Annotated in this window: 80 protein-coding genes, 1 tRNA gene and 5 pseudogenes (2 of these 86 only partly in view); 29 read left to right on the top strand and 57 right to left on the bottom strand. The window is 46.6% G+C overall.

Going from position 1 to position 115,343, the window contains the following annotated elements; translation table 11 throughout:
• From ABRS97_RS05530 to ABRS97_RS05520, 3 genes are all read left to right on the top strand, one after another.
• Positions 1 to 424 carry the 3' portion of a LytR/AlgR family response regulator transcription factor gene (locus tag ABRS97_RS05530; RefSeq protein WP_367811896.1) on the top strand. The gene continues 347 nt to the left of window position 1, outside the view, so only the last 424 of its 771 coding nucleotides appear in the window; the start codon falls outside the window, past its left edge; its stop codon occupies positions 422 to 424.
• A 397-nt stretch (positions 425 to 821) separates the two neighbouring features.
• Positions 822 to 2,546 carry a sensor histidine kinase gene (locus ABRS97_RS05525; RefSeq protein WP_367811895.1) on the top strand — a complete coding sequence of 575 codons (1,725 nt, stop codon included), beginning with the start codon at positions 822 to 824 and terminating at the stop codon, positions 2,544 to 2,546.
• 53 nt (positions 2,547 to 2,599) lie between these two features.
• Positions 2,600 to 3,532: a hypothetical protein gene (locus tag ABRS97_RS05520; protein ID WP_367811894.1), complete on the top strand. Its 933-nt coding sequence runs from the start codon at positions 2,600 to 2,602 to the stop codon at positions 3,530 to 3,532.
• 68 nt (positions 3,533 to 3,600) lie between these two features.
• Here the strand turns inward: ABRS97_RS05520 and ABRS97_RS05515 are convergent.
• The 6 genes and pseudogenes from ABRS97_RS05515 to ABRS97_RS05490 form a co-directional block, all read right to left on the bottom strand.
• Positions 3,601 to 4,263, bottom strand: a pseudogene (locus tag ABRS97_RS05515) (transposase); the annotation flags it as partial.
• Between the two features lie 681 nt (positions 4,264 to 4,944).
• Positions 4,945 to 6,279: a transposase gene (locus tag ABRS97_RS05510; RefSeq protein WP_367811893.1), complete on the bottom strand. Its 1,335-nt coding sequence runs from the start codon at positions 6,277 to 6,279 to the stop codon at positions 4,945 to 4,947.
• Between the two features lie 140 nt (positions 6,280 to 6,419).
• On the bottom strand, positions 6,420 to 6,755 hold the full coding sequence (locus ABRS97_RS05505) for a hypothetical protein (RefSeq protein WP_367811892.1): 336 nt from the start codon (positions 6,753 to 6,755) through the stop codon (positions 6,420 to 6,422).
• A gap of 255 nt (positions 6,756 to 7,010) precedes the next feature.
• Entirely contained in the window at positions 7,011 to 8,174 is a 1,164-nt protein-coding gene (locus ABRS97_RS05500; protein ID WP_367811891.1) for a hypothetical protein, read from the bottom strand.
• Complete coding sequence (locus ABRS97_RS05495; protein ID WP_367811890.1) at positions 8,171 to 9,628, bottom strand: sensor histidine kinase; 1,458 nt, start codon at positions 9,626 to 9,628, stop codon at positions 8,171 to 8,173. The genes ABRS97_RS05500 and ABRS97_RS05495 overlap by 4 nt, the downstream gene beginning before the upstream one ends.
• 4 nt (positions 9,629 to 9,632) lie before the next feature.
• On the bottom strand, positions 9,633 to 10,334 hold the full coding sequence (locus tag ABRS97_RS05490) for a response regulator (protein WP_367811889.1): 702 nt from the start codon (positions 10,332 to 10,334) through the stop codon (positions 9,633 to 9,635).
• A gap of 201 nt (positions 10,335 to 10,535) precedes the next feature.
• Here ABRS97_RS05490 and ABRS97_RS05485 point away from each other — a divergent pair, with 201 nt between their 5' ends.
• From ABRS97_RS05485 to ABRS97_RS05470, 3 genes are all read left to right on the top strand, one after another.
• Positions 10,536 to 11,324 (top strand): polysaccharide deacetylase family protein, encoded by a 789-nt coding sequence (locus ABRS97_RS05485; protein WP_367811888.1) that lies wholly within the window; start codon positions 10,536 to 10,538, stop codon positions 11,322 to 11,324.
• A gap of 35 nt (positions 11,325 to 11,359) precedes the next feature.
• Positions 11,360 to 11,827 carry an RNA polymerase sigma factor gene (locus ABRS97_RS05480; protein ID WP_367811887.1) on the top strand — a complete coding sequence of 156 codons (468 nt, stop codon included), beginning with the start codon at positions 11,360 to 11,362 and terminating at the stop codon, positions 11,825 to 11,827.
• 479 nt (positions 11,828 to 12,306) lie between these two features.
• A complete protein-coding gene (locus tag ABRS97_RS05470; protein WP_367811886.1) occupies positions 12,307 to 14,259 on the top strand; it encodes a stalk domain-containing protein in 1,953 nt (650 codons plus the stop codon).
• 779 nt (positions 14,260 to 15,038) lie between these two features.
• Here the strand turns inward: ABRS97_RS05470 and ABRS97_RS05465 are convergent.
• Positions 15,039 to 15,126: transfer RNA gene (locus ABRS97_RS05465), tRNA-Leu, on the bottom strand.
• Between the two features lie 146 nt (positions 15,127 to 15,272).
• Here ABRS97_RS05465 and ABRS97_RS05460 point away from each other — a divergent pair.
• Complete coding sequence (locus tag ABRS97_RS05460) at positions 15,273 to 15,452, top strand: hypothetical protein (protein WP_367811885.1); 180 nt, start codon at positions 15,273 to 15,275, stop codon at positions 15,450 to 15,452.
• Between the two features lie 41 nt (positions 15,453 to 15,493).
• Here ABRS97_RS05460 and ABRS97_RS05455 read toward each other — a convergent pair whose 3' ends face one another.
• Positions 15,494 to 16,216, bottom strand: coding sequence for an adenosylcobinamide amidohydrolase (locus tag ABRS97_RS05455; protein WP_367811884.1), 723 nt, complete (start codon positions 16,214 to 16,216; stop codon positions 15,494 to 15,496).
• Between the two features lie 2 nt (positions 16,217 to 16,218).
• Entirely contained in the window at positions 16,219 to 16,476 is a 258-nt protein-coding gene (locus ABRS97_RS05450; RefSeq protein WP_367811883.1) for a hypothetical protein, read from the bottom strand.
• Positions 16,477 to 16,626: 150 nt separating this feature from the next.
• Between ABRS97_RS05450 and ABRS97_RS05445 the strand changes: the two genes are divergently transcribed.
• Positions 16,627 to 16,944, top strand: a complete 318-nt coding sequence (locus tag ABRS97_RS05445; RefSeq protein WP_367811882.1) for a hypothetical protein — start codon at positions 16,627 to 16,629, stop codon at positions 16,942 to 16,944.
• A gap of 87 nt (positions 16,945 to 17,031) precedes the next feature.
• Here the strand turns inward: ABRS97_RS05445 and ABRS97_RS05440 are convergent, their stop codons facing one another.
• The 3 genes from ABRS97_RS05440 to ABRS97_RS05430 form a co-directional block, all read right to left on the bottom strand.
• A complete protein-coding gene (locus ABRS97_RS05440) occupies positions 17,032 to 20,292 on the bottom strand; it encodes a DEAD/DEAH box helicase (RefSeq protein WP_367811881.1) in 3,261 nt (1,086 codons plus the stop codon).
• A 656-nt stretch (positions 20,293 to 20,948) separates the two neighbouring features.
• Entirely contained in the window at positions 20,949 to 21,275 is a 327-nt protein-coding gene (locus ABRS97_RS05435) for a hypothetical protein (protein WP_367811880.1), read from the bottom strand.
• An 80-nt stretch (positions 21,276 to 21,355) separates the two neighbouring features.
• Positions 21,356 to 21,925: a xanthine phosphoribosyltransferase gene (locus ABRS97_RS05430; protein ID WP_367811879.1), complete on the bottom strand. Its 570-nt coding sequence runs from the start codon at positions 21,923 to 21,925 to the stop codon at positions 21,356 to 21,358.
• 277 nt (positions 21,926 to 22,202) lie between these two features.
• Here ABRS97_RS05430 and ABRS97_RS05425 point away from each other — a divergent pair, with 277 nt between their 5' ends.
• Positions 22,203 to 22,910: a DUF4309 domain-containing protein gene (locus ABRS97_RS05425; RefSeq protein WP_367811878.1), complete on the top strand. Its 708-nt coding sequence runs from the start codon at positions 22,203 to 22,205 to the stop codon at positions 22,908 to 22,910.
• Positions 22,911 to 22,981: 71 nt separating this feature from the next.
• Here ABRS97_RS05425 and ABRS97_RS05420 read toward each other — a convergent pair whose 3' ends face one another.
• On the bottom strand, positions 22,982 to 23,590 hold the full coding sequence (locus tag ABRS97_RS05420; protein ID WP_367811877.1) for a DedA family protein: 609 nt from the start codon (positions 23,588 to 23,590) through the stop codon (positions 22,982 to 22,984).
• Positions 23,591 to 23,730: 140 nt separating this feature from the next.
• Between ABRS97_RS05420 and ABRS97_RS05415 the strand changes: the two genes are divergently transcribed.
• A complete protein-coding gene (locus ABRS97_RS05415; RefSeq protein WP_367811876.1) occupies positions 23,731 to 24,765 on the top strand; it encodes a YkvI family membrane protein in 1,035 nt (344 codons plus the stop codon).
• On the opposite strand, the gene ABRS97_RS05410 is transcribed toward ABRS97_RS05415, so the two are convergent.
• Genes ABRS97_RS05410 through ABRS97_RS05390 form a run of 5 tightly spaced genes read right to left on the bottom strand, consistent with a single transcriptional unit; the run spans position 24,703 to position 31,187 of the window.
• A complete protein-coding gene (locus tag ABRS97_RS05410) occupies positions 24,703 to 25,134 on the bottom strand; it encodes a hypothetical protein (RefSeq protein WP_367811875.1) in 432 nt (143 codons plus the stop codon). The genes ABRS97_RS05415 and ABRS97_RS05410 overlap by 63 nt on opposite strands.
• A 44-nt stretch (positions 25,135 to 25,178) precedes the next feature.
• Complete coding sequence (locus ABRS97_RS05405) at positions 25,179 to 25,460, bottom strand: hypothetical protein (protein ID WP_367811874.1); 282 nt, start codon at positions 25,458 to 25,460, stop codon at positions 25,179 to 25,181.
• 46 nt (positions 25,461 to 25,506) lie between these two features.
• Positions 25,507 to 28,773 (bottom strand): AAA family ATPase, encoded by a 3,267-nt coding sequence (locus ABRS97_RS05400; RefSeq protein ID WP_367811873.1) that lies wholly within the window; start codon positions 28,771 to 28,773, stop codon positions 25,507 to 25,509.
• A complete protein-coding gene (locus ABRS97_RS05395) occupies positions 28,770 to 30,050 on the bottom strand; it encodes a metallophosphoesterase family protein (RefSeq protein WP_367811872.1) in 1,281 nt (426 codons plus the stop codon). Before ABRS97_RS05395 ends, ABRS97_RS05400 begins: the two co-directional genes overlap by 4 nt.
• A gap of 12 nt (positions 30,051 to 30,062) precedes the next feature.
• Positions 30,063 to 31,187 (bottom strand): glycosyltransferase family 4 protein, encoded by a 1,125-nt coding sequence (locus ABRS97_RS05390; protein WP_367811871.1) that lies wholly within the window; start codon positions 31,185 to 31,187, stop codon positions 30,063 to 30,065.
• 174 nt (positions 31,188 to 31,361) lie between these two features.
• Here ABRS97_RS05390 and ABRS97_RS05385 point away from each other — a divergent pair, with 174 nt between their 5' ends.
• Both ABRS97_RS05385 and ABRS97_RS05380 read left to right on the top strand, forming a co-directional pair.
• Entirely contained in the window at positions 31,362 to 32,498 is a 1,137-nt protein-coding gene (locus ABRS97_RS05385; RefSeq protein WP_367811870.1) for a GGDEF domain-containing protein, read from the top strand.
• A gap of 1 nt (position 32,499) precedes the next feature.
• A complete protein-coding gene (locus ABRS97_RS05380; protein ID WP_367811938.1) occupies positions 32,500 to 33,270 on the top strand; it encodes a hypothetical protein in 771 nt (256 codons plus the stop codon).
• 10 nt (positions 33,271 to 33,280) lie between these two features.
• Here ABRS97_RS05380 and ABRS97_RS05375 read toward each other — a convergent pair whose 3' ends face one another.
• The 14 genes from ABRS97_RS05375 to ABRS97_RS05310 all read right to left on the bottom strand — a co-directional run bounded on the left by ABRS97_RS05375 (position 33,281) and on the right by ABRS97_RS05310 (position 57,860).
• Positions 33,281 to 33,574: a DUF6509 family protein gene (locus tag ABRS97_RS05375; protein ID WP_367811869.1), complete on the bottom strand. Its 294-nt coding sequence runs from the start codon at positions 33,572 to 33,574 to the stop codon at positions 33,281 to 33,283.
• Between the two features lie 542 nt (positions 33,575 to 34,116).
• Positions 34,117 to 35,220, bottom strand: coding sequence for a hypothetical protein (locus ABRS97_RS05370; RefSeq protein WP_367811868.1), 1,104 nt, complete (start codon positions 35,218 to 35,220; stop codon positions 34,117 to 34,119).
• Between the two features lie 807 nt (positions 35,221 to 36,027).
• Positions 36,028 to 36,939, bottom strand: coding sequence for a type I-C CRISPR-associated protein Cas7/Csd2 (gene cas7c, locus ABRS97_RS05365; protein ID WP_367811867.1), 912 nt, complete (start codon positions 36,937 to 36,939; stop codon positions 36,028 to 36,030).
• Complete coding sequence (gene cas8c, locus ABRS97_RS05360) at positions 36,936 to 38,723, bottom strand: type I-C CRISPR-associated protein Cas8c/Csd1 (RefSeq protein WP_367859103.1); 1,788 nt, start codon at positions 38,721 to 38,723, stop codon at positions 36,936 to 36,938. The genes cas7c and cas8c overlap by 4 nt, the downstream gene beginning before the upstream one ends.
• Before the next feature lie 2 nt (positions 38,724 to 38,725).
• Entirely contained in the window at positions 38,726 to 39,460 is a 735-nt protein-coding gene (gene cas5c, locus ABRS97_RS05355; protein ID WP_367811865.1) for a type I-C CRISPR-associated protein Cas5c, read from the bottom strand.
• Between the two features lie 23 nt (positions 39,461 to 39,483).
• The gene (locus tag ABRS97_RS05350) at positions 39,484 to 41,745 is read right to left on the bottom strand and encodes a CRISPR-associated endonuclease Cas3'' (RefSeq protein WP_367811864.1); all 2,262 of its coding nucleotides are present in this window, start codon (positions 41,743 to 41,745) and stop codon (positions 39,484 to 39,486) included.
• A 756-nt stretch (positions 41,746 to 42,501) separates the two neighbouring features.
• Complete coding sequence (locus ABRS97_RS05345; RefSeq protein WP_367811863.1) at positions 42,502 to 45,378, bottom strand: RCC1 domain-containing protein; 2,877 nt, start codon at positions 45,376 to 45,378, stop codon at positions 42,502 to 42,504.
• 106 nt (positions 45,379 to 45,484) lie between these two features.
• Positions 45,485 to 48,631, bottom strand: coding sequence for an efflux RND transporter permease subunit (locus ABRS97_RS05340; RefSeq protein WP_367811862.1), 3,147 nt, complete (start codon positions 48,629 to 48,631; stop codon positions 45,485 to 45,487).
• Positions 48,628 to 50,601, bottom strand: coding sequence for an efflux RND transporter periplasmic adaptor subunit (locus ABRS97_RS05335; RefSeq protein ID WP_367811861.1), 1,974 nt, complete (start codon positions 50,599 to 50,601; stop codon positions 48,628 to 48,630). Before ABRS97_RS05335 ends, ABRS97_RS05340 begins: the two co-directional genes overlap by 4 nt.
• Before the next feature lie 439 nt (positions 50,602 to 51,040).
• Positions 51,041 to 51,808, bottom strand: a complete 768-nt coding sequence (locus ABRS97_RS05330; protein WP_367811860.1) for an AAA family ATPase — start codon at positions 51,806 to 51,808, stop codon at positions 51,041 to 51,043.
• A gap of 187 nt (positions 51,809 to 51,995) precedes the next feature.
• On the bottom strand, positions 51,996 to 53,189 hold the full coding sequence (locus tag ABRS97_RS05325; protein WP_367811859.1) for an MFS transporter: 1,194 nt from the start codon (positions 53,187 to 53,189) through the stop codon (positions 51,996 to 51,998).
• Between the two features lie 74 nt (positions 53,190 to 53,263).
• Positions 53,264 to 53,791: a TetR/AcrR family transcriptional regulator gene (locus ABRS97_RS05320; protein WP_367811858.1), complete on the bottom strand. Its 528-nt coding sequence runs from the start codon at positions 53,789 to 53,791 to the stop codon at positions 53,264 to 53,266.
• A gap of 303 nt (positions 53,792 to 54,094) precedes the next feature.
• The gene (locus tag ABRS97_RS05315; protein WP_367811857.1) at positions 54,095 to 56,848 is read right to left on the bottom strand and encodes an S-layer homology domain-containing protein; all 2,754 of its coding nucleotides are present in this window, start codon (positions 56,846 to 56,848) and stop codon (positions 54,095 to 54,097) included.
• Positions 56,849 to 57,347: 499 nt separating this feature from the next.
• Positions 57,348 to 57,860, bottom strand: coding sequence for a P-loop nucleotide/nucleoside kinase family protein (locus ABRS97_RS05310; RefSeq protein ID WP_367811856.1), 513 nt, complete (start codon positions 57,858 to 57,860; stop codon positions 57,348 to 57,350).
• A 266-nt stretch (positions 57,861 to 58,126) separates the two neighbouring features.
• On the opposite strand from ABRS97_RS05310, the gene ABRS97_RS05305 reads away from it, so the two are divergent.
• Positions 58,127 to 60,646, top strand: coding sequence for a phospholipase D-like domain-containing protein (locus tag ABRS97_RS05305; protein ID WP_367811855.1), 2,520 nt, complete (start codon positions 58,127 to 58,129; stop codon positions 60,644 to 60,646).
• 279 nt (positions 60,647 to 60,925) lie between these two features.
• Here ABRS97_RS05305 and ABRS97_RS05300 read toward each other — a convergent pair whose 3' ends face one another.
• A complete protein-coding gene (locus ABRS97_RS05300) occupies positions 60,926 to 61,315 on the bottom strand; it encodes a MerR family transcriptional regulator (protein WP_367811854.1) in 390 nt (129 codons plus the stop codon).
• 105 nt (positions 61,316 to 61,420) lie between these two features.
• Here ABRS97_RS05300 and ABRS97_RS05295 point away from each other — a divergent pair, with 105 nt between their 5' ends.
• The gene (locus tag ABRS97_RS05295; protein WP_367811853.1) at positions 61,421 to 62,305 is read left to right on the top strand and encodes an SDR family oxidoreductase; all 885 of its coding nucleotides are present in this window, start codon (positions 61,421 to 61,423) and stop codon (positions 62,303 to 62,305) included.
• A 114-nt stretch (positions 62,306 to 62,419) separates the two neighbouring features.
• Here the strand turns inward: ABRS97_RS05295 and ABRS97_RS05290 are convergent.
• From ABRS97_RS05290 to ABRS97_RS05280, 3 pseudogenes are all read right to left on the bottom strand, one after another.
• A pseudogene (locus ABRS97_RS05290) lies at positions 62,420 to 62,707 on the bottom strand (IS1595 family transposase); the annotation flags it as partial.
• Between the two features lie 68 nt (positions 62,708 to 62,775).
• Positions 62,776 to 63,807 (bottom strand): annotated as a pseudogene (locus tag ABRS97_RS05285) (aldose epimerase family protein); the annotation flags it as partial.
• Positions 63,808 to 63,894: 87 nt separating this feature from the next.
• A pseudogene (locus ABRS97_RS05280) lies at positions 63,895 to 64,641 on the bottom strand (ThuA domain-containing protein); the annotation flags it as partial.
• A gap of 462 nt (positions 64,642 to 65,103) precedes the next feature.
• Here ABRS97_RS05280 and ABRS97_RS05275 point away from each other — a divergent pair.
• From ABRS97_RS05275 to ABRS97_RS05260, 4 genes are read left to right on the top strand one after another with little or no spacing between them, the layout of a single operon-like run.
• Entirely contained in the window at positions 65,104 to 66,531 is a 1,428-nt protein-coding gene (locus ABRS97_RS05275) for a spore germination protein (protein WP_367811937.1), read from the top strand.
• A 36-nt stretch (positions 66,532 to 66,567) separates the two neighbouring features.
• A complete protein-coding gene (locus ABRS97_RS05270; RefSeq protein WP_367811852.1) occupies positions 66,568 to 67,740 on the top strand; it encodes a Ger(x)C family spore germination protein in 1,173 nt (390 codons plus the stop codon).
• A gap of 14 nt (positions 67,741 to 67,754) precedes the next feature.
• Complete coding sequence (locus tag ABRS97_RS05265; RefSeq protein ID WP_367811851.1) at positions 67,755 to 67,997, top strand: hypothetical protein; 243 nt, start codon at positions 67,755 to 67,757, stop codon at positions 67,995 to 67,997.
• A gap of 39 nt (positions 67,998 to 68,036) precedes the next feature.
• A complete protein-coding gene (locus tag ABRS97_RS05260; protein ID WP_367811850.1) occupies positions 68,037 to 69,128 on the top strand; it encodes a GerAB/ArcD/ProY family transporter in 1,092 nt (363 codons plus the stop codon).
• A 24-nt stretch (positions 69,129 to 69,152) separates the two neighbouring features.
• On the opposite strand, the gene ABRS97_RS05255 is transcribed toward ABRS97_RS05260, so the two are convergent.
• Positions 69,153 to 69,389, bottom strand: coding sequence for a helix-turn-helix domain-containing protein (locus ABRS97_RS05255; protein WP_367811849.1), 237 nt, complete (start codon positions 69,387 to 69,389; stop codon positions 69,153 to 69,155).
• Between the two features lie 201 nt (positions 69,390 to 69,590).
• A complete protein-coding gene (locus ABRS97_RS05250; protein ID WP_367811848.1) occupies positions 69,591 to 69,785 on the bottom strand; it encodes a hypothetical protein in 195 nt (64 codons plus the stop codon).
• Between the two features lie 248 nt (positions 69,786 to 70,033).
• On the opposite strand from ABRS97_RS05250, the gene ABRS97_RS05245 reads away from it, so the two are divergent.
• The 3 genes from ABRS97_RS05245 (at position 70,034) to ABRS97_RS05235 (ending at position 71,488) form a co-directional block, all read left to right on the top strand.
• Positions 70,034 to 70,480, top strand: coding sequence for a hypothetical protein (locus ABRS97_RS05245; protein WP_367811847.1), 447 nt, complete (start codon positions 70,034 to 70,036; stop codon positions 70,478 to 70,480).
• A gap of 1 nt (position 70,481) precedes the next feature.
• Positions 70,482 to 70,706, top strand: coding sequence for a helix-turn-helix transcriptional regulator (locus ABRS97_RS05240; RefSeq protein WP_367811846.1), 225 nt, complete (start codon positions 70,482 to 70,484; stop codon positions 70,704 to 70,706).
• Between the two features lie 62 nt (positions 70,707 to 70,768).
• A complete protein-coding gene (locus ABRS97_RS05235) occupies positions 70,769 to 71,488 on the top strand; it encodes a DUF4386 domain-containing protein (RefSeq protein WP_367811845.1) in 720 nt (239 codons plus the stop codon).
• A gap of 86 nt (positions 71,489 to 71,574) precedes the next feature.
• Here the strand turns inward: ABRS97_RS05235 and ABRS97_RS05230 are convergent, their stop codons facing one another.
• A complete protein-coding gene (locus ABRS97_RS05230) occupies positions 71,575 to 74,955 on the bottom strand; it encodes a galactose-binding domain-containing protein (protein WP_367811844.1) in 3,381 nt (1,126 codons plus the stop codon).
• Positions 74,956 to 75,401: 446 nt separating this feature from the next.
• Between ABRS97_RS05230 and ABRS97_RS05225 the strand changes: the two genes are divergently transcribed.
• Complete coding sequence (locus ABRS97_RS05225) at positions 75,402 to 76,493, top strand: hypothetical protein (protein ID WP_367811843.1); 1,092 nt, start codon at positions 75,402 to 75,404, stop codon at positions 76,491 to 76,493.
• 126 nt (positions 76,494 to 76,619) lie between these two features.
• Positions 76,620 to 77,267, top strand: coding sequence for a response regulator transcription factor (locus ABRS97_RS05220; protein WP_367811842.1), 648 nt, complete (start codon positions 76,620 to 76,622; stop codon positions 77,265 to 77,267).
• 96 nt (positions 77,268 to 77,363) lie between these two features.
• Here ABRS97_RS05220 and ABRS97_RS05215 read toward each other — a convergent pair whose 3' ends face one another.
• On the bottom strand, positions 77,364 to 78,221 hold the full coding sequence (locus ABRS97_RS05215; protein WP_367811841.1) for a helix-turn-helix transcriptional regulator: 858 nt from the start codon (positions 78,219 to 78,221) through the stop codon (positions 77,364 to 77,366).
• Positions 78,222 to 78,351: 130 nt separating this feature from the next.
• Between ABRS97_RS05215 and fabF the strand changes: the two genes are divergently transcribed.
• From fabF to ABRS97_RS05200, 3 genes and pseudogenes are all read left to right on the top strand, one after another.
• Positions 78,352 to 79,587, top strand: a complete 1,236-nt coding sequence (gene fabF / locus ABRS97_RS05210) for a beta-ketoacyl-ACP synthase II (RefSeq protein WP_367811840.1) — start codon at positions 78,352 to 78,354, stop codon at positions 79,585 to 79,587.
• Between the two features lie 102 nt (positions 79,588 to 79,689).
• Positions 79,690 to 80,094 carry a helix-turn-helix domain-containing protein gene (locus tag ABRS97_RS05205; RefSeq protein ID WP_367811839.1) on the top strand — a complete coding sequence of 135 codons (405 nt, stop codon included), beginning with the start codon at positions 79,690 to 79,692 and terminating at the stop codon, positions 80,092 to 80,094.
• 852 nt (positions 80,095 to 80,946) lie between these two features.
• A pseudogene (locus tag ABRS97_RS05200) lies at positions 80,947 to 81,063 on the top strand (metal-dependent hydrolase); the annotation flags it as partial.
• A 75-nt stretch (positions 81,064 to 81,138) separates the two neighbouring features.
• On the opposite strand, the gene ABRS97_RS05195 reads toward ABRS97_RS05200, so the two are convergent.
• Positions 81,139 to 83,664 carry an NHL repeat-containing protein gene (locus ABRS97_RS05195; RefSeq protein WP_367811838.1) on the bottom strand — a complete coding sequence of 842 codons (2,526 nt, stop codon included), beginning with the start codon at positions 83,662 to 83,664 and terminating at the stop codon, positions 81,139 to 81,141.
• 209 nt (positions 83,665 to 83,873) lie between these two features.
• On the opposite strand from ABRS97_RS05195, the gene ABRS97_RS05190 reads away from it, so the two are divergent.
• Positions 83,874 to 84,725 carry a sugar phosphate isomerase/epimerase family protein gene (locus tag ABRS97_RS05190; protein ID WP_367811837.1) on the top strand — a complete coding sequence of 284 codons (852 nt, stop codon included), beginning with the start codon at positions 83,874 to 83,876 and terminating at the stop codon, positions 84,723 to 84,725.
• Between the two features lie 85 nt (positions 84,726 to 84,810).
• Here ABRS97_RS05190 and ABRS97_RS05185 read toward each other — a convergent pair whose 3' ends face one another.
• From ABRS97_RS05185 to queD, 9 genes are all read right to left on the bottom strand, one after another.
• Positions 84,811 to 90,228 carry a glycerophosphodiester phosphodiesterase family protein gene (locus ABRS97_RS05185; RefSeq protein WP_367811836.1) on the bottom strand — a complete coding sequence of 1,806 codons (5,418 nt, stop codon included), beginning with the start codon at positions 90,226 to 90,228 and terminating at the stop codon, positions 84,811 to 84,813.
• 832 nt (positions 90,229 to 91,060) lie between these two features.
• Positions 91,061 to 92,782, bottom strand: a complete 1,722-nt coding sequence (locus tag ABRS97_RS05180; protein ID WP_367811835.1) for a hypothetical protein — start codon at positions 92,780 to 92,782, stop codon at positions 91,061 to 91,063.
• A 49-nt stretch (positions 92,783 to 92,831) separates the two neighbouring features.
• Complete coding sequence (locus ABRS97_RS05175; protein ID WP_367811834.1) at positions 92,832 to 94,124, bottom strand: efflux RND transporter periplasmic adaptor subunit; 1,293 nt, start codon at positions 94,122 to 94,124, stop codon at positions 92,832 to 92,834.
• A gap of 54 nt (positions 94,125 to 94,178) precedes the next feature.
• On the bottom strand, positions 94,179 to 97,292 hold the full coding sequence (locus tag ABRS97_RS05170; RefSeq protein ID WP_367811833.1) for an efflux RND transporter permease subunit: 3,114 nt from the start codon (positions 97,290 to 97,292) through the stop codon (positions 94,179 to 94,181).
• A 134-nt stretch (positions 97,293 to 97,426) separates the two neighbouring features.
• Positions 97,427 to 98,827 carry a sensor histidine kinase gene (locus tag ABRS97_RS05165; protein WP_367811832.1) on the bottom strand — a complete coding sequence of 467 codons (1,401 nt, stop codon included), beginning with the start codon at positions 98,825 to 98,827 and terminating at the stop codon, positions 97,427 to 97,429.
• Positions 98,824 to 99,501 (bottom strand): response regulator transcription factor, encoded by a 678-nt coding sequence (locus tag ABRS97_RS05160; protein WP_367811831.1) that lies wholly within the window; start codon positions 99,499 to 99,501, stop codon positions 98,824 to 98,826. The genes ABRS97_RS05165 and ABRS97_RS05160 overlap by 4 nt, the downstream gene beginning before the upstream one ends.
• Before the next feature lie 30 nt (positions 99,502 to 99,531).
• Positions 99,532 to 100,257, bottom strand: a complete 726-nt coding sequence (gene queC, locus ABRS97_RS05155) for a 7-cyano-7-deazaguanine synthase QueC (protein ID WP_367811830.1) — start codon at positions 100,255 to 100,257, stop codon at positions 99,532 to 99,534.
• A gap of 42 nt (positions 100,258 to 100,299) precedes the next feature.
• Positions 100,300 to 100,980: a 7-carboxy-7-deazaguanine synthase QueE gene (locus ABRS97_RS05150; protein WP_367811829.1), complete on the bottom strand. Its 681-nt coding sequence runs from the start codon at positions 100,978 to 100,980 to the stop codon at positions 100,300 to 100,302.
• Positions 100,980 to 101,453 (bottom strand): 6-carboxytetrahydropterin synthase QueD, encoded by a 474-nt coding sequence (gene queD, locus ABRS97_RS05145; RefSeq protein ID WP_367811828.1) that lies wholly within the window; start codon positions 101,451 to 101,453, stop codon positions 100,980 to 100,982. Before queD ends, ABRS97_RS05150 begins: the two co-directional genes overlap by 1 nt.
• 144 nt (positions 101,454 to 101,597) lie before the next feature.
• Here queD and ABRS97_RS05140 point away from each other — a divergent pair, with 144 nt between their 5' ends.
• Complete coding sequence (locus tag ABRS97_RS05140) at positions 101,598 to 102,995, top strand: RsmF rRNA methyltransferase first C-terminal domain-containing protein (RefSeq protein ID WP_367811827.1); 1,398 nt, start codon at positions 101,598 to 101,600, stop codon at positions 102,993 to 102,995.
• On the opposite strand, the gene ABRS97_RS05135 is transcribed toward ABRS97_RS05140, so the two are convergent.
• Positions 102,965 to 103,234: a hypothetical protein gene (locus tag ABRS97_RS05135; RefSeq protein ID WP_367811936.1), complete on the bottom strand. Its 270-nt coding sequence runs from the start codon at positions 103,232 to 103,234 to the stop codon at positions 102,965 to 102,967. The two genes, ABRS97_RS05140 and ABRS97_RS05135, sit on opposite strands and share 31 nt — an antisense overlap.
• A gap of 275 nt (positions 103,235 to 103,509) precedes the next feature.
• On the opposite strand from ABRS97_RS05135, the gene ABRS97_RS05130 reads away from it, so the two are divergent.
• Complete coding sequence (locus tag ABRS97_RS05130; protein WP_367811826.1) at positions 103,510 to 104,139, top strand: nitroreductase family protein; 630 nt, start codon at positions 103,510 to 103,512, stop codon at positions 104,137 to 104,139.
• 54 nt (positions 104,140 to 104,193) lie between these two features.
• Here ABRS97_RS05130 and ABRS97_RS05125 read toward each other — a convergent pair whose 3' ends face one another.
• The 6 genes from ABRS97_RS05125 to ABRS97_RS05100 all read right to left on the bottom strand — a co-directional run.
• Positions 104,194 to 105,255: a hypothetical protein gene (locus ABRS97_RS05125; protein WP_367811825.1), complete on the bottom strand. Its 1,062-nt coding sequence runs from the start codon at positions 105,253 to 105,255 to the stop codon at positions 104,194 to 104,196.
• 116 nt (positions 105,256 to 105,371) lie between these two features.
• Entirely contained in the window at positions 105,372 to 106,172 is an 801-nt protein-coding gene (locus ABRS97_RS05120; RefSeq protein ID WP_367811824.1) for a Cof-type HAD-IIB family hydrolase, read from the bottom strand.
• A 107-nt stretch (positions 106,173 to 106,279) separates the two neighbouring features.
• Positions 106,280 to 106,966: a PKD domain-containing protein gene (locus ABRS97_RS05115; RefSeq protein WP_367811823.1), complete on the bottom strand. Its 687-nt coding sequence runs from the start codon at positions 106,964 to 106,966 to the stop codon at positions 106,280 to 106,282.
• A 729-nt stretch (positions 106,967 to 107,695) separates the two neighbouring features.
• Complete coding sequence (locus ABRS97_RS05110) at positions 107,696 to 113,605, bottom strand: hypothetical protein (RefSeq protein ID WP_367811822.1); 5,910 nt, start codon at positions 113,603 to 113,605, stop codon at positions 107,696 to 107,698.
• A 21-nt stretch (positions 113,606 to 113,626) separates the two neighbouring features.
• Positions 113,627 to 114,862, bottom strand: coding sequence for an S-layer homology domain-containing protein (locus ABRS97_RS05105; protein WP_367811821.1), 1,236 nt, complete (start codon positions 114,860 to 114,862; stop codon positions 113,627 to 113,629).
• A 256-nt stretch (positions 114,863 to 115,118) separates the two neighbouring features.
• A protein-coding gene (locus tag ABRS97_RS05100) for a pseudouridine synthase (RefSeq protein WP_367811820.1) crosses the window boundary here: on the bottom strand, positions 115,119 to 115,343 show its 3' end. Its footprint extends 537 nt past the window's final position; 225 of the gene's 762 nt are visible here — the last part of the coding sequence; its start codon lies beyond the right edge, outside the window; the stop codon is at positions 115,119 to 115,121.

Below are 115,343 nucleotides of genomic sequence, written 5' to 3'. Positions count from 1 at the left end.
TGTAGAGAAAGCCAAAGCAACGATTGAAAAAGACTTACTTATATCTACAGCCATACCAAGCAAAATTATTCAAATTAAGTCGAAATACCATACTATCTTTCTCAATGAAAACAAGCTAATTTATGCTCATAAAGTAAAAGGTCAGCATAAATCTATTGTTTATGTAGAGGGTGAAGAAGAGTCTGGCGTTGAAACATCTGCATCCCTCAAAGATATTCATGACCAATGTTCGGAGTTTATTTTCTCACCTAACCAATCGACTTTAATTAATGTTAACTACATTAAAAAAGTTTTCGCCAGCGACAATTTCTTGGATTCCTATATTATTAAGTTGGACTATAAAGATACCGAGATTGATTTACCACGACGTAAACGAAAGGAATTCGAACAACTTTATGCTCGATTATCTCAAGTAAAAAAATAAAAACGGCAACCACATGGATGCTGCTTTTATTTTTTTGCTAGAATCGCTTCAATAAACTTCGTACCATATTCTTGTTGAGCTATTTGAATGTTCCCAGCATATTTGTGGATCAGATTTTTAACAATTGACAAGCCTAACAAGCGTTCTTTCCACCGACTTTTGTCGAAAATCCTTCAAGAGCTGATACGAACAGATCGGAAAAATAATTTGAGGTTAGCTCTGTGTACCCAAGCGGATCGGTTTTAGGGACGTACAAAATCAAAGGTAAGGAAACGGAAAGAATTCGAAGCATGGTATGCCGGTTTATCTGATTCGCATTAAAGTGAATGTATCGATACGACAAAACACATAAGATATCGAAAATCGGTAAACAGACACTTAACTGGGGGAAGTTGCTTTGAAAAGATTATGGATCTCGTTCTTAGTTTTGGTCATTTCTCTGATTACTTGCATTAATATCACTTACTATTACACAACTAAAAATGCTCTTATAAAGGAACAGGAGGAGAAAGTTTCAACTATAGTAAATAGCATTACAATCGCGATTCAAAATTCAAATACGGGAGAGCAATTATTTGAGGATATGATAGGTCTCAATCTAAGGACCGCTTCAGTTGCTGCACAGTATGCACTCCCTACAGATATTGAAAAAGTACAAAATGACAAGCTTGTTGAGATTAAAAATAAATTGATGATTGATGGGCTTACCCTATTGAAACGGAAAGACGATGATATTATTGGTTATCGTTCCTCCGATCCGAACGAAATAGGAATGAGTACAAAAGCTTGGACCAATGGATGGTTTCAAGCGTTTAATCAATTATTAGATAATCACGTTGCCCAAATAGGTGGCGCGCTAACATTTGGCCAGTTTCTCCCACACTATTGGAGTGGCCCTTTTGATACATCTTCTACGAATACAAAAAATATCGATAAATGGGGTTATTATAGTGACAGTGAAACTAACTATATTATTGACCCATATATGCATGATACGCGCCTTCTTGATTTTCGAAAAACTACAGGTGTAGATGCTACAATTACCCAAATGGTTGAAAAAAATAAATGGATTGTTGAAATCGGCGTTCTTAACCCTGAAGTCGTGGGTGGACTTATTAAAAAAATACCAGCAAAATGGTATCAGGAACGGAAAGTATTATACGGACAATATTCTTACCCAGATGCGAATGACATGAATATTTCGTTAAATGGGATAAAGAACGACAAAATTATTAATACTTTTTCTGTTGTTGATGGCAAAGATATCATGAGGACATACGTTCCACTAAAAAATATAGCTTTGGGTGCATACCATTCAGACTTACTCCTATGTATTGTTACTGATTATAAAACAATAAAAGATACTTTATATAAACAAGAACTTAAACTGCTCCTTATTGTAGCAGGAGTTACAATAATCAGCCTAACTATTACCGCTGTTACGGTCAGAATAGTAAACCGGTCGAAGGAAGAGGCAGTTTTAAATGTACATGATGTTTATACTGGTAATATTGACACACTCTTTAATTCGATTAAGGAACAAAGGCACGATTTTAACAATCATGTTAGCACGATCCACTCACTACTTGAACTTGGCAAGTTAGATGCTTTGAAATCCTACACAAAAGAAATTATAGGCGAAACAATTGCTATAAACGATATCCTTAATATTGACAATCCTGCAGTTTGCGCAATTGTACAGGCCAAAGCTGCACAGGCTGTTGACAAGAATATTGTTTTTGAGCACGAACTTGGCAATATGAGAGAACTTAATAATAGTGCAATGAAGTCTACAGACATCGTGAAAATTATAAGCAATTTACTTGACAACGCATTTGAGGCAACAACGATGGATAATGACTTGACTGAAAAAAAAGTTATTATTAAAGGGGCTATAAATAGAAACCGACTTGAAATAAGTGTATTTAATACCGGTAAACCTATCCCTGAAGAGATTAAAGAGAAGATTTTTGAATCAGGGTATTCAACAAAAGGAGGCAGCGAAAAGAATTCAGGACTGGGCCTCGCCATTGTTAAGAAATTAATAGATAAATATCATGGAAATATTAAAGTTTCCGATTTTAATGAAGGCATACAATTCACAATACAATTGGTCCTGTAGCGTATCTCACAGTTGAAAAACGGCATCACATTAGGAGATAAGGAGAAAATAGCATGAAAAAACGAAACATATATTTGGATTATTCTTCTATTTCATTGCGTTTAGATGTATTATCTGAAGATATAAAAAAAGCAAGAATCGATGCAATCGTAATATTGTTAAGAGGTGGTTCATTTCCTGGGATACATATGGCTTTTCTCACCGGGCTCCCCTATTACTTTATAAGATACGACCGTTCGAATAGACAAATTGTTCCGATTGGGCAGATGCCCCCATCTAATTCACGGATTCTACTATCTGAAGATTTCGCTGGCAGCGGTAATACCTTAATAGATTGTAGAGAATTTCTAACAAGAGCGGGATATTCATGCTCAACTCTCGTTGTATGCCAGGATACAATCTCTGCCTCGATTCCTGACTATAGCTGTTTTCAATCAACGGAGAAAGATGTTAGATTTATTTTACCTTGGGAACGGCACTTGTTAAACATAGACGAGATTGTTAATAAACCCGGACAATCTGATCACTTATATGAACGTACAGCATGGGATATGGATGGAGTTTTCTTAAACGATGTTGATTCTGCTCATTATAAAGAAAGCTTAGAGCATGCATTGGCTCTAAGGGATACTTTTAGTCCAGCTTCTTTTGCTCCTAAAGTAGCAAACGGCGATATGATAATAACTGGTCGTCCCGTAATCGATCGGGAAAGAACGCTTAGGTGGCTACAATCAAATAATTACAATATACCGGCAGTTTTCAGAGACGACGGAATCGAAATACCAAATGCGCAAAGTACGGCTCGTTGGAAGGGCGGACGCGCTCTCGAACTCGGCTTTACACATTATGTCGAAAGTGATGCGGAACAAGCGGCTCATATCGCAGCACTATTTCCCGAACTAAGGGTAATATGGTGGAATGAAGGCAACCCGTTACAGCTTCAGGCTGCAGGGGCTTCAAACAAACAAAAATGGAATGATTTATGAAGTAAGAAAGTCGTATCTGAACAATATTTTTGAAACTGGTATACTGTTTTTTTGAGCATAACGAAGAATCCTTCATTGTCGTAAAGGATTGTGGATAATTCCACCTTTTCTCCGGGTCCAGCTAAATAACATAACATGATCCGCTCTGCTTCTGGCTCTGTACGCTCCACTCTCAGCAATACCGGCAGTTTTTTCTTTAATTTAAGATGTCGCTTGACCACAACTCGAAAGAGCCGTTTGGCTGCATCACGAAGTACGTCGATTGGTTGCTGCTTTTGAGCCGCCGCTTGGGTGTGGGTTACGTCTAGGATGATGGTCTTGCATTTGATAAGGAAATGCTCGATACATTGCTTAACTACCTGCTTCAGTACATCGTCCACATGACTTGCGCTAAGACGATGGTTTCGAAACCGCGATAGTTAGGATGCATCTGGCAGCGCATCTTTAGGGTTTAGAGCGACGAACCATTTGTAGGCCAAGTTGACCTGAGTTTCCTGAACGAACCACTCGTCTGATAGATTGTAGAGGATCTGTAAAAACAGCAGACGAAACAGCAATTGAGGTTCGTTAGCCTGTCTGCCGTAATACATGCAGTATAATGCTTCCACTAAGTCGTAAATGAACCCGAAGTCCACGATGCTATTTATCTTACGCAACAAATGGTCTTCTGGAATAAATTTATATAGTTCCACATGAAATGATGCACTTATTTGTCTGGCTGAATGCAACAACAACGCTCAACTCGCTTTTCCTTTTTTACCAGTATACAACAAACCCAGTACCTTTGCGGAACTGGGTTACTTTTTACATATATTGTATCCGTTTTGCAGTGCTCTCGTTTTTTCGCTCTTTTTTTCCAAAATAATATATTTCTAGGTCTGGAAGCTCATTATATCAAACACATATTTGTATTTCAGACAAAAAAAGGACTGCGCTTAAAAGGAACGCAATCTTGATAAATGATAACCGCATCTCTAACTCTTATTTTTCAAGCTACTAGCCATACCAAGACACTTATAATTAGTCATTTTCGATCTCTCTTACCAGTTCAAAAAATGCTTTATCCCGAATGAGAACAGGTGCCTTTCCGCTCATTTTAACAATACTATAGTGCTTTTCAAGTTTACGAATCTGGTTTAATATGTGATCTTCTTCTGATTTTGACTGGGTATTAAAAATATATCGAACGTCCTTGTTATTAATATCTGAAACGTTATGAACGACCCACGTCAAAATGTAGTTCGCATATTCATTGTCTCCAGTTGAGAAATGACTTAATAACTGCGTAGAGAGAATTGTACCAACGCCATATTCCCTTCCTTCTTTCAAAATCTTCTTAATCGAATCAATTTCATAATAATTTTTGTTTGAAGCTGTAGAATCAGAAAATCAAAGTTCTATTTCAAAAAAGATTACGCAGCAACTTTACCAGAACGACGAAGTTTCACGCGATCGACGGTTAATTTACAAGCTGTATACACCAAACAAGATAACTGAAAATCGACTTTAGCTAGCTTTCCACGATGGCGAATATTGCCAAGTTGAAAGTATTCTTTCAAGTAGGCGTTGACTCGCTCAACTGCTGTGCGTTTTTTGTACAACTCATAGTAGCGATCGCTGCCACGAGCTGGAACCGTATATTTCCGAACATCGGATTCCACTTTCACTTTATGAACTTTCTGGCACTCTCCATCGTTAAAGGGGCAAGTGGCACATTCTTTGGGTGATGTGTATTTGAGTGTTTCGTACTTTGGATCGAAGCTATCGTATCGGTAGCTATGACCTTCCTTGCAGAGAGGGTGGAAATACTTATCCTTACCCTCTATGGGTTGTTCGTTCCGTCGGTTGTAGTCGATGAGGGCTCTGGCTCCGAGATTCTGCGACTGTTGGTAAATTAGAACCAAGTCATATCCGGCATCCACAAGCACGTAATCAACCTTCAGATTTGGATGAAGCTCAGCCAGAGATTTTAGCAAGGGAATGGCCAACTTTGCATCATTGACATTACCGGAAGATAACAATGCGGTAAGTATATACTGGCTTTTGCAATCGACGAGCAAATGTCCTTTAAAGCCATACCAGAACACGTTCTTACCTTCCGAGTTTTTCTTAACGCCCCATTCAGGTGCAAGAGGAATCTGTTCGGAAAGTTCCGCAAATGAATATGGAAGCTGCTCTTCGACCTTTTTCTCAAATATAGGACAGTTTGCTTCTAATTCCAACTGTTCTTGCAGCCATTGATCCCGTTCTGCTTTGGATTTGCGACCGCGCTTCTTCTTCGGAAGCTCAGCTGGCAGCTCGTCGGCGCTATCTGTCGATTGCTTTTCAGGCTGACGGTCTCTGGCCTCAATATGTGTGGCATCCATAGCGACAACGGTTGCGTCAATAAATCCTTCTTGAAACACGGAAGAGCTTTGCAGTTTCCGGATCATTCTGCTATAAGAAGCCTCGCTTGGAATACGATCCGAGCCTGTAAACCCGCACTGTGTACTGAATTCCACACTTCGAGTTAAACGTCTAATGAGATCTTTTATGGTGGGAATTCGTTCCATCACCCTGATGAACAAGGAGGCCAGCATCGCAGTGTAGTTTAGCTCCGTTGGCTTACCATTTATGCTCTTTTTGGACACCACTTTGAAGAAGGGTGTGATGTCTAGAGTTTCAAACATTAGAGCGTAAGTATCTTTGGGCGACATTTCTAATAGTTCTTGCAAGGAAAACAGTTCTTCCTGGCGAATACTGTACATAGGGAGTCCAACCTTCTCTCGGTGTATGGTAGGGGTACTAAACACTTCGAGATTTGGGGAGGTACTCCTTTTTTCATGTCTTAGAACCTCAAGCCCAGCAAGGCTTTCGATTTATGAAATTCATTCGAATGTATAAGAATTTATGCATAAGTTATTTTAAGCAAAAATCCTTTGTTGCTTTTGTTTTTTGATAAAATGCAGTATTTAATTTCATTTTTTAATTCTTCTTGAATATACATGGTATCTTTAAATTCAACAAAAATAAGAAGGTCATGCAAAAGCTTTTTTATCTCCACGATATTCCATAGTTTTAATCTAACATTCAACTCATATGCGTTTATCTCTCTATTAAAAGATACATTGAATGAGTCAACGTTTAGTTCATTCTTGTGAAAACTATTAATTTCTGACCATAAACCTAGGTCATACGTACAATCTACATCTTTAGCAAAGTTGGATAGAGTAGTCTTGTCCAAATTATTTCCTCCCTATCGGTGGTTTTGAGGGTTAGGAATATATGTACCACCTCTTGCACTTGAATGTACAGAAACAATTCATTTATTCTCATTTAAAACTACTTTATTCCCCTTATTATATATATATTACCAATTTTATGCCCGTCCTCGTCAATTCCTCCAGACTGCCTCTTATTATTGCTGACAATGTTATCTATCGCCGATGAACTGAATCCTCTTCCCTGTCTCTGTTAGTATCCGGATAAATATAGCTGCTTATTGCTCCTTAAAGGTAAACCGGAATATCTCGCTTTTATTTATCTGACTGCTGCTGCTGAACAGATCGTTTTGGCGCCAAATCAAGCTTTGGACGGGGCTGATATTCCGGTAGATTACCGTATCTGAATCCAGACTCCCTTGATCCAAATACGCAGCATGCAAGTCTCCCGTCTGCGGATAACCAATATTTTGATTATTATGAACCACAACATAGGCGATTCGCTTCTCGTCTGCATCCAACGCAAAGTTAGAAATGGTGCCTTCCTGCAATAGATGAAACTTCTTGGCAGCTTTTTCATATAAGAAAAGCCCCTCTTTTTTCTCGATCTTTCCCTGCAACAATAGGTCTCCATTATTTAATATCTCGAACTGATTAATGGCTTCCCCTTGAATGGTCAGGTCCACTTGATTTGTATGGTTCAAATCCATCGTGAAAATGCCGGTTCCGCCCTTATATTCCGCTAAAAAGTAAACCAAATTCGGCCTCTCCCCCTTTTTAAAATCTAGCGGAACTGGGTCTTTGGAGTCGCTTGCCGTCTGTAATAGGTTTTTTAACCCTTCATAACTGATTAGCGGTTGAATTTCGCCCGTAGTCACATTGCTCAGAGTAAAATAATTTTTTGAGAAGCCCATATATTGTTCGTTATCCATGAAAAAAATGTTAGATTCGAAGTAATAATCCATTTTTTTCAGTTGCTTGTTTGCCTGCAAGTCATATATATAAGTCTTAGGAGCCGTTTCCCTATTCTCTGTTTTAAAATAGATGAGCTGTTTGGCATCAGGAGTTAATGTGATTCCGAATTCTGAACTTTTCGAAATTTCAACGAGCTGGTTATCATCAAGATGAAGGACAGCTAGTTTTAATCCTCGGTATGATTTGTCGGGCATCTGGAAAATTACGGAATTGTGATCTACCACTTGAAGCGCATAAGCCTCATAGTCATTCGTCAGCTTAGTGACAGCCTCGACTTCAAATGCTGTATTTGTTAGGGTCGCAAGGCTGCTCTTGAATTGATCGCTCGACAATACCACCGTTTTGGTTTTCACATTGCTTAAAGCGTACATACTTCCAAGCCCATAAAACCCGAATATAAACAAGATTAATAAAACCCCTAAAACCCAATAATGACGGTACTCTCTCCAGGAGCTCGACCTGCTCATTCCCACTCACCCGGCAAACTGATTTTAACTTCTGTACCTACCTCAATCGTACTGTTAAGCTCAATCTCTCCTCCATGATCTTCCACTATCCTTTTTACAATCGCCAACCCGAGTCCCGCGCTCCCTTTTTCATTCTCTCTCTTGCCGGCTCCCCTGAAAAATGGTTCAAACACTTGATCGATATGTTCATCTGCGATACCGCTCCCTTTATCTTTGACTCTGACCACAGCCAACCTTTCTTCTTTGTACGACTCAACATAAATCATGGAATTCACATCCCCGTACTTAATTAAGTTGTCAATCACATTCAAAAATACCTCTTTCAGTTTTTCCCGATCCGCTACCGTATACAAATCATTCTGAAGCTCGAATTGAATGCCGATGTTATATTTTCTGGCTTTAATCCGCATGTCCTCGCACGCTTCTTTCAAAATTTGTGACAGATCTAACTTTTCATATCGGTAATTGGCAGCCAATGCGGGGGATTGCGATAATTCCAAAATTTCAACGACCATCCGATTTAACCTCTGACTTTCACGAATAATATAATTTAGCCCTTTATCGAAAAAAGGAGCATCCGTAAACCCGTTGTCCTTCACAATCTGGGCATAGCCCAGAATAGTCGTTAACGGCGTTTTTAGCTCATGGGTAACATTATCGAAAAAAGCTTTGCTCCGGGCTTGAACCTGCTTCACTTCATCCCGTTCCTGCTCAATAATTTTGATCTGCTCTTTAATTTGTTTAATCATGATCTGAAACCGGCGGGATAATTCACCAATCTCATCTTGGGATGTAATTTGAATCTCCACATTGAAATTGCCTAAGGCAACCTGTTCGGAGCGTTCGGTTAATTCTCTAATCGGCTTGGTAATCTTTCTGGAAATGAAAATAGAGGCAATAAAAACAAAACCGAAGATGATCGCCGCGAATACTTTGATAATCGATTGAAAGCTGGCGTTTCTCTGGTAGAGCTCACTATAATCCTTCTGGTACCTCACAATACCGATAATCGACTGCTCCTGCTGAATCGGGAAGGACAAGCTGGCAATAACATTTTGATTCTCTATACTAATCCTGTAGGCGATTTGGGAGCTTAGGGCCGATTCAAGGTCGCTGTTATCTGCTGACTTCACAACCTCGTTATTATCCGAATCCTTTATTCCATCAACAGCATCAACAATCGCTACAGGACCGCCAATCGCAGCCGTTAATTCTCGGGTTAGCATGTTTCTTTCCGAAGCCAATGATGTTTTATTCATCTTCTTCTTATGAACCATAAAATACTGATTGATGTATATATCCAGGTTGGTCTTGGCGTTAATCATATCCTCATGAATGATCCGATTCATATTTTGTTCCGTAGCCCTATAGGACACAATCAGCATGGCAGATAGACCGATGAAAATAATGGTAGAAAAAACAACCACAATTTTAAATTGAACAGGAAATTTCATAGGCTCACCTGGAAATCAGCTTATAACCGACGCCAAATACCGTTTCGATCATGGATAAGCTATGATCCTCTTCCAGTTTTTTGCGAATTCTTTGTACATGGATATCCACCGTCCGCGTATCTCCTGCAAATTCAAATCCCCAAACTTTGTCCAGAAGCTCAGACCTGCTAAAGACCTTCTCCTGATGCTCCGCAAAAAACAATAAAAGATCATATTCCTTATTCGTAAATACCACTCTGATTTTGTCTTTCCACACTTCCCGCCTATCTTTATAAATCTCAATACCCTCCCCTAAATGGATCACCTCATACGCCCCGCTTTCCAAGGAATCACCGATCAGCTCAATTCTGCGGAAAATCGCCCGGATCCGGGCAATGACTTCACGAATATCAAAAGGCTTCGTTATATAATCGTCAGCTCCCAATTCCATACCCAGAACTTTATCCAAGGTGTCAGACTTAGCAGTAATCATGATGATCGGGATCGTCGACTTCTGGGAAACTTGTTTGCAAATATCGAATCCGCTCATATCAGGAAGCATCAGGTCCAGCAGAAGCAAGTCCGGCCTGAATCGTTTCAATTTTTCCAGGGCCTGCGCTCCGGTGGCCGCCTCTTTAATAACAAATCCTTCTTTTCGAAGGGAATATGCGAGTAAATCACGTATGGGTTCCTCGTCCTCTATTAATAAAATGCTTTTCTGTCTCATAGTTGTATGATTCTCCCCAATTAAAATAGCAATACAAGCTTAAAACTCCTATCATTTTATCAGATATTCTATTATCTAACATCTCTTATGAACAGTTGTTGACATAAGTTACAACTTGGATACAAACTCGCGAACATCTGAAACAACTACTTTCTATACTTAAGAGTATCTATCAAAACACACAGAAAGTAGGAAAGCTTCATGAAACAGAAGAAACTCTTGGTCAGATTTACAGTTATTTCCGGATTGGTTATTGCTTTGGCTTGCGCATCCACTCCCGACTATTCTTCAGCCAAATCTAACATAAAAGACTCGCAAACTCAGGCTTCTACCAAGCCAGCAGTACCAAAGAACATTTCCGCGGCCATTTCCCCGCCGTCGCTTAAATCCAAAAAAATGGCGGCTCTCACCTTCGATGATGGACCCGACAAAAAATATACCGACAAGGTGCTTGATATTCTGAGAGATTATAAGGTCAAAGGCACGTTCTTTATATTAGGAGAAAAGACCAGACAGTATCCTGGTGTCGTGAAACGCATCAATCAGGACGGACACGCCCTGGGCAATCATTCGTGGAATCATCCGAATCTGTCCAAGCTTAGCCAACAGGAGCTTCGCCAGGAAATTAAAAAAACGGATGAAGCGATTCGTGAGGTTACCGGCTTTGCGCCAATGCTATTGCGCCCCCCTTATGGAGCCGCATCGGATCAGGTGAAGAAAGAAATTACGGCATCGGGACATACTCTGGCCCTATGGAGTATCGATACTCTCGATTGGGCGGGCACCTCATCTGCTGACATTATCAAGGCTGTCAAGTCAGGACCTAAGGAGAATGCTGTAGTACTGATGCATACGGGAGGAGGGAGGAACGGAAACCTGGATAATACCATTAGGGCGCTGCCTAAGATTATCGAGTATTATCAGTCTCAAGGCTACGACTTGGTCACGTTGCCTGAATTAAAAGGCTTGGACGACAAAATAAAGCAATAACCAGCAGACCGGAATAAAAAGGGGATAAGCACGTCATGGACATTCAAAAACTTTATTCATCATATAAGCAGGATCTTTTAAGCTATCTTCTGAAAATAGCAAAAAACAGACAGGATGCCGAGGACTTGTTGCAGGAATGCTTCATCCGTTTTATGAGCGCCTCACCTTTGCTGCCGAACGATAAAATCTTCTTTTATCTTAAGAAAATTGCCAGAAATTTAGCGATAGATATGTTTAGAAAACGCAAAAAAAAGCGGGATTACACAATGTACTTGAATGAGCTCCCCTGTCATTGGGACGCGCACGATTTTGAACACCAGGAGGAAGTCAATCGAATTCTCCGAATGGTGAGTAATGTCGAACATCGAACTATAGTCGATTTGCGTCTAGTCCAGGGGTTTTCTACTAAAGAAACTGCAAAAATAGTCGACAAGACCGAAAATACGGTGAAGACATCGCTATTTAGAGGTGTGAACCATATTAAAACACGATATTCCTCCTAGCAAACCTTTGTTTATCAATATTTGGGGGCATGGCTTAACTTCTGAACAACATTATAAGGTGTAGCTGTTACCATTGCAGCACTACCCGCCGGCGGGGAAGGCCCAATTTTCTCTTCCGGCGCTATTTTTGTGATTTGTTAAAACTTGAATACAACGTTGTCGGCCTTCAATACATTTGGAGCGTACAATGATAGGATGATTTTCCTTCAGACCATGCGCCTTAGGTACCTCTCGCCGGAAAACCGATCGCAAAATATTGGCCGACAGAATACAGTTCAGCTGAGTGAGAATCGGTTGGTTGAATTCCGCCGCCGCCATATCGGGTATTTCTTTCAGTCCTATGAGCTGATCCCGAATCTAACCTTACGTGAGAATGTCGAGCAATCATGTAAAAACATCACTTTTCAGAACTTTAAAGCGTATTAAACCGCACTATCTCTTGAATTCATTATGCATGGCGCAATAGAGGAGAAAATCAATTGAAAAAGTTCATTTATCTGACCATGATCTTTCTGTTATTCGCGGGCATTGTTCCCGCACATGTTTTAGCATCAGCAACCTCTCAAAGTTTGCAGACTGCTGCCAAAACAGCTGCAGTCACTGCCGATATCTTAAACATCCGAAGCGGTAGTGGCCTGCAATATGCTGTCATAGCCAAAATAGCCGTGGGCTCCAAAGTAACCATTTTAGGGAAAGAAGCAGAATGGTATCGTGTCAGGCTATCGGACGGAAAAATCGGTTGGGCAATTGCAGATTACTTGAGCATCGAGCCTGATTCTTCCGTCGATTTGTCCCAGCCTGACGCTGGAATTAGTGCCATTACCAAGCCTTATTTTCATTTGAAATTTAACGGAACGGAAGTCAATTTCCCAGATGCGAAACCGTATATAGATGAAAATAGCAGAGCACAGGTACCTGTAAGATTCCTGGCAGAGTCCATGAACTTCGATGTGAAGTGGGAGGAAAACGGGAACAAAAATACGATTACCCTGTCTAAAGGCAATCTGAAAGTACATTTAAAAATTGGCGATAAATTTGCTGTTGTCAACGGGCTGCAACAAAGTCTGGATACAAGCGCAGTGCTGCTTCATGAACGAACTTATGTCCCCTTAAGATTTTTGTGCGAGCTTGTGGGAGAGGGCATCAAGTGGGACTCTGACAACAATACCGTTGCGGTGTCGGACAAGACCTCAAAAGATGATACTCAAACTGGAGAAACTCCCATATTGTCTGTTCCAAGAGCCACTGTTCAGCAAGCTAAAGCATGGGCAAAATCCAAAGGTGCAACAGATGTGTTTATAGCTCTTGCGGATATTGTTTGGAGTGAAGCTCCCAAAGCAGGAGTCGATCCTGCCGTTGTATACTGCCAGTCTGCAAAGGAAACCGGCTTTGGAAAATTTGGCGGCGTATTGGATGAAACATTCAAGAATCCAGCCGGCTTAAAGAAGTATGCTGGCGGCTCTGACACAGATCAAGCTGCACATCAGAGCTTTACCAGTTGGCAGGAAGGGGTGCAGGCGCAGATTGATCATCTGGCACTGTATGCAGGCGCCCCTGGTTATCCTAAAACCCGCACATCTGATCCAAGGCATTTCCCCAATTTGAAAGGCATAGCAATTTCAGTGGAAGCATTAGGCGGTAAATGGGCAGGCAGTCCTTCCTATGGCGCTGAAATTGTAAAGATGGTGACAGAAGTGGGATTGGTAAGAAGTTCAACCGCTCAACTCTCAAACAATTTTATCTGGATATGGAAGCTGCAGAACCTTGTGGATCAATATGGGGGGATAGACAATCTCATAGTTAAACTAAAGTCGTTAGGGATAACCAACGTCTGTATCAAATTTCATGAAGGTTCAAGTCCAAATGGCAAGGCGGCAAATTATAAAGATGTGTTTTTCAAATACGCAAGTAATTTTAAGAATGCAGGATTTACAGTGGGCACATGGGGATTTAATTATTTTACCGATATTCAGGCTGAGGCCAATTTGATAAATGAAGCGTTAGATCATAGTGATTATTATATTTTTGATGTGGAAGAGAAAGTAGCAGGCATGACAAACGAAGCGATTAAAATATGCGAGCTTGTAAGAAGAAAGCATCCCCAATCCATAATAGGCTATTCCTCATTCCCGATCGTGAGCAATCATTCTAATATACCGTATCAAGTTTTTAATAAATATTGCAATTTTGCTTCTCCGCAGTGCTATTGGGCAGAAATGAAGCGCAGCGTCGGCAGTTGCATGGATGGGATGATCGAGGAGTATAAAAAATACGGACTTGACAAACCCATATACCCTACTATCCAATCATATGACACAGATATGAGCGGGTATAGCCTTTATACAAAGTATAACTTTGGTGTTACTGGTGTATGGAGTTTTGATTCCATGGACAGTAATTTTGAGCGCTTCGCAAAAAGTATGAAAAAGTAAACCAAGGGATCTTGTGAGCTACATAGGGGCTGCTGAATAATCCCATCAAAAAGTCCCCATAGTCGATCACGCCATCGCCAGCGGTTTAATGTTGCTCAGCATGGAGTACCTAGTTGTTGATGGAGTGATCGCATGGCGGAATGAAGGCCTCCGAGGACGATGCATTTGAATCCGGAACGGCTGTGACCACTGGAATCTATCGTTAAAAACCGAAAATAAAGAATGCTGCTCGTCAAACTTTATTTGGTTGATACAGCTTTTCATTGATGCCAGAAGTTATACAACCAGAAAAGAAGCAATCCTGAAAGACAACACACAGGATTGCTTCTTTTCTGGTTGTGCATTCTACTCATTAAAATAGGGGGTAGTGTTAGCATAATAGGCCTTCCAATGCATGTACGATTTCTCGAAGCAACCGTGTATCAAGTATCATGAATCATGAATCTCAATTTTGGCATGTCCGATCTGAACGATGAGAGAAGATAAAGAGCTAGTGGCTAGCGGCTTCTTTAAAGTTGGAAACCAATTGTACAACCTATCAGTAGACGATCATTTCTCATACCGATGCTTACCTCCATAGGAGCGATACCAAAATAGTCGGCCGCAATTTTGCAAGTGATTTTGGGTGAATTTCTTAGTTCTTCATCCGTGTATTTGCCCATACTTAATTGCAGTTACACTTCGACAAAATGTTAGAATTTTCCTGTAACTTCATTCAAACTCACGCCTAAAATAATAAAAAACCCTCCAGAGTTATCTGAAGGGCATCATTTTAGGTATGGTGCGGTCAAGAGGACTCGAACCTCCACGGGGGGTTAGCCCACACGGACCTGAACCGTGCGCGTCTGCCAATTCCGCCATGACCGCAAGCTGCCGGATGAACAAGTTCATATCAGCGGCGACAAAAATAAATATATCATGCTCAAAGCTATCCAGTCAATCGCCGTTTTGTTAATCGCTTGCATATTTATCGTTTCATTTCCACAAGCTATACCGAAAAGGAGGGATTTGTCATGGATCAAGAAGAAATCGATGCATTAGAACCAAAGTACACGGGCAACAAGCGAGAGCTTACCGAGGGGGAAGCCGAGGCCATTGTACATGATCCTAACCATCAGAATGAAGATGTTGATGACACTGGATTAGGCAGCCTTAGAGCTGGAGCCGCCTACGGCCTCTTTCGTCGAACATGAAATTAGCAATTGCCATGTGCAGCTTTACTGCATCCAAGGGATCAGTAAGGCTTTTCCTCATATACGTTTCCGGAAGCCATGACTGCTTCGTACACCGTTCTGCCAATCAAATAGCCTAACTGGGTCGCTGTACCCGCATAGCTGAGTAACCGTCCACGGCCTGTCGCGGCAATGAGAACAGCATCTGTCGTGGTTCCCGTCGCAAACGCTCCACCAACCTTAATACCCAACGCTTGTAATGCCGCTGTTTTTGCTTCAGTCGCGGTAATAACCGCATTCACCATCGCCGCATCGGTTAAGAGGCCATTAATGATGACGATGCTGTTAATTGTTCCTGGGTACAGCGAGGACGCGGGAAGCTCAGCTCCGGCTCTCGCTTTGTTACCTAGCCCAACCGTGACCCAAGAGGCAACCTGCAGGCGCTCACGAGAGTCGCCATGGGTACTCAGCTCGACCTGAGCAGCCTCCTCCCAACAAAGGGAGCTAAATCCGACATGCTTCACCTTAGCCGCTGTGAGCATACTTGCTGTAACATGCGAGTCAATGCCTTCCTCGGCGAGGAACGTATTCATTTCGCCTATAGGGTCGGCTGCTTGATAGAAACGGTCAACTTGGCGATTGATCAAATTCGTATGTGAACCGAAGCCCCCGCCCCATGGCGAGGAATTCAATGTTCGCAGAGGAGTCTCACTTTGGATTCGTAGGTAAGATCCCTGCGCACATTCGGTTAACTTCATGGTAATACCGTTAATTGGGACATCCATTCCTATTCGTCCTCGTCCTGGTCCGGCTCAACCGGCACTTGGGGAAGCATATATTCAGGCGGTCTTTCGTCGCCGTAGGGTTGATACACATAACCGCGCGCGAGCTTGACAACTCTACGGTTTTTTTTACGGATCAGAACACTCTCATCATCCCACGCGACAACGAAGCCTCTTACATCGTTCGTCGGGCTGACATCCCGAATAACGCGCAGCAGCGTGCCCTCGACCCTGTAATGATCCAACTGGTCCTCTGTAATCAAAGTAATACCTCCTGCCTGTATTATTACTAAAGGTTATTCTCCCCTAGCATACACCAATTTTCGACGAGTTGAAACTTACATAATTCATGGCTGCACGGGTTAACTTATTCCTAACCGATCAGATTCCTGGTAATGAGGGAGGCGCAAGCAATGGACAAAAAAACGTATTACATTAATGTGGGCACAGGCGAAGTGCTTGAGGATAAAGAAGCCTTAAATTACGAGTTTGAAATCATGGCCAATGAGGAGGAGATCGATCAGTTGCAGGAGCTTTTTGAAGAAACAGATAATACCTCGCAAAGCAGCTACGAAAGCTCTTATTTGCCTTGGAGGGTTTATTATAACAACGAATCGAATCAAGACTATGATTATTATTTGACCGAAGTATACCGCGCGCTGCATAGGCTGGGGACGGAAGAAACGAAACGTCATATTGAAAGCATGCATATTCTGGAGTCGGGAATCTGACAAACCAAATGCCCTGACCTGGTCATCATTACAAGTCAAGGCATTTTATTATTTCAAAAACATGAAAGTCAGGACTCCCTGATTCGTTCAAGATTCAATCATCAAAATCTCCCGGATTTCCTGCTCCGACAGCGTAGATAGCGCCTCTTCACCAGGACGGATGACTTCCTCGATCAGGTTTTTCTTTCTTTGTTGGAGCTCATACATCTTGTCCTCCACCGTACCTTGAGTAACAAGGCGAATAACTTGCACAACGTTTTGCTGTCCAATGCGATGGGCACGGTCGGCTGCCTGCTGCTCCACAGCTGGATTCCACCATAAGTCATAGAGGACTACCGTATCCGCTCCAGTCAAATTCAGGCCGGTGCCGCCTGCTTTTAAAGAAAGCAGAAACAAATCGCGTTCACCGCCATTGAATCTGTTGCATAATTCCACTCGCTCTGCGGGAGGCGTTTGGCCATCCAAATAGAAATAAGGCACACCCTGTACGCTAAGTTCCCTCTCCATCAATGCCAACATCTGTGTAAATTGCGAGAAGATTAGCAATCGCTTCCCGGCACTTCGGCAATCTTCTATAATTTCCAGCAACTGTTCGAATTTTGCCGAGCTGCCGGTATAATCTTCTACAAACAATGAAGGATGACAGCATAACTGGCGGAGACGGGTCAAACCGGCCAGGATTTTGATTCTGTTTTTCTGAAAGCCCTGTTCGTTCAGATGCTTCAACGTTTCCTGCTGCAGCTCGGCCAGATAAGCGGCATACAGCTTCTTTTGCTCCGGCAGCAGCTCTGAGGCCTGCAGCGACTCGATCTTTTCCGGCAGCTCTTTGAGCACGTCCGTCTTTAACCTGCGCAGCAGGAAGGGGCGAATCCGCTTAGCCACGGTTTCCCTGGATAATTCGTTGAAGGCCTTTCTCGCCGGGAACAACGCTGGAAACACCGCATCAAAGATGGACCAGAGCTCCTCTAGTCTGTTCTCCACAGGTGTTCCCGTTAAGGCGAAACGGTATTGTGCCCTAATCACTTTCACAGCCTGTGCGGTTTGGGTCGCATAATTTTTGAATACCTGCGCTTCATCCAGAATGAGCGTATGAAAAGATGAGTCGACATATAAATCGATGTCCCTTCGCAGCAGTGGATAAGAGGCAATGATCACATCCACATTCGCTGCATGTTTCAAAATCTTGGTACGCTCCACCCTAGTACCATCAGCAATGACAACTAGCAGCTCTGGCGCGAATTTTTTGAATTCATTCCGCCAGTTATACACGAGAGAAGCAGGAGAAACTATAATCGCAGGCAGCTTCCGCTCCCTGATCTCGGGCAACATGGAGACAATAAAAGCTATGCTTTGCAGCGTTTTACCAAGACCCATATCATCTGCGAGGATGCCGCCAAACCGATAATGGGCAAGCGTCTTCATCCAGCCGAACCCATATTTCTGATAATCCCGAAGCACGGATTCCAGGCTTGACGGCACAGGGAATTCCAAATGATCGGGATTGCGCACATTGTCCAGCAGACGTCGAAGCGATTTGCCAAGGCTCACGGCATTCCCTTGTCTCTCGGCAACCATCAACTGGAGTCCTCGAATAACAGGAAGACGGATTTTCTCTGCGAGAACGTCTCTATGGCCTATCCCTAACTCATTCATGACACGGACAATTTCTTGAAACTCGGCGCTTTCCAGAGGCATTAACGCCCCATTCGGAAGCTTATGGAAGTTCCGTTTCTCCGCCAGAGACTTAAGGATACGTCGAATCTCCGATTCTGGAATTCCGCTCAGTTCAAACTGGAATTCCAGCCAATCTGTCCGCTCATCCACATCAACTTTAACCTTCGGATGGATCGGCCCGGTATAAAGCTTGGCTTTTACCGCTGAAGTGGCATAAACGACCAAATGCTTCTCCAACTGTGGAACGATGTTATGCAAAAATTCATATTCCGCCTCTTCGTCATCGAGGAAATAGCCGACTTCTGTTTTCGCGAACGCGCCTTGCTCCATGAGCGAAAGAATTTGCCTTTCTTGCTCTCCGTCCCGCACGAGAATGCGGTCCCCGCTGCGGCGCTGAATGCTGCCTTCTAACGGATTGATAAGAATTTCACCATATTGAAACTCCAACTCAGCAAGCAACCGATCCTTGACCCGGTCTAGGTAAAGCTTGGCCTTTAAGGGCATTTGCATCATCCGATCCGAAACGCTTTGCGCGATTCGAACGCTTCCCAGCTTCATGAGACCAGGAATCACCTTTTCCATAAATGGCTCTATTTGTGTATGCGGTATTTGGATTCGGTGCCTGCGGGAAGCTTCCATCATCTGCTTAAGCTCCGCAAGGCGTTTGCATTGCTGATCCGGCAGCTTCTGCAGCTTTCCTTCGGAAAGGACAATGCCATAAGCCTCCATAACGATAATTTCATCCAACCCCAGAACCTCTAACTGGTAACCTTCAGTCCGAGCCTGATCGAACTCAAAGCTCAGAGGAATGGAAGCCTCGTTCCATTCAATCCCGTTAATGGTGCGGTTATCCTGCTCTATCTTGCCTAAAGGAGCATCCACAAGCAACGGCAGCAGCTTCTCCCCAAAAAGAGGCGGAATCAAAATCATCCTTTCGCCCCCCAAACGATTCAGCGAATTACCCGAATCTCGGTATATCTCTTCCTGACGATAGATTTGAATGAGTTGACGCAGTATCGCATCGTTTTCTTTTCCGAAGCTGTGATGATTTGGATCATAAATGAAGTTTTTAGAGAATACATACGCTTTTTTCCGGTCGATATGATCCAGAAACTCTCTGATTTTATGGGCCATGTACAACCGTTTTGACCCGACTTTGATCTCAATGCCGAACATGATTTTCCGGTGGAAAGAAAATGGTTTGCAGGTAAACTCCACGTCGAGAACTTCCCGCGCATCAAAAAGGGCTCGCGTCTGAGTTGAAAGCAGCGTCTTTTCACCGAATAACGCCAACAGGCCGGACGTCATGAGCGAGTCACCAGCCGAAGTCACTGCTTCGTTGTTATTCGCCAGCTCCCTGGAATCCCTCATAGATGGTGAAGAAGCCGCCTGAAAATCTTGAATATGCAGCAGCACCGCGGCAATATGCGCGCAATAGAAGTCGTCAGGAAAATACGCAGGGCATGTGCATCTTGCATCGATTTCATCGTGTGAATCGAATTCCACGCGGACCTCATGCATGCTTTCCTCTTTAACAATAGCTTCGTATTCATCTCTTCCGGAATCCTCATTCGTGAAGGTTACCCTGCCCTCCTGGTAGAAATCTTCCCCCTTCTCATATGCAAACAGGCCGCACAATGACCGAATGACCTGATCCGTTAACTGAAAGCTCATTGCCTGTATCCATCCTTTTGAGAAAAATATGGTTGTAATCATTATAAGAAAAACCTAACCTGAGGCAAAGTCCTTAACTAAACCCACACGTTTAGGCATGGGGAGGGAATTGGGTATGGGGTTTTCCATGAACACCCCTGTAACATTCCGAGTTACATTTCACTTCCGCATGCCTCACAAGAAAACGGAGAAGGTACTGCCGAACCGTCAATCCCCATGCACAGCGAAATCGACGGAACTACGATACCTTATTCCACGCTCATGTCCCTTTTCTCCCCCTGAAGCGGAACTAGGGTGCGTTAAATGTACGAAACTCTGCCGAAAACCCCACATTTCCTGCTCATAAGGTACGGAAGTTCCGCGAAACGTCCGTTCAACTGAAAATACCGTCTCATAGCGTACCTACGTTCCGCTCACCCATGCAAAAAGACGATCTATCGCAGATCGTGGCGGAATTGCAATATTTCAATACTCCAAACCGCTGTCGCACTTCCCGATCTTTTACTCCCAACAGGATGTTCGTCTCCATATCTCTGCCTTACCAATAACAAAAACAAGGTGGAAGGCATGCCCTCCCTGAAATTTTATAAATTCTATAATGTAAAAAAGCCAACACATCCAAAAGGATGCATTGGCCTTTTATTTGAAGATGAAATTTAACTAACATGCTCCTTGGAATCGTTCGTCTCGAACCAGAAGTCAAGGACCTTGCTCGACATCACACGCTTCTGAATATATTCCGCTTGAGCCGTAGAGAATTGTCCTTCCCACTCAAATGACAGCTCTGTGCAGAGCTTCACAACTGTCAACAATTCCGACCAAGCCACATAGCGTTTGTACCAAAAAAATTGAGGGTGTTCAATCATATAGGGATAGAGGTCATCAAACTCTGTATGCTTACAGTCAAGAGCACGTTCAAAGTGAGTTTTCGCTTCTCCCAGCTTTGTCATAAAATATTCAGCAGAACCATTTTCAATTCCCATAGTTGTCAGCCTCCTCTCTTACCATGAAACCATTATAAAGGAAAAATCGCTTTCAGGGAAGGCATACCTTACTTGAAAAATCAGTCAAAAGTGATTTGCCCGTTCGCCAGCGATGCAATACGCGCCAAAGATTCCACGCGAATACCTCGTTCACGGATCGATTTCCCGCCTGCCTGGAACAGCTTTTCAACCACAATCCCGCAGCCGACAAGCTCCGCTTCCGCTTTCTCAATGATCCGGATCAAGCCGCGCGCAGCATCCCCATTCGCGATGAAATCATCAATGAGCAGCACACGCTCCCCTTTTTTCAATAAATGGGAGGAAACCATAATGTCCGTTACAATGCCTTTGGTAAAGGAAGGCACGCGCTCGCTGTATGTATCCTGGTCCATGGTTAACGTCTTCTTGCGACGAGCGAAAACCATAGGGACGCCAAGCTGCAAAGCGGTGGCAAAAGCAATCGGGATACCCGAAGACTCCACCGTCAATATTTTATCAGGCTTGGTCTCACCGAACAGTCTCGCAAACTCTTTCCCCATCTCCATGATCAGCACCGGATCCACCTGATGATTCAGAATGGCGTCCAGCTTAAGAACTTGATCCGATACGACGACACCTACTTCTAAGATCCGCTGCTTCAATATTTCCATTTTGACGACCTCCATACTTTGAGCAAAGATCAAAGTCTCTCCTAATTGTATTATGAGTAAGTTACCATATTGATCAAGTAGGTTTCAAGTCCCAATTTACAGACTTAGGCCTTTTGAAGTGAAACTTTTACAGAGGAACAGGTGTCTATATAGATAAGTGTTTAAAATTGCCAATAATTGCTCACAATTGAGCATTGAGATTGACAACCGTTAAGCGGTATGATTAGTAATGTTGCGTTTTCACCTCACGTTTATTCGGCAGAAAGGAAAGATGACGATGAATAAACCTGTAAAATTAATCGTTCTTAGCTGTGTGCCCGTTGCGTTCGCTTCACTTCTGGTAGCTGGCTGCCAAAAGTCATCTGTTCCGTCCGCACAGCCTCCAATAGCATCACCAGCCTATGTGCAGCCAGTGGCTCTTGCAAGCTTGCCTCCGGCTATTCAGATGGCCTCACCGGCGCCTACATCAACACCTGAAGACAAAGCCAAGCATGAAGCCCAAGTCGCGGGTACGAACAAGACCGACTTATCCGATATTCCGCAGAATGTAACAAGCGCCAAGCCTACAGCCAAGCCAAAAGTGAAAGCGGAAGACGCTTATCAGCAGGAAAAGCCGACATTGATGGGCTTAAAACTCGCAACGCCGAAGAAAACCGTTTTGGACAGTTTCGGCAAAGCGAAGAAACAATTCATCATGGACGAAGACGAAGATGCCATAGAAGTGTACGATTTTACGGATTTCTCAGTTGGCTTTAACAAAAAAGATCAGCTTGAGTTCGTTGATGTTCATTCTCTTGATATTGATCCAGGGCTCCGCGGACTGAGACTTGGCCAAAAAGCGCAGGACGCGATTACGATTCTGGGCAAACCAGATACGAACACCTCATTCGTGCTTTCCTATAAATCACAAAACACGATTCTTAAGATTGACATTGATCCCAAAGAAAACACGATCCAATCCATTAAGCTATTCGCGGATCACTAATTGAATAAAAGAATGACAAAGACCATGACGTCTCCGAAGTTTCGGAACTATCATGGTCTTTCTAGTATGTATTAATGCAGTGCTCTTCGTTTGCGGAAACGCAGGTAGATTAAGATTCCGAGGACAGCACATACGGCCAGGATCATCAAACTCATTCCCATATATTTGTGGATAAGCTCGAACAAGCCATCCAAGTTGCTTCCGATAAAATGGCCTAGTGTCAAAAAGGTTGTACACCACACGAAGGCCCCGGTTCCTGCGTACAATAAGTATTTGTAAAATTTGACCCCGCTTACCCCTGATAAATAACAAGTAAAATGCCGGACACCTGGGACAAAGTAGCCAAAAAATACGGCCCAAAGCCCATATTTCTTAAACCAGCCCTCGGCTCTCTCGATTCGGCTTGGCGTAAGTTTGATCCATTTCCCATAGCGGTACAGAAACGGCTTACCGACCCGATGGCCAAGCATATAGCTGACAACCATGCCTGTCATGGTTCCGGCGTATATTACGATTAAGGTCGTCGTGTAAGTAAACGGGCCGCCAGGCGCAGTTAACGAGCCGACGAACGCCATTAACGTCTCATCAGGAACAGGTACGCCTACAATACCTGCCGAAAGCAAGAGATACAAGGCAATATAGCCATAATGACCGATAAAATCATAAAGAGCTTCCTTCACGAAAGACACACTCCCGAATAAACGTATTCCCATATAAACCTATTTTACCAGAAAAAAGGGCTTGCCCCAAGTTCCTGTCATGCTACCTTCAAACTGAACATACCTTGTACTATATCAAACGACGAAGTGAGGAGCAATGTATGCGAACAGGATCACAAATCGTCCGTGTCGCTTTTACTTATATCGGTACGATCGTCGGAGCAGGATTCGCCTCCGGACAGGAGATTTTACAATTTTTCACCCGATACGGCTGGATGGCAACACTGACAATCGGGCTTGCTAGCATCCTATTCGTATGGATAGGGATCAAACTTATGCTAATGGCCCATGACCTTAAAGCTGAATCCTATGAAGATTTAAATAAAGTGCTGTTCGGCAAAAAAATCGGCGATTGGATCAGTCTGTTCACGATGGTCATTCTATTCGGCATTACAACCGTTATGCTTGCCGGTGGCGGGACTGTTTTCGAAGAACAGCTTCATCTTTCGTATCAGACGGGGCTGCTCGTCACTTTATTGCTCGCCTACTTTGTCCTGTCCCGCGGCATTAGCGCGATTATGACGGTCAATTCCATTGTCGTTCCCATTATGCTGATGTTTAGTGTCGTCATCGTGATTTATACGTGGCATTCGCCTGCGTCCAACAACTGGTTAACCCTCACGAGCGATCACGCTTTTGCTAAAATATGGTTCGCACCCTTCCTTTATACCGCGTTCAACCTCGCTATGGCCCAAGCTGTGCTGGTTCCCATGGGAGCATCCATCCAGAATCGCTCCATTCTCTATTGGGGAGGATTGCTCGGCGGGGCGGGGATAGGACTGCTCTTGTTGTCTGCACACTACGCTTTATCCGCACAAATGCCCGGCATCTCGCAATTCGAGATTCCGATGGGAAACATCATTACCCGCCTAGGCGCTGTGCCGCAAATCGCTTATTTGCTCGTCATCTACGGTGAAATCTTCACTACATATATTGCGGATGCCTACGGCTTGTCTCTCCAATTGCAACAGCGTACCAAGCTGCACCCCAAGGTGCTTTTAATCAGTATACTGGGTCTAAGCTATATCGTCTCCCTGATCGGCTTCAAGGCGCTGATGACTACTTTATATCCATTATTCGGCTTGATCAGTGTGGTCTGGCTTATTCTGATGGTTTGGCGAAATCGTGTGAGGTAAGGCGCCGGATCGGATAAATCCAAGTACGACGAGCAAACGAACAAATAGCAGCAGCATTCCCATTGCAGATAGAACAATGCCGCTTAACAGATAGGCAAAATGGAAATTTTCCAAAGCCGTTTTATCTCTGAGAACGGCGAATAGTTCAGCTAACAGCAGCAGGAGCCCAATCAGAAATAAACCGATAACCGCATAGTCCATGATCGTCCATCTTGAGAAATACGAGGCTGCAATCTCAGCCTGGCTGGATCGCTTCAGGCCCTCATCTTGCTGTTTCCAAAGCTGATGCACCATCCAAGCCGTATACACAGCAACTCCTGTAACGATAAGACCTATTAAGCCGCCAACTATGGCTAAAAACAAATTCATGAAGATTCCCCCTTTTCATCGTAATGGCGCACGTGGCGCACGCTTTACAAGCGTAAACTGTATACAAGAACGATAGTCAATATAAAAAGGACAACGGGAAGCGCATATAAGAGAGGCAATAGAAGAGCGCCAGGCAGAGCTGGGACAGCATGCCACAAGAGCCGCAGCCAGCGCTGTCCATTCAAAGTTTCCCCGTCCGCCTGATTCAGGGAATGCACATGAAGCGGTGAAGAAATCCCTTCATTCCACTCGATTTTCCCTTTTTTCCAACCGACCTGATATGTAATTTCGCGATGCTCTCTTTTCTTGTCTCCTTCGGGTTCCATCCCCATTCCCCCTCCTTTCAGGTGATGTTGTCCGCTAATTCTCATGTTATAAATGGATCAAACGATGGCTTGCAAGAATGCGAACCGCCGCCTCACGAACATGACTGTGGCAAGTAAATAAAAAAACTTGATGCCTACTACTGATATCGGCAATAACGCGCAAACAGCTTTCCATGCGCACCTCGTCAAAATTCACGAGAATATCATCCATCACCAGCGGCAACACCGCTTTCCCCGCATATTCTTCCACGAGCGCAAAGCGCATGGAAAGATAGAGCTGTTCTGCCGTTCCACGGCTGAGCTGACTTGTCTCCAGCAGTTGCCCATTCGCTCGCACAGCGATTAGTCTCTGCTCGCCAAACGGTGATTTAATCGCTGTAAACTGCCCATTGGTCATTCTCTCAAAATAAGCGGATGCCCGTAAAAGCACGCCAGGCTGGCGATCCCGCTCATAAACGTCCCGCGCTTTTTTCATAAGCAGCGAAGATAAGGATACAATTGCATATTGATCCACGTGCTGTCGAATCGAAGCCCGGTAAGATTCGGCTTGCAGGAGCTGATCCGCATGCTCCGAGCCCTGTTCCAGCTTGCTGATCTCACCGGTCAGCTTGCCGACAGCCTCTCGGCGTTCATTCGCTTCTTCTGCAGCTTTTTGCCGCTCACTTTCCAGCAACTCGAGCCTGGAAGCCAATTCGTCTTCTCCGTGCAATGCCAAAAGTTCAATAAATGAGGGAAGCTGCTCCCTGCCGACAAGCGATTCCAAGGAAGTTTCCAGCAAATATTGTTCATCGATTCGCTTCATTCGCGCTTCCTGCTGCCGCTCGTTTAGGCGCAACGCTTCGCCATCCGCCGCCGACCCTTCGGTGAGGAGTTGATCCAGCCGCTCCTGTGTTCTCTGAAGTGTCTCTTTCAGGACAAGGAGATCCTGCTCTCCCTCGGCATAAAGCTGATTCAGCCGCTGCTGCTCCGCAAGAAGATGAAGCTGGTGCTGCTCCTGCTCTTTCCAGCGTTTGAGCGCAACGATCGGCTCATTATGCATATTGGGCGGCAGCTTAAGATGCGCCGCAGCCATTGTCTCAAAACGGTCAACAACCTCTTGCAGCGATTCTTGCTTAGCCGCGAGCTTGCCTAACTGCCGAAGCAGCTCATGGCCCTGCTCGATCGCTTGAATCGTCTCAAGCGCGGCATCCGGCGAAAGATGGATGCTTAGTTGGAGTGATGCAAGCCAACTGCCCCACTCTGTCTGAAGCTGTTCCAGCTCTTCCATTAACGCAGATAGATCATCGTTCTGCGTATCTTCCTGTTGCTGCAGCTGCTGCAGCGAATCTTTGGCATCCCTGAGCTTCTCAAGCTTGCGATCCTGTTCGCCGCGCTGAAGCTCCCGCGTCTCCGCCTCGCGCAGCCAGGCATCAAGCTGCGGCTGAAGCTCCTGCAAAGGGAACTGGCGATCACGCTCCTGCCAATCGTCCGCTATCGATGCCGAAGCCTCAGCGTAAGCCTGTCCGTGGAGCTGCATCTGCCTTTGCACTTGATCCTGCAAGCTGCGTTCCAAGCGGTGCAGTTCCTCTATGACACGCTGCCCTTCTTCCGCATGCAGGCTCCCTTCTCCCCTTCCATCCGCAATAAGCGTGGAAGGCCAAACACGTGAGGAACGCTTCGGTTTCGTCCCCCGACCCGCTAGTAATATATATAATGAAATCACGGCAAAAAGCACAAAAACAAGCAGTGCTGTGCCCCTATCTTGCTTCACTAACAGCCAACCAGGAACCAAGATGGTCAACACCGACATCAGCAAGAAAAGCCTTTGTTGATTGCGTCGCGAAGATGAATGGCTTTGCGCAGCCGCTTCTTCGAGATGAAGCTGGTACTGACGTTTCTCCTCTTGGCGCTCTCGATGATGCTGCACATCCCGGAGGAGCAGCTGCCACTGCGCATAGTCCCTCGACAGCCGTTGCAGCGCAGCGCTTCCTTCCAAGGATCTGTCCCTCATAGCGTCTAATCGATCTAAATGAATACCTTTTCTATGCAAATCCATTTCTATGGATTGGATATGTTCTTGTTCTCGGCTGCGCTGCGCACGGAGACTGCCGATTTCCGTCCGGATGCGAAGTTCCGCCGCGCGGCGGCTTTGGAAAGCATCCCGGAAGGAACGAACCTGCTCGCGCAGCGAAATCGATACGGGAAAAGCAACTAGCGTCTGCTCCACCCAGCGCTCGTCGATTTGCCCTAGCAATCGGTTCACCTGCAAGCGCAGATGCTCCTGCTCGACGCGCAGCTCTATGACGCTGCGCTTATTCTCTTCATAGCTGGACGCGCCCTCCAGCAGATGGTTGAGCTCGACCTGGTGCAGCAGCAAATCGGGCACCAGCTCCATAGCAAGCAGTTGGCTCTGCAAGCCCAACTGCTTGACCGTGAGGCGCGTGCGTTCCGCCTCCGCGCGCTCTAGCTCCGCTTCCAGCGCTTCGAGTCTCGTCGAGGCATGCTCGGGGAAGCTTGCCAGCGCGGGAAGCGCCGCCAGCTCCTGGCCGATATGGCGCAAGCGGAGCCATCCGCTGCGCGCCTTGCCGGCCAGGCTGAGCTTGTGCAGCTCCGCCTGCAGCGCCTCCTGCTGCCGCTCCAAAGCGGCAATGCGCCCCTCGGCGGAGCGGCGCTCCTCACGCAGCCGATCATACTCGGCTGCGTGGTCCTTGCTGCGGCGAAGCGTGTGCTCCAGCCCCTCAAGCTCTCTCAGGAGACGATTGATCTCCTGATTGCGTCCGCGGGGCTTGTACAGGCCGTCGGCCTGCGCCGTCAGCTTGCGCTCGGCCTCCATGATGGCCGAGCCGCTCACGCCCAGCCCAGCGCTGTACAGATAGCCGCTGAGCTCGTCCGTCTGCAAGGTGCGCAGCTCCTGCAACTCGGTAAGCCCGAAGGCGAACAAGCTGCGAAAGAGGTCGGCCGACAGGCCGCCCAGCAGCGTGTTCAGCAGTTCCTCGCCCCCGGTGGTGCCATCACCGAGGGTCACCTTCACGAGCCCCGCAGAGGCTCGTCTGCCGCCTGCGGCAGGCGCGTCGTAGCGTTCGACGCGAATGATTTGACCCTGCGCATCGAGCAGGGTCAGGGCGCCGCCGTGGGTGCCCCCGCCCAGCGGTTCATAACGCTCCGCCCGGTTCGAACGGGGCGGAAAGCCGAACAGCACCGCACGGACAAAGCCCATGAGCGTGCTCTTGCCCGCTTCGTTGGCACCATAGAACAGCGCCACCGGTGAATCCGTGTCCAGCTGCTTGCCCTGTAAGCTGCCGAAGCCATCCACATGCAGGGATGTGATTCTCATTCCTGCCACCCCCCATCCGTAGCTAAGAAGTCTGCGGCCAGTTCTTCCGCGGCGCGCAGCCACTGCCGCAGTCGGTCAAGATCGGCCGCGGCCGGCGCTCCGGCTGCCTGCGGCAAGCTCTGCAGCGCTGCCAGCGCTTCTGCGGCGAATTCTTCAAGTGCTGCATCGTCCCCCTGCAGCGCTTGCGACAACCGCAGCAGATCGCCGAGAAAGCTTTTCTCCTGCAGCAGCGCTTCAAGATCGATCTCGCTGCCCGTGTGGTCCTCGATCCCCTCGATCCAGACGAATCGGCTGCGCTCCGCCTCGTCCTCGCGAAATTCTGCGGCCAGTTCATCCAACGCCCGCCCTTTGCGCAGCAGCGCATGCACGGCGCTGCGCCCTTCAAGCACGAAACGGACGACAGCATCCCGGCCGGCTGCCTCGTCGCGAATTCGCTCAATTTGCTCGCTGAGCTTGTCCTTCAATTCCTGTTCGGTCTGTAGGCCTGCAACCGATATCCTTTCATGAAACCAACGGACCCGATCCAAGCTTTCAAACGTCAGCTCTGCCCTGCCATCCTCGTGAACATCCACGATGTAGCATCCTCTGGCGCCTATTTCGCGAATGCTTCTGCCCTGTATGTTGCCTGGGTACACAATCGCCGGCTTGTGCTCATGCAAAATTTTCCTTGTATGTACATGCCCTAGCGCCCAATAATCCAAGCCGCTCCCCATCAAGTCCTGCTTCGTGCAAGGGGCATAGTTATCATGTGCCGCATCGCCGTCTACATTTGTATGCAGCAAACCAATTTGATACAAGCTCTCCTGCGCAGCTTTGAACTGCAAAGCCAAATTCTCCGTTACGGAAGAGGTCCGATACGAAATGCCATGAATTTGCGCAATAGCCCCTCGATCCGGCTTGGATACTACCAGCGTTTCCACCCGATCGCACGAAAAAAAATGGACTGCTGCCGGCCATTCCAGCTTTGCCGCGCGTCCATCCTCGGGATCGTGATTCCCATGTATGATATAAACGGGTATATCCTGTGAGGCCAATTGCTCCATCGCTTTCTGGAAACGAATTTGCGCTCGCAGCGAACGATCCGACAGATCGTACACATCGCCGCTGATCAGTACGAAATCAACCTGTTTATCTATGGCTAACCTCACGAGTTCTTTGAGCGCACCAAAGGTTGATTCCCTGATGCGCTCACGCACCCGCTCCGGCAGCGCCGACATGCCTTTGAACGGACTGTCCACGTGCAAATCCGCTGCATGTACGAACCGCAGTCGTTTCATCTATACATACCCCTATACTTGATATCTTTCGTATACGCTTTTCAACTGGCGCAGCACACGGTTGAGCGAATACGTTTTTTTCGCCTTTTCCCACGCGGTTCGCGCCAAATTGTACCGGAACGTCGGATCGATGATGACCTTTTCCAGCGCATGACTGAGCGCCATCGCATCGCCAACCGGCACTAGCAATCCGTTATGTCCATGTTCGATCTGCTCGGCTATGCCGCCGACATTCGTTCCTACGAGTGCCAGCCAGCATAACGCGGCTTCGGCAAACACCGAACCGAACGCCTCCGCTCTGGAAGGCAGAACAAACACATCGAAGAATGGCATAAATTCTTCCGGATGCAGCATATAGCCATAGAAAATCGTGTCTTCATAAATGTTCTGCTCGATAGCGAGCTGCTCGAGTTCTTGCCGGCTTGGCCCATCTCCGATGATATGCAGCACAAAGGGAAGTCCACGTTTTTTCAATTCTCCGCAAGCGATGAGCAGCGTATCCAAACCTTTTGCCGGAACTAAACGACAAACGGTAATGAATTGCGTCACCTGATTTTCATGTGAAATCGGCCGGAACCGTTTCTCATCAAAGCCGTTCGGAATGACGCCGACTCGTTCGTTATCCTGCATGTATTCAGCCAAATATTGCTTGAATGAATTCGAAACGGTAATCATCTGATCGACTTTCGCTTCCAGCTCACCATAAATAGCGGTCAGGAATTGATGTTCAATCCCATTTTCCGCGATCCGACCGTTCAGAATCAGCTCTTTCTCAAAACTCGAGTGAATCGTGAGGATAACCGGCGTATCCGGATAGATCTGTTTCATCACGAGGCCAGCGATCGGATGATGCGCATGAATAATATCATAGTTTTTCGACAATCGCAGCTTGGTCCACCACACGTAATCCTTATAGGTCTGGATGTATTTATCAACAATCGGGTTTCCGGCATATTTCCGCCAATCGAAAGTGGCAAATTCCACTTCCTCTGTCCCCTTGCCGCGAATGCGTTTAGGCAGCGAAAACAACTCCATCTCCCAGCCTTTTTTATTAAATCGGTCCAAAATATAGGGAACCATGGATGACACCCCACCGGGTTGTTCCGGCGGAAAAAACAATGCTTGCAATATGTTCATTGCATGAGCCCCTCTCCAAAAAAAACCTTGAACTTACCTTCTTATTGTAACTGCTGTGCGCCGAATAGAAAAGAGAACAGCGCGAGTCCTATCAATTCGATTCTATCCCTTCCTCTTATTTTCCTTTATAATAGAGTCACAACTTGTCGAAAATTCAGGCATCCGGAGGCATACATGAACGTTATTGATCTCGTATTCGGTGATTTGGCTTCCATCTTATCGAGTATTATTGTGCTTGTGATTCTGGCTCTTATGTTTGTCGTATCGGTACGATTATTTTTGGACCGCCGCAAAAAGGGCTATCTATCCATGACCATCTCGCTTGTTATTGTTGGCATTCATTTTATGCTACAGCTCTACCTGAAGCTGCATGACATCGATACGAGCCTTACGGCATATATGCTGCTGATGCTCAAAATCATTTCTTTTGTACTGGTCAATATGGGCATCTATCAATTGTATAACCGGACTAAACGCAAGCAATATGTGTTCTTCTACGGACTGATTATTATGGGATTCGTTGTCTCTGTGCTTCATTTCTATGTACCGCAGTTGTACAGCGGAGCTAGCCAGCAAGTCAGATTGCTGCAGGACGTTGGATTAGAGCTTTATGTCTTTGTGCTTATCTTCCTCTGTTTTTATATGATTCCGCCTTTTATCGGGCAGCAAATGAAATATCAACTTGGATTAACGGTTTACTTTTTCATGCAAGCCGTTCATCTCGTTAACGCTTATATGTATGGCAGCCAGCAGAAATGGCTGACCTTAACGGGGAACATGTTGCCGATTGTGTATTACTTCCTGTTGTTTATGATCCTCTTTGAGCGTGTGGTCGAACTCATGCAGGCTATTTACAACTCTTCCATTACAGACGGGCTTACCCGTTTGTTTAACCGCAAATTTTTCTATAACAGGGTTACTCAATATGTGCAGAGGCACCTTCCGATTTACATCTTATTCAGCGATATCGACAATTTCAAAAAGCTGAACGATACGCAAGGCCACCAAATGGGTGACGACGTGCTGAAGCAAGTTGCGCAAATTCTGAAAGATGAGGCAGAGGAATGCGGCATTGCCGGCCGTTACGGCGGCGAAGAGATGGTCATTATGGTGACCGATCCGAGGGTTAAAATGGATGAGTTCGCAGAGCGCGTCCGCAAGCGGATTGAGACGGAAACGATTGTTACCGCCAGCATCGGATACAGCAAGTACAAGAACGGGCTGAGCGCTGAGGAACTGATCAAACAAGCGGATGAAGCGATGTACCGGGCGAAAACGACAGGCAAAAACAAGGTGGTGAAGTTTGCGTAATATGCACAAATATCGCGGGATTGCGCTGTGGCTCTTATTTCCTGTTGTCGGTCTGGCTCTTTCCTTTGTGCTTTTTCCATTAGCTATCGAAAACAGCAAGAACCCCCATGCCTACACATACTCGAAGTTGCACGCTGCCAACGGCGTCAATCTTTACGCACTAAAGACTAAGCCCGACAACATCGCCCTCAAAGCCATCAGTCAAAACGTAACCGATACTGGCTTATATGGCATTAATGGCGGATTTTTTTACAATACGGATTTGCTCAGCATTGCTGTAACCAATGACCTTCCTGCCAAAGGAGAGGCCAATGATTACGGTACGGGATGGTACAATACGGACGTGCCTCGCGGTACACTCGTTTGGGATGCAGCGCTCAGGGCTTTCACTATCCAGGTTGTGAAGCATGCAGGCGAGATCAAGATCACAGATCGCAGCCACTACTGGGCACAAGGCGGTGTAAGTATGAAATTAGCGGATCCTGCCGGCTGGGAAGCTCAAATGATCAGAGAAGAGATGCCGGCTTATGATGAGAATCGCCTGCGTTCAGCCGCAGCTTATGACAGCCAAGGTTATGTTTGGCTCATTGTGACGCCCACTCCTTGTACGATCGAGCAATTCCGCAGCGCAATTTTACAGAAAATCGTTCCTGGCCAATTGACAGATGGCATCTTTCTAGATGGAGACGGGTCCTCTCAACTAAATAGTCGCGAACATCATCTTCATGGCGATGGACGTGAAGTTTACCAAATGCTTCAGATTCTAAAGTAACAACAGCGTTTTATTCAGCATCTTGATAATGCGCCAAGCAAAACGCTTCGACTGCAGCCACCTCATCGTCTTCCAGATCGAAATCGAGGTATAACTGAGTCGTTTTCTCATAAAGCTCGTATTTCATCAGCCTCGTGCTGCCTTCATCCACATTAAAAATCGCTCTAATGTACAGTCCGCTTTCGGAATATAATTCATCGTCTTCCTCAACCTCAATGTCCAACATGAATTCATAGCGCTGTCCGGTTAAAATACCAAATGGATCTTTCACAAGTTCCACGGTATAACTTGTAATAGTAATCATCAAACCATCCTTTCTGCTCCAACGATGTATGTAATTTATAGCCTCACCATTGGACTATACTTGAACGGCTGCTCATGTGCAAATGAAAAAAGGCCTGAGGCTATGCCTCAGGTCCTCGTCTGAACCCATACGTCCAGGCATGGGGAAGGAATTGGATATGTTGGGTATGGGGTTCCAACCGCTATTAAAGTCGTGTTCCTTGCATGGACAAGGTGGTCGCCTCAGCAAGCTTCGCAAGAAAACGGAGGAGGCACTGCCAGATCGCCCATGCCCCCTGCACAGCGATATACACGGAACTACGGAGCCTTATTCCACGGTAATATCCCTTTTCTCCCCCTTAGGCGGAACTAGGGTGCGTTAAATGAGCGAAAACGTGCCTGAAACCCAGTATTTCCTGCTCATAACGCACGGTAGTTCCGCGAAACGTCCCTACAACCGAAAATATCGCCTCATAACGTACCTACGTTCCGCTCACCCGTTCAAAACGACAATCTATCGCTGTTCGAGGCGGTATGGGGTGATCCAAACCGCTGTTTTCGATTCTACATGGATGACATTCGTTGTGCGATTAAATTCGTTAATTCCCGGTACTCTTGCGATGTTCCGTTACTAAATTGTCCTCCCCTCGCCAGTTCTCTTAGCCGTCTCGCAATATCTCCTATTTCTTCTCGGCTCGTTGCAGCTAGAATCATTTCCCTATTGGGGATATTCGACCCTAGCGAGGATGTCATTTCACTGTTCGACATACCGGAGAAACTAGGCGGAAGTTGTTGCCTAACGGCGGAGAGCGCTTGCGAGGGCGCATAGTCGACGCCTATCGTTCCGCTTGGCCGTACGGAAATGGGCATCGGATGAATTTGGCTAGGAGGCACATCCACGGTTGTACGATAGCGCTGACCTTGGGTGTCATCTGGATCATCATGAAGCTGGGAAAGTTGTTGCCGTCCCGGATAAACCGTTAAGGTTGTATTCGGAATGCCTTGAGAACCGTAAAATTGCTGGTAAAATTGACTCGGCCGGTTATCCGAAAGTCCCGTATCCTGCCCCAGATGAACATGACCTTGGCTGTGCTGCTGGAACTGCTGACTGCCAATGGCCTGGCTGGCTCCTCCGATCCCCCCATAATTGGTCATCAAGCCATTTTGAAGGATACTATTTACATTGGCATCTCGGGTCACGTGTGAAAACCGTGATCGTTCTTCCGCCGACCGGACGGCATTCGATCTATTCTCCCGGTAACTTCCTCCGAAAGATATCCGAGAAGAACCAATATCCGGTTCATTTCCACAGATTTCTCCATTATCGCAATCATCATTTTCGCATGCGGAGCAACGCTGAATGATTGTTTGTTCCGATTTGAGCTGTATCTTCTCAGGAACAGGAGAGGGAGAGCATGTTGGACATGAGCAACCATGCGTGTGAGACTTCGATTCCGTTTCATTCGTTTTCCTTGAAAGAAAGGGCACATTTTGTGTTAACAGATTAGCAACAGCTCGGTTACCAATCGTCCGCTGCAAGTGCATGATGGTTTGATGCGGTATATCCTCATGTTGAGTAAACGATGCGGTTGTCATTTGAAGCCTAGATGGATTTCTTTGGACATCTTCCGTCTGACGTCGAGCAGCATGTGAAGTCTGGTTCCCCATATGGGTCATCCCTCCAAGACAAAATTATTACTCGAACTGATCACTACACTTGAAACCAACCAGGTTGTTCCACGACATTCGACTTATACAATATATTCCAATTCGTAAGCTGATTATATCAAATTCACAAAATAATGTCTCAACTATTGCGTGAGATTGAATTTCTCGCACACTGCTTTCTCGTGTTAATATCTGATGAACATAAAGTGTTAGACTACCCCCGAAATCGAAGCAGCGACAGGATTAAATTTATTCTTGCAATACTTGTTTTGGTTCTGGTTAGGTTTATAAATGATCGTCTTTGTGTTGATTCTTCTCAAAAGAAAAACCCCAAAAACCTGTTAACTTTGGGGGTCTCAAACTCTTATTCCACAGCATTCTCCCACCATACCTACAACAAAATTTTTCGTCCTACATGTGATACGGTTCACTGTAAAAAATAATCATTCAACCTAACATGAAGGACACCTCATTAAGGGTGTCCTTCATTTAACTCTATAGATGGATCTACCCAACATACGTTTGTTGTGATATCAAGATAATTTACACCAAGTATATGTAGTCCTTTTTGTATCCTGTGCATGAACCTCGGTCTGGATGTCATGACCATTCTGGCTCATAGCCGAATGCGCTAGCATATAAAAAGGAGCTATCGCTACTCCAAAGAGTTACTCCGCTTCGATTAGTATCACTTCTATACGATTACGAGCAAGTCTTAAAAACAAGTTTTTTTCAAAGTAATTAGTGATTTAAAGCGGTCTGTAAATTTTTTAACATCACACACGCTACGAGCTGCTCTCATGACACTTACCGTTCAATCACTCTCACACTAGGCGGAATCATTTCCGGATTAATTGAAATAATGTAGTCGCTATAACCCCGAGCCGGCTTGCTACGATCTTTCAATTCGGCAGTAACCGCATCAAATAGGGGCTGTACCGCGATGTTCCCCATCTTGGACGAATGTTCGAATATAACTAGCTTCCGGGTACCCATCAGACCGCGCGCTGCCGATCGATCGTGCTCGAACATGTTCGTGAGCGATTCCCATAGCAATTCCAAATCGATTTCCGAAAATCCGGTTTGACTTGCCAGCGGAGCGGATACAAATCCGTGCGCGCGATATAAACCGTAGGGAATCGTGAACTTTCTTCCCATCGTGCGGTTATCGCCACCTTGCTTCTCGGCCTCTGCTTCAGTCGCTACAGCCATCCTGGTAATGCTATGCTCTAGAGAAACAATAGGATCAATCGATCTGGCAAACGTAAGCTGTACCGGACCGCGCACCTGACCGGCATTCGGACCGGTGGATAGCACGGCGCCGAACGTGCGAATATCATAAAAGTTCTGACACATAAATTGTTTGGCGCGGTCAATTTCCTTGCCTTGTCCTTGTCCGACTTTGTTCCGCTTTTTACCGTCTTCGGAATCAGCCGGCTTTTCATTCAGATCAATATCTAAACTGATATAGGCTTGTTCAATTGTCTGGTTCAGAATCGATTTTTCTCTTACAAAAATTGAATACGGCGGCTGCTCTTCATTCTTTAAGCTAACATAATTGCGGACTTTTCTCTTCAAGCTAACATCAGTCACCAACCCATGTCCCGTCTCGGGATCTACTCGCGGTAAGTTTCCGGCATCGGGATCGCCGTTGGGGTTTCCATCCTGTACGTCAAAGAAAACGACAAAATCATATCTTTTAGTCAATGCCTCATTCATGCTTCTTCCTCCTCCTTGATTATGGATTCGCTACCAACAATATTAGTTGCTTCCGCCTTCTTGCTCGTAAACAAGTCCTGTCGCTGATGATAATAACCTAAAGCAAACATGCCTTGCTCTTGCAAATTGAGATGGGATGGGATTTTTTTCAACTTTAACCTACCCATCGTTTCTGCAAGCAATTTTTCAAAACTAATCACACGGCCTTTACTGTCTAACTTGGCCAAATGATAATTTTTCAATCGTTGAAGATTTGCAAACACCGTAACTGGCGTCGTACTTGCTGCCCCGTAAAATCTTTCTCGAATCGTAGTGTTAATGCCGGGGTTTGCCTCTTCTTGGATTTTTTCCAATATGGCAAATAGACTGCCGAGATGGTAGCCAATTGACGTTTGATGAGTGTCCAATACTCTTCCTACCTCCTTATAACTTTGGTTGGGATAAAAACGCAGATTTCGATTTAGATACGCCTTAATCAAAGCTGCTCGAACAGGCTTCACGCGATATTCCGTATCGCTACGAATACGACGTAGCGCTGCCTGCAGCAACGTTTCCGGATACGGCGTCCCCTCCAATATGGAACGCATAAACTCTCCTGCTAAATTCGGAGGGATGTTTTCGCTCTTATCCTGCACGGCAATGTTGACCAGAATTCGCCAGATTGAATAGTACTCCGGCTCCTTTGCAGGCTTAACGATCGCGAAATCCTCGAAGTACTGCCTGATTCGACTAGCAAATTCGGATACGGTTGCAATTTGCCATAACCGGATGGAGATGCGCGCCATATTCGGAGACAGACCGAGAATATAAAAACGTGTATTGCCGTTGTCCTCCGCATAGGCTCCTGAATGAACGGATTGAAGTATGGCGTTGATTTTCTCCGTTCCTTCGTCGGGATTATCTTTCGACGGCTCCTCGAAAAACGCGGAGAATTCCGATTCAAAGTCACTCTCCTTCTCAGCCCAGCATACAATCGACATATCCCCTGCGAATAGTCGTTGCTTGGATTCAAGCAGCATGTTTAATGCCTTCGTATATTGAGAGGCCGCTCTTTTACTGACAGGTGCATTCAGACTTTGCTTTTTGGCATACGAGGTAAAACTCTCTTCATTGAAGCTTACGATGTTCGCTCCTGATGACTGTGCGCCTCTTACGCCTTTAATAACGGGATGAGTGACAGCTACCGCAACATCTTGCTCTCCCGTGATCAAACAGGTTGCTCCTACTGATTCGTCTGTACCTTCTTCCTCTCGCTCCAAGGCAGAAGCAACTACAGGAGATTGGAAAACAATCGGATAGGGCGTCTCCATGACGCGGAAGCTAACTTTGACGCTGCCCGTCCCTAACGGCTCGCCGTATTCGGGATGTTCCAACGCCAGCTTAAAATGACTACGATCTTCCAGACCCTGCTGCAGAAAAGCACGAACCGCCGCAACGCCGACATCGTCTGTTGAACCCAACCATTGGTCAATAGCGCCGATCATGCTTTGCAGATGCAAATCGCCTTTCGGCCCCAGGCCAAAAACGAATTTGGCGTTATCCCAAAGCAAGTTAGCGTCCGTACCGCTGTTTGTATGCTTCAGGGCTTGATTACCGATGTTCGGGAGCTGGAATGGGCGAGACTGCTTTTTCTTGCCTGTTCCTTCTCTTAGATCCGCAATGCCACGTAGCCGGCCATCCCGATCCATCTCAAGCATAAAATCGATCCCGCCCCCAATCCAGCCGTCAGCTGCGATTTGTCCAATTGCCGCTTTTCGATCGTAGTACTCCTTCAAAGCAAGCAAGATCATCCTCTCACCTCAATTTCCCGGCGGTCGGTACTTACAATGCCATTCTTCATATATGCTCGAAAAAATAACGGTGATGGGTCAGTATGGTCATACTCAAAACCCATATCGTACAGCATAAAACCTAAATCTCTTGTCTCTTGTATGGGCTGCGCCGGCTCTTGTTCCGGATTTATAATTAGCCGAAAATCGCAGGCAAACTCCCTGCAGCCAAGGTACGGTCGGTGGAAGCATTGCCCCTTCCGCGCCCGTCTCTCGAACATTGCCGCGTACTTGGCTGGATTCTCGTCCAGTCTGACGATCTCTGCGCGTTCCTGCGCGTCTGCCCAATGCTCCTGCCCGTGTGGACGATTCCTTGCGCGCGCCTCCGGGGGGATGAAGTCAAAATACCCGTGGATTCGGTAACGCGTGTCCTTTAAAAATAGCCCCGCACGTTGAATTCTCTCGCTTACCACCATGCCCATTGGCGGCCCAGGCATGCCCGCCATTTGTCTGGCTGTCGGGATAGCTGCTTTCTTATCCAGTTCATTTCTGCGTACACTGATCCACTTAATTGGATTCAATACTTCAATCTTGGTGATATGCCAGCGTATCGCCGGTTTCCACAGGACGGCTTCAAATATCGCCCGCGCAGCCGAAGGCGTTATTATGTCGTAGCTTACTCGTTCCGCTTTCATCTCCGGGCGAGTAAAGCAAGCGTACTCACCCCACACCTCCAAACACCAACTCTGCAAATTAACCCCTCCTCTTTTGACCCTTACAATGAAGCTGATGGCTCAATCCGTATTCCTATTTCTTCGGAGTAATGATTATCAGAAGCTAGAGCGAAGACATTAGACCAAATTTCTTCAACTGCCCCCTGCTTCAGCAATGCCTCAAATTCTTGCTTATACACGGTTACCGTATACCGTTGAAGCTTTCGCATGAGTTGGCGATTAGGGCCGCTCCATCTCAGCTTATCGAGCAAGGATCGTCCATCTCGGTATGGAACCAAGATTGTTCTTTGATTGCTGTTATCAATAAGTTCGAATTTTTCCGCCGCCGTCCGGAAAAAGATGCTGCACTCCTTCGGATCATTGCGCTGGGGATCAAGCAGCCGAACGATTTCTTTTTCGTCTAACGAGTGCGCTCTCCAATACAATTCTTCAAAGTACTTTTCGAAAATGGCGGGATTTGTGACAGAATCAGAGGTTGTCACATACAAAATGCTTCTTGTTGTCTCCGCCGCCTTGCGTAAAATCCCATTCGGAGCCGGTCTGGGCGGATGGAATACGACGACTTTGCCTAGTTCAGGCAGCAGCCTGCCATTCCTATTGCATCGGCCAGCTGCTTGCAGGATGGAATCCAATCCCGCAAATGCCCGGTAGACGACCGGGAAATCCAAATCCACGCCGGCTTCCACTAGCTGCGTGCTGATTACTCTTACAGGCAGACAATTCTCGAGCTTCCGTTTAAGATTCTGCTCAAGCTTCTCCTTAATCTCCTGGATCTTGTCACTACGATGCTGTCCGCACATTAAAGCCGACAAATGATAGGTGCCTGCTGGCAGTTGCTCATGTAGTTCGCGACAGCTTTTTCGATCGGAAACAATACACAACACTTGATCGAATTGCATCAACTGCTCAGCAATTTCTTCCCATCTTTCAACAGCATGTGGATCGCACGGAAATTGTATTTCCGTGCGTATAAGCGAGTCATAGAGCGATCGAACCTGCTCGTCTGTCCCGACAATTTCCTTCACTTCCTTTAGCCCTTTGAACAGTTGACCGTCCATCCTTCGCTCTTTCAAGGCCGGCTGCGTTGCGGTCGAAAGGACAATGCTTACATTATAACGATCAACGAGCAATTGAAGCGTTTCCAGTATAGGTGCCAAAAATGCCGGCGGAAGCAGTTGCACCTCATCCAGGACAATGACGGAGTTTGCGATATTATGTAACTTCCGGCAACGGCCTGGTTTCGCCGCAAACAACGATTCGAAAAGTTGTACCGATGTCGTCACGATCAGCGGTGCATCCCAATTCTCCGTCGCCAACCTGATCTTAACGTCCATTTCATCTTCCATTACATGAGAATGATGTTCAACGACTTGATCTTCACCTACAACCTTACGGAACACCTCCGCATTTTGTTCGAGGATGCTCGTGTAAGAGCTGACATAAATCACTCGATGAAGTCCGTGCGCGAAAGCGTGCTCCAGGGCGAAGGTCAGCCCACTCAACGTTTTGCCGCCTCCGGTCGGCACTGTCAACGAATAGATGCCTTGTGCTCCCCGTGCAGCTTGGATACATTTCTGAAGAATTTCACTGCGGATGACATTCACACGGATAGGGTCAGCTTTCTTGGCCAATGCCTCGTTATGCAGTTGGAGTCGTTCCTTCAGTTCTGCAATGGAAAGATACCCTCCTCTGATCACTGCCTTTGCTTGATTCATATAGAATTCCGTATCCAAATAATCAGCATCTATCAAACAGGAGAATAACATTCGAATCCAGAGCGACATGTCTAGTCCGCCCTTGAACTTCCAAGGCGGTCGCAGTGGCTTATACTCTTGCAGCTTTGCAATCAACGAGGGATCGATCTGTTCAAAATCCAGATCGTTGACTTGCGATTTTCTATATTGCAACGAGGCTTGTCCGGCCCCTTCAACGCTAGACCAATCCGGTAACCCGGTATGATGACCGGCAATGCAATAGGCAAGCAAGCGACCGATGCCCTTTCCATATATTTGCTCAACCAATTCCGCTCCATGAATGGCATGAGGAATTTTTCCGGTTTTACCTTCGAGATGCGCTTCTAGATCGTAACCGCTCTTCAACTTCAAATAAGTGAGCCATTCCGGTCGACCTTTGCCTGCATCATGCCCCCATCCTGCGGCTTTAGCCCATTGTTGGGACTGTAATTTAGAAGCGAAATATTCGGCTCTGTTTGCCGTTCCTTCAGAATGATTGGCCAAATCATGCGGCTCTGCCCAACTGCCGTCCGCATTTTTTCGCACATGGGCTATATATTTGATACTCAATGGGCTCCTCAACTCCTAACTCTAGGATAAAAGAAAGTAACCGTATGGCTTGATTTCCATCTTCATTTGATTATAGAGTTAGTCAGAAAAAATCAAGCAGGGTGGTGTTAGATATTCGCATTAGTGACAACTTTCGCAAGTGCACAACGGTCGCGCTGACCGAGACGATGGAGGAAATCCTACTGAAGTTTGCCGCCGGATCGTATATTGGCGTAATAGATCAATGGAACCCTTTCTTTAATACTATTATATAGCAGAGTTTGATGGAATAAATAGTATTTTACATTTTTTGATGAATACTGGGATGCCCGATTAACAGAAAACTATTCCAAAACAAAAGGATGGTTAAAAATGAAAGTTACTAAACTACCTTGGGCAGGCATCAAAGTTGAAATTGACGACACTCATCTTGTCATTGATCTGCTTTATCATTTCCCTTCGAAATTTAGCCAGTCTCATGAAGTTTTTTTCCATTGAGCGACTTCGGATTTGTTAAAAAGACTTCACACAAGTGCACAACAACGTGGAATAAGGTTATCTGTTCTCGATTCCAAAGAATCGATTATGTTATAAATATACCGTACAGGTAAATGCACGAACAAAAAAGCCTCCTTCCCACTTCGACAATGGGTTGGCGGCTTCTTTGTTTGAAGTATGGTACTGGCTCTTTCCGCTCTCCCATTATGGGACAGCCCCTTTACACGGGGAAGTAATGTTTCTACGTCACACTTTCATACTATTCACTTCCCTACTGCTCTAGGGCTTGCTGCCAGCATGCTGTTTTGCTTGTTCCACGGCTAACGGGTCCACAGGAAGTGAGATGCCCTGCTGCGTTTTCAAAATCCGCTCAATCACGATAACCGCTTGCGCCCTGGTCGTGGCTTCGGTTGGCGCTAGATTCCCGGCGCTTAAGCCTTGAAGAATACCTTTGTTTACGGCTCCGAGCATCACGAAATCCGGGCTCATGACCGCATTCGGTTTTTGCAATTCAGAGCTTAGGATACGCAGCGCTACTGTTGCAATTTCCTGACGAGTAATAGGTAGATCCCACCCTGTTTGAAGATCGCCCGATTGCAAAATACCCGCCTTTTGCAGAACATCCACATACGGTTGTGACCATACTTGTTCGGAGGTAGCAGCTGCAACCGGCGTTCTCATAGCCGTAACGGCCAGCTTAAGGAATTCGGCCCTGCTGATAGCTTGATCGGGAAGAAAGCTGCCATCCCGATAGCCATCCACATAACCTTTCTCCGCTGCTTGAAGTATGGAATCTTTAGCCCAGTGTCCGTCCAGATCTTTAAAGCCGGCACTAAAACCCGTTAGCAGGCTCGGCGCATTCCGATTCGTTAGTGTATGATCGCCGAGCTGCCCCGTGTGATTGCCGCCCCATGTCCATATCGTCCCGTCTTTTAACATAACCATACTATGCGACCCGCCAGCGGCTGCATACTCTGCATTTCCTAACCCTTTTACTTGTTCGGGTTTGCTTTGATTGGTTTTCGAACCATCGCCTAATTGGCCAAATAAGTTCTGTCCCCAAGCCCACACCGTACCGTCGCTTTGAATCGCTAGGCTGTGGTAGGAACCGGCAGCAATCGTTTTAACTTTCAGTAGACTGCTTATTTGAACGGGTTTCGTTCGTGTTGCTGTCGTACCGTCTCCCAGTTCGCCGAAGGCGTTATATCCCCACGACCAAACGGTTCCGTCTTCTTTTAGAGCGAGGGCAAAGTTCTTCCCGGCAGCGATTGCTGTAACGCCTGTAACACCGTTGATTTCAACGGGCTGCTGTTTGCTGGCCACGGTGCCATCTCCCAGTTGTCCGCTCGTATTATCTCCCCAAGCCCAGATTTTACCTGTATTTTGCAGCGCTAAGCTGAAGTTAGAACCAGCAGCTACAGCGACGATATCGGACAATTGCACAATTTGATTCGTCGCAGCCGTGCGATCATGCCCAAGCTGCCCGTACGTATTGTCGCCAAAGCTCCAAACAGAGCCGTTATTCAGGAGAGCCACAGTATGATTGCTTCCAGCTGCTACGGCAACAACGCCTGTCAAGGAAGGAACTTGAGCAGGTGTTGTCCTGGCATTCGTCGTTCCGTCACCCAACTGACCAAAAAAGTTTTGCCCCCATGTCCAAAGCGTCCCGTCTTGTTTGACAGCAACCGTATGAGCATCACCGGCTTCTACAGCTGCCGCTTGGTCAACGTTCACTTGCTGCGGCGCCGTTTGGGAGGAATTGGAACCGACGCCCAACTGCCCGAAGGTGTTGCTTCCCCAACCATATAGACGATTGTTTTTAATGGCAAATGTATCGTTTTCCCCAGTTGAAAGAGGAAGCGTTTTGGGGCTTTTTATAATTACCGTACCTTCTCCAGGCTTAACGGCCGGCGGATTTAGCCATTCATTCACTTGGGTTTGAACAGGAGAAGGCTGATTCGTCAACGTTTTGTCGCCCAACTGGTTGTAGCTGTTATTCCCCCAAGCCCAAAGACTGTCATCTTTCCCTATGGCAAAAGAAAAATTCGTTCCCGTTCCTATATGAGCAATCTCAGGCAGGCCATCGACATGATCCGGAAACGTCTGATTCCAGGTGCGTCCATCGTAAGCTGTTCCGACCCCTAATTGGCCTGAAGCGTTATCCCCCCAAGCATACACACTGCCATCTTTCTTCAAGGCAACGGCATGGGAAGCCCCTGCCGAGATTTGGGTTACGTTCTCTAACCCTGTCACAAGGAGTGGCAGCGTTTGTTCCTGCGAACTCGTATTCATCGAAGCATTGTACATCGAGCTAGGATCGGATACCATGAGTCCCCATGTCAATACCGTGCCGTCTTCTTTGAGCGCCATGGAATAGTCATATCCTGCGGCAATTTGTGTAATATGCCAATAAGAACTCGTCACCATGATCGGCGTATTCAGCCTATTTTGATCATATCCATAACCTAACTCGCCAAAATAGTTGTCCCCCCACGCCCAAACAACACCATCCTGGTCGATTGCAAGCGTATGGTAGGCACCTGCTGCTATAGCTTTGACGGACTCGATGTTCCCTTTAACTTGAACCGGTTTCGTCTTGGAATCACTGGTACTGTCACCAAGCTGACCATACGTATTATCCCCCCAGCTCCAAGCCGTGCCGTCATCTTTGATGGCCACGGAGTGGTAATTGCCCGCTGAGATCGCTGTTACATGTGTCAAATCGGCAACTTGAACCGGTGAATTCCGATCCACTGTCGTTCCGTCGCCCAACTGACCAAACGTATTTTCTCCCCACGCCCAGACCGTTCCGTCATCTTTCAAAGCAAGTGAATGAGATTGCCCTACCGCAATGGCTTTAATATTCGTCAATCCGTTTATAGCGGTTGGCTGATTCCTGCTGTTCAATCCCCCGCCCAGCTTGCCTCGGAGATTATCCCCCCATGTCCAGACGGTTCCGTCTTTTTTCAGAAGAACGGTGAAGCCTTTCCCTCCACTAATTTGCAGGATGGATGAAGGCTGAATATCGACCGTTCCAGCGAGTGGTACGCTTGCTTCGGCCCACGCCTTCTCAGGAACACCTGAGAAAGCCGTAAAAGCGCTAAGCAGCATAAGCCCCAACAACCAGAAGGAAATGTTACGTTTCACTGTTTTCATGAGCCTTCTCCTTAGAGTTTTCCTTAAGGAAAACTAACTTCGTAAGCATTAACTGAGCTTTCCTTTAGGAAAGCTGACTTCGTAAGCATTAAGTTTTCTCCAGCCATTAGGCTGTAGTGCCCGATTCCTGAGTGGAAGCCGGTTTACGTGTGAACCTTTTCTTGATCCCGATCATCCAACCGTCAAGCAACGTATAAACAACAGGAATCAACACTAACGTTACGAGAGTGGACAAGGTTAAGCCAAAAGCGACGACCGTCGCCATCGAGGCCTGCGTCTCCGCTCCCTCTCCATAGCCGATAACAAGCGGCAGCATCGCAAGCACTGTCGTTGCTGTCGTCATAAGAATTGGGCGCAAACGCACCTTGCCCGCTTCAATCAGCGCATCGAATAGCGGCATTCCCTTGGCTCGAAGTTGATTCGTGTAGTCAATTAATACAATCGCATTATTCACGACGATACCGACCAGCATAATCATCCCGATGATTGAATTCATATTAATAGTCCGGCCTGTTACTACAAGTCCCAATATCGCCCCAATGAACGTCGGCGGCAAGGAGAACATGATAATAAAAGGACCATATAACGATTCAAACTGACTTGCCATAACCATGTAAACCAATACGACTGATAGAATCAGGATCAAGTACAAGCTTTTAAACGAATCGTTCTGGCTTGTTTGCTGACCGCCCATCTTGACCTGATAGCCATCAGGCGGTTGAATGGCATCGATCTTCTGTTTCACTAATGCCGATACTTCCCCGACCGAAGCGCCAAATACAGAGGCTTGAACCGTTGCTACCCGATTCTGGTCTTGTCTGCGAATTTGTGCAGGACCTGTGCCTGGCTCAACCTTTGCGATTTGACTAATGGGAATTACAGCCCCGGCAGCTGTATTAATCGTAATATTGTTAAAATTTTCAAGCTTATTCGTAAAATCGTTCGGATACTTCACGAGAACCGAAATTTGTGCACTGGCTGTTTTAAATTGCGTAGCGACACTACCCTGATAAGCGGTGCGCAAAGCTGTCATGACATCTCTCAGGGAAACCCCATAATGAGCAGCCGCATCCCGATCAATCGTTAAATTGAATTGCGGGATCGAACGATCCAACGTATTCTGTACGTTTCGCGTGCCGTCTACTGAGGTGATTTCTTGGGCTACCAAATCACCCAATTTTTGCAGAACGGTTAAATCGGGACCTGAAAGATCGACCTGAATGTCTCCGCCGCCAAAATTCCCGCCTCCGCCCAGACCTGGAAGCCTAACACCGGAAGGGATGCTAACCCCGATTTGCGCACCGGCAAAACCGGTTGTAAGTCCGCGGATTTGTTCAGCGACCTGATCCGTGCTCTTGTTTCTTTCGCTTAGCGGCTTCAATCTGATTTGAATACTGGCCGTATTCGTTGCCGAGGATTGAAATGCACCACCTCCGGAAGAGCCAACAGATGTAAAGACGGAGTCGATTTCCTTCACATCTTTTAATCTCGTCTCGAGCGTTGAGGCTACTTGATTCGTGACTTCAAAATCGGTCCCCTGCGGCAGGTTAATATTTAAATTCACTTGGCCTTGGTCCGTTTTAGGCGTAAGCTCATTCCCCACAATCCGGACAGCATACACACTTGCTGCAAATAGCAGCACGGTTATCGAGATAATCACCCACCGATGGAGCATCGACCAACGAAGCAGCCGTCCATACGCGTCTGTTAAACGGTTTAACGCTCTGCCGAACCAAATAAAGGGATTATACGATCTGCCTGTTGGCAGTTCTTCATCCACTTTGCCACGCAGAAGCTTGGCGGCAAGCATAGGAACTAGTGTTACAGCAGCGAACCATGCTGCAATATGGGAAAAACAGACGACGAGCGCCATCGGCCAGAAAAATTGCTTAACCAAGCCGCTAATAAAGGCAGTCGGCAGAAATACCGCAATTTGAGCGAGCGCTGAAGCCATGACCGCCGTACCTACTTCTGCTGTACCTACCTTGGCAGCTTCCTCCGGAGAAAGCCCTTCGTGCCTTTTGCGGAAAATACTTTCCAGTACGACGACCGCAAAATCGACGAGAGATCCAAGACCCAGCGCCAAACCGCCTAAGGTGATCGTATTAATCGTTTGATGACCGAAGTACATCATGCTGAACGTGCTAATGATGGAAATCGGGATAACTAAACCGATAATGAGCGTCGCTCTCATGCTGCGCAAGAAGAAGAGCAGGATGATGACGGAAAACACGCCGCCCAGCAGCGTATGTTCAATAACCGTGTTCAAGGAATCGCGAATAAACTTGGCTGAATCGTTTAGTACGGCGATATGAACGCCCTCTGGCAATTTGGATTCAATCGATTGCAGCGATTTCTGAATATTGCTCGAAACAGAGACCGTGTTGCCGTCCGATTGTTTGAGCACCGAAAGACTGACGCTGGATTCACCGTCTTTACGCGCTTCCAACGTGACATCTTGATACGTGTCGATAATTTGCCCCAGCTCGCTTAACGCAATCGTTTGGCCCTTGCCGAGCTGGATTTGAACTTTGCCGATATCTGCGGTGGATTTAAATTCACCATCAATGTGCAGCGGCACAAGTTGTTTGCCTTTGTTAACAAGCCCTGCGTCGGTGGAGGAGTTATCATTGCCTAGCGCAGAAACAAGCGTACTGAAAGAAATATTGTATTGCTGCAGTCGGCTCGGTTCCACCAAAATTTGAATTTGTCGCACACGTCCGCCGGTGACACCAACCGATGCTACGCCATCCGCCCTCTGAACATCGGGTGAGACGATGTTGTCCGCTAAGTTGCGAAGTGTCACTAGATCGGTTTTCCCATAAAGCGCCAGTGTCATAATTGGCGTACTGTTCGGGTCAACCCTGGAAACAACAGGGGCATCGGCATCGGTAGGCAACTGTCTGCGTACCCTATCCAATTTATCGCGCATCGTTAAAGTCGCTTGATCAATATTCGTGCCATAGTTAAATTGCAGCGTCACATTGCTCGAACCTGTCCGGGAATTCGAGCTTATGCTCGTTACGCCAGCAACTGTCGCCATCGCATTTTCAATCGGTTTCGTAATTTGCTGCTCAATCTGGCCTGGGGAAGCGCCGCTCCATGAAACAGAAACCGTAGCCGAAGGTATTTCAAGGTTCGGATATAGATCGACTGGTAAAAGAGGAACTGCGATAGCTCCCACTATGACAAGTGCAATCATCATCATGAAAATGGTGACTGGACGATGAACCGAGAAATTAGCTAATTTCACTGTCCAGCCCCCGCTTTCGAAGTGGCTGCATCAGCTCCGCTTGGACTCGGTTTTGCGCCGCCCTGTTCACTCCCTTGTTCTTGGCCCCCGGATTTTGCTTTGCCGCCTTGACCGCCGTATTTTCCTTGACCGCCTTGGCTCTGTCCTTGACCTTGGCCGGTTTTCCCGCTTTGAGTGCCTTGTCCTTGGCCCTGTCCGCCTTTCCCGCCTTGTCCGGTTCCTTTGCCTGCACCATTCGCGCCGCCCTCTTGCCCTGGTTGGCCAATTTGGACCGGCACGTTATCGGAAAGGAGCTCCTGGCCTTTCACGACAAGTTCGTCGCCAACGTTCAATCCGCTTGTAATTTCGAAGGAAGCGCTCGTCATTACGCCGACTTTCACAAGTACCTTGGAGGCTTTGCCATCCTTCACAATGAATACGGCATTGCCGCTTGGCTGGCTAAGAACAGCATCTGCAGGTATGACGATGGATTGTTTGCCTTCGCTTTTCAAAGACGATTCCGCGAACATGCCTGGCAATAACTCGTGATTGTCATCTTTCAGCTGAATGTCGACCAAATACGATTTCGATGTAGCATCCATCGTCGGATGAACTATGTAGACTGTGCCTTCAAACGATTTATTCAACGTAGGCACTTTGACTGACATCGGTAAACCCGCTTTGAATTTACCCACCGATGCTTCGGATACGTTCACCGTCGCGATAACCGGATCCATAGAGGAAATCGACATCACGGCGGATTGACCAGTATTTTGACCGACTGGCACTAGAACACTGCTTACAATACCATCGATCGGGCTAGTCAGCACACCGTCCTGCAATTGCTCGCTTAATACTTTAAGTTTCGTCTGCGATTGCTCCAGCTGAGCAGCGCTGACCTGCAAAGCATCCGTAGATTGCGCCGACTTTAGAGACTGTTTGGACTGATCCAGCAAAGCGTCCGCACTATTTTTGGAAATATCCTGTGTGGTTTGCGACTGTGCGAACTGCGTCCGGCTTAACTCGATCTGAGCCGCAGCTGTTCCTTGTGTGCTAGCCAGCGATAATAGCGCTGCGTTCAAGGACTCCTGGGCAACCTGCACACTCTGCGAGCTTTGTGCTGTCAACAACGCATTCTGCAAGTTCGTCAGCGATTGCTGGGCAGATTGCGTATCTTTATATTGAGATTGCTGTGCTTGCTGCAAGGCAAGCTGCGCGCTCTGCAATTTGGCCATTGCAGCCGTTTTATCTGTAGCCGTATTATACGCAGCAACGGCTTGCTGGACATTTAACTGAAATGTATCTATATTGTTGTTTTGCGTAGTAAGCAAGCCATCCAACTGGGAGTTCAGGTTTGTTTGCGCAACAGTCACGGCAGTAGCCGCATCTGATTGAGCTTTGCTGAAGCTGGCTTGCGCGTTGGAAACTCCTTGTTTCGCGTTCTCGATGGCATTTTGTTGTGAAGCTATTGCATTATTGAGCTGCGCTTGTGCGATCGCGACTGCATTTTTTTGGTCAGTAATTGTTTTCTCGTAAGCCGCTTGTTGAACGGCCAGCGATTTTTGAGCAGCTGTCACACTGTTGGCTTGTTCATTAACCGCTTTACTATACTGTGCTTGGCTTACCGCTACATCGACCTTCGATTGCTCAACGGATTGCTGCAATGTCGTAGTGTCAATATGCGCCAATGCTTGCCCTACTTGTACGCGGTCCCCTACATTCACATCCAAGGACGTTATTCGTCCACTGGCTTTCGATGAAAGATTTGTTGTGAACGCCGGTGTAATCGAACCCGTAAATACTTGTCCGCCGCCAATGTCCGACAATTTGACAGGCTGCGTTTCTACCGTCATTTGACGTACTCCCGAACGACCGTTTGCCCCTGGTTTAGCTGTGGTTGTTGCAGCTGTGCTGCATCCAGCTATGGTGACGGTTATCGCGGTAACGACTGCGATGATCGTGGTACTCTTGAGTGAACTGTACTTCCTCATTGGTTTGAAACCTCCGTCTACTTCTATTCATTTGGGCAAATCGTTCCTCCTCACCATACTAGATGATCATGATAAAATTGTGATGAATATGTAAAGAAAATGTAAAAAAACAGAGGCTGTCCCTCAGGTCTTGTCTAAACCCATACGTTTAGGCATTGGGAGGGAACTTGGGTATGGGTTCTAACCGCTGCTAAAAAGCAAGCATCCCGAAAGTGATGGATATACCACTTTGAGAACAAGTCACTTGAATAATTGTTGCCCCACCAATCTGATGCTACCTCAAAATTGCTCTACAGTCCTCTGGGTCAATATGTCTTATCTAACACAAATTCTATCTATTTGCTTAATTAACCTACCCAATAGTTGAACAGGCTGCCGATTTGTTGCCGGCAGCCTGTTCTCATTATGCTATAGCGGTACTCACACACGTAAATTTCTTTTATTCGTCCTTTGCTTGATTTTCAAATAACTTCTTGAGCATATTGTCTTTGTTATTTAGAAACTGCCTCATAATCACGTAATGATCCGTTTCCTCCAAAGACCTAATTTCAATTCCATCTGGTTTCAGATTATATATAATCGAATCCGGATATGCCATAAGGATTGGGGAGTGAGTTGAAATGATAAATTGTGAATTTTGTTGAACTAACTCATGAATTCGAGCAAGCATCGCCATTTGACGGAGTGGGGACAATGCAGCCTCAGGTTCATCTAAAATATATAATCCTTTGCCTCCAAAACGGTGGACGAATGTTGAAAAAAACGACTCACCATGTGACTGCTCATGTAATGACTTCCCACCGTAAGAATCTTTAATTGGACGACCGGAAGAAAATTGACTATCGAGGTCATCAATATTTGTAGCAAGATTATAGTAACTTTCAGCTCTAAAGAAGAAACCATCTTTTGGTCGATGAGGACCTTTTATCAATTGAATAAATTCATGCAAGTTAGAATGAGTAGATCGAGTCGAAAATGAAAAATTAATAGTCCCACCCTCAGGATTAAACCCCCACGCTACAGCAATTGACTCCATTAGCGTTGATTTTCCCATTCCATTTTCACCAACTATATAGGTTACCTTGGGGTGGAAATCAAGCTTATTGAGATTTTTAATTACCCCTAGATGAAAAGGATAGTAATTGTAGGAGGGGACACTCTGTCTCTTCAGCTGAATCTGCCTTAAAAATGATTCATGAGAATTCATATCTTAACACTCCATTTTGTAGTGTTACTTTACTGGGGACTTTTTGTTTAATTGCCATCTTAACTTATTCCCACTTATTCCCTCTTTGCAATCTTATCATAATATAGAAATAAATAATAAATCCCCCAACAAAGTTCAACATAGCACCACGCATAACTGCCCGTTACTTCAATAATTTATAATTATATTAATTTTTCTCAGTCGTATAATAAATCATCGCGATAATCGGAAAAGCTATTCCAATCCACAACGTTGCATTCCAGCCACCTAAAGCATATGCCCACCCACCTAAGGATGACCCTATAGCACCGCCAAGAAAAAAAATGGCCATGTATAATCCATTTAATCGGCTTCGTAACTCTGCCCCTAATGAGAAGATGACTCGCTGTCCAAGGACCAGATTAGCAGAAACCCCCATGTCTAAAAGGATCGCTGCAATGACTAGGATGGCAACTGCAGCTGTTGAACCGCCTTGAATCATCAGGGGAAGCAATATAGAAATGATAACAATAGCTAGCGCTAATCCTGTGGCAGGTCGAATCCAACCTTTATCCGCAAAACGTCCCGCCACGGGCGCAGCAACCGCCCCAGATACCCCGACCAGTGCGAACAATGCAATCTCTTTTTGAGAAAAATAAAATGTGGGGCTACTCAATAACAAAGGAACAGTTGTCCAGAACAAGCTAAATGTCCCAAACATACAAGCGTGATAGATCGCTCGACGGCGCAGGATCGGAGTCGTTCGGAGTAAATGCCACATGGAGCCCATAAGGGTTAGGTATTGTACATTTACCAACGGCTTCCTTGGAGGCAGTGCCTTTGCTAATAAGAGTGCCAGAACAAAGGTCGTCGCGGCAGACAAGAAGAATACAGCGTGCCAGCCCAAGAGATCTGCCACCAAACTCGATACAGGCCGTGCAAGCATGATACCGAGTAACAGACCGCTCATGACATTACCAACTGCACGTCCGCGCGAGGCATCAGGCGATAGATGAGCTGCATAAGGTACCAGCACCTGAGCTGCGACTGATCCTATCCCAATAAACAGTGAAGCTATGAGGAATAGCGCTGCATTTTCCACTACTGCCGCAATCGTCAAAGCGACTGCAGTGAAGAGCAATGATGCCACTACCAGCCGTCGGTTTTCAAGAATGTCTCCCAAGGGTACGATAAATAATAAGCCGATACCGTATCCAATCTGGGTAAGTGTGACGACAAGCCCTGCAGTCTCTGCAGATAACCCGATTGTTGAACTGATGGGTCCCACCAAGGGCTGCGCATAATAGAGATTAGCTGCGATTACACCGCACGAAATTGCCAGAAGGAGGGTGATCCAAGATGAAACAGGTCTCTCAACTTTTTGGTTTGCGCTTAGACTCATAGCAAGCTCCTTTACAATAGTTTTAGAAGATAAGTTTTTCGGAACGATCGTTCCGGTAATATTAAAAAAAAATGCTACAGCATCTCAATCACAGTATTAATCATGTTATGAACGACTTCCTTGTCACTTTTTACTTTGGATATTACATTTATACTATGATTGAGGTTAAGCAATAAATGCGATAGCACTTTTATATCTTTTTTGGGGTCTATTTCTCCTGTCTGCTGTCCTTTATGTAAAAGTTCATAAAAAGACTGTTCCAATACCTCAAATCGATCACGTACCAATTCACGTAGTTGTTCATCTGGTGAATCCATGCCAATGGTTGCATTGGTTATCAAGCATCCTTTTGGCAAATTCTCATCAAATGCGGAAGTAATGTGCTGATCAAAATACTGTCGGATTCCAACTTTCGCAGACGGCGCATTTACTAAGAGATTTCTTTTATTTTGCCCTATTTTTTTGTAATGGTGTATTGCCTCAACATAAAGCGTCTGTTTGTCCACAAATGTTTCGTACAAGCTTGATCTGCTTAATCCCATTGCTTTTAATAAATCCGGTATGCTTGTCGCTTCGTAACCTTTTTCCCAAAAAACTAACATTGCCTTATGAAGTACGCGCTCCTTGTCAAACTCTTTTGTACGTCCGATGGTTAATTCCCCCTCTCTGTAGCAACAGTATAATATTTCAGGAACGAACAGTCCAATATTTTTTTATTATGATTCCAATCAAGTTCCATCAAACTGCCCGTTAGCTCAATGCCCAGCAGGACATATGTACTAATTTGGGTGTTTTTTTCATATGTTTTTTGTGGGATTGGATAACTAGATTTTAATTACTATTTTAAAAATAAAAGAGCCAAGTGCAGCATACACTTGTCCCTTTTATTCGGAGAAGAAATGGTATTAGTTAAGTGAATCCAACAGCGTCTTCACCTGCGGGTTGAGCTTCAGCGCATTCAGGATGATCTGCAGAGCTTCTGCACGTGTGGAGTTGCTCTTGGCATCAAACTTTCCATCTGCTTTGCCGTTGATGATACCAGCTTGTGCTTCAGCTTTAATCTCGTTTGCTGCATAAGAACCCTTTAGATCATCGAAATTCCCTTTGGTGGTGTCCTTCGATACGTTGTTAATGTCTACGATGCGGGATAAAAGGATAACCATTTCCTCGCGGGTGATCGTGTTATCCGGCTTGAACGTACCGTCCTCGTACCCGCTGATTACCCCTGCCTCTGCAAGGTTCGCAATTGCGTCTTTCGCCCAGTGGCTGCCTACGTCCTTCAACGTGATGCTAGTAGGGTTACCACCTTGTATATCGAACACGCGACTCAGAATCACTGCAAATTCAGCACGTGTGATCTGATCATCCGGCTTGAACGTACCATCATTATAACCTTCAATAACATGCAACTTTATGAAAGTATCAATAGTCTTTTCAGCCCAGTGGCCTTTCGTATCCGAAAGTGTTACTGTAATTGGATTGCTTTTAGCCTCCTGAATCCGAGTCTCAATGTTCTTAACAACATTGGCATCACCCTTTACTATATCCGACTTGAACACATCCATTGCTGGAGTTGGTGTCGGGGTCGGGGTTGGGATCGGTGCTGGTGCCGGATTCGTGTTAGTTGAACCGAATTTAGTATCACCATTGCCAGAAGGTTGAGAAGCCCGCGTGACATTGGCCGTATAAGTTGTCGGAGTTCCAGCTTGTGCCGTGATAACAATGCTAATGACATTTGAACCCACACTCAGATTAATCGGATTATTAACTGGAGCCCCATTGAACTGTAATTCCGCTGTTGCATTGCTATCGGAAGTCGTATAGGTAACTGTCGTGACAGAAACATTGTTAGGTACAGTTGCAGTGTAGGCGTACACATCTCCACTTACTGTTTGATCGAGCGTAATGCCGCTTAAATTCAGCGAGCTCAAGGTAGCTTTGCTAGAAACCGGCTTAGTACTGCTTTCATTGGAATTCCCGCTTATCCCTTCGTCATATCTCGCTTTGACGATGAAATAATAGGTCGTACCGTTCGTCAATCCAGTTGCCGTGTAGCTGTATGTAACACCGCTCACAGTTGCTTCCGCTGTAGGCCCGTACGCGCCGGAAGCCGCTGCCTTATATACGTTATAAGTGACTACTCCGGACGTAGTCGAAGCCGACCAATGTAACGTCACCTGTCCATCACCGGCTACTAATGTCAATCCAGTTGGAGCGTTAAGCATTCTGCTCACTGTGACGATGGACGAGGCCGTATATCCTCCTTCAACCGTTGTTGCAGTAATAGTTGCCGTACCTGCAGCCACTGGCGTGACGATGCCGGTGTTGTTTACTGTCGCAACACTAGAGTTGCTACTTGTCCACGTCACGCTCTTATTTCCGGCACTGCCGGGAGCAACCGTCGCAGTCAATACGGCAGTGCTTCCACCTGCCGACAAGGATAGCGAAGTCTGATCCAAGGTTACACCGGTTACATGGGCTCCGATCTGAATCGTTCCGGTGCTGTGGCTCATACCTGACATAACGCTTGCCGTGGCAGTACCATCGGCAAATCCCGAGGCTGTGACCTTTAGTGTTTTTGAACCCGGAAAAGCATCGTTAAAAGTAAATTTTCCCGACGCATCCGTTGTGGCTGTTGTTGACGTAAAGCCGCCAGTCATGGTGACCGTCGCCCCACTGACCGGGTTGTTAGTCAAGTCTTGAACGGTACCGCTGAGTGCTCCTGATGTATACATAGCTCTTAACCCGTTACTGGTCGCGACATATATACTCCCTGAAGAATCTATACTGAGTGACCAAACATTTCCGAGCTTGGCGCCACTCGCCGCCTCGCCGTCACCTGAATTGCCGGTTACGCCTGTTCCCGCTACAGTATTGATGCTTTTAGTGGCAGTGGTGAGATCGATCTTTCGAACAACAAAATTGTCATATTCTGCGATGTAAAGCTGACCGTCGAAGATAGCAAGGTTGTGCGGACCGTGTAGCTTGGCATTGCTTGCTTGGCCGCCGTCGCCCGAATACCCGCTAGTATTGGAAGTTCCTGCTATGACGGTAACATTCCCGTTTGAGTCGATTTTCTTAATTACTTGTTCCATATATTCAGATACGTAGACATTGCCGTCGGAATTCGCGGCAACACCCATAATCTGTGAAAAGCCGGTCGCTAATGTCGTAACATTACCTTGCGAGTCTACCTTGTACAAGCTGGTTAATGAACCGTTGCTATAATACAAATTGCCGGAGCCGTCGACAGCCAGTGACATATTCGAACTCAAATTGGTAGGACCTGTAACTGTCGTGACCGTTCCTGAAGGATCTACTTTTTTTAATCCTGCAGTCGCCGCCGCATAAATATTATCGTTAGCGTCGATAACAAGCTGATAGGTTGTCGAGCCCAAAGAAGCAAAGGTGCTTTCCACGCCTGCAGTCGTGAGTTTATAAATTTTTGTCGCATCTGTTGATTTTACGTAATAAAGATTGCCGCTTGAGTCTACCGTTACCCCTTGATAGCCGCCTGATTTAATTGTGCTGATTATAGGACCAGTGATCGACGCCTCGGATACGGGTGCAAATAAACCTAGGTAGGAAGAGAAAAACAAAACCACTAACATGATTAAAAAAGTCTTTTTGACAAGCTGCTGACTAATTTGAAGTTTCAAAATTTACCATCCATTCTCTGTTGAGTTTTGTAAGCCATGAATCAAACCGCAGAACAAATAAGCTCAAATACCTACATCGGCCCTCATCCTCAGAACCTCCTCTTATTCAAGACTCATTGTCATTCGCCCCCTATTCTATCAAACCATTCTCCCAAAATTCTCACAAAACCACGGTTTTTGTCGAAAATAATATAAAAATCAGAGGAAATATCTTCTCCCTGCATGCATCGTGGTCGTTAAGTAGATATATTCTATAAATTAGCATGTCTATCTTCTATATTTCGACATTAAGCTTCATTATAAAGACATATGTATACAATCTCTTATTCACCTTATCCAAAGCAGAAAGGCCCCGATTCTCCATTTCCCCCTAACATCGAAGTTAGCAGAAAGTAAATGGATTCTAGGGCCTTTTTTGCACGTTTGACGATGTTTCATCGGCAGACATGCATACAAATTGGGAATGTCTTTCATTGAGCTTTCGTTCCCTTTAGCGGAATCAACTAAATTTTCTACGCTCTCGATCCAATCGTTCAAACAACGTTTTTAAGCTTTCGGCCACAGTTTGGTGAGCTGTGTCAATGACGATGTGATCTCGGTCCAAAACATCGTACTGTCGGTTCCTGACTTGCTCCCACGTGGGAAGAACAAAGCCGGGAATATCGGTTTCGCGCGTTTTGATTCGATGCCTGTGTTCGCGATCGTCCGAGCAGACCACTTCGATTTCCACAAACGGAGTTTTAAGAGATTCCGCCACGTTGCGCCAAGCTTGGCGCGTTACTTGGATGGGATTAACCGTATCTGCTACCACGTCAAGGCCCAACCGGAGATTCTGCGATGCAATCGCATAACACACGATGTAACCCGCAGGTCCATCGACCCATGTTCCAGCAGACCGCAAAGCCTGCTCTACGACATCGACCCGGAGATACGTTGCCTGTAACTCTCTAGCCAAAGCTGATGATAACGCGGACTTCCCGGTGCCTGGTAACCCACTAAATATATAGAGCATTAACCTCGCCTCCTGCGCTAAACATCATTCCTCGTCGTTATACTTTATACGATTCCATTACTTGGAAGTTGTGTTAAACTGTCCGTTACTTCAGTGAGGCCTCCGAAGATCCTCCGTTCCCACAATTAAGTGGAATTCCTTTGGCTGCCTTTACATAACCTTCATTACACTACACGTAAAATTCAAAATTCATTTATATTGTTTTTACATTTCCCGAATAAATGATTGTTACATTGATGAAGGGTTTATCCAAAAGGAGGGAAATCATGAAACATTTTACGAAGTTATTTTTGTCTGCTGCATTGCTGGCATCGTTGTTCTTCCCATCGCCGAAGATCAGTTTTGCAAGTCCGACCGACCACGTAATGATCACGGAGGTTTATTACGACACCAATTTGTCGGGTGAGCCCGAGGAGTATGTGGCCGTATCGAACCCGACGGCAGCAGCCGTCGATATCTCGAACTGGGCCATCACCAATGGCACGAACGCTGTGAAATTCCCGTCTCCAACTTCGATCGCAGCGGGCCAAACCCTCTACGTCACCAAAACGGCAAACAGCTTCAAGAGCGAAATGGTCACAATCGCGCCTGCATTCGAATACGGAAGCGACAGCGATCCGGCAGTTCCGCAAATGGTAGTTTCGGGTACCATTCCCGTGTTCGCCAATGCCGGAGGTCAAGTTCAGCTTAAGAACGGGAGCACCATCGTAGACGGGATTTTATACGGGAGCACTACTGCAACCTGCACCTGCTGGACCGGGTCCCCGATTCCGACCGTAGCGGCGGGTGTTATTATGGTTCGGGATCGCGTCGAATCGACGGGATTATGGGAAGAAACGGATAGCGCGGCGGACTGGAACGGGTTGCGCGTATATCAAGCTGGCCAATCGCGCTTCGATACTCCGACCTTCACTTATACGGGAGATGTCACGACGTATACGTCGCCCGATTCCAGCTATAACGCGGTCACCAATCTGTTTAACAGCGCGACGACCTCAATCGATTTGAACATCTATGAGTTTGAAAGTACCTATTTGCTGAATACCATCAAGCAGGCGATGGCTCGGGGCGTAAAAGTTCGGGTTTTCCTTGAAGGGCAACCTGTCGGCGGATTGACCGATCAAACCAAGTACGTAGCCCAGCAAATCGTAAACGCCGGAGGACAGGTACGGTTTATCATCAATGATACGGCGAACCAGCGCTTCAAAAGGTACCGGTTCGACCATGCCAAATATACAATCGTTGACGGCTCGAAAGCCATGCTTCAAAGCGAAAACTTCAAATCCACCGGAACGCCGACGACGAATTCCTACGGCAATCGCGGCTGGGGCATCATTATCAACAACGCCGGCTTTGCAAGCTACGTACAGAATGTTTTTAACTATGATTGGAACGTAAACTTTAAAGACAGCTTCCCGTATACGCCTGGCACCGCCTACGGCGAGCCGACGGCCGGATTTGTACCTGATACATCCAATCCTGCTGGGAGCTATCCGGTGCCGTTCACAAGCCAAACGATTACCGGAACGTTCAACGTAACGCCTGTATTCGCGCCGGATTCCACATTCCTTAAGGAAAAAGCTATCATCGGCACGATCCGCAATGCCCAGAAATCGCTTCATATTGAGCAGCTTTATATCCATAAGCATTGGGGCACAGCAACAACCGGAGATCCTGTGACGACGCCGGACATCTATTTGGAAGAAGTGATCAATGCAGCTCGCAGAGGCGTTGAAGTGCGCGTCATTCTGGACAGTGCCTTCCTCGATCCGACCGACTCTCGCGACAATCAGTTTACGGTCAAATATATCAACGATACGGCGGCAGTTGAAAAGCTTAATATGTCGGCGAAGCTTATGAACCTCACGGCCACGCACGTTGAGAAAGTGCATAACAAAGGCGTCATCGCCGACGGCAATAAGGTGCTCGTTTCCAGCATCAACTGGTCGCAAAATTCTCCAGAGAACAATCGCGAAGCCGGAGTCATCGTAGAAAATGCGAATGTCGGCGCTTTTTATGAAAAAGTGTTCAACTGGGATTGGAACGATGGAGTCGTTGCTAACAAAGCGCCCGTTGTGGTGAATCCGATTGCGAACCAAACGGCAACCGTTGGCGGTGGGAATGTAGTCGTCGATGCCACAAATACGTTCAGCGATCCCGACGGGGATGCTCTTACCTTAACTGCAACTTCGAGCAATACGGGAATCGCCACTGTTTCCGTCGCCGGAAAGATCTTTACCATCAGCCCGGTAGCTGCAGGAACGGCAACGATTACCGTGACGGCCAACGACGGCAGAGGCGGAACGGCAAGCAACAACTTTACCGTAACCGCCAATCCTGCTGCTCCGGTCGTCATTCTGAACGAAAACTTCGAGACCGGCTCGAAAACCGCATATGCCGCAGCCGATGTCGTATTGTCGTCCGGTTCTTGGAGATTCGATAACGCGCTTCTCGGTACTTTAACCACCGACCGTAAAAACGGTACTAAAGCTGCGAGAATTCAATCCGGCGGTTTTATCGCCATGACCTTCGACGTGGCAGGAGCGAAAACCGTGAAACTAAGCCACGCGAATTTCAGTGCCGATACGGGAGCAAACTGGAAGCTTCAAAAATCCACGGATGAGGGAGCAACTTGGACTGACGTGACCGGCCTAAACGCAAGCACATCGACACTGACGCAGCAAACGATCACTGTCAATTATTCCGGAAACGTCCGATTCAGAATTTATGTATCAGGAACGGCTGCCAATCGAATCAATATTGATGATTTCTCAATATCAAATTAAATAGCTCAGCTTTGAAGGGATGGACCTGATGGATGTCGTCAGGTTCTTCTTATTTACAAAATTAGAGCAATAACCGGATAACGATCTTTATTTCCCTTGATCAACCCCCATTGCGCTTTTAAAAAATAAGGCTATGTTAAATTCTAATGTTGATATTTGACCACAAGAAAACCGCCTTCGTTGAAAAGGCGGTTTATTTTATCGTACCCGATAGCTACATGGTTTAAGATCTTTGTTAATGCTCAACGGAGATCTTAACACGTTAGGATCGCTGTTTTATTATCTGTCCTCTTGTAGTTTATCTAAGTCCTCTAGATTTTTGAAAAAATTGATTTTAAGATCGATTTTCTTTAGCGTCTTTTCAAGTTCCTTCATTTGATCGATAACTTTCCGGCGATAGGCTTCCATAAATTCGCGTCGTGCTGTTATTGTAGAGACCTCAATATTTTGCAAGGCGATAAACTGCTGCATCTCCCGAATGGGCATCCCCATCGTTCGAAAGTAACTTAAAACTTGAAACCATGCGATATCAGACTCTGAATACAGACGATATCCATTTTCGTCCCGTTCTATACCGTCAACTAACCCAATTTGCTCATAGTATCGCAATGTGTGAATGCTTAATCCCGTCTCTTCAGAAACTTGTTTGCTCGAAAATTTGTTTTCCATATTTTTTATTATAGCATTGATTCGAACTATATTGCTATTGAGTGCACTCTATACTTTATCATTGCAAATGTAAGTAATGATTTTCATTTTAGGGAGGAATTCATTATGCGTGTTTTTGTTACCGGAGCAACTGGATTCATCGGATCTGCGGTTGTTCGCGATCTCATCGAGGCAGGTCATCAGGTTATCGGGCTTGCCCGCTCGGACACAGCCGCCGCAGCCTTGATGGCCGCTGGCGCCGACGTGCACCGCGGCGCCCTCGACGACCTCGACGTCCTACGCAGCGGCGCCCTAACAGCGGACGGCGTCATTCACCTGGCCTTCATTCACGACTTCTCGGACTTTGCTGCCGCTGCCGAGACCGACAGACAGGCGATCGAGGCGATCGGATCAGCGCTCGAGAGCTCCGACAAACCATTTGTGGTCACCTCGGGGACGCTCATGCTCACGCCTGGACGCCTCGGGACGGAAGATGACGAGCCGATCCCGGTTACGCCGCGTCGCTCCGAGGAGGCGGCGATCGCGCTAGCTAAGCGCGGGGTGCGATCATCGGTCGTCCGACTCGCACCGTCGGTGCACGGTCCGGGCGATCATGGCTTCGTCCCAGCGCTGATCGGCATTGCTCGCGACAAGGGCGTCTCTGCCTACATCGGAGACGGGTCCAACCGCTGGCCGGCCGTGCATCGCCTCGATGCGGCACGCCTGTTCCGGCTGGCGGTGGAAGCCGCCCCGGCGGGGTCACGGTTGCACGGGGTTGGTGATGAGGGTGTGCCATTCCGCGACATTGCCGGCATCATCGGTCGCCACCTGAACCTGCCGGTCGTAAGTATTTCCCGCGAAGAGGCAGACGCCCACTTCGGCTGGCTTTCCTTCGCCGCGTCGGCCGACAATCCGACGTCGAGCGCACTGACTCGGGAACGCCTGGGATGGCGGCCGGTGCAGCCCGCGCTGATCCCGGACCTCGAAGAAGGACACTACTTCAACGGCTGAACCGCCAAAAAAATGTGACACAGGACGATTTCCTGGTAATTGCCAGGGAATCGTCTTAACCGTATTCAAGTAAAATTACCAAATTGTTATTTAGTCCTAATTAAATTGTAAGGGTCAAAAGCACGATTTGACCAACATATTTTTCTTGTTCGATGCGGTATTCTCATATTCCTTGCTGTCTAAGTAACGAAACCACGCCAAGTAATTCTGCAAATACTTTGTTGCAACACCATTGAAGCGATCCATCCATTTCTTCAAGCGGCTGTGGTAGCTGTTTACGTTTTGGATATGGTACACGCCTTTCACACGTTGTTTTCCGTCGGAGTTGAAGCGGTAATGAGCCAAATCTTTTGAATTCGCATAGGAGCTAAATGCCCTTCATGAATCAGTGCATAGCACGTTTGAGTAATAGCCAAAAATAAAGAAGACGTTTATCCAAAGGATAAGCGTCCCCCTCATCTTACTAACCATTACACAACTGAAAACTTATACACGGATGTCTGCCTGTAAATTTGACCTGGAAGCAATTCCGTGCTAGGGAAATTGGGATGATTCGGAGCATCCGGATCATGCTGGGTCTCTAGACTGAGGCCACCATACTTTGGATATGCCTTCCCGCCTTTTCCGATATCACTTCCATCCAGGCCATTTCCTGAATAAAATTGAAGGGAAGGCTGCGTTGTGTAAACCTCCATCATACGACCTGAATACGGTTCGTAAACCCTGGCTGCGAAAGCGAGAGAAGGAGCAGTACGATTCAGCACATAATTGAAATCATAACCATTTCCTGCGATCTTCATCTGAGGGTCATGCGAATGAATCCGGGCACCTATAGCCATAGGATGAAGAAAGTCGAGCGGTGTACCGATGACACTTCTTACTTCTCCAGTCGGAATGTGATCCGACTTAACCGGCGTAAATTTGTTTGCGTTAATCGTAACAATATGCCCGAGGATATCCCCATTACCTGCGCCTGCCAGATTGTAATAGTTATGTTGGGACAGGTTCACTACGGTCTTCTTATCGGTTGTGGCTGTATAATCGACCCTTAACTCATTCTCAGCAGTCAGTGTATATACAAGTTTTACCGCAACCGTTCCCGGAAACCCTTCTTCGCCATCTTTACTCACATAGTGCAGCGCCACGCCCACAGCGTCATCTTGGTAGATTTCCTCAGCTGCCCAGACCCTCTTATTAAACCCCCGTTTCCCGCCATGCAGCGTATTCGCACCATCATTTACGGAGAGTTGATAAGTCACACCGTCAAGTGTAAAACGGCCGTTTGCAATGCGGTTCGCATACCTTCCAAGGGCTGCCCCGAAATACGGCTTATTTCCGGTTCGCAAATAATCTTCCAGCGTCCCATAGCCAAGGAGGACATCTTCCAAGTTCCCGTTTCGATCCGGCACTTTCAGGGTCAGCATAATGCCACCGTACGTCATAATGGACGCCTGCATGCCATTTTTATTAGTCAACGTATAGAGAAAAATAGAATCGCCATCCGGGGTTTTACCGAAATATTGCGTGGTGATGCTGCCAGGAGCCACATTCGCCTGAGTGGGCAAGTGACATTCCCCATGGTTCATGTTCTCAAGCGGCGCTGAGTGTCCAAATACAGGTTCCGCTCCATGCGGCGAGGCCGCCCAACGAACCGCATTCGCAATAACCCGTAAAATGTCTTTGTTATAGTATACAGGGTACTCTTCATGTCCTGGTTGGAAATAAAAAATTTTCCCGCGTCCGCGTTGATAAGCACACCCGCTTCGAATTACTTCCCCACCCTGAAACCAACCGATGAATACAAGTTCTTCCGGTGCTGGGATGTCAAAGAATTCTCCATACATTTCCTCTTGCTGCACCTCGAAATACTCGCCGATTCCCTCAGCTATTGGATGAGAGGGAGCGACTACCCACAATCTTTCCTTCCGGGCATCTTTTCGCCATTTCAGCTTACAGGTTGTCCCCATCAATTTCCGAAAAATTTTCGATCCATGTCCGGAATGTAAAACGATGAGTCCCATACCCTGCAGTACCCTTGTATGGATTCTATCAACGATCTCATCCGTCACCAACTCATGCGCCAAATGCCCCCACCAGATTAGAACATCCGTTTGGTTCAGCACGTCATTTGAAAGTCCGTGCTCCGGCTGGGAGAGTGTTGCTGTTCGTAGAAGAAACCCGTATTTCCCAATCCCCGCAGCAATCGCTTGATGAATGCCTTTCGGATAAATACGGGTAACCTGCGGGTCTGTTCGCTCATGGATAAATTCATTCCATATCGTCACATGTATCGGTTTCATCTCAAACATCGGCCCGGTTCCTATCCTTACTTTCATCCGTCGATCCCTCCAATCTAAGATAACTATATGAATATTCCTGATGGAAAACGACTGCTCTCGTTAATTTCATCTATCTCAAGGAGGAGTGCCCGCCATTTGCTTAATGCCGATCGGAACCGATAATCACGAATCCGGAACATGCCGGATGGGCCATGATCCAGTTACTTCATCGACAAATCCATACGGTCAAATCAGTTAGCTCAATTTCTTTGCTTTGGCCTTTCCCAAGTATGCTTTTCAAGATTTTGGAAAGCATAATATAACATTCAGGGAAGGGCGGGTCTTATGAACCTTTTCAAATGGTTATTAAAAAAACAAAATCGCGGCAAATTCCCGGTACATGAGGATTCCGACCATCATCTATCCCCCTTGGATAGAAAGATTCACGATCAATTGCCTGAATCTACGGTATCCACCAAAGCACCCATTTCTTCTCATTTGCCTGACAATCTGCAGCGGATGAAGGAAATCTTCGATCGTTGCAGCGATTTTTCCATCCACCAATGGCAATATGGGCCTTCCATGGAGTATGCTGCATTCTCGATCTATGCGGAATCACTCATTCAAGAAAAAGACCGTAACTTTTTCAAAGAATCGCTCCAGGATCTGGTAACCCATGTGGTTGGACCTGGAACGACGATTACTCCAGAGGATATTGACTATTACTTTAGCCGAAACGTGGCCTCAGCGCGAAGCGCGACACTGATCGAAGATTTCAACGAAACGATAAATCAAATCGTACTAGGGAATCTCGTGATCTTCATCGATCACTGGAACAAAGCCCTCAGTTACAACGCAATCGGCCTTGAAACCAGACAAGTCACGGAATCGGTCAACGAACCGGTTGTTCAAGGGCCGCGTGAGAGCACTGTTGAAAATTTATTGAAAAATATAGGCATGCTGCGTTTAAGATTAAAGACGCCCAATCTAAAGGTCGAAATGTTGGCGCCGTCAGGACAAACGAAAACAAAAGTTGCTTACAGTTATTTGGAAGGAACCGTCAATCCCGAGGTGTTAGCTGAATTTCAAAGACGAATAGCCAAGCTTCAACATCACGAAATACTAGAAACCTCATACATTGAAGAAATCATCGAGGATTCCGTCTATTCCCCTTTTCCACAGTGCCGATATACGGAAAGAACGGATGTCGCCGTTGCTTCCTTACTGGAAGGAAAAATCGTTGTATTGGTTGAAGGAACCGGCTCTCTTTTGGTATGTCCCGGTTTATTTATCGAGTTGCTCCAATCCAGTGAAGATTACTATCAAAGAACGGTCATTTCCAGTTTAATTCGTCTCTTACGATTCGTTGCCTTATTGATTGCTGTCTGCCTGCCCAGCGTCTACATTGCTTTTTCCACCTTCCATCCAGAATTAATACCAACGGTGCTCCTGCTCGCCATCATTAACTCCCGTGAAGGAATTCCATTCCCGGCTGTCATTGAAGCCTTCATTATGGAATTCTTCTTTGAATTGCTTCGGGAGGCCGGGATTCGTCTCCCTCGTCCTGTCGGATCTGCGGTGAGCATCGTCGGAGCGCTCGTTATCGGCGAGGCATCCATCAATGCCGGCATCGCCTCTCCGATTATGGTCATTATCGTTGCGCTTACCGGAATTGCTTCCTTTGCTATACCTCAATACAATTTCGCTATTGCGCTGCGCATTTTAAGGTTCCCTCTTATGTTGTTTGCTGCTTTCCTGGGCATTTTCGGCATTATGATTGCCTTTCTGCTCATCTGGCTGCACCTGGCAAATTTGCGCTCATTAGGTCAACCTTATTTGAGCCCCATTGGCCCCTTAATTCCGCGGCAGCTTAAAGATGTGATCGTTCGCGCTCCGCTTGGAAAATTAATGCGCTCGCCTCGTAATCGCGATATGGACAAGCCTTGAAATAACTAACATGTATTCGCAGGAGAGAACAAGGAGATGCAAAGACGAATATGGGTCATGTGCTTAAGCTTATTGGGGCTCTTTGTATTAAGTGGATGCTGGGACAGAGCCGAACTTCCAGAAAAAGGGTTCTCCATGGGGATTGCCCTGGATGAAGCCAGTGGCGGAGAAATCTCGCTGACTACACAAATATTCAAACCAACCCAAGGGGTCGGAATGATTGGCGGCAAATCTACCAATGAGTCTTTCACCAATGTGACTACGACAGACAGTACGTTGTCTAGAGCTATTCGCGATATTCCCATTAATCTGGGCCGAAAAACCCAGTGGAGCCACACCCGTTTAGTCATTATTGGAGAAAAACTGGCTCGGGAGCGTAACATCTTCAATATGCTCGAATTTCTATATCGAGATCACGAACCCCGATTAACGATATCCATCATGATCGCAGAGGGAAGAGCGGATTCCTATTTAAAAATGAAACCGATTATCGAAAACACGATCAGCCAACAGCTTTTCCAAAGTGAAAAAGCGACTGCCTCCAACAGTGCAAAAACGATTGATACCAATTTATTGAAGTTTGGTTTACAAATGAAAAGCGAGGTCGGCAACGCTGTTGTTCCCTATATTTATTTATCCAAAGACGCTCAGACAACGGTCACTAATATTGCCGGAATTGCGTTAATTAAAGGTGGAAAATATGTTGCTAGAATGGCGCCGGAGATGGTTGAAAGCTTACAAATGATGCTCAACAACTACCATAGCGGTATGATCGATATTCCATGCAGGAATCCAGTCAATCCGAAACAACCGATGGAGGCTGTGGAAATCGTCGCCCTTAAAGGTAAATGGAAGCCTACTTCGATGGAGGAGGATGCGCTGAAAGTTCATGTCAAGATCAGTATGGATGTAGCTGTTGTGGAGCTGAGCTGCTCCAAATTGGAAACGGTGGATGATGAAAAGAAGTTTGCAGAAAATATTGAAATGACGATTAAACAGCGCCTTACAGAAACAACCGATTGGTTAAAAAAGAAGAAATTCGATGCCATAGGTGTAGGCAACAAAGTGTATCAGAAAAATCCTTCCTTGTGGAAGCAGTGGAAACCAACCTGGAATGACCGATTTGCCGAAAGCGAGTTCGATATCGATGTTGAGGTCAGGGTCATCAACAGCGGAACTACAATCAGCAAGCCTATTTATACTAAATAAAAAGGACAGAAACGATGTCGGGAAAAATGATATTGCTGCTGCTAATTTATGCGGCCATTTCGCTCGTGGATGTATCCAGACTAAAAAAGCTGGGGCGCCGTGAAATCATGGCTTATACAGCCATTATGCTGGTTACCGTATACCTAAGTCTCAATTATATATACAACTTAAAATGGCCTTTTTTAGGAGATTTCGCCTATTTCTTGCTTGGCAAATGGGCTCAACGCATCGTTGAGTTTTTGAAGGTTCCCACTTAATTTCAACCGAAACTCTGTTACTGTGGGGGAGGGGGCAGCATGAAAACAAAAGAGCAAATCAGCTCATCGCAGATGGCCATCTTATTTTTTTCTTTTATTACAGGGTCTTCCATCGTTAACATTCCAGGACCTTTAATTGGGTACGCCAAAAACGGAGCATGGGTTTCCTTATTGCTGTCTATGTGTGCGGGCATGTTTCTGCTATCCTGTATCCTGTATTTGTACCAAAAATTCCCCGACCTGACTTTCATCGAATACAGCAGGACATTGGTCGGCAATGTAGCTACGATGCTTCTCGCCGTACCTTTTATTTCTTTTCAATTTCATATGACATCCGGGATCGTTCTGGATATCGGCTTATTTATGACCAGCTCCATGATGCGACAGACCCCACTGTATTTATTTCTACTCTCTGTCTTCGTGGTTACCGCACTTACGGTGCGCTCCGGGATTGAAACAATGGCTCGAATGGTCATCGTTCCGATTATTGGCGTCCTCTTTTTTATCTTGCTTATTCTTATTTTGTCCTTCAATAATTATGAAATGGATCATCTGTTTCCCATTATGCCCGATGGTTTCAAACCCATTATTCTCGGCGCTTATTTCTCTTTCGGGTTTCCCTATGGTGAACTTGTGCTGATGGGCATGCTTCTTCCTTATGTACGCAAGGATGAGCAACCCTATGTCAAGAAAGGCATGTTTCTTGCCTTGTTTGTAAACGGCTTTTTTTTAATCGCTGTGACAATTTCTACGATTCTAGTCTTCGGTCCATTGGCGGGCGAACGCAAATATTCGATGTTTGAGGTGGCCAGAATTATTGACCTCCTTGAAGTTATTCAAAGAATTGAATCGCTCATCGGCATTTCATTAATCATGACCGGCTTTTTCAAGGCAACTATTATGCTATTAATATTAAATTTAACATTCGTAAAATTGTTCAAGCTTCAGGACGAACGAATCCTGATCTTTCCCCTGGCACTGGTCTGCTATCTTTTTGCTTTGCTTCAAATCGATAAGGGAGCAGCGCATTGGATTTATGCCGTATCGGTCATTCATCCGATCTGGGTTGTACTTGTTTTCTTATTCCCTTTGCTTATCCTCACTATGGTTGCGGTCATAAGGAAAAGGTAGACAATAAGAGCATCTGAACGCAATTTACGTCAGCTCAATCCGAAATAACTCCTCGATTTCTCTTTCAAGCAAATCGCTTAACTTCTTGGCAGTCGCGGGTCCTACCGATTTCACGGAACGTTCCAGTAAGGAGATATAAGCATGACTTAAGCCTGAGTGCTTGGCCAACTCTCTCTGGGAGTACCCTTTAATAATTCGGGCTTTAATAAATACATCCGTCTTCGCCGTTATTCTCATATCCCCGTTCCCCTCCGTTCTCATATTGTTCCCCTCTTGTTCATTATACGCATTACTTTTTACTATTGCAACCATTTTTGTTTACCATAGTATACACTAGTGAATTCTAGGTGCTTTACATATCTCTGAGTCGGCTCATCATAGGTACTCGACGGCTGTTATCGATCATTACTGCTCGTTCAGATTAGTAAAGGCCGCCGGCATGTTCGGCAGCCTTTGAAAGTGTTAATTGAACAACCGTTTCTCGTTAAAACAACAACCGACAGTTGTAATTGTCATTAACAATAGCGCCAAATGCCGTTTGACCTCTTGCGATGCGCTTACGCCTGACACAACAATATTTGATGTTCCAAGGGTATACCTCACCTGTTCCCGTGCGACCTCTTTACCTGTAATACCCAACCAATTATCGAATCGCATTGTAGTTTCCTCTAGATTGCCAACGGCTACGATAATCGCTTAGATCCCCATCACTCCGTTGGGGTGAACTGTAAACGATCCTTCCGGTACGCGTAGCACACGAGGTGTCTCGTCTGATATGCGAAACGGTAAATCGCTACCATCCGGAAATTATGTATAATAAACTTGACTTTTTGAATGGTTTTAATTACATTATGTATATAATACTAATCTTTATGTAAAATAGACCGTGCAAGGGAGTGTAAACCATGACTTATCAAGAAAAGAAAAGCATCGTATCGTTGGTCAGCGCTATTCTCATTTTCGGAACTTTTTGTTTGTACATGTACCCCCAGTATCCCGACGGGGGGCTGGAGTCGACCGAAACCTTTCGCTATTGGGGTTCCTTCGTCCTCATCTTGACTTTGGTTTCCATAGTCGCGCACATCATGATCAGCATTATTTTTAACATCATCTTTAGAATTACGACGAGAGAAAAGGAACCAACATTTGCGGATGAACTGGATAAGCTAATTGACTTGAAAGCGAACCGAATTTCTTTTTTTGTGTTTATCGTAGGCTTTCTTCTTGCAATGGGATCGCTGATCATCTATCAGCCGTCACAGGTGATGTTCATTATCCTGATCGCTTCAGGATTCCTCTCCGATGTGACCGGCTCCGTTACGAAACTTTATCACTATCGGAGAGGAGTCTAACATGGGCAAACATCTTGTCGGCAATCACATCCGTAAATTACGATTCAACTACGACGAAATGACGCAGCAGCAATTGGCTGACAAGGTTGGCGTAACAAGGCAAACAATCGTAGCCCTGGAAAAGGGAAACTATTCTCCGTCTCTGGAACTGGCCTTTCGCATTGCTCTTGCCTTCAACTTACCTTTGGAAGAGGTATTCTTTTATGGGGATAACACAAAGCTGTAAGAGCTACGATTGTTTTTTGCTTTACCGTTTATGAATTTATTTGAAAGAAGGAGATACAAACAATGAATTCAAACAAAAAAGCTGAAAAAATTGTGGGCGTACTGTTTATACTTGCAGCCATTACGGCAATAATTGGCCTTATTTTATACAATCCTATCCTAAAAGGTCCCGATTACCTGATTAAAGGTTCTGAACATGGCAACCAGGTGATACTGGGAGCGCTTATGGAGTTAATTCTTGTCATTTCAGCGGTTGGTACTGCAACTACAATGTTTCCATTTTTAAGAAAGTATAATGAAACTATAGCTCTTTGGCATGTTTGCTTCCGGTTTCTTGAAGCGGTTATCATCACTGTTGGTGTAATCAGCGTACTGTCCCTATTGACTTTAAGCCGGGAATTTGTAGCAGCAGGAGCCCCGGGTACCGCCTCTTTTCAAGTTTCAGGTACTTTATTAAAAGCAGTCCATGACTGGACATTTTTGCTTGGCCCCAATTTCATGCTGGGTATAAACACGATGATGTACAGTTATATCTTTTATAAATCCAAGCTCGTACCCAGATTTATACCCATCTTGGGTATGACAGGGGCAGCACTTGTTTTTATTTGTGCCTTGTTAGTCATGTTCGGTGTCATTCAACAAGTTTCTGTTTTGGGTGCTATTCTGGCGCTGCCAGTAGCAGCGAATGAATTAATTTTAGCCGTATGGCTCATCGTTAAAGGCTTCAATGAATCTGCGCTTGCTTCCCTGTCTGCAAATAAGAAAGTAACGAGACATATCTAATTGAATTCCAGGGTACGCTCCTTTGGCTAAAAAAGGCTTCAGGCGGAGAGCTTAGAAAAACGCTCCCCGCCTGCTCCTTTGATTGCTTACTGAATTGTCAAGTTAAATCCAGGTTGGATGTAATATAGACCAGGGTAAGCGATGTTATTGGTCGTCAAGCCCGTGAACGTTGCAGAGCCATTACCTGTATAACTGTAGATAGCCGCACCCTTGTGTTGTCCGGAGAACCGCGAGGTTGTTACCCCATCAAGACCGGTACCATCAATATTGATGTTGTTAAAAGCGATGTTCTGGAATCCGCCCGCGTATCCAAACTGAATCGCATCGCGCTGGGTGTTGATGATGCTGATGTTGGAAATGGTTACGTTCTTGATGGCGTCGTTGGAAGCTTCCAGGTCGATTGCACCGCGTTCTCCATTGTAGAGGTCTTGGCTTGTGCCTGTATTGATGAGGGTATTATCCGAGAATACAATGCCGGTATTGTTTTGGAAATGGTATCCTGGGAATACGGTGTTCATCCTGAAACCGGAACCGCCTACCGTGTCGACGATCAAGTTGTTGGTAGCTTTGTGTCCGCTGCCGCCGAAGAATGCGATACCGCCTGCACGCCAGTTATCCTCGATGGTGTTGTAGGAGAAGGTGTTGTTTACACCAGCTGTTGCGCCATTGGTATCACTGGTCCATACGGCAAGCGCATCGTCCCCGTTGTTCCGCAAACTGGTATTGCGCACCGTCGAATTGCTGGTTCCTTGAGCAAAGTTGATCCCGTCAGCAAGGTTATTTCTGACACGGCTGTTCTCAATGACCAACCCCTCAGCATGAATGGCTGGAGTATGTGCATAGTCAGCTACCCAGAAACCGCATTCAAAGTGCTCTACCCAGATTTCATGCACCTTGGAGTTGGTTCCAAAATTGTCCATAAAGCCTTTGTAGATTGCATTTTGATTATAACGCGAACGCAAATTCGAATTGAGATAGATATTGCTGAAATCAAGCTTGCCGCTGATACGGAGCGAGATTCCGCCTCCCGCAGCATTCGGGTTGGTAAACTGGAGATTCGTATACCAAATACCCGCACCCGTAATCGTAATGTTATTGATCATATTGCTAGCAGAGCCGATTTGCCACATATTAGCCAAGTTGAACGTTCCTTCTGGAATGTACATGGTCTTACCTGTTGAAACAGCTGCACTGACAGTAGCGTTAAATGCCTCCAGATCGTCCTGACCATCGTTCGCAATAGCGCCGTAATCTGTTACAGAGACGGAGTTGGCCGGACGGGAGACAGCATCCGGGACTTTCTCGATTTCAAGGAAGTCAACCCCATATTCTAGACTATCGCCATTGCTCTTCACGATACGAATCTTGTCACCGCCCTGGAGGGCTGTATCGAGTTTAAAGTGTACTTCATCAAAACGGAAGAGCGGGCGACCGCCGCCTGGAGCATCCGCAGGCATATCACCGGAGAAATACTGCCAGCTGTAATAGGATGTCAATGAAACTGTTTTGGCTTTGGCACCATTCACGTAAACGTCAAGAGAACCGTTCAATCCCATGCCATTACTCGAATCAGGCATGGTGAATCTCATGGTCACACCCGTACCGCCTTCGCCGGCCCTGACAGACCATTCGGCGTAGGAGCCGTTCGAAGGAAGTGCCACATAACTTTGACTTGAAGCTTCCGAAGCAATCAGCGATTGATCGAATGTCGGAGCGGACTTCACGGAAGCACCGCCGCCGATGGCAGCATCTTGAGTATCATAGCGGGTATACGGCATGCTTGCACCGCGAGCGGCATACACGACCAGAGCTGCTGTACTTGTGTTGTTGCCTTGCTTCATACTGACTTCGTTCGTATCCGCTGCTATGGTTGTGGTTACACTGTAACTGCCATTTACGGCAGTCCATGTGCCAGAGATGTTGACTGTGGCAGATGCTCCCGCAGCCAAGGCGCCATCATAAGACCCGTTGAATGTTTGAATGGTTGTACCGCTTGCGTTCTTAAGAGCTACTGTCAATCCATGGGAACCGCTTGCAGAAGCAATAGTTCCTTGGTTTTTAAGGTTTACACTGAAGCTTACTGCACTGTTGGCAACTGGATTACTTGGGGACCAGGAAACTGTTCCTACCAAATCGGAGCTGGAAACCGGGGCAACGGTCAGCGAGCTCGAACTGGTGTAGGTATTGTTGGTTTCGTTTTGCTCAACTACCGAGTCAGCTTCATCTACTTTTGCCGTAATCGTATAAGTTCCGGCATCTTTAGCGCCAATACTTGCCGATACCGTTGTGGAAGCACCTGCAGCCAAAGCGCCTACTGAAGCGGTACCAATCGCAGTTGTGCCGATATAGAAGTTAACATTTGTAGCTGCGGAAGCAGCATTGCCAACATTTTTGACTGTCGCATTTAAAGTGATGGGATTCGTTTCAATTGGGGAAACCGGACTCCATGATGTCGCTGTAACTGTTAAGTCTGGATTGGGAGCAGAGGTACCTATTACTTGGAATTCAGCAACTTGACCGGCGCCGGCACCTGTGTTCGCAGTGAATTTCAATTGTATGTCACTAGCTGTTGCTGTCATTGGAATCGTTACGGTGTTCCCGGACGCAGGATTGAACGTATAGTTTGCAGACGGAACTATTGTTGTAAATGTTGAAGAGTTTTGCTTGTGACCCAGCACCTCAAAAGTTTGAGTACGCGTTCCCCAAATGCTGTCAGGGTTCAACTTCAGTACGATGGAACTGATGCTGGCATCAGCGCCAAGGCTTACCGCCAACGTGTTCGGGTAGCTGCCGCCTGCGCCTTCCCAGTACGTCGAAGTGCTCCCGTCATTTGCATTTGTTGCGATGAACGAGTTCACCGTGGAAGAAGCCACGATTGGTTTGTTTAGCGCTATGTTAGTCCCTGTGCCTGGCGTTGGAGATGGTGTAGGTGTAGGCGTTGTTGAAGGGCTGCCGTATACTTCAATCTCGGATAATTGAGCTGCAGGCCATCCGCTGTTGGCAGTAACAGTTACCTTTAAGTAGCGTGTACTTGCTGCCGTAAAGTTGATGGTCACGGAGTTTCCGCTAGCAGGGTCGAATGTGTAAGCAGCAGAATTAGAAAGTGTTGTGTAAGTGGAATCATCCGTGCTTCCCTGAATGGACAATGTTTGTGTCCTGGAACCCCAGCCTGCGGGCAGCTTCAGGACAACTTGATTGACTGTGTCAGCGTTCCCAAGGTCAACGCGAGCCCACTGCGGGAGTGCATGGTTGGTGCTTTCCCAGTACGTTCCTTGATTGCTGTCTGTAAGATTGCTTTCAACATATACATCAGCGTGACCGCTGGCTGTAGCCGATTTGCCTGCTGCAAGGTTCGTAGCCGCCAGTGAGTTTGCAGGAACTAGCATCAATTGAGCGAAAATCAAAGTGAATGCAAGAAAACAAAGAACAACTGGATTTTTCTTAGAAAAAGACCTTTTTACATCCATTATTTAAGCCTCCTGATAAATAATTTATAGAAATAACCTTTAATCCGTAGACATTATTCGTCTATGCCATCTTTCGAATCCTCCTCCTCACACGAAATGTGTTTGCATCGCTTCCCACCCTATTCCCTCTTATCACCTCCTTATTCAAATATGGTAAGCGCTTACGAAATGCAAATATGTGGTATTGCTTTGTTTTATTATATGGAATCCATATATTCCCACCTACTCTTCTAATGACTTATATTGTTACATTTGTGACATCATCCCGTATTTCATTAGACTGATGGGCAATCGCTGGTAAAACTATCCTTTTTGTCACAATCCTATCAATTCATGCCACAAAATTGGTAGGGAGCGCTTTTAAACAAACCTATAATGTATCCATAGTTGGAAAATCCCCCTCGCAAATCAACGATCAGGTAAATAAGTAGCAAGGAGTGAGTAGGTTGAAAAGCCCATTGTTGCAGGAATATTACACTCGGAGGGACGGCACAGCAGATGAATTCACAACGCTTCTCAGCTGTTTTCAAGCAGGTCTGTATTTTAATCTGAAAATGAAAAAGGGCATACATAGTCCTTATGAGTTATTTGTCACCGATCCGTCCTTTTGCATCGATCTGGGACATGACGGCTCCTTTCGAGATGTCAATGCCGTGCAGAGATGGACTTGTTTCGAAGTGTTTCGAACCAAAGATACAACGGGCAAAGGCATTGAAGCTTTACAAGAAATAGAAAAACTGCTGGATCAAGGCGAAATTCTCTTGCTTGATACACATTCCACGAGAATCCCATTTTTCGAAAGCTTTCAATCGCTGGACTCCCATTTTGATCCAAATGTGCATATCACGCCATACAATCATCTGTTTGTCGCTATCGGCCATACGGACAACCATTTGATCTACGTAGAATCTCCTCACTTGCTCAATCGAAATCATATGCCTTATGAAAACAGCAAGTGCGTCGGCGTGATTAGCAAAGATACCCTTTTGCATGCGCTCAATTGCTTTGCCATTTATCGTCAAGTCGTGATTCATGAAGATGGCCTGAATGCTGAGAATGATGTGCGCAGGGTCGTTGAAACGCTCTGTTCGTATGATGCGAATCAAAGACTGCCCTCCATTTCGAATCCCGATTCTGTCCGTTATTTCGGAAACGAAGCGCTAGGGAAACTTGTACAATGTATTCGGCAGGGGCTGCTTCCCATTGGCAAGCGCTCCGTGTTGCATCCAACCATATACGAAGGAGAGGTGCTGCTCTGGAAATTCCGCAACATTCGGCAGCAATATTCAATTCTATATCGCTGTCTAGAAAGAAACACAGATCTGTTCGGTGATCATGCTCTCGGCCTGCTCAGCGCCATGAAGAAGTACATGGATCTGCTCGAGATGCTGGAAAATAAACTTCGAATCATGCAGAAACGGAACTTGTACCATTGCACAGGTTTGCCGGAGCTGTTCGAGAACATGGAAGAAAGCGGTAAACAATTCGCTCAGGAACTAGCTGGTTGGCTGGAACGCCGCAAACATCAAGAAGGATAGATAGAATTAGCTGGCGTACTGGCTTGTTTACGTCAGCTTTTTGTTGTGCGGTTGAAAAGGCAAAGCGGGGTAAATATTCATCAAAAGAATGGTTGATCCGTATCCGTTTAATGAGGGGGAAAGGCTATGGTGAAAGTCATTATAGCGGATCATCAGAGGCTTGTGTGCGAAGGCATTAAATTTATCTTGGAAAAGGATGATGACATTCAGCTTGAAGGCTGTGCGGTGAACGAAGAGGAGGCGCTGCTGCTTTGTCAACAGTTCGAGCCTGATGTGATGATTATGGATATTCATTGTTCCAAAGGAGACCTGTTGGATCTGGTTTCTCAAGTGTTTGGGCACTTTTCATCGATGAATATCATTATTTTGGCTAGTACCTGGGATGCACATGCGGTTTTTAAAGCTGTTAACAGCGGTGTAAGCGGATACTTGCCTAAAAGCATTCACCCCAGTGAATTAATCATGTCAGTTAAGAGTGCAGCGCTTGGGCTTCGAGTCTGGCATAAAGATATGCCTTTAGAAATATTCAGCTGTTCTATGTCCCGTCAAGCGGGTATAGGGAAAAACCCTCTTTTGCAACATGCAGCGATTACAGACCGAGAAATCCGAATCATGAAGCATGTGGCGGAAGGCAAAGAGAATCGCGAGATCGCCGCAAGTATGTTTATGTCCGTGGGAACCGTGAAAAATGCCATTTCACATTTATTGAAAAAGTTGGGACTGAGGGACCGCATCGAACTGGTTATTTTTACGCTTAAAAACGATTTAATCTGATCGTTCTATCCATATTCCACAACGAAACTACTTGCGATTCTACTTTATGGATCGCCGCCGGAAATTCAGAAATGCCAGGCATACGGAATCCCTCCGTTACCTGGCGTTTTCCTTATCGATGAGCCGGCTCATCAATTGTCTCATTTTCACATCGGTATCCGAACCGACGGACGGCGTATACACGCTGCATCTGAGGTCGTTTCTCCCCTGAACCTGCAAGGTTGTCAAATCGAACAGCATTTTTCCGACCTTGGCATGCCGAAATTCAATAAAAACCTCCGGCGCTGAACTAACATCGCTTTGATTCCAGAAATCGGGGAAATCCGCATTTCTCTCCCCCAGCTTCTCAATAAATTCACTATACCAGTTGTCACCTAAATATTGGCCGTAGTAGGAACGGAACATCGCGAGAAAGCCCTTAACAAAATCGCTCCAATTAACGGCCAGCGCTTTCAGTTCTTTCCGTGTAAATAACAGCCAAATCATGTTGCGTTCCTCTAAGGGGATTTTCTCAAAATCAAGAAAAACACCCGCTGCTGCTGGATTCCAGCCTACAATATTGCATCTTCGATCGGAAATAATCGTGGGACAATCACGCAGCTCGGCAAGAATCCGGCTGAGCGCGGGACTAATCGTTGGCGCGCTGTTCACAACGGCGGTAGGGGCGGGCTGCTCAAGCGCCAGCATGAATAAATATTGCCGCTCATCTTCATTCAACTGGAGAGCAATTGCAATGCGATCTAAAACCTGAACGGACATTTTAATGGTCCGGCCCTGTTCCAGCCATGTATACCATGTCGTGCTAACGCCTGCGATCGCCGCGACTTCTTCTCGCCGCAGTCCTGGCGTCCTCCTCCTGCTTCCCGTCAGCAGTCCCGCTTCACCAGGTTGAATTTTGGCACGGTGCATCGTCAAAAATTCAGACAAGGCTTGCAATCTTTCCTTCGTTCTCACTGTAAACCCCTCCCTTCTTCTTCATCCTAGAAGATATTATACCAGTATAAACGGTAACTTGTAATAGGATAAATTGTGTGACATTCTAAGAAATAGAGTTCAGCCTATCATGGCTAAAGGAGGTTTTTTTATGAAACGTGTCGTCATTACAGGAATGGGTGTCGTTACTCCCATCGGGAACGATGTCGAAACATTTTGGAGCCATCTCGTTCAAGGACAATCAGGAATTTCTAAAATTGACACGATGGATGTATCTCAATATAAAACCGATTTTGCCGGATTAGTTCGCGATTTCAATCCTGAATCGGTAATGGACCGTCGCGATGTCCGGCGAATGGACCGGTACTGCCAGTTTGCGGTTGCAGCGTCAAAACAAGCCCTCGACGATGCGCAGCTCCAACTCGATGAAACTATTGCAGAGCGAGTCGGGGTGTACATCGGCTCCGGCATTGGCGGCATTCATACGATACTGGAAAACTATCGCACGCTGCTCAGCCGCGGGCCAAGCCGTGTAAGCCCGACTGTCGTACCGATGATGATCGCCAATATGGCCGCTGCCCAAGTCTCTATTCTCTTCGGCGCCAAGGGCCCCGTACTGGCGCCGGTTACTGCGTGCGCCACCGGCAACAATGCCATAGGCGAAGCCTTCAAGCTGATCCAGCGCGGAGGCGCAGACGCCGTCATTGCCGGAGGCGCCGAAGCGACGGTCACCGACCTCGCGCTGGCGGGCTTCGGCAATGCGACGGCGCTGTCGACGCGCTGTGACGCGCCGGAGCAGGCGAGCCGCCCGTTCGACGCGCAGCGCGACGGATTCGTCGCCGCCGAAGGCGCCGGCGTGCTCGTGCTGGAGTCGCTCGAGCATGCCGAGCGGCGGGGTGCCCGAATCCATGCCGAGCTCGTCGGCTATGGATCGACCTCGGACGCCTACCACATCGTGGCGACCGATCCTGAAGGCGCGGGTGCCACCCGAGCCATGCAAGTGGCGCTCGACGACGCCGGTCTTGCCGCGGAGGAGATCGACACGGTCAACGCACACGCGACGAGCACCATCGCCGGCGACCTGTCGGAGACGCTCGCGCTCAAGCGGCTGCTCGGAAACCGTGCGTACGACGTGCCGATCTCAGCGAACAAATCCATGCTAGGCCATATGCTCGGCGCAGCCGGAGGCGTAGAAGCCGTCGCATTGATCAAAACGCTTCAGGACGGCTTGATTCCGCCAACCATTAATCTGGATCATCCAGATCCGCAATGCGATCTGGACTATGTCCCCCTCGTCTCCAGGCGAGCCGAGCTCCGCTATGGATTATCCAATTCATTTGGCTTCGGCGGCCATAATGCCGTACTTATTTTCAAAAAATACGACTAGTTTTTCTCCCAGTCTCTCCTTCATGCATTGTAATTACTAAAGTAAACTGTTACTATCATATTGTTAACTAGTGTTTACTTTTGTGCATGAAGGTGAGAAACCATGTATTTTTACGATAAATTAAAAGATATGCGCAAGTTGAAAGGTTTCACCATTCGTGAATTAGCCGACCGCTCCGGCGTATCCGCCGCCTACATTTCGCAACTGGAGAATGGCAATCGCGGCGTTCCTTCGCCGGATGTATTAATGAAGCTCTCGGAAGGACTCAATACCTCCTATTCCGAGCTCATGGAAATTGCCGGATATTTGGAGTCGGCTCAAAACGCGAACAACGATCAGCCATTCCAGAGCAATCCCATCAATCTGCGCCGGTTACTGCGCGAAAATGAATTCACGTTCGATGGCCTTCTCCTTACTCAGACAGACAAGGAATGGATTGAACGCATGCTCACTGTGTTGTTCTGGAAGGAACGCCATCAAAAGCTCGATGAGGAAACGCTGAATTAACACAAAAAGGGATACCGTCACTAGTTCATTGACGATATCCCTTTTTGCATGATTTGCCCTGAATTTGGATAATGAGTCTTCTAGAGATCCTAACGGCCGCTCTATAAGAAAAACGCCTAACGGCGTCCTTGGTATAAACCATATGTTGGCGCATGGGGAGTGGACTTAAGAATGGAGTTCCGACCGTTTCTTGAAATCGTCTTTTATTGAATTTACTTAGTGGTCATAAGACGATTTCAAATACGGACGCTAACGCTTCTCCCCCCACACCCATCCCCTCTGTTCGACTTTATGCTGCCTTCCACTTCTCTTTTCCCTAACCGGTCTTCCATTCGGTATTCACCCCCATGAACACCCCTGTAAGATTCCGGGTACATCTCGCCTCCGCAAGCTTCGCAAGAAAATGTGTGACAGCCGCCATGCGGCGGCGCACAACGCGCGCCCGAGGAGATACTGCCGGACCGCCCCTATTCCCCATGCACAGCGATATCGGCGGAACTACAATGCCTTATTCCACGCTCATGTCCCTTTTCTCCCGCTGAAAAGGAACTAGGGTGCGTTAAATGAGCGAAAACGTGCCTAAAACCCACCATTTCCTGCTCATAACACACGGTAGTTCCGCGAAATGTCCCTACGACCGAAAATACCGCCGCATAACGCACCTACGTTTCGCTCACCCGTGCAAATACATGATCTATCGCAGATCGAAGCGGTATGGGGTGATCCAAACCGCTGTGGCGCTTCTGGATCTTCGGATCTACTGATCTTCTACACCGATCACGTCAAATGCTCGTACCGCACGATGCGCGCGGAATCTCTCCGCACTGTGAGCTCGTCATACACACACAATCGGACGTGCTGCTTCACTTCAAAGGGAATGCCACTTACATTCGCAACCATCGCGGCCGATCTCACTCATTACCAGCCTTACTGCTGTGGACGCTGCTGAATACGGGTACGCTAGCTCTCGACATATGCTTTCCCTGTTAGAATGGGTATCCTTAACGGCGCCCGCAGCGTCCGACTTCACCTTTCCTTGTCTAATCACTCTGGAATGCCATGCTCATTTAATTTGTACATCATAGAAGTTAAAGCCGCACTGCCCGGCTCCGCTTGCATGATGAGCACTAACTCATGCTCCTTCGTGATGCGGCTAGCCGTATAGCCCTCTGGAATTTTATATCGGGTAACACTGCCCGTTTTCGTATCGCAGGCGATGAGCTCATTGTGCGCATCCGGTGTATCGTAACCATTGCCAGTTTGCAAGGTTACATACAGCTTGCCCCTATCTGTTAGCAGCTTGCTCATATTGGTGTTGATTTGCCACAGAAGCGGTGTTACAGTGCCGCTATTTAGATCAATTCGAAGCAACCTGTAGCCTTGAATCATGTAAAGTTGATCTTTATCACTGTCCATGACCATTGAATTCTCGCCTTTCGGTGTAGAAACATAGATCCCATCCGGCTGCGTGCGCGGGAACGAAATTTGCTTTAGCCAATTGCCTCTGCTGTCGAATAGTTGAATGCGGTCATCCAGGACAAGCGCCATTTTCGTACGGAAAGGGATGAGTTTGGCTCTGCCGGCCAAATTCGTCAATGCGCCAATAAAGTGCGTAATACAGGTCTGTTTATCGGCATCATACACATACAAGCGGTTCGATTTATATACCCATTGCAGTCCATTTGGATCTTCGTAAACGCCTTCCGGCCAAACCGCAAGCTCCTCTTTCGGCAGCTTCCCTACAGCTGCCAGTACCGCAGGCATCTTCGAAAGCTGCTCCAATTCCTGATTGTACTGAGCAATTCCCTCTAGTCCTTCCACTCTCAGGAGCTGGCCATCTTCGCTTGGGACAAGCGCAGTAGGCAAGATAAAGGCAGATTGCCTCACAATTTCAAACGCATCGTTCAACTGAAGGATCCTGTTATTGAAAGTATCCGCTACATACCAATAACTGCCCACTCTCATGAAATCTGATGCTGTGTCACAGATTACGTAATTGCTAGTTGAACAGTGGCTTTTGACTGGCCAATGCCCTACTTCTTTCAATCCCATAGCTAGATCCCATCGCTCCAGTTTCTCATCAGTAAGCACATACCAATCACCGCCAGTTTGCCGGATCACTCGCCTTTGCGTGAAGTCACCGCTCCCCATATAATCGCGCTGTTTCAGTGCATTACGCATGCCTTCAGGTACGGAATCGTCCCGTGCAGATTCGTCTTTCAATGTGGGAAGCACAGGGAAATTAATATTAATCTCTTTATCGGCAGCTTCCTGCTTATCTTCTTTCCCTGAATGCCCTGGTTGTAACGCGTTCATCCAAAATGCCGCATCCGCTGTTTCTAAGCGTGTATTCATTACATCATTGATAGCGAGGTATTGTTTGATTTTATTCTTTTCAGCTTGCAGCACGATGCCTTGACGTGTCCATGTTGTGTTCGCGGGGAGCGATATTTCGGCTTCATGCGCCTCCGGGTACTTTTTGCCTTGATTGATCGGATATGAGACGGTTTGGAGCTTGCCGTTTTGAATGCGAATAAAGCTGTAGGCATCCACAAGCGTCCAACCCTCCTCCATAAGATGAGGCGTAAGCGTGAACGGAGTTGGATTATTAGCCGGGAGCAGGATTCCCTTCTGGGAGTCGTCTTGCAGGCTTTTCACTTCGATCAGGGTCGCGTTCGAGCCCGCATATGGAGGCTGTGAGCGCAGAGGAGCGTCTACGGCAATCGACTGGGATTGCCCCAGCTTATAGCCCGATAAACGGAAAATACTCGGACTCATTGGACCATTTTGATACACGATCAGCCCTCGCTTATCCTCCAGCACGAATACATTGTTGAACTCCTTCATGGAAGCAAATTCCGTTTGGCTAGCGTCAATCACGCTAATTTGCTTATTGGTGCCCGGTTCATTCATTGAGGAGTAATCATTGACGAAGAACTGGCCTTTGCCCTGTGCGCTGATCCAATACTCTTGATAGGACTCAGCTGTTTTTTCAAGAAAGAGCGCACCTGCTGGCTTATTGGAAAAGGTTACAGCTTGTACCCCGTCTGGCGCCAATTGCATATCACCTACTCTTTTTAGAGGATTGCCAGCTAGAGTAGTCAGGTTGATTTCGTACCAGTCCCCTCGTTTCCGGTTGCCGCTGCCGCCTGTTGAAAGCCCAATGAAGGCCGTTTTTCCATTTCTCCACACATAGCCTTCCCTTGCAGCGGGGAAACTGAGTGGGATATTTTGAAAACCGGAGCCGCCTATCCAATCGTAGCGAATTTGATTTTTATGTATATAAACGACTTGCTTTTCGTTCTGCAAGAGAATTAACGGTTCATTCGTATCCGTGGTGAATTGATGCTCTGCTGTCTTCCATTGGCGAATTTCGTTCAAACGCGTTTCAATCGCAGCTGCGGCAGGTTCAGAAGGTGTCGGTGAAGGAGGCGGAGTGATCGTTGGTTGAACGACATGCCATACATCGGTGAAATGTTTATTTGGTCGGCCCCATGTCATATAGCTAATAATGAGAATTGCACCTAAGAGCAAACCTATAGATACACGTATCCATAGCTTCCTGTTCACGAACAACCTCCTTGGCATCATTTTTGCAACGATTACTCTTGCGGACTAGCACTGAATTAGCTAAGAGCGCTTACAATCGAAATTTTGAGATAGATCGGGAAAGATTGGGTATGTATATATGACTCTTATATTCTATCATAGGAATGAGTCAATAGTACTAGTTAACTGTAAAAAAATGAAATTTCCAATTGATATGAGGGAGTGATTTTATGATTAAAGGCTTAACACGAGCAGGACTTGGACCCGATATCGGCGATTTAGAAGATTTCATAAAGCTAGCTTCCCAATTTGGATTCGGGGCTGTCGATGCGAGCGGCGACGAATTAGAGCAGTTGATTTCAACATATGGCGTCACTGGCGCAAATGCTTTTTGCCAAGAATATGGCGTGCAAATCGGAGCGATCGGCCTATCTCCGCAGTGGCGTACAGATGAAGAGGAGTTCCGAAGCGGTTTAACTCGCTTGGCACGGGATGCCGAAGCTGCAGCTTCGCTTGGCTGCACGGCCTGCTGCACCTATGTCCTGCCGTCAACCGATCAGAACGCCGCGCATTTCATGTCACTCGCCACACGCCGGCTGCGCACATGCGCACAAGTGCTTGGCGCTTATGGCATCCGTTTAGGGCTTGAGTTCGTCGGGCCTCATCATTTGCGCATACGCTGGAAACACCCTTTCATCTGGGACTTGCACAGCACACTGGACTGGATTGAAACGATCGGCGAAAAAAATGTAGGGCTTCTGTTCGACGCTTACCATTGGTATACAAATGAGCATACTTTGGAAGATATTAAACGATTAAAGGCTGAACAAATTGTGCATGTTCACATCAATGATGCACCGAATGTGGCGATATCAGAAGTATTAGACAATGGGCGGTTGTTCCCAGGCGAAGGCATCATTAATTTGGGAGGCTTCCTTCGTGCGCTCGGACAAATCGGATATGACGGAATTATTGCTCAGGAAATACTCACCACAGATCCGCCATCCGAATCTGCGAAAACCTTACTTCAGAGATCCCAAATCGGCTTTGCAAACGTGTTTCGTGCAGCAGGTATCGAATAATGTCAATGGGGCTGTCGGTTAAGTAGAAATACCTACTTAGCCGACAGCCCTTATCAGAGAGATTTGAAAAAAACCTTACTTCAAATTAGTTAATAAATTTCGCCTTGCTCAAGAAACGTTTCAATACAACTGCAGCTTGAGCTCGCGTTGTATGTCCCCCGGAATCCAGCTTATCCGAGGTCATTCCGTTCATCAGACCCGCACTGACTGCTGCGGCCATTTCCGTTCGCGCCCAAACTATGCGGTTTGAATCTTTGAACATTTGCAGCACTTCAGTTTGCTTCGCTGTTGAAATTTTCGTATCTATGCCCACGTAAGCGAATGCGCGAATCACCATTGCCGCAAGCTCTTCGCGTATAATCTCATCACTGGGCCGGAAAGTGCCGTCCGCGTACCCGCTGATCAATCCTGCTGAAGCAGCCGTTGCCACATCTTTGGCATACCAGGCGCCAGCGTCAACGTCATGGAAGGTTGTTTTTGCAGTCCCAGGGTCTAAGCTTAATGCACGAACCAAAAGCGATGCGAATTCGGCCCGGCTAATATGGCGATCACCATCGAACCGATTAGCACTCACGCCTTCCACTACCAGTTTATTGGCCAACAGCTCCACATCCGCCTTAGCCCAGTGGTTCGCCATATCCGCAAAGCTTTTATTATTTTCGATGACCGTATAAATGCTGTTTCCGTTCCGTTTTAGCTCAGCCGTTGTTTTGCCGTCTTTAGTGAAGAACAACGCAGGAACGAATCTAATTCCGTTCGTCTCAGGTAAAATCTGTACACCCGTTGCTTTACTCGAGTCAACAACCTTATTCAGCCCTATTTCCCGTGAAACATAGGTGGACCCGAAAGGAATAACCAGCGATTTACCGTCGCTTACCGCTTCCACTTCAAAGTTCAACACGTCTGCGACTTGCGTCCCGCCAGCAGCGGACACTGAGCGCTGCGCCGCCGCGGCCTCTTTACCGCTTAACTTTTGCAATGTAAACCTGAGTGATAAGGCATCTACATTTACGCCAAGTTGATTGGCTGCCGCTTCAAGGTTAAGAATAGCTAGGGGCAGCGAATACGTCGCTTGATCTCCATTGATAACCAACAATTGATCTTTCTTATTGCTTGCTTCCAGAAGGCCAGACGCCGCCAGTTCCAGTTTATCTCCGATGAAATTCACCTTCACTTGGGAATAAGTTCCAAATGCATTCTTCAAGTCAGCTGCGCCTACTTTGCCCCCCGCCGCTTCAATCACGGCTGATGGTTGAGTCGGCGTGTTAGGAACATTGCTGCCAGAATGGCCCTTGTTTGTATCCGAATCATCAACCGGATTCTTCACTTCAATTGTAATAGGAACCGTATAAATATCGTAGACGTTATTAGCATCCATGGCATTGGTATATCGCATAAGCGCATGATATGTGCCTGCCTTTTTGCCCTTAATCTTTGATCCATTGACTTCAACCGCTTCCTGGCCATCCAGCAAAACGATTTCCGGTGCGATGGTCGTTTTTGTCCCCTTATAGGATTGCACAGCTGACGATAATGATTGGCTCTCTTCCTTAAACAGTTCATACTTCATCTTCTCCGGCTGGATGGATGCTGCCCAATCCGAAGCATAATTTGAATAATCCGTCGTAATGCCGAAAGCGCCAAGTCCCATAAATTGGATAAAAACATTTTTATCATTCAAGGTCCAGGGTGAGATAACGATCCCTCTATGCTTCGCGGCTTCCATGAAATTCTTTCCTAAACCGGCGTAACTTGTGTTAAATGAAGCGTTCAAATCTTGAAGCAGTTTCAACGTTCTACGCAGCGACTTATTCACATTGGATTCATCTGCATAACCGCTTGTTAACAAACCAAGAGGCATCTCGGGCATCAGCAAAGCCATACGTTTTAATTGACTTGTGCTAAAAGACATCGTATCCACGAGCGCTTCGGCATTTTGATCTTTGAGCAGTTTGACATACGCATCTACAGCCTCGGGTGTTGCGGTCTTGATTTCAGCCATCACCATAGCGCCCTTTTCCCTGGCAAGGTCAATTTGTTCATCCAGCGTTGGAATTTTGACGTCTGGGAATCCATCTGGATAGGGCTTGTTCGCATTTAACTTCTTTAATTGCTCTAAAGTAAAGTTTTCAATATTTCCTTTGCCATTCGTCGTACGTTCCAATTCCCCGTCATGCAGGATGACAATATGCCCGTCTTTGGACAGGTACATGTCATTCTCGATGAATTCTGCACCGGCTTCTAAACCTAACCGATTGCTCTCAATCGTATTTTCCGGAGAATTCGCAGGCAGACCCCGATGACCGATCACAAAAGGTTTGCGAATCAGTGTCGTGTTCTTGTTATAAGTCTTCAAGGCTTCCCACTGCACCGCAGGAGAATCCGTAACAATCCCGTTCACACCGGATGTAATCAGTTGATGCATCGCAAGTTGTTTATCGGACGGACTGGACTCGTCATTCGACCATATCGTCATCATGCGCTGCTGCAGGTAGGCAACGTTTTCTCTCGTTGATAAGGATTGCGGCAAGATGGCTATTCTGGCTAAACTTGCAGCCGTTTTTCTGCGAATATCCAGCAGGTCCTCTTTCGTCAAATGGCTTTCGCCGCTGAAATCCACTGCACCACGAATGATCGGGTAGGCAGCTCTCGCCCGTTTGACCAATTCACCTTGATCCGAAATGACATCGGCGTCTTCCCAACTGTTCGCTTTTAAATAAGCAATAAGCTGATCGACAGTCACCTCGTCTTTTACATAAAATGCGGGGATAATTCGCCCGCCAATAGAACCAAGCAGTGCATCGAGCGTGCTAATTTCGGCAGCACCTGTCGGATCTGTCACTTTAAGCTCGTTATTGACATGGACTATAAGCGTGGAAGGAAGCGTTGGCGCATCCAACTTGGCTAAATCTGCAGCACTGCGCAGTTCAGTTACTACCGAAGCGGCCATCGCAATTCGCGTATCGGGCTCTGCAACGTTAACAAAGTGACCGTCGGGAATTGGAGGAAGCGCATCCTGCTGCAAAGTAATGCGAATATTGTCCAGTTTCATTTTAGAACCGTTCGCTTGGAAACCGATATCTCCCTTCGCATAACTCCCCGCCTGATCCGTGTCCACAACCAATCGGTCGCCAATCCATTCCTGAACCCGGTTCCCGTTTGCTTTTACGGTGTAATGATACATTTTGGCAGGATCGATGGCTTCGGAGTAGGAGACCGTATTCATGACGTTCCATTGATTGGCGGCGGTTCTCTCTGCGAACTCAACCCCATTCGCTGCGGTTGCATCTTTTCTTACGGCCATTTGGTAATAGGGATAGTCCCTGTTTTGAATACGATACATAATCGAGTGCCATCTTGCCGCATCGTTAGCCTGTAAGTGAGTCATATCCGCTTCAATCTTGTAATTGCCAAATACGCTTAAATACGACGGTAAAATAACCCGGGACGGATTATCTGGAGCAGCTAGCGCATTTATCTCAAAAGCGCCTGACTTCACCGCGGCATTAGAAGCCGTTGTCCCTTCCTTCCGAGTCCAGCCCGTAGGCAGCGTACCATCGGTCAAGCTATCAAAATTCTCCTCATACAGGACATATTCGGTATCCCCCGCCTGTTTGGCGAGAACGAGCATACTGACAGATGCGCTATCTTTGGTGCCTGTTATGGTGTAAACGCCTCTTTGCAGAGCTTTAAGCCTACCGCTTTCAAAGACAATTGACGGACTATTGGAAGTCCACGTCAGATCGCTGCCTTGTACAGTACCAGAGGACAGATCGCTAAAGATTGCCTGAAATTGCAGCGCGCTAAGATCTAGTGGCGTCCCAACGGTCGAAAACGCATACCCCTTCTCATCTCCTTTCAAGGAGACGGCCTTGACGCCTGTTAGAGAAGGCGTAACGGTAATTTCTTTCACCACTTCTGCATTGGCATAGACGGCTTTAATGCTCGCTTTTCCTGCTTTAAGCGGATGGAGCTGGTTGTTGCTGACTTTAATGATGCTTTCATCCGACGAGTACAGTTTCACCCGATTCGCAGGCGGGACTTCGGTGATGCCGTCGGAGTAATAAACACTGTTCGTCACACTTACCGATCCGCTCAACGCTTCTAGTTTACTAGGCACTGTAAGATCAAGCCGATCTGCGGTAATTCGGGTTATTTTCAAATTGTCGAAGCTTACCTTGCTCTGGTCGCCCTGGAAGCCGACTCTCCCTTTTTCCGGAAGCACGGTGGCTGGTAAAGTTTTGTCGCCATATAGCGTAAAGTTCGCTGCGTCCTTCGCTTTAAAGTACATCTTCACATTGCTGTCGTACACCCTTACTTTCATCGTGTAATCTTTATTTACAGCCAGCTGAGATCCGGTTGCGCTAATCGGCGTAGGAGAGGTGAACCAACTCCCGTCTGGATTCCGGTAGGCGATTTCAATCGTCCCATTCTGTTTAATTGCCATTTGCGGATACGGCGTTTTCCCGGCAGCAGGCGCCCGGAACATAATGGAAGCCCATCTTCTATCATTAAAAAAACTATCAAAACGGACGTCAGCTTCTATCGTATAGTTGTCCCACTGCACCGGCGCCGTAATCCGGCTCTGCTTGGCGGAGGCATTTCCGTCGAAGGTCAACCTGCCATTGCCATAGGTGTCTTTCACCACCGTAAACGGAGGGCTTCCGGCATTCACGTCAGAAATCCAATTTGGAGGCAGCGTTCCGGTTGTATACCCGTCGAAATTGTCCTGCAACAGGATAGGACTCGCGCTGCCACTTACCGGACTGCTGTCCACCAACTTGAGTGTGCCGAAACCGGACGTGTCGTTAAAGAAATTATCCGTGTTGTATCTACTCCAATAAGTCCATCTTTGTTCCGCAGTCGTTGCTCCGTAGCGATCCGTCATGCCCACATCCATACCCAATTGCTTTTGGACGATAGGGTCAAAATTCAGCATATCCCACGGAACCGCAACTTCCGCTTCCCAGCCTGTGCTCGTCGTGGAAATGGCTCGTAAAATTTTCTTCTCATCCTTGCCTTTATGTCCATTCAGCGCATTTCCGAAATGGAACTCCGGCGTCGCCGTATTCGGCTGATAGACCAGGCCAATTTGCATATCATCCGGTTGATAAGGGCTTGACTGATGATAACCCGGGTCAAAAGCAATCTCGATGTCATTCTGTTCCCACCAATTTCCCGTTTGATTGGAAAGCAGATTATTGTTATTGCCATGAATGCCAATGTATAAATACTGGTTGTCCCACATCACCCCGAAATTGGATGCTTTGAAGGGGCCGTTTCCAACTTGCACGGATAATGACTGATTGAGGTTCCAGGTCGTTTCGTCTAATTTGCCATCGATAAGAGGAGGTGTTAACGTTTTGTTAACCTCCAGTGATTTTCTAGCCAAGTTCTCTGCATGTGCCTCTGGCAACCAAGCATTGGGTTGGAACATCCCGCTGATGATTGCCGTTATCGTTACAAGACCTAAAAATTTTTTAAACGTTGCCTTCATGTTCATCGTCACAATCCTTTCACTTTTTTTGAAAATCCAGACTTTCTTTTCGTTCAGGATATAGGTCAAACACCTCAGCTAACGACTTCCCTCCCCTCAATTTCATCGAAGACAACGCAAAGAGCCCTTTATCCATCAAATGGCGGGCAGCACACAGCTATCCATGCGCATCCATTTGTTGCATAAAGGGCTTTCTCTTCGACTCGTACCCTTACTATTCGATTGTCAGCTATAAAACTACTTTACCGCTATTATGTTTTCGGTATATCAACTAAAAGTCAAGAATTTGTTAAGAAAACCGCCTCGCGGCCGTAAGTTTCCGGGTATTTTTCACCTCTGCAAGCTTCGCAAGAAACCGGGGGAGGTACTGCCGGAGGTACTGGCCGGGCCTCCCATGTCCCATGCGCAGCGATATCAACGGAACTACGATACCTTATTCCACGGTAATGTCCCTTTTCTCCCCCTGAAGAGGAACTAGGGTGCGTTAAATGAGCGAAAACGTGCCGAGAGCCCAGCATTTCCTGCTCATAACGCACGGTAGTTCCGCGAAATGTACCTACAACCGGAGATACCACCGCATAAAGCATCTACGTTCCGCTCACCCGTGCAAAAAGATGATCTACCGCAGATCGAGGCGGTATCGGGTGATCCAACCAGCCCTGCTGTGGCACTTCGGATCTTCTACTTCCATCATCTCAGATACGTGGACTACCCGATGCATGCGAAATCTCTCCGCTCCGCGAGCGCGTCACACACAAAACCTGACGACATATGCTTTCTGTTAAAAAAAGAGGACCCCTCCCACGTTTTCCACAGGGATGAGTCCTCTTCAATCATCTTATTTCACGGTTTTCAGCAAACGCTTCGCCGTTCCATTCTGTGTGTCGATGATTTCATAGACATTCACTGTGAATGGGAAGCTGAATTGATCTGATGCGATATTGCTTGCATCCAGCGTTTGTTTGCCGCTAACAAGCTTGTTTGCGCCTGTAAGCGCGGCGTCTTTGGAACCGACGACACGGCCGGCATTGTCCACGATCTCGAAACGGATTTTGGAGAAATTGTTGTCAACGACAACATTTTCCTTTTGCGTGATGTCCAGATCCAGACTGAATTTGTACGTATACGTTAAGGCTGCCGTCGTTAAGGAGCTTACTGACACATCATTGATTTTCAAATCAAACGGATAAAGCGAAATCACGCCTTCCGCCGATTCTTCCTGCACATTGGTTTGCAGAGCCGCGATTGTCGTCGTGTAAGGCGCAGCCGCTTGCGCATCGAGTAATTTCAACGTGAACCCTGTGCCTGTTTCCGATTGCGGTACGATATAGGAATAGCTTACCACATAGCTGAGTCCCGGATTCATCATCGCTGTCACATTCGTTTGACGAGTACCTTGGTAGGTGACCCCCCCGGCATTCATTAATTCCGACAAAAATGCTGGCGTAGCCGTTGGCACATCGCTTGTGTTCGTAAGCTTGAACTTAGCAACTGCGGTTTGATAGCCCTCACCCGGGTTCTCATGCAAATGAAGCTCCATTAATGCGACTTCTGTCTTCTTATCTACGACTTTCGTCAAAGCGTCAAAAGCAATCGGCGTTCCAATGCTGTAAGCAGGAGCAGCCGAATTCGATTGGTCGCCTTTCGGCCAGGCAATCGCTGCTTTTGCTGTTGCCAGCGTGGTCGCTGGACCGCCGCCTTTTGGTGTAAACGCATCTGTCGATATGACGAGAAGGTTGGACAATGTGACCCCATTTTCAACAGGAATGGCGAAATGAATGTATTTTTTCTCGCCACCTTCCAGGGCAATCTGATCTTCTTCTGAATGTTTGCCTTCAAATGTCCGTTGTTCAGATTGTGCATCTAAACGGAACGCTGGAACGGTTTCACGGCCAGTTCCCGGATTTTCAACGCGTACCGTGACGACTGCCGTACGGCCCGTGCTCGTATTTTGCATGGAAACTTCTGTAGGTGCATACACCAGACCCGAATTCACGCCTGGAATTGTAAAAGGCTGCGCCCAGTTCAACGCCGGCAGATTCTGAAGAGCAGCTGGGCCGGATCCGTACCATACTGCGCCGGCAGGCATGGCAAGCAGTGTCGTTTCCGTCTTCGGATACGCATAAATGTCAACATTAACGAACGAAATTTGATCAATTTGCGTGATTTCCTTGCTGTCCACAGCCGCCATATAAACAAGCTCGCTGATTTCCTTTGGCTGCAAAGCGTCTTTGTTGCTTGCGCTTGGCTTCAACGTGTATGACACACCGTTTGACGTACGCACCCGCAGCTCATGCTCCGGTACTCGGTTCTGTGTGGCACCGCCATTGTAGAGACGAATCGTGGCCGAAATTTGCGATCCGTTCGCTGTCGGCGTGACCGCAATATTTTTAACCGCTGCGCGAATATCGCTGGTTAGCCCGTAGTTGACTGACGGCGTGCTCACAGCAACCGTTGCCGCGGCATCGGCCGCCGCAGCAAGCGCCGGCATCCCGCCTTGAATGATCATCGTGCCTAGCATGATAGCGGTTATCCCTATTCTCCAAGGTTTGTTTTTCATAAATAAGAGATCTCCTTTAGCTGTTGTTTAGAAAAGCAGGCCGGTCGATTTATTTGGCTGCTGGTGTTGTTGCTGGAGTCGGTTGCGTACTTTCTACCTTCTGTCCGTCCTTCAACGTGTTTTGACCAGTGACAACCAACTGCTCCCCATCCTTGACGCCTTCAATAACTTCCTGGAACTCGCCATTAATGCGTCCGAGCTTCACTTTACGCTTCTGGTACTGATCGCCTTGCTTCACGAACACAAAAGTATCGGACTCTTCCCGAATAACGCTTAGCGTAGGAACGGCAGGAACCATCTCCTCAGTCTCTGTTGTAAGCTGAACCATAAACCGTGTGCCCGGCTGCAACTGGTGATCGGCATTCGGCACTTCCAGTTCCAACGTATACGTCTTGGTCGTAGCGCTCATGATCGGCGCCAGATAGCTGATTGTGGCCGTTCCTTTTTTATCAGGCGCATCTGGATTGTAATACACCAGTTCCTGCTTGCCTTTCACCAACTGATAGTTCGTTTCGGACAATTCCGTTTTAATCTTGATCGGATCAATTTGCTGCACCTGACCGACTTTGCCCGCAGCAGCGGAGACCGACTGGCCGACAACGATATTAAAATCCGTCAAGATGCCGCTACCCGGCGCTTTCACGCTGTAATTGTCAAGGGCACGCGTTGCATCATCCAAAGCAAGACTTGCCGATTCAGCTTGCGTTTGCGCAGCAGCAATCGAATCCGAGTTATCGAAAGCTGACAGCTTGCTTTGTGCCGATTCGAGAGCCATTTGCGCATTGTCGAGCGCTTGCTTGGATTGGTCAACCTGGTGCTGTGTGGCGAGACCCGCATCAAAATCATTCCGCATTTTATTGTAATCCTGCTGCGCGTTCGTATTGGCAGTCGCGGATCGCGTTACATTGTCAACCAAATCCTTGCGATTGTTGACTTTATTGTCCTTCGCTTGCTGCAAGGATTCCTTCGCGCTGCGCAAGGAAAGCTCTCCCTTGCGCTGCGCTGATTCAGCGTCCTTGCTGTCGATAACGAACAGCACGTCGCCTTTCTCCACATACTCGCCGCGTTTCTTCAACACGTCGGTGACTTCACCATTCGCTTTGGCCACCACATCCAGCGTTGTTCCTGCCGCCACGTCTGCAACCTGCTCAATCGGGCTGCTTATTTTCTGCTTCGCGATAGCCTCCGTTTTGATGGGCCTAGGCGCTAGCTGCGCCGTTGCTTGACCCGACTTTCCCGGAAGCGCGCAACCTGCGGCCAATACTGCAGTTGCAGTCAAAAGCGCCAAGATTGCTAAAGTGCGATACTTGAATTGCCGTTTCCCCAAACTAACCATTTTCATCGTTGTGCCTCCTCATATAGGGATCTTTGGACGGTGCGCAAAGTCTCCTATTCTCTATACCTCAACCGTATTTGGTGTTGCGTTCTCTTTGCCTTTATCCCGTTTGAACATGCGGCCAAAACGGTTCTTCACGCTTTCGATCAGCTCATACACAATCGGAACAACAACAAGCGTTAACACGGTTGAAGTGATCAGGCCGCCAATAACAACAACCCCGAGGCCTTTCCCAATCAAGCCGCCTTCCCCTGAAATGCCCAGTGCCAAAGGAACCAGAGCCATAATCGTTGCTCCTGCTGTCATAATAATCGGCCGCAAACGCACTTTACCAGCTTCAATCAGCGCGTGTCTGACGGTATAACCCTCTTCGCGAAGCTGCTGCGCGCGGTCGATGAGCACGATCGCATTCGTTACAACGATACCGATCAGCATTAAGAATCCGATCATGGAAGTAACCGTTAGCGGCTCATTGGCAATAACAAGCCCGAGCAGACCGCCAATGACAGCAAGCGGCAACGAGAACAAAATGGCAAATGGCGCGCTCGCATTACCAAAAGCTAGAACCATGATCAAGTAAACAACGAATACCGCCGCGGCCATCGCCACGAATAATTGCGAGAAACTTTCATTAATATCGTCCGATACGCCGCCCGCTTCCGTGCTTACGCCTTCCGGCAGCTCGATGTCCTTTAACGCCGCTGCAAGCTTCATGCTCACGCCGTTTTTGTTCTCCGCCGTAATTTTGGCGGTTACTTTCACCAACTGCTGCTGATCTTCTTTGGCAAGCGATGCAGCACCCTTAATTTCGCTAACTTTAGCAACTTCCTTCAATAAGACTGTGGAACCGTTAGCGGCTGTCAAAGGGATATTGCCCAGCTTTTCTAACGTGTTCTTATCGGATTTATCCAAAGAAACTGTCGTCGTATAGACGATGTTATCAAATCTCATATCGCCAAGATCCTGCTTTTGAATCCAAGCGCGCGCGGTATCTCTTACTGCAGACGAGCTTAAACCGTACGCTCTTGCTTTTTTCTGATCCACCGCGATCTGAACTTCTGTTTTCGCATCGCTCAGGTTATCCTCAATCTCACTAAGCTCAGGGAATGTATTCAACTTATCCTTCACAAGCTTGGCGGCTTTCTCCAGTTGGAGCTGATCATCGCCCTTCAGAGTATACGAGAAGTCTGTGGAGGAAACGCCGAAGTCCCCTTCCATCGATTTAGGTTCAACCTCGGACCCCGCAGGCAATTCGGATAAAATAAATGCTTTCATTTGCTCCTTCACTTTGTTCGGATCCACTTGATCGTTCACTTGAACAAAGATTTGAGACGCATATGGCGTTCTCTCGTCATCATTGCCTGCGTAGCCGACGAGTGCCTCAACAAATTTGAATACCGGCTGACCCTTGGAATCCTTGGTGTCCTGCAGCACTTTTTCAATTTCGTTCGTCTTCATATCCGTTGCTTCAAATGAAGTTTCATAAGGCATTTTAATTTGAAAGTACATGGTTTTCGCCGGTTTCGAACTAGGCATGAACGAAACGGAAAGCATCGGAATGGTCGCAACGATCGTTACGACGAGCAGCAATGCCGAAATCAGCAAGGTTTTGATCCGATTTTTCAAGCTCCACGTCAAAACTTTCTCGTAGAAAGATGTTAATTTACCTGGTTTGGCCTCATCATGATGTACTTTACCCGGCTTGCCTCTCATAACAAGCAGCTTCGATAACATCGGAATAACCGTTAAAGCAACGATTAAGGACGATAATAGCGCACAAGCAATCGTTAAGGCAAATGGTTTAAAGAAGCCGCCAACAACGCCCGATACCATCGCTAATGGAGCAAATACCCCAACTGTCGCCAGCGTGGACGAAGTGATCGCCATCGACACTTGGCTTGTCGCTAACGCGATAACCGATTCTTTGCGTTCTTGCGCTTTTTCCAGTGAAGCATAAATATTTTCGATTACGACAATCGAATCATCGACAACCCGGCCAACAGCAATAAAAATACCGCCGAGCGTCATCGTATTGAGCGTTAAACCCAGCTGCCACATGAGCAGCAAAGTGATTAATATCGATAGCGGAATGGATACAAGTACAATGAGGGTCATCCTCACATTCCGCAAAAAGATGAGAATCATCAATGAGGCAAGAACCGCGCCGACAATCCCTTCACGGATAAGTCCGGAAATGGAATCCTTGATTTGCTCCGAACTGTCGTACGTATTTTTGAACTGGACATTCGGCATTGTCGTTTTCCAGTCGTGAATCTGCTTATCGATAGCGCCCGAGAACTCGACCGCGTTCGCAGAGCTGGCTTTGTATAAAATCATCCCGATAGCCGGATTGCCATCCAGTCTCCCTTTGAAATCGGATTCCGTAATGGACTTCACTTTCGCCACTTGGGCTAAGGTAACAATGTCCCCTTTAGGCGTCGTAATTTCAATTTGTTCCAAATCATATAAAGCGCTGATATTGCCGGTGACGCGGGTCATTTTGTCATTGCCGCTGATCTCGACGCTGCCGATAGGGCTTTTGGTCACAGCCGAATTAATGGCATTGCTGACTTGTGACGGTGAAAGGCCATACACATCCAGTGCGCTGGCATCCAGCTCAATATCCAATGACGTGTCGCGGGCGCCGACGATATCCATATGGTCAATCCCTTTAATACCCTCGAGTCCTGGCTTTATCTTGTCTTTAAACAATTTATCCAGCTCGGTTTGACTCATATTGTTGTCTGTATAGGCAACTAAATAATTCGATGGAAAGGAAGCCGCACCGAATGTAGAAGCTTTAGGCGTTCCTGCTGCTGCAGGCAGATTTACCTCAGCAAGCAGATCCTGTACATCCTGTTTCTTTTTGTCCGTGTCCACATTTTGCTTGAACATCAAGACAATCGTGGAGAAATTATCGCTCGAAGTCGACGTCATCGTGTCCAAATCTTCGAGATTAGCCAATTTCTTCTCAATTGGATTCGTAATTTCATCCATGACATCCTTCGGCGCTCCTGTATACGTAGTTGATACCACTACGACAGGAAAAGAAACGTTCGGCATGTTTTCTACCTTCAGCTGTGAAGACGAATAAAATCCGCCAATAAATAGCATGATCATGATAATAAACAATGCTGACACGTTCTTCATGGAAAACCTTGTAAGTAGATTCATTCCTGCACTCCTCTCAACCCATTGCATCTCACATTTTAAACAAATGTTTGTAGATACAAGATACTAATTAAATATGAACTCAATATGAACAAAAAGAAAAACTTTGGAAGAATCATCCTCCAAAGTTTTCAACATTATTTTTTCTTCACTTGGTGGCTTACCGTAGGAAGCGTCACAATAAACTCGGTTCCCTCGCCAGCCAGGCTATGGACTTTAATGCTGCCTTGATGCATGTCTACAATTTTCTTGGCGATGGCCAGTCCCAGGCCGCTTCCCCCCGCATCCCTCTGCCTGGCATGATCCGCTTTATAAAACCGGTCAAAAATCCGCTCTTGATCTTCCGGCCCAATGCCAATTCCGTTGTCTCGAATCCGCACGTGCACACGATCTGTATGGGCTTCAAGCTTGATCCCGATCTCACCGTGAGGCGGCGTAAATTTAATGGCATTGCCAAACAAATTCATCCAAACTTGATTCAACTGGTCAGCATCCGCCGACACCTTCACTCTCGGCAATTTCAAATCGAGATCCAACTGCTTCTCCGACCATTGCGGTTCAAAAAAAACAACAACGCGGCGCAATTGCTCGTCGAGATCAAACGTGCTAGGAAGAAACGGATGATGCTCCGATTCGAGAGAAGCAAGCTTCAACAAATTTTCACTTAATCTCGATAATCGCTCGCTTTCATTTTCGATAATTTCCAAATAGCGAAGACGGTCTTCCACTGGAATATCCGGATGCCTCAATGCTTTAGAGAAACCGCGAATAGAAGTTAACGGAGACTGGATCTCGTGAGAAACGTTGGAGACGAAGTCCTGCCTCATCTGCTCCAGCTGTTTCAACTCGCCTGCCATATGATTGAACCCTTCCGCAAGCAGCCCGATCTCATCTTTCCGTTTGACATTCACATTCACGTTAAAATTCCCTCTTGCTAAGCGATTGGTGGCCAAAGTCAGCTTTTTAATCGGACTTACAATATATCTGGACGCAATCAAAATCAAGAAACTCCCGATAATAAGCACAATGATAAGCACGGTGGTAATTGCCGCACGGAATTTCCTGCTGTCTTCTTCCGTTAGCCGCGGAGTAACGAATAAAGCGTAGTGATCATCGCCTACTTGCATAGGAAGCCCGACCATCAGATGAGTCGGATCTTTCCAATTCATATAATTCAGTTTTATGTTCTTATAGGTACTGCCGTTCAGTACATTTTCAATATCCGTCGAGTTAATCAGGAGCAAGTCGTCTTTTCGCAGAAAACCGAACGTATGCATCTTGCCTTGACGATCGAACAAGAGGTAAGAGTAACCTTCGTTCAGCTTCGCGCTGGCCTCAAGAAAGTTTTGAATATCCGCCGGGCGGTATTCATTGCTCATCGAAATGAGCTGCTTTCCCACCTTGAGCAAGTTTTCCTGCACCTCGGTCGTGATCCGATTCGTGTAGAGCAGCATGGCAATTGGAAAAGAAAGCAGCACGCTGATAACGACAACCGCAGAATAGGTTAAAACGACCCTGAGGTACAGTGTTTTAATCATGCTTTCACCTCAAGGCGATAGCCCAGCCCACGAATCGTTGCAATTTGAAATTGTTCCGTCAACGGCTCGAAACGTTCGCGCAGCCGCTTGATGTGAACGTCCACAGTCCGCTCATCGCCCTCATAATCGATGCCCCAAATTTGCTCGATGAGTTGAGCGCGGGTGAAAATTTGCGCCGGATAGCTGGCAAGCTTATAAAGCAACTCAAACTCTTTAAGCGGCAAATCGAAGCGCTGATTTTGCAAACGAATCTCTAGCGTCTTGCGATCAATCGTTATATCTCCGATATGAATCGTTTGAGAGGAGGCAATGCGATAACGCTTTAACAATGCTTTCACACGCATCACCAATTCAACCGGATCAAACGGTTTCACGACATAATCATCTGTCCCGAGCTGGAATCCTTTCACTTTATGTGCGGATTCCCCTTTCGCCGTCACCATAAGAAGAGGAAGATCGCTATGATGCGCTCTTAATTCGCGGCATAAGTCCCAACCATCCATAAGCGGCATCATAATATCGAGCACGACGAGATCAGCTTGCGTCGTTTCCAGTATGTTGAGCGCTTCCTGCCCGTTGCTGGCTTGAATCACGTCCAACCCTTCGCCAGTCAAGTAGACGCGGATGAGCTCCCGGATTGCTGGGTCGTCGTCCACCACCATAATTTTGGCCATGCTGCGCTTCCGCCTTTCTGTGAAGAGAGATTACCTGTGGTACGCGATTGGATCCTTTGAACCCGCTTCTTCAAAGCCCTTCAAGCGTAAGCGGCAGCTGTCGCACTGGCCGCATGCCTCCGCTTCCCCATTGTAACAGGAGGTCGTCAACTCATAAGGTACGCCAAGTTTCAAGCCTTCCTGAATGATCCGCGCTTTCGTCCAATCAATTAAAGGGGTCTCGATCGTGATCCCCTTACCCTCAACGCCCACTTTCGTCGCCAGAGCAATGACTTCCTCGACTTTATGAATAAATTCCGGGCGACAATCCGGATAGCCGCTGTAATCGAGTGCATTCACGCCGATATAGATCGCTTGAGAGCCTGTCACTTCCGCATAAGATGTAGCAATAGAGAGAAAGAGCAAGTTGCGTCCAGGAACATACGTGACTGGAATTTCAGCCTCTGCATTCGAATCCGCGGATCCGTTAATCACATTCGGCACATCGATGGAATCGTCCGTCAGCGCGCTCCCGCCGAAGTCCCGAAGGAAATCCAGCTTGATAATTTTATGGCGCTGGCTTACGCCATAATGCTCAGCGACCTGCTTGGCATTCTCGATCTCGATGCGATGACGCTGTCCATAGTCAAAAGAGAGGGGATACAGCTCATATCCTTCATCTCGGGCTATTCCCATACATGTCGTGCTGTCGAGCCCGCCGCTCAAAATAATAACCGCTTTCTTCGTTTGTGCGATATGTTCATTGTTCGTGCTCATAGAGCCACCTCATTTTCAATTAAAATACGGCCGCGACCGCGGTTACACCCCGCGCATCGCAGGATCCCAAATTATTTTGTGCAGCTGCATATTCAGCTTCACGCCAGACAGCCCGGCTTCCAGCATCAGCTCGACGAGCCTGCGCGGCGGCATCGTCTCCCACACCGGGCTAAACATCGGCAGCGCCTTCGTCGGATGCTGTTCCAGCACCCGGACCGCGGTGCGGAAGTCTTCCTCGCTGCCAATGACGAACTTCAGCTCGTCCTGCTTGCGCAGCAGGCCGAAATTGCTTACGACCATTTGCTCCATCTCGCCGGAGCCCGGGAGCTTAAAGTCCATGATGTATCGCACCTTCGGCGATGCGATTGCGGAGACGAACGGCGCGAGGTCAATCGCGCCGTTCGTCTCGATGTGCAGGTCGTCGACCTGCTCCAGCGCAGCGAGCGCTTCGACCAAAGCGAGCGACTTCTCGCCGTACAGGAGCGGCTCGCCGCCGGTTAAACAAATATGCCGGGAGCGGAACGATTCAACCTTGCTGACAATTTCAGCAATGGTCATGACGTTCTCCGCTTCCGCGGGCGGGTAGCTGTACTTGGTGTCGCACCAGATACAGCGCAGGTTGCAACCAAAAAGACGGACGAAAACCGTCGGGAACCCGGCACGGGTTCCTTCGCCTTCAACCGTCTCGAATATTTCCACCATCGGAATGCGAATATCGCGCATTACGCTTCCTCCTCCATCATCGAGCGCGTGACAGCCGCATAGCTCGTCGGCGTTTCCCACAGCCTGATTTCTTCCAGCTGAATCGCTGGATACAGCTGCTCGTCGCTTAGCCCTTGATGAATTTGCTCATAGATCCAGACGACCATATTCTCAGCAGTTGTATTCATTGGCGGCAGCACATCATTCAAATATTGATGGTCCAACCGATCAATGATACGTTCCTTGGCGATTCGCTTAATATCTCCAAAATCTATAGTGATCCCCCGGTGATCCACTTTACCCCGCATAATAACTTGCAGTTTATAGGTATGCCCGTGCAGATTTTTACATTTTCCATCGTAACAGTGCAAATGATGTGCACTATCAAACGTAAACTCCTTAGAAACCAATACGGATTTGTGATGATATTTCAGTTGACTCTCGTTGATGTCACGCCCCAATACTTGTACATCTCTTGGGATTTCGTACCCCATATCTATCACCTCGTCGTTAAAAAAAACAATACTTTTCATTATATCACGGGATGTCCGCTTCTCACAATCTACAAGAAAGGGTATAATAATTCCTGTTTCCCCAAGCTTGCTATCTCGCTAAACGAACAAAGGAGTATTCGACACATGGTGCCATTGCCGTCATCTTACATAGAAAGAATGAAAGAAATGCTGGGAGAAGAAGAAGCTGCTTCTTTTCTGCAAAGCTATCAATTACCGCGAACACAAGGATTGCGGCTCAATCCGATGAAAATAAGCCATTCCTCGCCGGTTGCCGCACAGCTCATACGTCAATTTCAGCTTGAACCTATACCTTGGTGCCGGACAGGCTACTACTACGATGAGCAGTTTCGACCCGGAAAGCATCCCTTTCATGCCGCAGGCCTCTACTACATTCAAGAGCCTTCCGCGATGTCTGCCGTTTCCCTGCTGGATCCTAAGCCTGGAGATTTGGTACTTGACCTAGCTGGCGCGCCAGGCGGCAAATCCACACAAATCGCCGGCTGCTTACAGGGCCAAGGCCTTCTTATCGCCAATGAAATTCACCCGGCCCGCGCTAAAATTTTATCCGAAAATATTGAGCGAATGGGCATTGTGAACGCTGTTGTTACCAGCGCGGCTCCGGATAAACTCGCTCAGCGGTTCCCCGCATGCTTCGATAAAATCATGCTGGATGCCCCTTGCTCCGGTGAAGGCATGTTTCGTAAAGACCTCGATGCGGTTGCCGAGTGGTCTCCCGATCATGTCCGTATGTGCGCGGCGCGGCAAATGGACATTTTGCCAGATGCCGTAGAGATGCTGAGGGACGGAGGACTGCTCGCGTATTCTACCTGTACGTTTAACTACGAAGAGAATGAGTATACGATCAACGAGCTGCTGCGCCGTTTTCCTGATATGGAGCTGTTGAGGACGGAACGGATTTGGCCTCATAAACAAAAAGGCGAAGGTCATTTCGTTGCTTTGCTGCGCAAACAGGGGAAGGATTCCTCTGGCGAGGACTTCTCGGCATCCAATTTGCGGTCCAGACCGCAAGGAAAAGGCGCCTATGATAAAACGGGCAAAGCAAATAAGCAGGCCACGGATGGCATGCTGCAGTTTGAAAGCTTTTGCAAAGTCACATTGCCCGATTATAAAATAAGAGAAGGCGAACCCGTCTTATTTGGCGACCAGCTCTATATATTGCCAAGTTCCCCCACATTCAATTTCGGCAGCCAGCAGCTTCATGGATTGAAAGTACTGCGTCCGGGGCTGCATATCGGCGAACTAAAGAAAAACCGCTTTGAACCTTCACACGCTCTTGCCCTGGCATTAACAACTGGAGAGTTGGAAACTGCCAGAACATATGAAATCGATGCCGACTCCAAAGAAGCTGAAGCCTACTTGCGTGGCGAAGCGCTATTCACGGGGCGTCATGAAAGCGGTTGGGTCGTCGTTACGCTGAACGGTTATCCGCTTGGTTGGGGCAAAGAAAGTGAGGGACAGCTCAAAAATCACTATCCTAAAGGTTTGCGCCGCCCTTTATGACTCCAGTCCAGATGGCTTTGAATCTCTTGCATGCGCTCGTTCTCATCGCGCAAATCGGCCTCGATTAAGCCAATCAATCTCTCGATTTGATCGATAACCGTATCGGGGAGATCGACTTCTTCGAGCGATTTCACAATATAAAGCAAGCACTGAAGAGTCTCTTCCATGAGGCTCTTTTTTTTGCCTGTGAGCACGACTTCCGACAAAAATATAAGATGAGTTAACTCTTTTTGCGTCATTTTCAAGAGGAACATCCCCTTTCTTGCTTCCATTATCCAACATTTTACGACAGTAGGAAAGAGCAGCTTGACAACATTAACTATAACATTTACAATTACAGTAACATAATGTTACCGAAATAGTTGCAGTTAACAATGCAAGCCGAGCGCGAATACGAACATTCGTCTGATTGAAAGGCCGCGATGGAACTATTTATCTCTGCTGCGCCTGCATGCTTATCGGAAACAGATACACACTATAACGACATTCATTATTTTATCAGGAGGTACACACTATGAGTCAACAAGTTCAATCTGAAGTTTTAAAAGTTCTCGAAGACCGTCATTCTGTTAAACATTACAAGGCTGGGCACAAACTGCCTAAGGAAGATCTGCATCAGCTCCTCACTTCAACTTCACAGGCTCCATCCTCATGGAATTTGCAACACTGGAAACTGCTTGTCATCGAGGATCAAGCACAAAAAGAAAAGCTGCTTCCTATCGCTTACGGGCAAAAGCAAGTCATAGAGAGCTCGGTCGTTATTGCCGTTCTAGGCGATCTGGAAGCCAATAAAAACGCAGAGCTGGTATTCGGTCCGGCCGTAGCAGGCGGATTCATGCCCCAGGAATTGAAGGATAACCTTGTCGCGCAAATCGAAGGCGCTTATCAATATCCGCAAGTCGCTCGTGACGAAGCTATTCGTAACGGTTCACTCGCGGCTATGCAGCTTATGATCGCCGCTAAGGCGCTTGGCTATGATACTTGCCCTATGGGTGGCTACGATGCAGCCAAACTGGTTGAAGCATTTAACATCCCTGCACGTTATGTGCCTGTGATGCTGATAAGCGTTGGATTGGCTGCAACACCTGCAAGACCATCCGGTCGCCTTTCCTTGGAACAAATCACTGTTTCCAATACTTTTTAAACAATAAAGGCATGAATCCCCTAATCCATTGGGAGTTCATGCCTTTCTTACTGATCAATGCAACTGCTCTGTTTCGAACAAAATCTCGTCAATCAGTTTATTTCGGTACAACATCGAAACATTGAAGGTTTCATACTCTTGTTCCTTGTCCAATTCCTCCAACAGCAGCGTTGCAATCAACTCGCGATCATCGGAATCGCCTGGCTCACGGAAATCAATAAAACCTGTCAGCTGGCGCTCGCTTATATCGACTGTCGCCGTACCGATCGGCAATCCGCCATAGGATTGCTGGTAGATCTCATATGTAAGCGTATCGCCGTCATCCCTCGCCATGACCACAGAATAATCATCCCGATTTGGTGCAATCGCATCCGACCAGTCCGGATCCTCCACCTGCAACAAATCGATCTGCGTCAGTTCAATGGTATCTACGGTTTCCCCATTATAGTTCATATTAAAAATGAACGTATCCGTCTCATCTTCATCGAAATCCTGTACAATCAATTCGGATATATACGCCATTTCTTCCTCAAAAGGGTCGAATCTCCACTCGACATCCCCAACAATTTCAGAACCATACAGGTGAAGAGTGACCTCTCCTACCATTTCCGACTCCTTATCATAGATGTGGTAATCAACACGGTTCCTTTTTTCACCCACGATAACTAATTCATAATCCAGCTGGCCTTGAACGATCTCGACCTCGTCACGGTGATTGGGATGCGTATTTTCAAATTGCGATTCGTCTCTTACCCATTCATAATCCATTTCATCGTCATGGAGTGTTGTCGCATCTGACTCCCACTCCTCAGACACTTCTGTCAGGGCATGATCTGTAGCAATAATAAAATCGTAGTCGCTGTACGTGGCAAGCACCTCGCACTCTTTCACACCTAGCGCATCAATGACATTCTGAATGTGGGTTTGTAAAAATGCATACACCTTCTGTTTGTCCGCTTCGCCAATGGACTGCTGCTCTAGTTGAACTGAGCCTGTGAGTCGATCCGACTCCCTGTAGACTAGTGTTAACGTACCGACAAATTCCTCATTGCACATTATATCGCAGACTTCGCCGCCTGCCGTTTTCAAGTCTGGTCTAAGTAAGATACCGGTCACGACTTAACTCGCCTCCTCTACAGATCATTTCATTCTATTGTAGATTGTCCCATAACCGCCAATTATATGAGCAAATGACAAAAACCCCGATGTCGGGGTTTCGGGGACTTAGTTTTCTATAAACAATATTTCAAAATCGCTTCATGAACACCGTCATCGTTGTTCGAGGCTGTCACAACGTCAGCGGCATCCCTCACGCCTTCCGGCGAATTCGCAACAGCGATTCCTAATCCGGCAAAAGCCATCATTTCCAAATCATTATAATAATTGCCTATGGCCATAACCTCGCTGGCATCAATCTCTAAAGTTGCAGCCAAGTCTCTCAGCGCATTACCTTTGTTCGCTTTGTCGCTCATCACATCGATAAACAAATCGCCGCTGCGAATCATTCGCAGATCGCCATAAAGCTTCTGGTCCTCCCATTCCTGCTGAACCCGATCCAGCACTTCCGGCTGGGCGAAAAGCGTAAATTTCACAATGGGCAGCTCAATTTCCGACACATCCGTTACGAGCTTAGGACTGATCAGGAATTTCTTATACATCTGTTTCTCATATTCGCCTATTTTCTCAATGTACATATTAAACGGCGTGCACACGTCGAAATGAATGCCTTCCCGTCTCACATAGTCCAACATCGGCTGAATCTCGCCCAGTGTAAAAGCAACCTCATTCACCAACGATTGGCCTCTCTCATCCGCGTGAACCGTTGCCGCGCCATTATGAGTAATCATCGTCCCTTCAAGTCCAAGCTCCTGTAAAATAGGCAGCGTACTAGCAGGCGCTCTTCCCGTACAAAGGACAATATGACAGCCTTGATCATGAATATCCTGAATCGTCTCTTTGGTTTGCTCACTCAGCAAGTGTTGATCATTTAAAAGTGTGCCATCCACGTCAAGCGCGATCAATTTATACTTCATATGCTCTCTCCCTCTTGTCTCTTTTTTGAACTATTTTACCATAGGAAGCCCTTCCATTCATCCTATTTACAAAAAAGACAGTTATCTGAAGATAACTGCCTTAACGGCTATTGAACCCTGTGAACCCCTACAGATTTATTGACATTCCCAATAATATTCACTGGAATTTCCTCTGTTTTAACGACGCCGTTTCGGTAGCGAATTTGGAAATGAATACTGTGCTGCCCTTCGGGAATCCCTTCCGTATACGATTGAAATCTAGCATCAAACAGATCGCCTCTGAATACTGTCCCATCTCCGCCTCCTGCGCTTAACGTTTGAGATACATAAAGAGGGCGGCCATCTAAGCCTGAGATGTCTAGCCATGCCGTAACTTCATCGACTGGTGCCGGTGAGGAGATGCTGGAAACGACGAAAATTTCACCCGAGTAAAAATCTTTCGGTGCCAGCACCGTCTGGTGACCGCTTTTCTCGTGAAGCTTCAACCAATGATCCGTGTAGTTGACGTCTGAGTGAATCGTTAGAGGCGCTGCCATAATGCTCTTAGTTGTTGTGGACGATAAATATCCATCTGAAGCCACTAAGGTTACTTTGTAAATCCCAGACTCTTTAAACGGATACGCGAGATCTTTTGAATTAAAGGTGCTAACCGTTCCGCCTGGCACTTGAACCTTCCATTCATAAGCTAAAGCATCTCCATCCGGATCGATCGAAGCGTTGGTTACATATACGGTATCCCCTTCCCAAACCGGTTTAGGCGACCAATCAAAATCAGCGATCGGAGCTCTGTTCACATAATTGGAATAGGTAAGGATGATCCTCGGCTTGACGTTAGGATTTCCTTTTCCCCTCCTTCACACCGTACGTGCAACTTTCATTGCATACGGCGTTCCATCTAAGATCAATCGATCTTAGACTATGCCCCTTCGCCAAGTGAACGGCTTTCCCGTTCTCAGACTACTACGGGCTGCTGCCCCACAGATTCAACAGGCATTTCCTCACTGTTTAGGAACATCGAGCACCCCTGCTCTTCGCATTTCCTTCTGTCGTTCTGCTGTTCCTTGTATCTTAGCTTTGCATTTAACCTTAGCTGCCTTCTTTGACCCGGTTACCATCCTGTTGCCCCTGATTGGAGGGCTAAGGACACTAATCCTTGCTAGAATTAGTAAAGATAATCTATGGATGAATAGTTATCCTCGATAACACCCCAGTAACGGGGCAACATTCTTCTTATTCTTTCGAATGCCTCAAACTTTCGAGCCGTACATTCAAAGGTTCGTCAAACTTCTTCTGGGAAGTCATACTCAGCATAGTCAATTTATAGCCCCCCGATTACTTCCTTAACCACTTCGCAGGTCCAGTTTTCACCGACTTCACCGAGCTCTATACATCAGAAAAGGTGTTTCCTCATGCATATCGGAGGATTAGGGAATGTTAGCCAATCTTCTAACATAACAGGTGCTTCCCCTGTTAAATCGATACAAAGTTAGGCCTATTCGGCCCCCTGATTTTATTGCGCATTTCTACGCAGATTGTTCAGGAACAACACGCACCATCCAAGTCTGTTCTGAGTAGCTGGACCAAACATAACCATCATATACACGTACACGTACGCGCAGCTTCTGACCCGCTGGAAGGTCGGTGTTCACGAGCCATGATCCGACAGTTGAACTTGACCCTTGATCATATTGGCCAGAGTCGAGAATCATTGTGTCGTTGGCTTCATTCGTAATTTGAATTTGGAAATAGGTGAAAACAGTCCCCGGATCAGGATCCGTCTGCTTCCAATGCAGCGTTGGCCGCAGTGTGTTAAAAATAGTTGGCGCTGATTGCGTACCGTCTGGAACCGTCATCTCTGCCTCAGGCGGGCGATTCGAAATCATCCAGCCGATCGTAGACCATGGAGACCAACTGCCGCCATCATCCTGAGTCATCGCCTGGACTTGATATTTTGATCCGAGTGAAAGTCTGGTATCTAGTTGCCACAGTCCATCTGTGGACGTTGTATTTTGTTGAAATGTGCGGTCAATGATTGTGTTTCCTAATTCATCTTTCACCAGAACTCGCGCTTGGGTGAATGTAGTCCCGATATCCGGATCATCTTGATTCCACTTGACAATCGGTGTGAGTGAATCTACATACGACGGATTATTTTGTGTTCCGTTAGGGAACGTCAAAACAATGCTTGGTGGGTTGTTAGGCGGTAATACATCAACATGTAAGTCTACTTCGTACCAGTCGCTCCACGCTCCATATTCATCCGCTACCGCTTGTCTGAGCGTATAGGTGCCTTTCTCATTTGGTCGCACCAGTTTCCCGCTAAATAAATCTCCGCTTGGTGTCGTATAGCTGTATCGGTGTTGGTACACCCCACGGTTTGTTGCATACTCGGCTTTTTCAGCGGAATAATTCGATGGGCTTAACCAGCGATCCGGATCGTAACTATGATCATCATACGTAATGGTATAATCAGCGCCTTGTGCCGCTGTAAAAGGGGCAAACGGCTGACGATGGACAATAACCATATTCGTCGCAGGATCGGCCGCCATGCGGAAATCTTTATACATGGGATTCGGGTAACGATATGCGGCAGGAGCCGGATCGTCGGTTTCTTCATAATCAACTTTGTATAATCCAACTTTATAAAGAATTGGTATAGTTCCAGTCGTCTTGTGGTTAACATAAGCGTTTGTTGCATGGGTGTCAGAATATCCATCCCCTGCATCTAAAAATTTCTCAGGTGCCGTGTTGGTATATGTCCATAATTTCAAATCGGGAATGGAAGGATCGTTTTCTGGATCTGTAAATTTGGACGTATACGTAATTTCTGTACCCACGATGACGGTATTCTCAACGTCCGTATTCGACGCTTCGTAGGATTCGGAGCGAAATCCTTTCATATAAATATTAGGGGCTTCTGCAAATATCCCTTGCGCACCTGATCGAAAAGTAGCATCTTGCACATTTATGAATGGCACACCATTCACATATACTTTAATTCTGTCGCCTTTGGTTTGAACCTTTAAAGCAGCATATTCGCCCAGCGCCAACGGGTTGGACTGCTTGCTAATAATCGTTTTTGAACCATTTACAATTTTAGAAAGGACGACGCTGCTCGTTGTTAATTCCGCACGATACATATTTTGATGATCCTGCGCCCTGAATGTAATCCCCGCTCCGCCGTAATCATTATAACTATCACGCACATATCTCATGGAAAGATACAAGCTGCCATCCAGGTAAGTCTGATTTCTGTCTGTCAGATTCCCATAGCTAAATGATACAGCCGGGGCGCTAATAGGAGGCGTTGTCTTAGCGCCAAAAACATCATAACTGGAGGAATCGGATGGACGATGATCTGCGTGTCTGACCTTGTATTTCCCATCCCCAGTCATGAAAATATCCATCGCATAATCGCTTGCATCGCTCCCGGTTGACATATAAGTTTGAAATCCATTAGGAGCATTCAGCGGTACAGAGTACAAGAGTCTACCCGTGTAAATATCGGCCACATCAATCATTTTTGTGGTCTGGTTATAGGCTACAATCTTACCGTCAGCGGAAATGTCACCAGCGTAAGTGGTATCCGTAGCGGCCCCTGTTTTCAAATTGTAGAGCAGGTAACTTCCCGTTGTAGTTTGATAGTATAGAATGTCATCGAACACTTTAGAAAAATCCGTATACTTGCTTGAATTCGGTAACGCGCCCAGAAATGCACCCGTGTTGTTATCGTAAATGCCATCAGACGTTAAAATCTTGGAATTATCCAATGAAACATACTGTACCTTTGGATAGATAATCTCCTTATTAAACCAATCATTATAGGGGTTAGACAGAATCCTCGGCGACCTCCATATGAAATGACCACTCGAATCAAACTTCTCAAGTTGAGTATTATAAATTTGGTAGGTGTCCCCATCCCTGTCAGGCTGGCTGAAAGTGATTGCATTATAGATAACAAATAGATTTCCTAACCTATCCGTAGATTGATTCATTTGGACAAGAGGCTCAGTTGACTTCGTGATCACTCCTGTCGAACTCCTAACCTCATAGTTAAACGGAATGGCTGAAGTTGAACTCAATGCAGCATCTCGATCTGAGAATGGATTTGTTGGAGGCGGGGACGTGCTCTTGCAGTCTGACATATAATAGGTGCCACTGGTCATTGACAATGCCGTAGTCGAACTCGTCATCAGCTCAGAAAACTTATAATTGTACTGATCCCAAGGAGCAGGGTTACTTGCGTTGTAGGCATACTTTTCATCACAGCTAGGGTAAGCCATAAATGCTACTTGATCCTTTTCTGGATTTACATGAAACTGCCCTGTCCCCCCATAAAAACTTCCGGGAGCTCTCGGGGCTGTGACATCAGTGACCAAGTTCGTTTGATCATTATAGATATAAAGATCGACCGGATTTGACGGATAGCACGAACCATTCTCACACCCCCAATCGATTGCTTGATTGTACCAGACATGTTCATTGACTCTATTTTCAATGCCGAATGCCGGATGAAAACTATTATGGTAATAATAATAACTAGTCCGGAGATAATTATTGTCGGCGATTACATTACTATTTTGTGGTGCAAGATAAAGCATATTTGATCGATCAGGTGCGGCAAGAGCATCCTCGTTTGGGTCATAATACAATCCCGAATATCTAGAAACGTTTGTAAAATCATCAACTTTGAACTTAGAAATGTCTAATAGGTCTTTCATATTATATTTGATCGCTGAAATGCTTGAAGGATTGGGCTGTTCTCCAGTAATGGCAGCTTCCACGACAGGCTGTTGGTTAACTACGATAAAATCAAAATCCTTACTATTATTTTTCCCCCAATCTTCTTGCGCAAAGACATGGAGCTTGCAGTTTCCAACAACACTAGGCATATAACTGAACTTGCCTGTTGCATCAAGTAATACTGTAACAACCGGGTCATCCGTAAAATCCCCGTTCTGGTTTCTATCACAAGTAATGGTGTCCGTATGCTGTACAATCGTATCGCCATCCGGGCTGAAAGTCGTATCCAACACATTCATAGCCGAGCCCCGAATGCCAACTGACGGTAAATTTGCCTGTATGTTTGGGGGCAAGTCTTCCAAAACATGCAAGGTATCTAGTGCGGGGGATAAGGACTTCATCCCTGTATTATCCGTAACATCAAGCAAAATCGGGTAATCTCCAAATGTGGGGTATACACTGCGTTTAGTACCGTGCCAGTCACAGCTTGCAATCGTTCTTACCCGATATGGGCTATAACTACTTGCACAACTAATGTCTGGCGTAAAAGGGCGGCCTTCAATAACTTTTGGAGGTAAATATATTAAGGGGACTGGATTGGGGTCAACGATTGAAATTGTTACCTGTTGAGAGGGTGCCACGGCTCCCCTATCATCTATCGCGCTCATGCTAACAGTATGCAGGCCCTTCGCATCTGCTAAAACATTTGAAAAATGATCATCATGAATGCCATACCCTCTCACCGCAAACAAACGATTGATCCATGGATCCGGATTCGTGTTAATATCCGTTGTATACATCACCGCTGCCCCATTCGGATCGTACGGGGTACCGGGATCTAAAGCAGTAGCCGGCTTGCGAATCAAGCCAAAGCTAATCGTTTCTCCGATTGGTATCATCGTTATTGGCGTATTATAGCCCGAATAGAACGGGGAATCGAACCATGCAGCTTGAAACACCGGTGGAGCAATTCCCGAATTGATCGTGATGTTGAAATTTCCCGGACCGATGGTTTTTTTCGTCCCACAAGTGGTCGTGATGTCATATTGCACACTGACATTACCCGCTCCTATTCCATTGTAAGTGGTTGGCTGGAAGCCATCTTCGAAATCGCCGCTCTGACTTAGATTGTGAGGCCACTTAACAGAGCCTTGCGTGTAAATCATGGTACCCGTTGCTAACTGGCAATTGTTACCTCCTGATACACTGACATTGCTCATGTCGATGTATTCGGTTTGTGTTCCGAATTCGATGGATGGGATGCGAACGCTTAATGTTCCAGTAATTAGTTCTGGACCTGATGATGGGGTTGTAGAGCAAGAAGCAACAGGTGAAACCGAAATGCCTTTGCTGTTGTCATTTGGGTTCGTTTCTCCGCTAATAGTATCCACGACTATGGTCACACCATAAATTGAAGTACCACCGAATGATTTAGAGAAAGTTTCCGTTTTGCTCTGTCCTGAATTTAACTGATCATAGTTAAAAGTTTGATATGTCGCGCCATCAATCATGACTTTAGCAGCAAACGGTGTTGTTATGTTTGTTGCTCCCGTGTTCGTAAAGCTAAAGGTGAAATTTGCTGCGTGATTTACTTCGACACAAGCTGGACCCGTTAGGGATACGTTGCTTATATTGTAGCCATTTGGTGGCGGTTCGTACTCTACGGTAACATTACCGTCGTACTCATATGTGTAGCCCTTCAGGTCTACAATGAAGGCGGCGTAGTATGTGATGACTTTTGCTCCGTTGGGGGGACTTCCAAGTTCGTAGGATGATTCAAAATCGGGTTCAACAACATCTATAAACTTTTGTTGGAAAGTAACGCGATATTGACCTGATGCATCGGCATTTGGTGTTACACCTGCTACAGAGATAATATCAGGTCTTGGATATCCTTTGTGATGAGAATCTGGACCGGGAATTTCCGCTGATTGATCTGGATTAACTTGGGCAGAGGTAGCAGTTACGCCAGTAACTACAGAGTCTTCTACATCACCACCGGCATCTAGTTTGAATTTTTTATCTGGATCTCTCTGCCCATGTAAACTAATGACCTGTAAATCAGAGAAATCTGCTGTGCTGCAACCTGGTAACGTTGGCATGTCATGACCTTTGATTCTCTCTGTATCTGCACTAGATGAATGGTGATAAACAGCTGGTCCGAAATCATCGGGGCCGCAGCTTATCTTTACCATATTCCCGTTTTTGTCCGGGACATCTGCATACCAGTTCGAACCTTGAGATCCACCGGGAATATACCGATACCATGCGTAATAACCTTTTGTTCCCGAAGCGTTACCTACAGATGTGACAACTCTTTGTACACCATTATGGGTATCGTTAATAGAACCTGAGTAAGCTTTGACTCCAATAGCTGCTGGTGGTGTAACATCTTGACCATTATGAAGGATGCGTTTAATAACATTTCCTGCTGGTACACTAGTGATGTTTACGGTTCCGCCAGAGAGATAATTACTTCTAGCATAATATTTTCCGCTAGTAGATAGAGTTGCTCCACCTTGTAAAAATGTTACCGGTGTTGTTAATGTTCCCATAGATGCTGCAAACGCTTTGCTTAATTCATCACTTAGATACTGTGTAAGTCCTGATTCAAAAAGCATTATTACCAATAAGAGTAAGTTGATTATTTTTTTGACTTTCGGTTTATATAATTGCATGATCTCACCCACTTCCCATTCCTCTTATATGAACTACTCTTTTATATTCAGAATCGAAGTGATTGTGTGTGATTGATCAGATACAGGAGGTCTTGCAGGAATGGATATGGTTAAATCGATACCTCTTGGTGCCGTAGAACCCTGTTTTGGTATGATAAAAGCGTTCATATCGCCCCGGACATTTTTGAATACTTGAGCAAGTGTTGATAGTTTCCCGTCAATCATTGGGGAAGAATATGGAGATGTAAATCCATAAATGCTTAAGCTGGGATTTTCATTCTCTGCATATGCAGAAGTATCGTTGTTATAGTCAACATGACTTTTTACCAGAATCACGTAACTGTGAAGAGCGTCCTTAACCAAAGGCTTAAGTGTACCAACACGATAGGTGCCATCATCCCAATGCAATTCATTAATATCACCCAGCATATCCCGATGAGGATCATTAGGATCTTCCAAATCAATGGCCACAACTTGATCAATTGAACCTTTGAAATTACCATCAGGTGTTGTGATCGTAAGTTTATCCGGAGACCAGTACGTATAAGTACTTTGAGGGCCACTAAACTCTGGAATCATCGAAAAAATATTCGTTTTCTTCAACGCGAGCTCCGCATTGCCAACAGCGTACTTATCTACCTCCAGCTGCACACCAGCTTTGACAGATAGCATCCTCTCAATAATTGTCACTGACTGCGCTCTGGTAGTCGACTTATCAGTGCCCAATTCACCACCGGCAAGCCCCTGTATCAAACCTTTCTTTGTCGCATTATACATAAATGAATTATCATCCATATGCATGTTCGGATTCTGCAAATCTTTGTCAGTAGCCCGAACTGCTATCCGCGACATTTCCAATCTAGTGATAGGCTCGTTGAACTTGTCCAGCTGAAAATCCGAATCCAAAAGGATTCCTTTATCTTTAGCAATTGCGATATAAGGTGCTGCCCATTCTGCACCTAAAGAACTCCTGTTTACAGGCTCTTTCAAAGCTGTTAGAACCATTTTAAGAAACTCTGCTCGACTTACGTTATGATCAGCACGGAAACTTCCATCTTCGTAGCCATCCACATACCCTTTTTGAACTGCCTTTTCAATGGCCTCCCTAGCCCAATGTCCAGCAACGTCCGTAAATGTTATTTCAGAGTTCTTTGCTTTATCTACAACAGTACCTGCGGTGTTGCTAGCCGCAACGATTTCGGTCCCATTACAACCAGTGGATGCTGCAAAAGTGAGCGCACTCATAAGCGTAAGGATTTTCTTTTTCATTATTGTATCGCCTCTTCCGTTTTATATTAGGTTATGCTCCTTACCAGATTCAAAATGTGACTTCCTTATTATGGGTAGCATGGCATAACATTTCTGAAAACGTCTACCTTTTTTCTCCATTTACCTCCAAAAAATGACAACAAAAAACCACCCCGCAGTCGCAAAAAGCTTTCGCGACAGCATGGGCGGTTCTTCCGCACGCACACTTTGTATCCTTTATATAAAAAATACCACAAAATGGGATATTGAGCAATCCCTAGTTTTCACGATCTGCGATTTCATGCGCGTGACGCAAGGAGAGCAGCTCGTCTTCGGTCAACTCTCGCGATTGCCCTAATCGCAAGTTTTCATCTAATTGCAAAGGACCCATCGATATCCGTTTTAAATAAACGACTGTTTTGCCAACTGCTTGAAACATCCGTTTTACCTGATGGAATTTCCCTTCCATAATGGTTAACTCGATCTCCGAGGGCTGCCCATC

It is taken from the genome of Paenibacillus tabacirhizosphaerae (genome assembly GCF_040812395.1).
Classification (GTDB): Bacteria; Bacillota; Bacilli; order Paenibacillales; family NBRC-103111; genus Paenibacillus_E.
Note: the sequence above shows the minus strand (reverse complement) of the source record. Positions and strands in the feature narration are given on the sequence as shown.

Coding starts and splice junctions, on each gene's coding strand:
- ABRS97_RS05495 (WP_367811890.1), bottom strand. CDS start 9,628: ATGAAATTTCCTGTTCAATTTAAAATTGTGGTTGTTTTTTCTACCATT.
- fabF (WP_367811840.1), top strand. CDS start 78,352: ATGAAACGTGTCGTCATTACAGGAATGGGTGTCGTTACTCCCATCGGG.
- ABRS97_RS05485 (WP_367811888.1), top strand. CDS start 10,536: ATGAAACAGAAGAAACTCTTGGTCAGATTTACAGTTATTTCCGGATTG.
- ABRS97_RS05250 (WP_367811848.1), bottom strand. CDS start 69,785: ATGCGATTCGATAATTGGTTGGGTATTACAGGTAAAGAGGTCGCACGG.
- ABRS97_RS05240 (WP_367811846.1), top strand. CDS start 70,482: ATGGGCAAACATCTTGTCGGCAATCACATCCGTAAATTACGATTCAAC.
- ABRS97_RS05375 (WP_367811869.1), bottom strand. CDS start 33,574: ATGATTACTATTACAAGTTATACCGTGGAACTTGTGAAAGATCCATTT.
- ABRS97_RS05220 (WP_367811842.1), top strand. CDS start 76,620: ATGGTGAAAGTCATTATAGCGGATCATCAGAGGCTTGTGTGCGAAGGC.
- ABRS97_RS05335 (WP_367811861.1), bottom strand. CDS start 50,601: ATGAGGAAGTACAGTTCACTCAAGAGTACCACGATCATCGCAGTCGTT.
- ABRS97_RS05320 (WP_367811858.1), bottom strand. CDS start 53,791: ATGTTAGTTTTTTGGGAAAAAGGTTACGAAGCGACAAGCATACCGGAT.
- cas7c (WP_367811867.1), bottom strand. CDS start 36,939: ATGAATGAGGCATTGACTAAAAGATATGATTTTGTCGTTTTCTTTGAC.
- ABRS97_RS05390 (WP_367811871.1), bottom strand. CDS start 31,187: ATGAACATATTGCAAGCATTGTTTTTTCCGCCGGAACAACCCGGTGGG.
- ABRS97_RS05170 (WP_367811833.1), bottom strand. CDS start 97,292: ATGAATCTACTTACAAGGTTTTCCATGAAGAACGTGTCAGCATTGTTT.
- ABRS97_RS05180 (WP_367811835.1), bottom strand. CDS start 92,782: ATGAAAAACAAACCTTGGAGAATAGGGATAACCGCTATCATGCTAGGC.
- ABRS97_RS05330 (WP_367811860.1), bottom strand. CDS start 51,808: ATGAATTCTCATGAATCATTTTTAAGGCAGATTCAGCTGAAGAGACAG.
- ABRS97_RS05305 (WP_367811855.1), top strand. CDS start 58,127: ATGAAACATTTTACGAAGTTATTTTTGTCTGCTGCATTGCTGGCATCG.
- ABRS97_RS05520 (WP_367811894.1), top strand. CDS start 2,600: ATGAAAAAACGAAACATATATTTGGATTATTCTTCTATTTCATTGCGT.
- ABRS97_RS05410 (WP_367811875.1), bottom strand. CDS start 25,134: ATGAATTTGTTTTTAGCCATAGTTGGCGGCTTAATAGGTCTTATCGTT.
- ABRS97_RS05490 (WP_367811889.1), bottom strand. CDS start 10,334: ATGAGACAGAAAAGCATTTTATTAATAGAGGACGAGGAACCCATACGT.
- ABRS97_RS05265 (WP_367811851.1), top strand. CDS start 67,755: ATGTCGGGAAAAATGATATTGCTGCTGCTAATTTATGCGGCCATTTCG.
- ABRS97_RS05480 (WP_367811887.1), top strand. CDS start 11,360: ATGGACATTCAAAAACTTTATTCATCATATAAGCAGGATCTTTTAAGC.
- ABRS97_RS05445 (WP_367811882.1), top strand. CDS start 16,627: ATGGACAAAAAAACGTATTACATTAATGTGGGCACAGGCGAAGTGCTT.
- ABRS97_RS05270 (WP_367811852.1), top strand. CDS start 66,568: ATGCAAAGACGAATATGGGTCATGTGCTTAAGCTTATTGGGGCTCTTT.
- ABRS97_RS05235 (WP_367811845.1), top strand. CDS start 70,769: ATGAATTCAAACAAAAAAGCTGAAAAAATTGTGGGCGTACTGTTTATA.
- ABRS97_RS05185 (WP_367811836.1), bottom strand. CDS start 90,228: ATGAACATGAAGGCAACGTTTAAAAAATTTTTAGGTCTTGTAACGATA.
- ABRS97_RS05140 (WP_367811827.1), top strand. CDS start 101,598: ATGGTGCCATTGCCGTCATCTTACATAGAAAGAATGAAAGAAATGCTG.
- ABRS97_RS05460 (WP_367811885.1), top strand. CDS start 15,273: ATGGATCAAGAAGAAATCGATGCATTAGAACCAAAGTACACGGGCAAC.
- ABRS97_RS05370 (WP_367811868.1), bottom strand. CDS start 35,220: ATGGGGAACCAGACTTCACATGCTGCTCGACGTCAGACGGAAGATGTC.
- ABRS97_RS05165 (WP_367811832.1), bottom strand. CDS start 98,827: ATGATTAAAACACTGTACCTCAGGGTCGTTTTAACCTATTCTGCGGTT.
- ABRS97_RS05105 (WP_367811821.1), bottom strand. CDS start 114,862: ATGAAAAAGAAAATCCTTACGCTTATGAGTGCGCTCACTTTTGCAGCA.
- ABRS97_RS05150 (WP_367811829.1), bottom strand. CDS start 100,980: ATGCGCGATATTCGCATTCCGATGGTGGAAATATTCGAGACGGTTGAA.
- ABRS97_RS05275 (WP_367811937.1), top strand. CDS start 65,104: ATGAAGGAAATCTTCGATCGTTGCAGCGATTTTTCCATCCACCAATGG.
- ABRS97_RS05230 (WP_367811844.1), bottom strand. CDS start 74,955: ATGGATGTAAAAAGGTCTTTTTCTAAGAAAAATCCAGTTGTTCTTTGT.
- ABRS97_RS05510 (WP_367811893.1), bottom strand. CDS start 6,279: ATGTACAGTATTCGCCAGGAAGAACTGTTTTCCTTGCAAGAACTATTA.
- ABRS97_RS05255 (WP_367811849.1), bottom strand. CDS start 69,389: ATGAGAACGGAGGGGAACGGGGATATGAGAATAACGGCGAAGACGGAT.
- ABRS97_RS05295 (WP_367811853.1), top strand. CDS start 61,421: ATGCGTGTTTTTGTTACCGGAGCAACTGGATTCATCGGATCTGCGGTT.
- ABRS97_RS05395 (WP_367811872.1), bottom strand. CDS start 30,050: ATGAAACGACTGCGGTTCGTACATGCAGCGGATTTGCACGTGGACAGT.
- ABRS97_RS05455 (WP_367811884.1), bottom strand. CDS start 16,216: ATGGATGTCCCAATTAACGGTATTACCATGAAGTTAACCGAATGTGCG.
- ABRS97_RS05415 (WP_367811876.1), top strand. CDS start 23,731: ATGCGAACAGGATCACAAATCGTCCGTGTCGCTTTTACTTATATCGGT.
- ABRS97_RS05310 (WP_367811856.1), bottom strand. CDS start 57,860: ATGCTCTATATATTTAGTGGGTTACCAGGCACCGGGAAGTCCGCGTTA.
- ABRS97_RS05260 (WP_367811850.1), top strand. CDS start 68,037: ATGAAAACAAAAGAGCAAATCAGCTCATCGCAGATGGCCATCTTATTT.
- ABRS97_RS05425 (WP_367811878.1), top strand. CDS start 22,203: ATGAATAAACCTGTAAAATTAATCGTTCTTAGCTGTGTGCCCGTTGCG.
- ABRS97_RS05135 (WP_367811936.1), bottom strand. CDS start 103,234: ATGACGCAAAAAGAGTTAACTCATCTTATATTTTTGTCGGAAGTCGTG.
- queD (WP_367811828.1), bottom strand. CDS start 101,453: ATGGGGTACGAAATCCCAAGAGATGTACAAGTATTGGGGCGTGACATC.
- ABRS97_RS05380 (WP_367811938.1), top strand. CDS start 32,500: ATGCACAAATATCGCGGGATTGCGCTGTGGCTCTTATTTCCTGTTGTC.
- ABRS97_RS05190 (WP_367811837.1), top strand. CDS start 83,874: ATGATTAAAGGCTTAACACGAGCAGGACTTGGACCCGATATCGGCGAT.
- ABRS97_RS05440 (WP_367811881.1), bottom strand. CDS start 20,292: ATGAGCTTTCAGTTAACGGATCAGGTCATTCGGTCATTGTGCGGCCTG.
- ABRS97_RS05120 (WP_367811824.1), bottom strand. CDS start 106,172: ATGAAGTATAAATTGATCGCGCTTGACGTGGATGGCACACTTTTAAAT.
- ABRS97_RS05430 (WP_367811879.1), bottom strand. CDS start 21,925: ATGGAAATATTGAAGCAGCGGATCTTAGAAGTAGGTGTCGTCGTATCG.
- ABRS97_RS05385 (WP_367811870.1), top strand. CDS start 31,362: ATGAACGTTATTGATCTCGTATTCGGTGATTTGGCTTCCATCTTATCG.
- ABRS97_RS05500 (WP_367811891.1), bottom strand. CDS start 8,174: ATGAGCAGGTCGAGCTCCTGGAGAGAGTACCGTCATTATTGGGTTTTA.
- ABRS97_RS05130 (WP_367811826.1), top strand. CDS start 103,510: ATGAGTCAACAAGTTCAATCTGAAGTTTTAAAAGTTCTCGAAGACCGT.
- ABRS97_RS05300 (WP_367811854.1), bottom strand. CDS start 61,315: ATGGAAAACAAATTTTCGAGCAAACAAGTTTCTGAAGAGACGGGATTA.
- ABRS97_RS05205 (WP_367811839.1), top strand. CDS start 79,690: ATGTATTTTTACGATAAATTAAAAGATATGCGCAAGTTGAAAGGTTTC.
- ABRS97_RS05175 (WP_367811834.1), bottom strand. CDS start 94,124: ATGAAAATGGTTAGTTTGGGGAAACGGCAATTCAAGTATCGCACTTTA.
- ABRS97_RS05435 (WP_367811880.1), bottom strand. CDS start 21,275: ATGGGAATTGAAAATGGTTCTGCTGAATATTTTATGACAAAGCTGGGA.
- ABRS97_RS05160 (WP_367811831.1), bottom strand. CDS start 99,501: ATGGCCAAAATTATGGTGGTGGACGACGACCCAGCAATCCGGGAGCTC.
- ABRS97_RS05325 (WP_367811859.1), bottom strand. CDS start 53,189: ATGAGTCTAAGCGCAAACCAAAAAGTTGAGAGACCTGTTTCATCTTGG.
- ABRS97_RS05345 (WP_367811863.1), bottom strand. CDS start 45,378: ATGAAAACAGTGAAACGTAACATTTCCTTCTGGTTGTTGGGGCTTATG.
- queC (WP_367811830.1), bottom strand. CDS start 100,257: ATGAGCACGAACAATGAACATATCGCACAAACGAAGAAAGCGGTTATT.
- ABRS97_RS05405 (WP_367811874.1), bottom strand. CDS start 25,460: ATGGAACCCGAAGGAGACAAGAAAAGAGAGCATCGCGAAATTACATAT.
- ABRS97_RS05245 (WP_367811847.1), top strand. CDS start 70,034: ATGACTTATCAAGAAAAGAAAAGCATCGTATCGTTGGTCAGCGCTATT.
- ABRS97_RS05400 (WP_367811873.1), bottom strand. CDS start 28,773: ATGAGAATCACATCCCTGCATGTGGATGGCTTCGGCAGCTTACAGGGC.